Below are 115,343 nucleotides of genomic sequence, written 5' to 3' on the forward strand. Positions count from 1 at the left end.
CGAAGTCTCGAAGCTGTGAAGTTTCCCCGCTACGAACGTCGCGGCTTGTTCATGGGATTGAAGTGGTATCAGTTGCTCCTCCTGGCGTCTGGTGTCTTTGTGGCATGTGTGGCCTCCGCAGTGAATGGACCGGCCGGGCTGTTCGGTTCGGGGCCGATGTGGCTCGTGCTGATGCTTCTCGGGTTGCTGCAGTATTCACGGATTCCCTATCCGGTATGGGTCAGTCACTGTGTCCTGTTTTTCTATCGATCGGTCATCCGCCAGACACGGTTTCTCGTCAGGCCTGAACGGGCCGTGCTGGCGGGCCGTCTGGCGCTCCCGGGCGGATTGGGAAACCTTGAGCTGCGCAGGACCTCGCGGGGCGAATCCTTCATCGTGGACGCCCGAGGGAAGGAGGTCATCGCGGTGCTGCGCTGCAGCACCCGTTCTTTTGCACTCCTGGATACCGACGACAAGGCCTGGGCTGTGCAGGCCTGGTCACGAGTGCAGGCTGGCATGGCACAGCGCAGCATTGTGGCAAGAATTGCCGTCCAGGACTATACGGTTCCTTATCCTTCGCAGGCGCTGCGTGACTTCTACGAACACACCGCACCACATCGGATCGGAGACACCGGAGAACTGAGCTGGGGCGAGCGTTCGTATGAGGATCTGATTTCCGCCGCTGGGTCGGCCATGAGCCACGACCTGCTTCTGACTCTTGTCGTCGACACGGCCAAGTCCCGGCGCCGGATCAAAGAGTCGGGCGGGGGACTGGTCGGCGTCGAACGAGTGCTCCGGCTGGAAGTGGAGGCGATAACCACGGCACTGGGAACACACAACGTCAAGGTCGAGGAGTGGCTCCCCGAGGACGGAATCCTTGACGTCCTACGCGGCGCCTTCGACCCGGCCGCAATCGCCGCTCCCGTTCGGCCTCCGGCGGAAGTTGCCGCGCACCCTGACCCCGAAAGTGGTTCGGAGTTCAAACCTTCTCCAGGTCCTATGGCCGTCGAGGAGCACTGGACCTATGTGCGCACGGACTCGGGTTTTCATCAAACGTTCTGGATCGCCGAGTGGCCGCGGCAGAAGGTCTTTCCGGGATTCCTTCATCCGCTGATTTACGTGGGCGATTTCCGCCACACGGTGACTGAAGTGATCCGGGCAGTGCCCACAACTGAGGCACTCCGGGATATCCGCTCTGCCCAGGAAGCCCACGAAACCCGGCGTCGAATCAATACAAGGTTTGACCGGCCCCTCACCCGTGAGCAAAAGGCAGAAGAAGAAGAGGTCGCCCAGCGGGAGGAAGAGATCGTCGCCGGCCACGGTGACGTGCGGCCCGCCGCGTACGTCACGATCACGGCAGCGACGCTCGAGGATCTGGCCAGACACAGGCAGGAGCTTGAATCGGCGGCTGCAGGGGCCTTCGTTGAATTGCGGTTGCTGGCCGGACAGCAATGGGCGGCCTTCGTGGCCGGCGCCCTCCCATTCGGGAGGGGGCTCCGATGAAGCGGACCATCCACAATGTTCAATACCTACCGTCTGGCGGAAACCGGAGGCAAAGGAACGAACGACGCCGGGACGAAGGTGCGGGCAACGCAGGGCCGTGGTTATCGGCCCTGCAGAGCTTCGGAGAAACGATCGATGATCGGCTGGAAGGTACGGAGCGCGGCGGTGATTGGGGGAGTAGGGAACCAAACTCTCTGCGTGGCCCGCATCGGCTGCGTCCGGCACCGCACCGCGCTTCCACGCTGACGTTTGCGGCGGCCTATCCGTTCATCACGGAATCGGGCTTGGGCCATGAGGGAACGTACATCGGCACGGACGTCTTCGGGTCTGGAGCTTTTTCCTACGATCCGTGGATTCTCTATGACAAGGGTGTCATCAGTGGCCCGTCTATCGTTGTCATCGGCACCGTCGGCACTGGTAAGTCCATGTGCGGAAAATCGTTGGTTGCCCGGTCGATCACGCTGGGTCGGAAAGCGGCAGTCGCGTCTGATCCCAAGGGCGAATGGGTCGCCGTGGCCAAAGCAGTTGGTGGCAAAGTCATTTCTGTGGGTCCCGGCCGCTCAGCTCGTGTGAACCCCCTCGATGCGGGTCCGCGTTCTGGCGCACTGAGTGAGGCACAGTGGCAAGCCGTGGTGCGCCAACGCCGCCGCTACCTGCTGGTGGCGTTGGTGTCCCTCATGCGTCAAGGGATGCCACTCCGGCCCGTCGAGCATACGGCGCTGGATATGGCGCTGATGGAGACCGTGGCGCAGAACTCGAACCCGACGCTGCCCATGGTCCTGGATCATCTGCTCAACCCTTCGAAGGAAACGATCGGGCTCGTCGGCAGGGACGGCGGCACCGCCGTCAGCCATTCGCTGCGGCGCACTGTTTCCGGCGATCTGGAAGGAATGTTCGACGCCCCTTCCACGGTCGCGTTCGATGCAGATGCGCCCATGATGGTGCTGGATACCTCCGCCCTGATCGGCGCTTCTGAGCAGGCCCTGTCACTCGCCGCAGCGTGCGGGGCGACCTGGCTGGAGGCGGCGGTCACCAATCCCGACGGCGGCAAGCGGCTGGTGGTCTACGACGAGGGTTGGCGGATGCTTGCCGATCCCTACATGCTGGCCAAAATGAGCGAGCAGTGGCGATTGGCTCGCACCTACGGGATCGCGAATCTGCTCATCATGCATAAGGTGGCCGATCTCAACGAGATCGGTGACAGCACCAGCGGGCATCGGCAGAAAGCCCTTGGGCTCCTCACGGAAGCCGACACTCGGATCATTTACCGCCAGAAGCACGACGCCATGCGCCTGACCAAGGAAGCTCTCGGCCTGACCGAAGCCGAATGCGAGCACGTGGAGAACCTTCCGAAGGGCGTAGGGCTCTGGAAAGTCGGAAATCGCTCGTTCATCGTTGCAAACAGGGTCACCACCGATGAGCTGGAAGTCTTTGGCACCGACGACCGGATGATCTGATGTTCACGCACCCTCGCGCAGGAAACGCCAGCCCCCTAGTCACCGCCGGACTTGTCACACTCTCTGGCTTCGTGAGCCTTTCCTTCCTGGTTCAGGGAGCAGCCCGCCTCGTCGTCACTTGGCGGTGTGGCACCACGCCGCCGTCGCCCCCAAACCCGGCGGCCGCCGTCGGACTCTTCACTGGCCGGATCGATTGGATCGTCCGCCGAACTCCCGACTGCGACGTCGGTGCCACCGATGTCTGGTGGTTGGTCGCCCCGGTACTGGTCGCGGTCGCCGCGCTCGCGGTGAGTGGGATCTGGGCTTGGCGAAGATGGAAGCAATCGGGGGCTTGGCTGCGGCAGGAGATCTTGAACCGGGATGGCATTGCGCGCCGCTCCGAGATTGTGCATGACTTCGGAGCCAGGGCCGTTCGGCGGCGCGGGAAGTTCACTCGCCCGGCGGTGAGCAATCCGGCTGTTCAGGACGTGGCCTGGACGCTCGGCCGCTCACGCGGTGTCACGATTCACGTCTCAACTGAAGAATCGATGGTGATCCAGGGTGCGCCGCGTTCGGGCAAGGGACTCTACGTGGTGATTAACGCCATCCTGGACGCGCCCGGCGCCGTGGTGACGACGTCCACGCGGGCGGACAATCTCGTGGTCACGATGAAAGCCCGCGCCACGGGGGACAGACCTGTGACCGTGTTCGATCCGCAGGGAATGTCCGGGCTGCCATCCACACTGCGCTGGTCCCCGGTACGCGGCTGTCAGGACCCGGATATCGCCACACGCCGGGCGCTCGTCATCACGGCGGACACGGAGATGAAAGGCGAGAATGCGGCCTGGCAGAAGCGCTCGCTGATCGTCCTGCAGTGCCTGCTCCACGCGGCGGCTTTGTCCGGTGAGGGTGTCCGGGCCTTCCGTCGTTGGTCCTCAAGCCCGGTGCTGGCCCGCGAAGCGCTGGAGGTTCTCAGCCGGCCCGGCGCTGCACTGGGATGGCAGGCCGACCTGATGGGAATCCTCGAAGACGACCCGAGGAACACGTCCAACTCCTGGATTGGGGTCTCGGCGGCCGTCGCGCCGCTGTCTTCGCCCAAAGTGTTGGCTGCGCTGGATCCTCAGGACGAGTCGGAGGAATTTGACCCGAAACAATTCATCCGTGATCGCGGAACGCTGTACCTGATCGGCACACGGGCGGGAGCGGCCGCGGCAGGACCGTATCTGTCCGCGCTGATAGACGACATCGACTATGCCGCCCGGGAAATGGCCTTCGTCTCGCCCGGCGGTCGACTCGATCCGCCCTTGTCCTTGATCCTCGACGAAATCGCCAATCTTGCTCCCTGGCCCGGCCTGCCCATTGCGCTTTCGGACGGCGGCGGAATCGGTATCTCAACGCTCGTGGTGTTGCAGTCGCTCTCCCAGGCGCGGACGGGGTGGTCCATCGACGAAGCCGCCACGATCTGGGACTCGGCCATCATCAAGGTGATCTTCGGCGGCGGCTCCGATGAACGTGACCTCCGCTCGCTCGCGGGACTGCTGGGCGAGCGGAGCCTCACTCTAACCACACGCTCGTGGTCATCCCAAGGCCGTCAGGACGGCGAACAGATCCGCGAGAGCCCCGTCATCGCACTCGATGAGATCCGCCGCCTGCCGGCCGGCACGGCCCTCATGCTTGGCCGGCGGACCAGACCAATCCTTTTGGATCTGCGCGAATGGCACAAACGCAAGGACGCAGCCGAGCTTGGACGCTCCAAGGCAGAGACCGAACGCGCCCTCACCGAAGGCCACAAACAGCGCCAACAGACAACCGAAGGGACCAGCGATGGGGAACTGTGACGAAATCGAACACTTCGATATCCCCTCAGCCGGAGCGGACGACGACGAGCTGACAGCCGAGCTGTTCCGCTCAGCTTTCCGCGCCACGGGCGGATCCCCAGGAACGACCCACCGGTGGCGGGACATGAGCTCGCAGCAGGCCGAAAGGGCGTGGGCTGAACTCGGGGCCTGGGTGAGATGGCTGGTCGCCACCTATCAGCTGACGACGTCGGTAGTCCCGGACTGCTGGTGGCGCCACTCCGAAATCGTCGCCGAGCTCTACGCCCTGCAGCGGGCAGAGCAGGGCTCCTTCGCCACCGACGACGCCGGCTTCGGCCCTCTGGCATTCCACGAGAGGCTGCCGCACGCCGTCGAACGCCTCCGGAGCCACACCCGGACAGCCGGCTGCGTTGGCCTGCAAACGCACAAAGAACCCGCCCCGAGGCTACTCGCCGTTGATGATCCCGAGTTCCTGGAATGGCAGGCCGCCCACCATCAGCCCGGGGCTGAACTCTGAAGTCATGCCGTGAGTCCGGCATGGGGACATGAACAGATATCCGCGTTACGGATTTCAAGGGGCATGGAGGTGGCCGTCGTGGCTTCCAAAAGTGAGGGCACTCCCCGTTCAAAACGGCCGGAGGCCGGTGCGGCCGGGCCCGCTACGTCGGGGCTGACGCCGGAAGAGCGTATCGCGGCGCTCACAGAGGGTCTCCACACGATCCTGGAGAAGGCCGTCGAATCGCCGTCCCACTGGCAGGTGCTGTTGGACGCTTCAGCCACACTCTGGCGATACTCTGGCGGCAACGTCGCTCTGCTCTCGATGCAGATGGCACAGCGCGGCACCGAGGAACCGACGCTGGTGGCCGGGTTCCGGGAATGGGAACGCCACGGCCGCTCAGTTCTGAAAGGCGAACACGCGCTCTGGGTGATCGCGCCGCGCACGGCACGTATGCAGGATTTCACGCTGCCCGAAAGCACCCGGCAGCGAATCCGCGCAGGGGAGAAGCCCCCCGCGGGTGCCGTCGATGACGGGAAGAAGACTGTCATCACCGGTTGGCGCGGGCAAGCCGTCTTCGATGTCTCGCAGACTCAAGGGACTCCGCTGCTGGTTCCGCGGAACATGGCCGGGCCCGGGGTCGTCGCCTCGGAGCTCTTTGACTCGCTGGCGGAGGTCGCACACAAGCATGGCTTCGAGGTCCATGTAGACGGCGCCCAGTACGGGCTGACCAGCGGATACACGGATTTCGCCGAGCACCGCGTCCAGGTGGGGGAGTGGCTGAGTCCCGAGGAACGCACCGCCGTGCTTGCGCACGAGCTCGGACACGTCCTGCTGCACAGCCCGGACGACGCCGTCGGGCGGCTTTACGGGAGCAGCGCAGACCACCGGGGGCTCGCTGAAGTCGAGGCCGAATCACTTGCGTACACGGTGCTACGGGCCCACGGGATCGACCGCGGACCACAATCGGCCTCCTACCTTGCCGGATGGGCAGACGCCGTCATCGAGACGGAAAGTGGTGTTTTGGCGGACGGTACGGACCGCAAACTTCCCGCCTCCCGCGTTGATATTGCGAAGTCCGTCCTCGGACGAGTCACCGCAGCATCGAAGGGGATCCTCGAAGTCACTCATCCACCTGGCTTCGGGGGCAAGGTTCCCGCCGTCGACGCTGGGCCTCGGCTCGTGCAACCGGCGTCCTACGTGGGTGTTGGGCTGCCCGCGGCGTCTGTGGACGGGCCCACAATCGCGGGCCCCGGAGTCTGACTCAAACTATCTGTCCGGTGGGAGAGTCCCGCTGGGACCGGAAAGGAAATAACAATGAGCACAAAAATCCCGATCAGCATCGCCGGCAACCTCGTTGCCAATCCCGAGCTCACCTACGGCGAGTCCGGAGTGGCCCACGCCAAACTGCGGGTCGCTGTGAACCAGCGAATCCAGGGAGCCGACGGGACCTGGCAGGACGGCGAACCCGTCTTCCACAACGTCTCGGCCTTCCGCGCGCTCGCCGAGAACGCGGCGAACTCGCTGAAAAAGGGCGATCCGGTGACTGTGGCAGGAGAGCTCGAATTCCGTTCGTATGAGAAAGACGGCGAAAAGCGAGAGGCGCGCCGCATCGTGGCCGACACGATCGGCCCGGACCTGCGCTTCGGTACCGCCGCATACCAGCGCTCGGCACACACAGCGGTTTCAGGGCCGGAGGTTGGCATTCAGGTTGGCCCTGAGGTCTCGGCTGACGCGGAGGCAGCCTCTCCGGTGTACAACATTGCGACTAAGAGCCCGGTGGTGGTGCCCCCTTTCGGGGCAGCGCAGGGGAGTGAGATGAGTTACTAGCTGCAGTGCGGCATCTGTTGTGGACAAGATCCGATGTGCCCATGTTGGCGCATCGGATTCTTTTGTCTCGATCCTTGTCGCAGAATTGCACGGTCCGCCGACGGCAGGGCAACGAAGCGGCGGGTCGGGGCTGACGGTTGGGGCCGTCAATTGCTACGCGATGCATTTATCCGCGTGGCCAACTCGATCTGCTGATGCGTGCCACGCATATTCGGCCGTTATCGGGCCTCTGGATGAGGGCCAGCCGTTTGCCGTCCGCGATGAGGGTTAGGCTGACTTTGTCGCCCTTACTTGCGGGGCCGATCGGGCTTACGAACCGGTAGAAAATATAGAACGAGCGCCGGTTTCCTGCGGGGTCCTTCGCTTCGAGGCGGATCGTGACGCCGTTCCGGCCGGCGGTCTTCCGTGTGACCGTGACCTCGACCTGGCGCCACTGGGCTCCGGAGGCGAGTAATTTGCGGATTCCGCCATGGTCTCCTAGCTCGTTCCTGAGCACGAGGGCGATTGCGGTCGGGAGGATCAGCAGAAATATGCCCATGGTCATGGGATCGGGATGGTTCGCGTCGTTGGCGCCGTCGATCCAGATGTCATGCGGATCGGCTGTGTCGACGTCGATCGTTGTCCGGAACCCAGGCCCGGGCAGAGTATTGCACTTCGCGTTGACTTTGGCGACGCTGTGCAGTTGGTGGCCGTTGATGGTGTAGTCCACGTCCAGCTGACACGAGGAATCGCGGCGTGCCGAGGTATCGGTTTGTGCCGTGACCGTCCCGTCGGTTTTGGTGTGGCTGGCGAGTGTGTGTTTGATCCCCGCGATGACGGCCCATCCGAGCCAGCCTGAGACCGATGCGATGGCGACGACAGCGGCGGCTCGTTTGAGGCAAAGCCTCCTGCGAAGCCAGCTGCCTTTCCACGTCGGGGGTGCGGAGTCTGGCGGTATGGTGGCCTGCAACCGGGTGCTCTTGGTGAGCCGGACCCATGGTTCCGTCGCTTCGCTGCCGGTGACCGACGACGGAGCTTCGATGGTTTCGCGTGCGGAGTGGCGAGGGGTCCTCTGTGGAAGACTGCCGAGCTCGGACGAGGTCAGGTTCGCCTTTGCCCTGAACCATGTGCGGGACATGGCGCTCGTGTTCCACTCGCTCTCGACTTTGCGCGCCGCATCTGTGCCTGTCAGCGACCAGGGCATATACCGGCTGGTTCCGAATGCCCCCGGAACCAATGATCCTTCGGAAACGAGCTCTTTGATCGCTTCGAGGGTGAGTTCCCTAGCCCGCCGATGATCCGAAAGAACACCAGTGCTCCGTGCGACGGCGACTAAGTCGGAGGCGCTGAGCCAGCGGTCAGCGGCCGCTTCGATCATCGACTCCCGAAGTGCGCCGGCCTTCATGCGGGCACGTCCGCCGGGACATCGACTGGAGCCCGAGCTGAGTCGTGTCCACAGATGTAGGTCATTTGCTTTCCCCCCGCTGCGGATGATGCATCGCCGTTCTTACGGCAAACTATCGCACGATCACGACCCCCAACACCCACGATGTGGAACCGCGCGCACGCCCCTGAGCCCGATACGCCGAGCCCAATCAACAGCACTACTCTGCGGGGCGCCGACTAACACAATCGCTGAAAGCAGATACTCGAACTGAGGCGTCAGGCCAGAGGTTCCCGGTCCTTCCTCAAACTGTCGGTGGCGACGCATAGTGTCGAACGCATATTCTATTAATAGTTCTTCTCTTAGAAGGTGTGTTCTAGTGCTTGATGTTGATGAGCGTGTGTTAGTGCGGACGACCCCGGATGGCCGCCCCCTGGGGTTTGAGTGGCGGGACCGGCAGTACCGGAGCACCGAGACCCCTCTGCGGTTCTATACCCGGCGCCCGTGGTGGCTGGAACAGGCCCGCGTCCAGAAGGGCATCGGCCCGCAGGTGCTCGAGACGGAGACCTGGCGGATCACGGCCTCTGGCCGTGGCCGTTCGGCGGAGCGGGTGTTCGAGCTTGTCCGGGACGACGCTGATTGGGTGCTGGCCCGCATCCTCGGCTAGAAGTCTCGATGTTCACTCACTTGCATGTTGCATCGGCGTTTTCCGCCCATTACGGGGTGGACTGGCCGGACACCCTGGCGGCGGCGGCGAAGGCCGGGGGAGCGGACGCCCTGGCCGTGACCGACCGGGACGGGCTCTACGGGATCCCCAAACACGTCGGTGCCTGCGTGGCGGCAGGGATCGATCCGATCCTCGGCGTCGAGCTCGCCGTCCTCGACGCTGACGGGACCGTGGGCGGACGCGTCGTTGTCCTGGCCCACGGCCACAACGGCGGCGCCGGCTACGCGGCCCTGTGCCGGCTGGTTTCCGCCGCCCACGCCCGCAAGACCGTCGCGGTGGCCCGGGCAGAGATCGCCGCGCGTCTTCTCACGGATACCGGCACGGTGGGGACCGTGCTGCTCGGGCCGCTCTCCGACGTCGGGCTCAAGGTCGGGACCCGCGGCGACGGAATGGCACTGATCGGAGAGTGGCTCGCCGTCCTGCCCGTGGAGGCACTCCGGGTCGAGGTCGTCTCCCACCTCTCCGCGCCCGGGCTGCCGTTCAGCCACACCCACGCCACACGGATGCTCCGCCTCGCCGGCAGGGCCCAGGTGAAGGCGGTCCTGAGCAACGCGGTCCGCTACGTACTGCCCGACGGGGCGATCACCGCGGACATCCTGGATGCCGCCCGGGCGCTGAGACGCCTGGACGAGACCGGGGTCCAGCCCACGGCCCAGGCCTGGCTCAAACCCGGACCGATAATGCAGGCCCTCGCCGCGGAGATCGCCGCGGTCGGCCAAGCCGGCGCCGCGGCCGCGAAAGCCCTGCTCTCCGAGACCGAGGCATTGGCGGACCGGTGCCGGATCGACCCCGTCAGTGATGCCGGCTGGGGCGTGCCGGTCATGCCCGAAGCCTCCATCATCGGCATCACCGGCGACCCCCTCACCGTGCTGTGGGAACGGGCCCGGGCCGGGGCCAACACCCTCTACACGGGCGCTGATCACGCTGCTTTGGAGGTCGTGGAGGCCCGGTTGCGGCTGGAGATGGACACCATCGCCGATCTGGGGTTCGCGTCCTACTTCCTGACCGTCGCCGAGGTCGCCCGGCTCATCCGGAACATGGGCATCCGCTCCGCGGCCCGCGGCTCCGGTGCCGGGTCCCTCGTCAACTACGCCCTGGGCATCTCGTTCGTGGATCCGATCCGCCACGACCTGCTCTTTGAACGGTTCCTCAGCACCCGCCGCCGGACCCTGCCCGACGTGGACATCGACGTCGAATCCGCCCGCCGCCACGACATCTACCACGAGATCTTCGCCCGCTTCGGCCCGGAACGGGTCACCCTGATGTCGATGCAGTCCGGATACCGGGCCCGCGGCGCAGCCCGGGACGCCGGCATGGTCCTGGGCATGGACCCCGACGACATCGACGGGATCGCCAAGAACCTCTGGCGCTTCTCCGCCTCCCACTTCCGCGAAGCCATGGCCGAGAAACCCGAACTCCGGGACCTTGCCGAACGCGTCGAAGGCAGCCGGCAGCTGGACCTGCTCGTGGACATCACCGAACGCCTCGACCGGCTCCCGCGCCATATCTCCATGCACCCCTGCGGGGTCATCCTCTCCGACACCTCCCTCCTGGACCGCACCCCGGTGCAACCCTCCGGGATGGGCTTGCCCATGTCCCAGTACGACAAACACGACATGGACCCCATGGGCATGATCAAACTCGACATCCTCGGCGTCAGGATGCAGTCGGCCATGGCCTACGCCGTCGCCGAAATCCGGCGCACCACCGGGGAAACCATCGACCTCGAAGCCGTTCCCCTGGACGATGAACCCACGTTCGAACTGATCCGCTCCACCCACACCCTGGGGTGTTTCCAGATCGAATCCCCGGGCCAGCGCGAACTGGTCGGCAAACTCCAGCCGGCCGTGTTCGATGACCTGATCACCGACATCAGCCTCTTCCGCCCCGGCCCCATGCAGGCGGACATGGTCAAACCATTCCTGAACCGGCGCGGCGGCTGGGAAACCGTCGAGCAGCTCCACCCGGACCTGGAACCCTTCCTCAGGAGCACCTACGGGATCGTGGTCTTCCACGAACAACTCATGCGGATCATCGACACCTTCACCGGCTGCGGGCTCGCCTACGCCGACGTACTCCGGCGCTTCCTCAGCGACGAAGACCGCCTCCCCGGCGTCGAGAAGTACTTCCACGAGAAAGCCACCGAACGCGGCTACACGCCCGAGGTGATCGGGAAAGTCTGGGGCGTCGTCAAAGGGTTCGGGTCCTTCGGGTTCTGCCGCGCCCACGGCGCAGCCTTCGCCAAGCCCACGTTCCAGTCGGCCTGGCTGAAAACCCACTACCCGGTGCAGTTCATGGCCGGCCTCTGGACCCATGACCCCGGCATGTACCCCAAACGCCTGCTCGTCGCCGAAGCCCGCCGCCTCGGCATCCCCATCCTGCCCCTGGACGTCAACCGCTCCACCGACGAATACGTCACCGAACAGACCCCCGAGGGCCGCCTGGGGATCCGCATGTCCCTGGCCGACGTGAAAGGCATCCAGACCCGCGAAATCCAGCGAATCCTCACCGAACGCCCCTTCGACTCCATGGCCGACCTGAAGGAACGCGCACGCCTCCGCGCCTCCACCGTGCAGAGCCTGGCCCTGGTCGGAGCTTTGGACACCCTTTACACGGGGCCGAGCACACGGACGCGCCCGGCGATCGCCGCCCGGAACCAGGCCACCCGCACCGCCAAACGACAGCAGGTCATCCCCGGCCAGCTCGCCCTCCCACTCCCAGTCATCGACGCCGCCACGATCCCGGCCGACGTGCCCGAACTGAGCGACATGGAGATCACCCGCGAAGAACTGGACATCCTCGCCCTGGACGTCACCCACCACCTCATCGATTCCTACCAGCCGCTCCTTGACCGGCTCGGCGTCACCAAAGCCAAAGACCTCCTGAACCTGCGCAACGGCTCCAAGGTCCTCGTCGCGGGGATCCGGGTCGCCACCCAAACACCACCCACGAGAGGCGGAAAACGCGTCGTCTTCATCAGCATCGACGACGGAACCGGCTGCGTCGACGCCACCTTCTTCAGCGACGCCCAGGAAAAAGTCGCCCCGCCCATCCTGTTCTCCACAAACCTGCTGCTCATCGAAGGGACCACCCGCCGCACCGGCCCACGGGGCATGTCCCTCCAAGCCGGCAACGCCTGGGACCTCGCGGGCCTCACCCAGCCAGGGGCGACAGCAGCATCATGACCAGTTAGCAGCTTGGAGCCCGGTGTCGGACGTGCGTGATTCAATGATCTTGGCCACACAGGGGTGGGCGCGCGAACTTGACAAGGAAATGACAAGACATGGTGGATTTGGATCCGAAGGCGCCGGGAAATTATTGGTTTGTTGGCGCATATTTCAACGACAGAGATCCGCAAGATCAAACCGAGCGGTTCCTTGCAGACGGGATCTGGGAAAACGGGTTTGAAGATCAGCTCCTCGACACTGTCAAATCAATGCAGCCCGGCGACAAGATTGCGATCAAGTCCGCCTACGTCCGCAAACGGGACCTCCCCTTCGAGAACCACCAGAACTCGGTCTCAACATTGGCCATCAAGGCCGTTGGAACCATCACGCGCAACCACGGAGACGGGCGCTGCGTCGACGTTGACTGGACACGGTTCGGTGAACCTCGCGAGTGGTACTTCTACACCGCCAGGTCAACCGTGTGGAAGGTGTCGCCAAAAGATTGGAAGAGCGAGGGCCTCATTCGTTTCGCCTTCCAAGGCCAGCCCCAAGACCTGGACCGATTCAGAAATGACCCGGCGTGGGCGGCGCGATTTGGCGACTCGGAATTGGCAATGAAGTATGACTTCGCGTGGACCACGTTTTATGAAGAACTGGCCACTAAACTTTTGACGTTCAAGAACAACCGTTCCGCGCTTCTCGCCATCCTGGGAGAGCTCCAGCAGAAGCACACTGTGCTGGATTACCTGATTGAAAAAGCCTCAGACGGCGCCTCAAAGCCCCTGACCGATATCTGTCCGTTCACGGTTCTTGCAACATTCAATCGAGGGATCACGTCGCTTAAGCGGACCGCCCTGGCCGCCGACTGGGGCAAAGCATTGGGAGTTTCAAGGCCAGCACCTGTTAGTTTTGACGGCATTCCTCTGGTCAACAACATGAATTCCTGGTTCTTCCAGTTTTCAGACGATCAAGGCCCCGACGACATTGACAAGTTGTGGAAGGTTTTTGAGGCCTCTCTGGATCTGTCCGGAACGCCTGAGGAGCACGAACGCGCCAAATTTGTGGACGCGTACGACGCCGCGCGGATCCTTCCGCAGGTCAAGACAAAGCTCAGTATGGGACTGTTCTGGAGCCGGCCCTGGAATTTCCTCCCCTTAGACGGGCAATCGCGCAGGTATCTGAAGTCCGAGCTGATGCTGGACGGAAACCTTAGGGCCGCTGACGGCGCCCAGTATCTGGCAACTATTGACCTGCTGTTGACCAAGTTCGACGACACAGAGTACGCCGTGCATTCATTCCCCGAGCTGTCATGGGCAGCGTTCCTCACGCCGGGAACCTCCCCGGCTGGGTCGCCAAGTGGTGCTGTGGATGAAGACAATGTGGAGCAGACATCGGCCGTTCCCTTGACTGCCTACAACGTTGAGGACATCGTGGCGGAGGGTTGCTTCCTGCCACCAGAAACCCTCCAGGAAATGCTTGATCGTTGGCACAACAAGAAGAACCTGATCCTGCAGGGCCCTCCCGGCACGGGCAAGACTTGGTTGGCCCGCAGGCTCGCACAGGCTCTGATTGGTACAAAAGATTTGCGCTCAGCGATCCGGGCCGTTCAGTTCCACCCCAATGCCTCCTACGAAGATTTCATCCGCGGATGGCGTCCTGGCCCAGACGGGCAGCTTGCCCTGGTCGACGGTCCGTTCCTTGAAATGGTGGAACACGCCAACGCCGCTCCAGAACTTCCGCATGTACTCCTTATCGAGGAAATCAACCGAGGGAATCCTGTCCAGATCTTTGGCGAGCTCCTCACCCTGATTGAAGCCGGGAAGCGGTCTCCGCGAGAGGCCCTCCATCTGGCCTATCCGCGCGCATCGGATGAAACCGTCCACGTCCCGTCAAATTTGTACATCATCGGCACCATGAATTTGGCCGACCGCTCGCTGGCCATCATGGACCTGGCGTTCCGCCGCCGGTTTGGATTCATTTCCCTGGAACCTGCCGTCAATGACATTTGGATTGACTGGGTTCATGCCAATTTCAACGTACCGAAGGCCGAGTTGAAGAATATTCAGCTCCGCTTTGCTACTTTGAACCAAACCATCGCGGACGATCCGAACCTTGGCAGCCAGTTCATGCTCGGCCACAGCTTCATCACACCGACGGCAGAGATTGATTCGTTCAGGGATTGGTTTGAAGCGGTAGTAGCCACGGAGATCAGCCCAACGCTTGATGAATACTGGTTCGACAATACGGACAAGGCCCGGTCCGTGTGCCAGGAACTGCTCAGTTGACACCAGATGGGACAGCGCCGGGCATCATGGTGGTCGTTTCGGGGAAAACCGAGATTCCCCTAGCCAACTTGTGGTTACTGATGCTTTACGCGTCCAAGTTCTATGAAACCGGCACGGAGTCGATCGACAGCACCGAACAGTATCCAGAACTTCTGCCGGACTTGTTGGCGGAAATCCTTGTTCCGAGCGTCGGCGAGCGAATCCGGAAGCCCCTCACGCCCATTTTCTCCATGACATCCCGGGACCTGCGCCGCGTTCGGGGCCGGATCGACGTCCTGCGAACAGAATCCCACCAATTGCTTCGGCGAGGGCAGATCGCATGTCGCTTTGATGAACTCACCATTGATTCACCGCGCAACAGGATGGTTTTGGCGGCCCTCAGCGCCTTGGCCCCGTTGGTGCACTCGAAGCCGTTGGCATCCGAATGCCGCAACCAAGCCCGAGCATTGGAGCGGATGGGCGTCTCGGCCAGTTACTCCGCCCGAGATGCAAGGGCCCTCCACGTCCGACTCGCGCGAAATGACACCCAGGATCGGCGAATGGTTCAAGCAGCCAAACTGGCCTTGACCCTGGAGCTCCCCACAGACAGGGCTGCGCCGCGCGGTATTACACGCAAGACCCTCAACATCCACGAGTTCCGGCGGTTGTTCGAAGCAGCCGTCGGTGGGCTCTACAAGGCCACGCTGACCCGCCAAGATTGGCGTGTGCTCCGCGGGCACCAGCTGGCGTGGGACGCAGAAAGGGCCACCGACGGCGCACTTGCCCTCATGCCTCAAATGAAAACCGACATCATACTTGAGAATGCGAAGGACTGCCGCCGCATTGTAATTGACACGAAATTCACATCGATCCTCGTCCGAGGAAAACACGACAAAGAAACATTCAAGAGCGGCCATCTGTACCAGCTGTACACCTACGTTCGGACACAGGAAAATGAGTCAGACCCGTTGTCGGCATCATCCGAAGGGATGCTTATATACCCCGCCACCGGCCGGTCGGTTCGGGAATCCATTCAGCTATCCGGCCATAAAATGACGGCCGCCACCGTCGATCTGACATCGCCAGCAGTAGATGTACGCCAACAACTAGTGAACCTCATATGTGATCCCGGGGCCGGTCCTCCGCCGAGATCGTAGCTGAACGGGTAGAAGCCCTCGGTCTCGAGTATCTGCTTCAGCTCAGAGCGACTCATTTACCTTCTCCATAGTTGTTGATCGGCTCTGCAAGCTTGGGTTAGTACACGCCTGAATTGGGGTAGCTTTCCCAGCCTGGGTGGCGGCCAGGTCGGTGCCCGGAGGGCAAGGATTAAACTCGGTTCTGCTCGAACGCCGCCGGCTGCGCATGGCACCGACCGTTGTGCCGCCGATGGTCATTCTTCTGTGACAGGGACAGGCTCAACCAGTTCGGGTCCGTTGTTGCGCACGGAGTTGACCTTGTCGCTGACGACCCGGGGCACGAGGTGCGGTTCGGGCACGGAGTCCAGCAGCGCGCGCACGTCAGCCTCGGACGTGGTGTCGGGGTCGAGCCAGTCGGTATACATATCAGGTGGCACGATCAGCGGCGTGCGGTCATGGATGTGGCCGAGGGCGTCCGAGGCCGCCGTCGTGATGATTGTGGCCGTCCGCAACCACTTGTCCGGGTGCCCGTCCGGGAGGGCAGGATCCGGCCAGTTCTCGAACAGTGCAGCGAACGCCAGGATCTGGTCGTCGGCATCGTGCAGATAGGTCGGGATCTTCCCGCTCCCGGGGATCTTTTCCCACTCGTAGTAGCCGTCGCCGACGAGTAATCCGCGCCTTGCCGACGCGGCCTTCCGGAACGATGGCTTCTCGGTGACCGTCTCCCTTCTGGCGTTGATCAGCCTTGCGCCGCCTTTGGGGTCCTTAGCCCAGGAGCGGACCAGTCCCCAGCGTGCCGTGACAAGCTTCCGGGTCGCGGGCTCGCCTTCTTGGGCGCTGCGGTCCAGGACCAAGGGCACGGGGTCGGTGGGCGCGACGTTGTAGGAAGGCTTCAGCTCATCGACATATGACTCACGGACGTCGAAGGCAGCCATCAGGTCAGCGGTCGATCTCGAGACCACGTAGCGTCCACACATCTGCCTATTATGACGCGTATGGTTACGGCGACGACGGCCGGGCAATTGCTATGGCGTCAAAAGTCGTGAAACGCCGTCGAATGGTGCGAATGCGGAGCTTTTGTGGTCACTTCGGTTGGGTTGTAGAGAAACCTTGGTTACTAAACGCTCATCGACCTGCCGAGAGCTTCGCGGCTCAGCCTCGACAAAGGCTTCTTGCCTGGAGCCCAGGCAAGAAGATTTGAAGCATGTATGAAGTACGTGGCCGGCCACGGGGCCCCGGGCGTCACCTGGCTCGGATCCGGTGATATTAACAGAACGGACCCTGCCCAGATGGGTTCTGCCACGGCTTCCAGCCATGCACTCTGAACGTGGCCGAAGCGGTTCCAATTGATCGTGATCCACGAGCCGGTGGGCTCGAGGGCGTCGACGCTGAGGACCGTGATTTCTGCTGTCGTGTGGTGCGTTCGCCTCGCATCCTCGAGGTGACGCCACTTTGTGCTGGCTTCCAGAAGCCAAGAGCGACGGCGGCTGGACCGTACCAGCCAGACCACGCCAACGATGATGGCAGAGCTGACTACAGCAGCCGAGCCAAGCATATGCGCAGCATCAAGGGTCCAGCTGACAGCCAGGCTGCCAACTAAGAACGCCGCGCAAAGCGCAACCGCCGCGCTGGCGAGAATCAGGGCGGGCGTCGCGACTTTCGGTTTGATAACTGGATTCGAAACCATGACTTCCTTCCCGACCAGTTTAGAGTTGCCAACCGACATTGATAAGGCTGACGTCCTGCGCAACCGAGTCTTCTGTCCGCGGACCAGATCGTTGATGCGCGACGGAGCGGGACGCGGTCCGTTCAATGATGCGCTGAAGGTTGTCGTACTGCGATTTTCGTTCCCACTCGTATTCCGCCGGAACAGATCCGAACGGAAGTGGCGAGTTGTCGATGCCCCATCTGTCTCGGTAGGTGGCGACTCTGCCAATCACGAGGCTCTTGCCATCTGCACTTATTCCCTTCGGCAGAATCCCGAGGAGGTTCCGCTTCCATTCGGGGTCATGTATGAGTGCTTCGAAGGTCACTTTGTCTGCCCTGTTTTGAATTCGCATCCGTACCTGGCTGATCATGCTTGCCAGATCACGGCGCTCGGTGTGGATTGGCTCGACCAGGGGATCAGGGCCGCCGGCGGGCATTCCGTTGAGGAAGCTGCGGAGCCTGGCGTGGATGACCGATGTGGGGTCGTTCGCTGACGTGTTTGTCTCGAACGCCTTGGCGACCTGCCGCTGCGCACTTGGACGGCTGATGCCCGTGGATCGGCGCCAGGCAGCCACAGTCGCTCCCCACGACGGGGATTGTCGCAACTCGTCAATGTTCCCAGGACTGTGGACCTTAAGGAACTCTGTCAGGTCTTCGGCGGCAGCAATCTGGGCCAGGTAGTCGTATTCGGCACTGAGCCGTTCCAGGCTGTCGGCGCTGGATAGTTCGATGTCGCGGACTTCGTGGGCGGTGCGTTCGGCACCTTCGGCAGAGAGCACTTCACCGAGGATCTCCCGCCATGAGGCCTGCGAGGAGGGGTCGTGTGGCTCGTCGTCGCTGGGGTCGTTCTCGCTGATGTACGCGTAATTGCCGCCGCGTCCCCGTGTCATGCTCACGTACAAAAGCTCGCGTGTGAGACGTCCTTGGGTGACGACGGTGTGGCCGGAGTCCACCGTGATCCCTTGGGAGCGGTGGGCGGTCGTCGCATATCCAAGCTCAACCGAGGACTCCACATAGTCGCCGTGCAGGGTTACGGTGGTGCCGCTGTCGCGGCGGATCGCCACAAGGGAGCCGTCTCGCCTTCCGGCTTGTACGACGTCGAGGAGGGTGCCGTTGCGGATGAAGTCACCATTGCTGTCCGCAACCGTGCGGTCGTTGCGGCGCGCGATGACCGTGTCACCGCGCCCGGCACGCAGCCCATCGCTCAGAGGTGCTGTCTGTTCTGCGTCCACGGCGCCTTGGATTATGCGGTCTGCTTGGGCGCGTTCGTTGAGAATGCTCACCGTGTCGTTGTCCGCGGCAATGAGGATGGACGACTTTCCGGCATTCATGTCGGATTGCCAGTTCAGATAGGCCTGGTCGACCATCTCCAGATAGGTGCCATGCCGGATCCGCTCGTGCCCCTCGTAGTCCGGGATGGCCGCGAAGTCACCGGCACGGAGTTTCAGCGACGCGTCACGTTCCCAAGGTTGCTCGAACCGCCAGATGGTGCTCAGCTGGCTGGTTTTGCCTTGCCGGTCCAGCCACCCGAGAACACCGCCGGCGTCGATGGCATCCAGCTGTCCGGGGTCGCCGACCAACAAGACCTTGGCCCCGGCGTCCCTGGCCTGATGCACCAGGGCCGACAGCTGAAGGGTGGACACCATCGAGGCCTCGTCGACGACCACCAGTTGGTTCGGATGGAACCGCCACCTGTTTTGCTCGGCGGCCAGCCGGGTAGCTTCCTGCGCCAGACGGGTGCTTGGGGCCACTGAATTGCCCAGGCGCGCCTCGGTCGCGAGGAAGCGCTCAGCCCTGTGGGCGGCTCCCTCGCCGACAGACTCGTAGAGCCACTTGCTTACGTTCTCCGTGACCACACACAGCTCTCGCCCCAGAACCTCGGCACTCGCCGCCGCGGGAGCGAGCCCGACAACGCTTCCGGGTCCGAATTCTGCTTCCCATGCTGCCTTGATTGCGCCGAGGGTGGTGGTCTTGCCGGTGCCGGCCGGACCGACGACGGCGTCGAGCCGGTTCCCGCTCAGCAGCACCTCCGCGGCGGCGGCGCTTTGGTCCTCATGCATCCCGAACCGGCAGCGGTGTCGGTATCCGGCGAGTACCTCCATGGCAACGGTCGCGCGGACGGCCGGCCCGTCGTCGTCGTTCCTTGCTCCCATGACATTCTCTTCGCAGGCGAGGGTCGTGGTGTCGGCGTATAGGCGGGAACCGGGGAAGTCGAAGACGCTCCGCGTGCCGTACCGGAGATCGGGCTGAGCGTCCGCGGGGACGCTGTACCGGTAGTTGTTCAGGGGGACCGATTGGGTTTCGGCGGCGGTGGCTACGGCGTCGATCAAGCCGTTGCGATCCTCCGGTGTGTGGCAGCGGATCGCGACGCAGACTCGTTCGGCCTCGGCCAGCAGGTTCCACCGGTTCCAGGTGGAGCGTTTGGTGGCGACCCGCTCCCGGGTGAGCGACGCGACGGCGTCGATCCAGTCGGCGGTGAAATCGGCGGATTGGAAGGGGGTGGTCTGTGACCGCTGGACGGTGTTGGCCAGCACGAGTCGGGGGTCGAAACCCTTGGCTTCGGCGCGTGCCCGCCACTGCACGGAGAGTTGGTGCAAGGGGGCGATAGTCTCGGATTTGGCGGTTCGCGTGGAGAGAGTGGCCCGCTGGCGGAGCTTGATGGTGGTTGTCGCCCTTGGAGGAGTGCCGTGGGCCGCGGTCCATGCGGCTACGAGGCGGTCGGTTTCCTGATCGATGAGGCGGGAGCGGTTGGAGAATTCGCGGATCAATGCGTCGTGGACCCCGGTGAGCTGCGGGCTGGGGTTGTGGGTGCATGCCGCGGACTCCCGGATGTCGATGTCGGTCCCGAGGTGGCGGTGGAGGGAGTCGAAGAGCAGACCGTTATAGTGCTCACTGGCGGCAACCGCGGCCTTGTAGAGCGTCCTTGAGTCGAGAGTGACCCAGGCGCTGTCGGTGATCCGCTGGACGCGGTTGGCGATGACCAGATGCGTGTGTAGCTGCGGGTCCCCGGAACGTGACTCCCAGTGGTCGAACGCCGCCGCGATCGCCCCGCGAGTGCCGATGCGCGCGACGCCGTTGCGTCCGGCCCGGGTGTGGATGACCGATTCCTCGAGCCAGTGAAGCGTGGCGGTGACGGCGTCGTGGTGGGTCTGCAGGATCTGGTCCTGGACTGACCTGGGGCTTAGTGCCCAGAGCACGGACACCGACTTGGGAACGCTGAAGGTCAGGTCGAAACCGGCGACCGCGCGGCGTGTCCCGGGTTGTCCCTGGTTGTTTTGAACGATGATGGGCTGGCCATGCGGGCGGCCCAGCGGGACGCCGGTGTCCGGATGGACGGTGTGGTCGAAGATAGCTTTCGTGTCAGTTTCGTTGACGGCATCACCGCTGGCGCGGTTGACGCCGTCCAGTCCGGAGCCGAGCCAGCGGCCTTGCGGTGTCCCGGCCTTCAAGTAGTAGTTGGTTGCGTCCCGAGGAGTGGGCGAGACGTCGTCCATCATCGTTGTCTTGAACAGGTACTTCAGGCCGGACTGTGCGGAGAGCCGGGCGATCGATATGGTCATGGCCGGGGGATGGGGGCTTGCTGACGGGCTGGGTTCCATCCGCGACGGCGAAGGATGTCCAATATTCCGCGGTCTAGTGCGACGCGTTGTGCGTGCGAGACTGCAACCAATCGGGCGGCGACGTGCGCCAGGTCTTGGATATTGATTCGTTGGGCGCGTTTGAGACGGGCAACCTCGCTTTGGAGGAGTCGGATGCGGTCGTGTTGCTCCGCGTTCTCCTCTTCGACGCGTTCGAGTTCTGATGACTGAGATCTGAGGGCAGTTTGAAGGGTGTCGATGTGCTGCTGGCAGATCCTATTGGGAACGTCGTATTCTTCGCTCGCGGTAGGTTGATGGGCGGTACGCTTCGAAGCGGACTTCGTCTCCGGAACCTTGTTGTCCGCCAGCGGAACTGTCGCTCCCCGCGTTCGGTGCCGCCGTCGGCGGTCGCGCTGCCTGTTGGCGCAGCGCGTCGTGCAGAACCGCTGAGAGGCGCGAGACGGATCAAATTCTTCAAGACATTCGGCGCAAACCTTTCCACTCATGCCGGTTCATCAACGCAGAGCACAACCGCGACATGACTCCCCGTGAGTCAGCCCTCACGTCTACTGGCGGAGGGGTCGCATTCTGATGGGTCGAGTTCAGCGTTGCGCGATGTAGGCGTTCCAGTTCCGGGAGGAGAGTGCGGCCCAGCGGACGGCGGTGGTCGTGGAGATGCCGAGCAGTTCTGCCAGGATGGGCGTCGGGATTTCGCCGGCGAGTTGGAACAGGGCTGCTTTGCGGGAGTTGTAGGGTTTGATGCCGTGGTCAACGAGTTGTCCGCGGATGTTTTCGGTGGCCAGGTGGTTGCCCGGGATCCCGCCGGGAAAGAGCCAGCGGCTGTTCCGGCTGGCGTAGGAGGCCTGGCCGCGCCGGTTCATGTGCTCGATGATGATCCGGTCGAGGGGTTCGGGCATAAGGATCGGCGTGCGCTCGAACGTGACGGTGACCTGCCCGTCGTCGGTGAGGGTGACTTGGTCCGCGTGCATGCGGCAGATCGTGGTCAGGGGCTGGGCGAACAGGAGCATGAACAGTCCGCCGATGCGGGTGTAATGGCGCATCGTTTGGTCGTGGAGCAGGGTCTGGACGTGGCCCCATCGTTCTTCCTCGCTCATCGTGACGGAGGAAAAGCGCCGGGGCTGTTTGGGGATGCGCAGGCTGGTGTTGATGCCGCTGGTGCGGACCCAGCCGATGAAGGCATGCTGTGATGTTTCGCTGCCTGGGTGGGTGATCAGGTAGCGTTCCAGATCGGCCTGGCCCATGCCGGCGAGGGTGGTGTCGTGGCGGGTCAGCCAGGCCAGGAATCGGGCCGCACCTTTGATCTGCGCACGGCCTTGCAGGACCATGGATTTGGTGAGTGCATCGTGCGCGGCCTTTTGCCGCAGGTGGCGCAGGACACGCCAGTGGGCGAACCGCCGGACGATGTCCGCGTCGGCTTTCGGGATGGTGTCCAGCAGGTCCTCGAGCCAGGGCAGCATCCGCTCGATCCTGGCCTCGTAGTGGGGGAGGACCCCGAGCGCGGTGAGGAAGTCTCGCAGGTAGTTGGTGGTCTTGTTCGAGGGCAGCTGCTGGAATGTTTTGTGGCTGATCTGCAGTTCGCCGGTCGCCATCCGGTGCAGGATCCGGGGTCCTTCGGAGCGGCGGAACCAGTAGAGCGTGGTCTGCGGGCGGTCCGCGGTCATGAGCGCGTTGAACACCGGCTGCAGTTGCTGGTGGATCTGGGCGGTGTCCGGGTCGGTGAGCAGCTCGGTGGCACGTTCGGTGAGTGTGCAGGGGCCGCAGTTGCGCCCGTAGCAGTTGTCTTCCCGGCCGCAGCGCCGGCAGGAGTAGGTGGGTTTTTCCCCGGCGCAGCCGGCGCAGATCTGCCTGTTCTGCCGGTCGTGGAACGCGAGCACGCGGTGCTGCCGGCAGCCCGGGCACGGCCCGGGGTTGCGTTGCAGTCGGGTGCGGGAGCCCTGGCAGATGTTTTTGCCCTGCACGGTAATGGCCGCGGGCCGGTTGATGCCGCACCGCGAACACGGGGCGGGCGTCCGTGCGGGGCCGGTCACTGTGGTTCGTGGGGCCTGCGGATCGTCGCCCGGATCGGTCGGAGTTCACCGATGCCCGGGCCGGACTCGCCGGCGACGTGGCGCAGCTCGCGGACTTCCTCGATGCGGAACTCGAGCAGGTCGGCGGCGGTGCATCCGAGGATGTCGCAGAGCGCGGCGAGCAACTCGATGTTGACCCGTTGCGGGGGCTTGGTCACCAGGCGATGGACGTATTGCCTGCTCAGGTGGACGTCCCGTTCTTCCAGCAGCGGGATCAGGTCGCTGGTCTGGAACAGGCCCTTGGCGGCCATGAGCTGGCGCAGGTTCCAGTGCATGCTCAGTTTCCGTGCCATCTACGGCTCCTTTGTCGGCGTCGGGGTGTAAACGCGTTTCAATGCGGCCTGGAGGGCCTTGTTTTTGAAATCGTTGCTGACCGAGGTGTAGATCGCGGTGGTCGAGGCGTAGGAATGGCCGACTTGTTCCTGGACGAAGCGTTCCGGGTAGCCGAACTCGATCAGATGCGTCACGTAGGAGTGCCGCAGGCAATGCAGTGTCAGCGCCTCGTCCAGGCCGGCCTCGGCACGGAGCCGGTTGAACCGTTTGTCCAGGTGCTTGGCCGAGACCCGGCTCAGCCGCTCGCTCACCCAGAGCGCGGCATGGTTCCTCGGGCGCACGATCGGGCGGCCCTGCTCGACCCACTGCTTGAGACCCTCGATCGCCCAGTCGAACTCGGGGACGGCCAGCACCGTGCGTCGCTTCGGGGTCCCGCCCTTGGACGATTTGCCGTGGCGGACGTGGATGGACCCGTAGGTTCCCCAGTGCGGCATGTGCGGATTAGGCCGCAGGTCGGCAACATCGAGCTGACACAACTCGTTCCGGCGCAACCCGAACGCGTAGGTCGTTTTGATCATCTGCGCATCCCGCAACGCGGCCAACGCGCCCTTGCGGCCCGAGCGTGCCACCTGCTCCACCCGGGTGTCCAGGAAATCGAACAGGTGCTGCAGCTCGTCGTAGGTGAACGGACGCCGTTCCGGCCGGCCCTCGTAATCATGCAGATGCGCGACGGTATTGAAGTCATGACATACCTGGGAGGGGATCAGCTCGAACCGGTCCGCGCATGCCTGGATCCACCCGTAGCGCCCGTCGATCAGATAGTCACAAAACAGCCGCAAAGTGAAGTGGTAGCCGCGAATCGTCGAGGGCGCCAAACGGGCGCCGCCGGACATCAGCGAGACCGTGAAATCCTCGAGATCGCCGGCGGTCCACTCCCACGGATAAGAGCCGGAAAACTCCGTGAACCGCCGCAGCAACGCCATCCGCGGAGCAATCGTCGTATCTGCCAGCAAGCGGGACTTCTGCTGCCGCTCCCACCCGATCAGCATCGCCTCGAACACGGCCAGTTCCTCGTCCAGGTGCGCGATTCCGTCCACCAGGACCAACCGCGCCGATCCCGGAGCCTCGGCCACTCCTACCCCCAATGATGTATACGTAAATCTTACGATGTCACCTTTAAGTTACCATGGCCGAGGAAGGCCAATCACCGCGCGGGTCCCGTACCAGGACATAAGAGAATAGACCCCAGGCCCCGGTGCTGGGCTGTCACTTTTCCGTCTATAGGCGTGAGTCATACCTTGGATGCCAGAGGTGTAAACAAATGGGGAAGTTCCTTGCGCGGGCCGAGGGGTGAGAATTGTTGTGCCGCTTGGCTACGTCTCGTTACATTGGTGCGGGTGAGCCCGCAGAGGTGTATGACGCGGGGTCCGTGGGTGTGCCGGATTGTTGCCGAAAGAGCACGCGGGTCTGTTTCCTGATCAGAGGATCCTCCAAGCGGCGGCCGAGATTGGCCTGTTTGGAAGGATTGGTGATTGTGATGGACGTGATGTTCGAGCGCGTCGCCGGGTTGGACATCGGCAAGAAGTCGGTGACCGTGTGTGTGCGGACGCCCGGGCCGGGCGGTGGCCGTCATGGCGAGACGCGGACGTTCCGGACCATGACGCGGTCGCTTGAGCTGATGCGGGACTGGCTGGTCGGTCAGAGCGTGACTCTGGCGGCAATGGAGTCGACCAGCACCTACTGGAAGCGCTTCTGCGCACTGGAAGACAGGATGGAGTGCTGGCTGCTTAACGCCGCGCACATGAAGGCCGTCCCGGGCCGCAAGACCGACCTGTCAAAGACACTGAGTGGATCGCACAACTGCCGGAGCATGGCCTGCTCCGGCTCTCGTTCGTTCCGCCTCCACCGATTCGCCGTCTGCGCCTGCTGACGCGTTACCGGGTGCAGCTGATGGGAGATCGGACCAGGGGCTCGGGCCGGTTAGAGAAGATGCTTGAAGATGCCAGCATCAAGGTCTCTTCGGTCTCGTCGATCGCATCGTCGGTGACCACTGTCTCGGTGCGTGCGATGCTTGCGGCGTTGATCGCCGGAGAGGCTGACCGTTCAAGGCACGGAAGCAAGTGGATCACCTCGGCGCTCGTGGAGGCGGCCGCGTCGGCGGCTCGCAGCAAGAACACCTACCTCTCGGCGCAACAGGCCCGGATCGCCTCCCGCCGCGGCGCCAAACGTGCCCAGATTGGGGCCGCCCACTCAATCCTCGTCAGCGCCTACTACATGCTCACACGCGACGAGCCTTACTATGATCTCGGACCGGAGTGGAGCCGCGGCACGAGCAGGCCCAGACCCGACGTCTGGCCGCCCAGCTCGAACGTCTTGGCCACACCGTCGTCATCGAGCCAGCCGCCTGATTTCCAGACCCGCCTATTCTTGGAGCGACACCTCCTGTGGGTCACCTATGCCCTGCTCGGGCTATTCACGGGTCTGTGAGAATTTGCGGAATGGCGGGCCATCTAACGACGAGAGCGCTGCGTCGCTTTGTGGGAAGGTCAGAGCAAGCAACTGCTGTCGAGCGCCGGGCCTGTACGTTCGACGCGGTGAACGGCTGTTCTCATGGCTTAGGTCCCCAGCTTGTTTCTTTCGTCCTCGGCAGGTGCATTTCGACGGCTCTTCACTGATATGCTCTTCATTCACATCGATCAAAACCCTCTTGACTGCACTTTGCATCCCTATAACCATCGGCCCGAATGAAGTCGAGACAACGCCACCACCGCGATCCTCTCGGAGTCGGATTCACCCGCTCTCCTCGACATGCCGAACGCGCTGGGCCGATACAAGTTCTCGCGGCTCGTGATAGCCAGCGCACATCATCCATCGGCCTCGGAATCGATAGATCTGGGATGGGGCCCGGTCTGGTTAGGAGGCAGCTCTCGAAAGCGGATCGCTCGCAGGGCTTCACGATGGCGATGGCCTCGGGTACTCGCGATGCACACCAGTAAGGCGACCATGGTTACGACGGCGTATGCCGCGGTGATATTGAACAGGCCAACAGTTCGGGACAACTGTCCCGCGATAAGCCCCGGCACCGCCGCGGCGACGTATGACGTCGCATAGACGACCGCGAGGAGGCCGGCCCGTTCGGGGGGAAGCGTGCGGGAGAGAAGGGCACGCATGGCGCCAGCTCCCGCGAAACCCTGGCTCAGACCTCCGAGCAAGCCAGCGACGATGAACGTCGCGGCGTTCCCAGCAGCGACTGAGAACACGAGACCGACTACGGCGATTGACACCCCTGCCAGCCCCCATCGTTGGGCCGTCACCGGGGAAACTCGACTCGCCAGCGAACCGCCGAGCGCGGCTGGCGCGAGGTACGAGGCGAAGACCATCGCTGCAACTCCAGCATTTGCGGAGTGCAGATATTCGACCGCCACGGACGAGCCGAATGCCTGGTAGTACCCACCGATCGCCCATGTCCCAGAGAACGCCGCACTGGCAGGGATGAGTAGCGGATATGTGGCACGAGGTACACCGAGGCGTGGGCGCAACGATGATAGAACACCTGGCTTGGGCGCCACCGACTCACGCGTCACGAGGAGCAACCCGATGAAGGTCAAAAGTACCGCGCCCGCGGCGATGAAGACCGTCACCCGTGGCGCGGGAGCGGCATCGATGAGAAGCGCTGACGCCATGGCCCCGACTGAGAGCCCCAGCGGCGCGCCCGCGCCCGTGAGTGTCGAAGCGAGCCAGCGTGGGTAAATCGGAGCGGTGTCGACCGCGAAGGCGGTGATTGCGCTTGATGCCATTCCGGCGGCCAGGCCTTGAAGCCCGCGCCCGGTCAGCAGGGTCCCCGCATCCTGGACCGAAGTGAAGAGGAAGCACCCGGCGACGGCGAGCATGAGTGAAAGCACCGCGACGGGCTTCCTTCCGAGGTGGTCCGAGAGTCGGCCTAGCACCAGCAATGCGAAAACTGCGCATCCGAAGTAGGCCACCGCGGCGAGCGAGAAGGCATCATCTGTGACTCCATTCTGCTCGCGGTATCGCGCATAGAGCGGTATCGGGGCGGCGCCGGTGGCGAAGACGACGATGAATGAAAGGGCCGCGGTCGCGAAGGTGCGGCGGTCCGCAGTTTTGGTCATACCAGCCGGCCCCCTGCTCGAGGGATCAGCCATACGTTTTTCCTTCTACAGCCGTGGGACCTCGACGCGTCGACCGATCTCGGACGGAGGCTGTCAACTTGGCGTTTATTCAGATGGCTTCAGGTCAAGCCCGACGGTCTCGTGCAAGCAGTTGACTCTCTGAGGAGCCCGCTCTGGAGCACTACCTCTACGGTGCGCTCATAGTGACGCCTCAGCAGCTCGCCGGCCTGTTCCGCATCGCGACTGAGCGCGGCATCAAGAAGATCGACATGCTCCCGCTCCACATCTCGCGACACTGCGGCCTGGGAAGGCGCGGCCCAGCGTCGATAGAGTTCGGTCGCGTCGGCCAGTTGGCGCGACAGGTTGAGCAGCAGAGGCACCCCACAGGCCTCAATGAGAGCCCGATGGAACGCACGATGCGCCTCGGCCCAAGCTTCGTCGACGCGGTTCGGATCGGTGGCCGACCGGCGTGGCGTCCGAGCGAGAAGGTGGTGCGCTCCGATGAGAGTTGTCTCCCAGCCCAAGTCGGCTCGCTCAAACGCCAACTCAAGGGCTAGCGCCTCGGACCTGCACCGCACCTCGGTAAGGTCGCGGAGCTGGTCCAACGAGAGGTGGGGAAGGAAGAACCCGCGGTTGGGTTCGATGGTGATGATGCCCTCGCCGGAGAGCCGCGTAAGGGCCTCGCGCACGACAGTCGTGCTCGTACTGTACGCGGGGGCGAGGACGGCCGGCTGCAACCTGCCGCCCGGAGTCCACGCGCCCGAGAGAATGTCGCGACGAATCTGCTCACGGACTATCGTTCCGGCCTTTCCCATGGCAATAATATATCATCCTATTCTATTAGTACATAAAGTTTCAGAAAGCCTTTATGATGTGAAAATATTTTCTCCGTTGACAAGTGCATTGAATTATCCATAGTCTGGAGCTGCGAGCGTTGACTCGGACGCCACAGCTCTTGGTGCGGCCTACTGGAAGGGACAGAGTGGTTCTGAATCTCAGAGTGATTAGTGCCGCAGGCAGCCAAGGCCGCCGATTGCCCCTGACTGGCGTAGTCGGGGACAAATGGCGGGGGGCCGCCCCCTTCACCTTGCATGAGGGTCGGCCCCGCCGAGCCGTTCTCGGCCGCGGCTCGATGCGGACGTCGAGTCGGTGAGGCGGGCAGTGGAGGCCATGCATGCGCAACGACGGCATTCTCGGTCGGGATCTAGACTGAGCCCGCACTCGCCACCTTCGAACAACGGAAAGTCGACAGATGAAGAACGATCTAAAAGGCAAGATCTGTCTCGTCACTGGGGCAGCGAGCGGTCAAGGCGCTGCCGAAGCGCGAGTTCTGACAACTCTGGGCGCCATCGTCCATCTCGCAGACTTGTCGGACGTTCCCGGCCAGGAGCTGGCGGCCGCACTCGCGCGTGAAGGCGGCACGACGACCTTCCACCACTTAGACGTCGCCGAGGAGCCGGACTGGCTGAAGGTCGTGGCTTCGATCCGCGCCCAGGACGGCCACCTCGACGTTCTCGTCAACAACGCAGGAGTGGCACACCGCAAGCCCTTGCTCAAGACTGAGCTCGCGGACTGGCGACGTGTGCTCGACATCAATCTCACCGGGGCCTTCTTTGGCATCAGGCGCTGCGCGCCTTTGATGCGGACCACCGAGCAGAGTCGCCGCAGTACGGCATCCATCGTCAATATCGGCTCGCTCGCTACGCTTGAGGGCCACTTGGCCGGCCCCTACACGCGGAGCAAATGGGGGTGTTCGAGGCCTTACGAAGCTCGCCGCGATGGAACTCGCGGGGTGGGGAATCCGCGTGAACTCGGTGCACCCGGCCTCGTCGACACCCCGATGGTCTCCCGCGGCCCTCACCGTGAGGCGATGATGTCGCTTACGCCGCTGGGTCGCGCGGCGGCACCGGAGGAGATCGCTGCGGTGGTCGCATTCCTGGCATCCGATGCCGCATCGTTCGCGACAGGCATTGACCTCCCGGTGGACGGCGGATACACGTCGGGAACTGCTTCCCGGCTCGTTGGAATGCGCAACGGATACCTTGAGGAGCTAGGCGCATGGCAATCCTGACGGTCGCGATCGGAATGGCAGATCAGTTGCGCAGACCCAATGTGCTCGATCGAGGCCGCGTAATTGTGAATGCGGCGCTCGCGCAGTTGGAATCATGGGATGTCGCACAAGAGAGCTACTTGGATACTGGAAAGGAGGCCGGATTATGAGCGAAAAGTCGTTTGCCGGAGCGAGTACTGTCGTCACGGGGGCTGCCAGGGGCATGGGAGCAACCTTCGCGGAGGGGCTTGCGCGTCGAGGCGCCCGAGTGGTCGCGGCTGACATCAACCTAGACGCCCTCCAGGAGACTGTCGCCGGCATCAACTCGCGGGAAGATGTGGTCGCGGCCGGCGGCAGCGCAGTCGCTCGGCGAGCTGACGTCACACGACCCGAGGACCACTTGGAGCTTGCGCGAGAGGCACAGAACCTGGGCGAGGTGCGCTGGTGGATCAACAATGCAGGGATCTTTCCTGTCGGCGAGGTCCTCGACATCTCTCGTGCGCAGATGGAGACGACGTTCGCCGTGAACGTCAACGGCACCCTCTTTGGGTGCCAAGCCGCTGCCGGCGTAATGAAGCCGGGAGGTTCCATAGTCAACTTGGCGTCCCTCGCGGCGATGAAGGTCCGTGCAGGTCGTGCGGCCTACTCGGCTTCCAAGGCTGCCGTCGATCACCTCACCCGCTCGATCGCCTACGAGTTCGGACCGCTGGGCATCCGAGTCAATGCCGTCGCTCCGGGTTTCATCGACACGGAGATGATCCAGTGGCTCAAGGAGGATTCCGCTGCCTTCGAGGCGGCCGTAGGACGTCTTCCGATCAGTCGTGTTGGCACTCGCATCGACGTCATGAACGCCGTCTTCTTCCTGCTGTCTGACGAGTCTTCGTACGTCACGGGGCACACGCTCCTGGTCGACGGCGGATCTCGATTGCTCTCGTGACACTTCGACTACCTCATCCAATCGCTTTACATTACGGAGGAAATACATGTCATCTGGCGTGATTATTGCCATGGGAACGGTCGCCATTCGGACCACCGATCTCGAGGCGTCGGTGCGTGACGCGACAGACCTGCTCGGTCTTCGCGTGAACGAGCGTCTTCCCGATCGCGTCTACCTGTCTGCGGCAGGTGTCCATCACGAACTCGTGTACATCCAGAGTGACGCCAACGCGGTCGATGCCTTTGGCCTCGTGGCGCGCGACGATGAGGCGCTCGCGGAGATTCGGCGCAGGGTCGATGATGCTGGCTATCCCATCGTGAGCGACGTTCCCCTTGAGGCAGGCATCGACCGCGGGTTCGCATTCGAGGGGCCGGAGGGCTTCGTGTTCCAGATCTACCTGGGCATGGAGGAACGGAACTCGGATGGGCCCAATTACGGTCCGGATCGCTATGGCCACATCAACATCCACCCGCGAGATGTAGACGGTATGAAGCGCTTCCTGCAGGAGGTGCTCGACTTCATGATCTCTGACATCATCGGGGACGACTTCGCGTACTTCCTGCGCTGCAACCCTGACCACCATGGAATTGCGCTCATCGCCGGCCACGGAACGCTTCACCATCACGCATGGCAGACGCAGAGCATCGCAGACTTGGGGAAGCTGGGCGACCGGATGTTCGCCCAGGGGCGCAGACTGATCTGGGGACCGGTGCGTCATGGTGCCGGGCACAACATTGCCGCGTACTTCGTCGAGCCGGCGGGCAGCGTCATCGAGCTGTACACCGACTTGGAGCAGATCTACGACGACTTGCGCCCGCCGATCTTGTGGTCGAAGGACGACCGTCGTTGGTTGAACAAGTGGGGTGTCTACAACGGCGAGGATTTCCGGTCGCACGGTCTGGCGCCGGCTAGGAGAGAGAACTGACATGACGAATTACGCACGCTATGCATCGTTCCGTACACCTGGCGGGGTGGACACCTGGGGTGTCGAGCTCGCCGGACGCCTTCATGACCTCGGCCCATCGGGTGCAGGCGTTGCGGGCGATCTCCGAGCGGCCATCGTGGCGAACGCCCTCGAGACATTCGATCCGACCTCGGTGCACGATGAGGGGTACGACCCGGTCGATGTGACCTTCCTGCCCGTGATCCCTAACCCGGGAAAGATCATCTGCATCGGCGTCAACTACCACGATCACGCAGCGGAGGCCGGGCGGACGCTCCCCGCTGCTCCGACGGTCTTCGTTCGGTTCGCAGATTCCCAGATGGGCCATCTGCAACCCGCCGCGCGCCCAAGCTCAACGGAGCAGTTCGACTATGAGGGTGAGCTCGCGCTGGTCATTTCGACGGACGCGCACCACGTCTCGGCTGCTGACGCTTGGGACGTTGTAGCCGGCTATGCTCCGTACAACGACTTCAGCGTGCGCGACTGGCAGCGGGCAACGACGCAGTGGACTCCGGGAAAAAACTTTCCGCAGACCGGTGCCTTCGGACCGTACTTCGTGGAGAAGGAACGTATCAGCGATATCGACGCTGTGCGGCTCACGACTCGAGTCAACGGCGAAGTGCGCCAGGACGCGTTGCTGAGCGATCTGGTCTTCTCGATCCCTCGCATCATCGAGTACGTGACTGGCTTCACAGTACTCCGAGCTGGAGATGTCATCGTTACGGGGACGCCTGGCGGTGTGGGACTGTTCATGTCGCCCTCAGGGCTGCTTTTCGAGGGCGACGTGGTCGAGGTCGAGATCACCGGCATTGGCACACTCCGGAACACTGTTGTGAGGGGCGCGTGACGGTGAGCGTTAGGGACTCTATGGACGAAGTCGACGTTCTCGTCATCGGAATGGGACCCGCTGGCGCGACGCTTGCGCTCGCCCTTGCGAGAGACGGGATTAGTGTGCGCTCTGTGACACGCTACGGCTGGCTGTCTAACACCCCGCGGGCCCACATCACCAATCAGAGGGCGGTAGAGGTGTTTCGCGACTTGGGAATTGACGAGCGACTCGCCGCAATCGCGTCTCCCTGGGAGTTGATGGGCGACACGCTCTTCACCACGAGCTTCGCAGGGCCAGAGATCGCCCGCATCCGTGCGTGGGGGACGGGTGATGACCAGCACGGGGCCTACGTGCGTGCGAGTCCCGCGCCGATGCTCGACATCCCGCAACCCGAGCTTGAGGCGGTCATCGTCCGAGCGGCGGCAGAGCGTGGAGCGCAGTTGGACTTCCACACGGAGTACCTGTCGCACCTCCAGGACGACGACGGCGTGACGACGATGTTCCGCGATCGGCGGACAGGACGCGAGTACACCGTCCGATCCAAGTTCCTGGTCGGTGCGGACGGCGCTCGCTCCAAGGTCGCTGAGGACGCAAGACTCCCCATCGAGGGAACAATGGGTCGCGCAGCAACTGTGTACGCGCAATTCTCGGCGGACCTGAGCCGGTACGTGGCGCACCGTCCAAGCATCCTCTATTGGATCTGGGCTCCGGGTACCTCCCACGGGGAGATCGGAATGGGTCTCCTTCGTGCTGTACACCCCTGGGACCAGTGGATCGCGGGGTGGGGCTACGACCCGTCAGTCGAGCCAGACCTCTCGCCCGAGGCTGTGCTCGCTCGGATCCGCACGTTCGTCGGCGACCCTGAATTGCAGGTTGAGCTGGGGCCGATATCGACCTGGCAGGTGAATGAGGCGTATGCCACCTCCTACGGCAACGGTCGCGTGTACTGCGCAGGGGACGCCGTCCACAGACACCCGCCGTCGGGAGGGCTGGGTTCGAACACAAGTGTGCAGGATGCATTCAATCTGGCATGGAAGCTCGCTTTCGTGATTCGGGGTTGGGCGGGCATCGACCTCCTGGAAACCTACACTGCAGAGCGAGCCCCGGTCGGCCGTGCGATTGTCGAGCGAGCCAATAGATCACGTGCCGAGTTCGGAGCCCTAGGAGATGCCGTCCGGGGCTACGGCTCGGGCGAAGCGCTGGTGGGCGAGATCTCTGCTCCGACCGAGAAGGGTGCTGGCATCAGGGACAGCATTAATCGCGCAATTGAGATGAAGCATTCAGAGTTCAACGCTCATGGCTTCGAGCTGAACCATGTCTACTCATCGAGCGCGGTGATCAATCCGATCTTGCCGGAAGGTGAGGAGCAGGACATCCTCATCGCGAGTCGCGCGCTTTCTCCGGGTCGCAAGCTCCCGCACGCGTGGCTAGTCGACGAAACCGGCCGACGCATATCGAGCCTAGATCTGGTCGGCAAAGGCAAGTTCACGTTGCTCACGGGACTTGCAGGCGTTTTTTGGGTCGAAGCCGCAGCCACGCTCAACATGGACGGTCTTCGAGTCATCGTCATCGGCGACCTGACGGGGCGCGATCTGTACGGCGAGTGGGGGCGCATTTCGAGCCTCGAAGAGCGACAGGCGGTTCTCGTCCGTCCCGACGGGTACGTCGCATGGGTGTCGGAACGCTACGATGACGCCGTGGCACTACTGCACGAGGCCGTCACGCGCGTGCTGAGCATTGAGGGAGGACAACCGTGAGCATCGCGCAGCCGTGCGAGTATCGAGGACCTCTACGCAACACAGGCGCACGCCATTGACGGAAGCGACGCCGACGGGTGGGCGGCGAGTTTCACCGCGGACGGTGTGTTCAACTCTCCGACATTTGACCTCGTCGCTCGCGGTCGCGAGGAACTGCGCGCGTTCGCACAGCTCTCGTATAGCCGTGCTCGAAGTGCCGGCGATCAGCTCCGTCACTGGACCACCTCACTCGCCATGACGAGCGAAGTTGGGGGCGTACAGGTCGACGCTTACCTACTCATCCTTGCCACCGACAAGTCCGGGAGGTCCCGAATTGACCGCAGTCTCACCGTTGTCGATCGTTTCGTTCAGACGGATTCGGGCTGGCTTATGAGTTCCCGGACGGTGACTCGAGATGCTGATCGGCTTTGATCGGTATCGTCAAAGCGATCGCACCTGACTGACGGGCGGCGTCGTCTCACCTTGGCTGCAGCGCGACAGCGGAGAGTCGCAAGAGGCTTTCGACTACCATCGGTCGACGTCGCTCGCTCGCGTGAACCTGAGGCTGTTGTCGACAAGCCCGCAGCACTGTTGGATTGTCAACCCACGCTTGGGTGGCTCGATAGGATGGCTTCGTGACCACAGAACAGACAGCGACTCCTTCGCGCACGGCAGGCTCGCAAACCCTGGCCAGGGGGCTGGAGGTCCTAAAAGCGATTGCCCATGCTGGCGACGGGCTTGCGATCAGCGACGTCGCTGAGCTTCTCGGAGTGCACCGCACCATTGCGTACCGCATACTCAATACCCTTGATGACGCGCGCCTGATCCACCGGGACGCCGACAACCGCTATCACGGCGCCGCAGGCTTGCTAGGGCTCTCGTCCGCTGCCCATGATGCCCTTCGGGCCGCAGCTCTTCCGGTTCTTCATGATGTTGCCAACGAGCTGGCATCCACCATGTCCCTCCTTGTCAGGGAGGGTGCGGACGCGGTGGCTCTGGCGGTGGTGGAGCCGCGAGGGCCTTCTTACCATGTCTCGTTCGCCCAGGGAAGCCGGCATCCCCTCAACCGCGGCGCCGCCGGACTTGCGATTCGGGCAAGCCGGCCGCCGTCCCCGATGGAGCCCGAAGATGTTCGGTCTGCCAGGATCAACGGCTTTGCCATTACTTTCGGCGAAGTCGAACCGAACATGTACGGCCTCGCCGCGCCGATCAAGGGCCCTGAGTCGGACGTCGCCGCTTGCATAAACCTCATCACTACCCGCAAGGAAGTCGCGGAGGGTGCCGTCAACGCCATCATCGCAGCGGCAGAGCGTATCTCCGGCCGGCTTGCCTGACGTGCCCCACCTGACTCAACATAGGATTAGTGGAAACCTGACGGGTCGATCGTTTCCTCCGTCTGAGCGAGCGGGATCCGGCCGGCGCCCGTTGAACTCTTCATTCCGGAAGGGTTGGTATGGTCATCGGCGAGATCCAGGATTAATTGGGCGCTGAGTTGGAGCTGAACTTCGCCGGAAATTTGCTCTATGGGCATGCTGACTTTACCGTTGGGGCTGACGTCGACACTTGTTCACAGCACATTCAGCACCCTCGGCCAGCTCGACATCATGCTAAAAGTGATGCCAGGCGCGACCTGAGATCGCTCGGCAATCGTCGATGTCACTCCGGAAACCTTCGATTCGGTCAAAGCGCTAAGTTGCTCGCAAGGCACGGGTGGCTACGTCGCCGAGACTTGGCAGCGCGCAGGTTTACAGGCCAGAAGTCCCCGTGGGCTATACCGTCGAAAAACACGTGGCCAAGCTGTTTAGCCAGAGACGCTGTTGTCGACCATCGCCGCGGCTTTTCTTCGGTCTGTGGCCTCTACGGCGCCTCGGCGAGGGTTTGCCGTGGCGTCCTCGGCGCAGCAGACGACAGCTTCCTTCATATGACGATTGCTCGCCCGCGCCTCTGAGCTATTCAGAGCGCGGGCGAGCGTCTGCAGCTCAATACCCGACGAACCAGTAGGGGTCGAGGCGCACTTCAGAGAACCTCCACCCCTCGGGTGTGCGACGGTACTCGTCGAAATACCGACCGACGAAACGTACGGGGTGTAAATCACCGTCGTGGGGCAGATGGTATACGGTGACATACCAGCTTCCCGATGCTGAGTCTCCTTGCACGTCGATGACGGGAGTGCTTACTGAGTGAATCGTAGCGGGCTGTGGCGAGGGTGCCACCAGCTGTCCAGCGATACCGACCTCAATTTCCTGGGGGCCGCGGAACACACCCCACGTGCCGAGGTTGCACAGGCCGTCCTCGGTGAATAGTCTGGCGAATCGATTGGCATCCGCGTTGTCGTAGTACAACGAATACTGCGATCTCAACTGCGAAATCGCCGCGATGTCGTTACCGTAGTCGTCCATCGATATCCCTTTCAGATTTCATTGCTATATCTCCTAAAATAGGTCCCACATCAATCCCCTCCTTCGGGTGCTGATTCCTGAAGCCTCGAGCGCTATCACTCTACTGATGGGCATGACGTGGGCGTCGGCTTCCATCTCCAGCGCTTTTGAACCGCTCTGATGGTTCGAAAAGAATGCGCCGTCCGGCTCCGGGATCCCATCGGCCGTGAGGGAACCACGCCGAGAGGCCCGGCACTACTTAGCGAGGTATCCGCCGTCGACCGTCAGAAGAGAACCCGTCACGAAGGCGGAGGCGTCCGAGGCGAGCCATAGCGCCGCGGCGGCGATCTCCTGCGGATCGCCAAGTCTGCCGAGCAGATGCGCGTCGGCAATTTCTTTGGCCGCCGCGTCCGGATCGGGCGCCTTGTCGGTGTAGTCCCGGACCATACGGGTATCGATGTATCCGGGAATGAGAACATTGGCTCGAATGCCATCTTTTGCATAGTCGAAGGCAAAGCTTCGCGTCATCGAGAGCACGCCACCTTTCGCTCCGATATACGAAACCGAGCCCGGGATAGCAACCTGCGCGTTGATGCTGGATACGTTCACGATCGATCCGCCGGTTTTCAGCATCAAAGGGAGCGTCTCGCGAGACATGGCGAACACTGACCACAGATTGAGCTTGAGCGTGCGTTCGAAGACGTCGTAGGGCGTTTCGTGCACGCGAGCGTAGTTCTTATTGAGATTTCCTACGCCAGCGTTGTTATACAACACGTCGACGCGCCCGTGCGTCTCCTCGGTCAACTCTACAACCGAGCGAACGCCCTCGACCGTTCCCATGTCGGCCCCGATGATCGTTACGGCATCGCCGTAAGTCTCCTTCACCGAAGCCAGCGCCTCGGTATCGATGTCACAGGTCACGACCTGCGCACCCGCCTCGATAAACATCCCGACGGCCGTGCGGCCTATCCCATTGCCACCGCCAGTGATAATGGCAATTTTTCCCTCCAGCATCGGCTTCCTGCCGGTAGCCACGTCACGATCGAATCCCATTTCTTACTCCTCCTTTTAGTGCCCGTATTTGCTGCGTCTGTAGCGGTGGTATTTGCTGCGTTAGAACATTGCGAGACCGCCGGTAACCGCCAGCACCGCTCCAGTGATGTTTTTGGATCGCTCAGAGGCCAGGAATGCCACAGCTTCTCCGATGTCTTCCGGCGTCTGCCCTCGACGAAGCGGGATCTGCTTTTCCTGGCGCGTCCACTGCTCGGGGTCGAGCGTGTCCCAGATCGGTGTCTTTACGATGCCTGGACAGATCGCGTTAACATTCACGTTGAACGGACCGAGCTCGAGGGCGAGCGTCTGCGTCATCATGATCACAGCAGCTTTCGTCGCGTTATAGATCAGGTATTCCTCTACCGCCTTGCGGCCTGAGAACGAGCTGATGTTCACGATCTTTCCGGACTGCTGCTCCTTGAAGTGTTTGGCGGCGGCCTGCGCCGCGAAGAAAGTGCCGCGTTGATTGATGCTATTGAGACGGTCCCAGTCAGAGACCGTTATTTCGTCGAACGGCATCTGTGCCGCGATGCCCGCGTTGTTCACCATGATGTCGAAACGCCCGTAGGCTTCAATGGCATTGTGGATGATCGGATTGGTGGCATTTGGGTCTGCCGCGTCGTGGGCGATCCCGGTCGCCCGGCCACCCTCAGCCGTGATCAGCGCTGCCGACTCAACTGCTCTCGCTTCGTCGATGTCGGTGACGACAACCGCGGCTCCGTGCCGGGCAAGCACTTGAGCGATACCACGTCCGATGCCTTGGCCGGCCCCGGTGACGATCGCCACTCTCTGGTCGATGTCTTCCATGTTGACTCCTTCGTCATACTTTGATTTCCGCGGTGCGACATATTCCTTTTGGGCGTCGGCGCACGAGCCGGAGACCGGTTTTGTGCAGCCGCGACTCGTATCGATGATGCAGACGCAGTGCGAGTGCCCGCCAAGCGATCTGCGGACATGAACCACTTGGACGTCGGTCGTCTCCGCGAAAGGGTCTCTAAGCCGGGCACTAAACTCACTATATACACGAGAGTGTGCAAATGTAAGCCCGAATTATCTGTTCGGGAGAAGAAGGGCCCGGACAAAACGGGTCGGATTCAGACCAATCCAGCTATGCGGCACTGTAACCGCAGGTCGCTCCAGCCGAGAGGCCCGTCATGGCGAGCCTTCTTGATTGCTGGGACGCCTGATCGCGGGCTCCGGGTCATCGCAATGAAGCATTCGTGGCCCGGTCGATAAGCTGACAGCAATTAGCCTAGGTGCAGCCGAATCGTCCGGTGTCAGACTCTTCGGGCACGACAGAGAGAGCGAAGAGGCTGATGGCCGATGATCCTCCTGCGTTGATTGCATTGACCAGATCATAGGTGGAGCTTGTGCACCAGGACGTTCTCCATGTCATCACGTGTGCCGCTATGCCCGTGGGTAACCAGCGAAACAGCCAACGACTTTCCCGTCGGCGCTTCGGCGTGCTGCTTCAAAGACCGGTAACGGGTGGCTGTGTGATGGACACAACGCGTTCCAGACCAGTAGGCGGGGGTCTTCATAGCCGGGTTCGGCGATGAAGACGGTGCGCCCTTCGGGCAGATCCAGTCGCCGGCGGCTTGCTAGGGCTCTCGTCCGCTGCCCATGATGCCCTTCGGGCCGCAGCTCTTCCGGTTCTTCATGATGTTGCCAACGATCCGGCATCCACTGTGTCCCTGCTCATCAGGGAATGGGGAGAGGCGGTGGCTCTGGCCGTGGTGGAGCCGCTTTCTGCGAAGTCGAACCGAACATGTACGGCCTCGCCGCGCCGATCAAGGGCCCTCGCTCCCGCTCGCTTGCAGGAGACGCCATCAGCTGGGCAATGAAGGCAGTTAGTGCGGTGATCTCTGCGGCGGTATGTGTCGTTTACGTTAACGATGCGCAAACGTGCCCAAAGGTCTGAGTACCTTCTCCCTGCCCGCTACGCAGGCAATTTGCGATCCGTCGAGGTGCTTAGCTTCTTCGCCCCGTCGTCTCGCACGATCCCGGATTCGAGCAGTACCTGAACGGTGCGCTCGTAGTGTGCACGCAGAAGTGCAGCGGCTTGCTGTGCGTCGCGTTCGAGAACTGCGTTGAGAATCTCAACATGCTCGCGCTCGACGTCACGAGCAGTTGCCGCCGTCGACGGCGCCGCCCAGCGTCGGTAGATCTCGGTGAAATCGGAGAGCTGCCGGGATAAATCAATGACCATGGGCACACCGCATGCTTCGAGTAACTTGGCATGAAATGCGCGGTGCGCGACCGCCCAGGCTTCAGACACGTGTTCCGGATCGCTCTCATTCCGGCGTGGGGTTCGGGAAAGGGTGTGATGGCTCGCGATAACGTTCGACTCCCACACGAGATCCCCCCGCTCGACGGCGAGCTCCACAGCGAAGGCCTCGATGCGGCACCTCAACTCGGTCAGGTCCGCGAGTTCATGGAAAGTGACCTGCTGCACGAAGAAGCCGCGGTTGGGCTCGACCGAGATCATGTTCTCTCCGGTCAGTCGAGTCAGGGCCTCGCGAATGACTGTGGTGCTTGTGTCGTACATCACTGCGAGGCTCGCTGGCTGAAGCTTCGTGCCTGGCCCCCATCTGCCGTTGAGTATGTCGAGGCGAATTTGGTCCCTGACGCGTTCCCCGCCCGTGCGGTGCGACTCCTTTTCCATGAGACAAATATACGATAGCCGCAGCTGCACCGTCGAGCATTGCTCGCCCCATCATGCATTCCCCCTGAGAGAATGCATGATTTCCCCCGGTGTTGCCTCATCGCCTATTTGGCGATACATCGGCCATCGACAGTGAGCGCCGAACCGGTCACGAAGGTAGACGCGTCGGAGGAAAGCCACAACGCGGCGGCTGCCACCTCTTGTGGCTGGCCAACGTGCCCAAGTAAAGGGAAGACAGCGAACTCTTTCTCCGCCGCGACGGGATCCGGGGCCTTGTTGGTGTAATCGGTCCCCATGCGAGTCTTGGTTTAGCCGGGGATGAGAACATTCGCGGATACAGTCGTGTCCGGAGTCAAGCGGGATACCGCGTGTCATCGAGAGGATGGCGCCCTTGGCTACGATGTACTACACCGACCCTGGGATCGCCACTTGGGAGTTGATGCTCGCGACGTTGATGATCGACCTACCGGTCTTGAGCATCAGGGGGAGAGCCTCGCGCGTCACGCGAAAACTGACCACAGGTTGATCCTCGGTGTTTCTCAAAGATCTCGTAGGGCGTCTCGTGCATCCGGAGCACCGAATCGTTCAACATCCCGACGCCAGCGTTGTAGAGAGTATCGATGCGCCCGAACGTCGATTTCGCGAGAGCGACAACTGCGCGGATGTCGTTGAGTTCCGCCACGTCCGCGCGGGACGTGACGACCGAGTCACTGTGCTCGGTGGCCACCTCCTGCAGCCCTGCGTCGTCGAGGTCGGACGTCACAACCTTGGCACCCACCATCACGAACATGTCAACTGCTGTGCGGCCGATGCCGTTGGCTCCGTCAGTGATCAATGCGAGCTTGCCCTCGAGGAGTCGGTTGCTGCCGGTCGCAGCTTCCATGCTGAATGCCGTGATCCTCCCTTCCGTGGGCACTTGAGCGCGCATCGATGCGCGAGAGGAGCGTGCGCTGGTTCAGTAGCCGACGGCCCAGTGGGCTTGGAGAAGTACGGACGACAAAAGCCATCGACCGTCTACATGCTGGTAATCGTCGAAGGATCGGCTGGCGACTTGAACGGGAGGGTTTGAAGAGTAGCGCGCGGCTGGCCCGGCGGCACCATCTGATCCAGCATGCCCTTGCGAATCTCACCGTTGCCTTCGAAACGTTCCCATTCTGCGAGATCGAGTACTGCTGTCGGCACGAACAAGGACACGAAGGCGTCGATTTCGCCTTCGTCGAAGGCCCACGCGTACCTCGACCTCAGGTACACCCGATGCGCAAAATCGTCACCAGAAGGTGCCCTACCCGGAAGTTCAGAAGAGTTCCCATAGCGACCCCCTCTGGGCGAGCGCGGCGGCCGGCTCGTGCGCGATGATCCGGCCGGCCTTCATCACGTAGGCGTCGTCGGCGATGGCGAGCGCCTTGGCTACAGCCTGCTCGATGATGAAAACGGAGAGTCCCTCGGTGTCGGCCAGATCCCGCAGATCCTGGAACAGCTGATCCACGATGTTTGGCGCCAGCCCGAGCGATGGCTCGTCCAGGAGTAGAAGCCGCGGAGACGACATAAGTGCTATCCCGAGGCTGAGCATGCGCCTCTGGCCACCTGACATCGTTCCCGCTAGCTGGTTTGCACGGTCAGCGAGAACCCGCCAGCGGTCGAAGATCCACTCGAGTTTGTCGCGCCTCACCGTAGCTCGCGATTCGGTAAGGCCGCCCAGGGAGAGATTCTCGGCCACCGTCAATCCGCCGAAAACAAAATCATCGGCAGGGACGTAGGCCATCCCTGCCTCGACGCGTTTGCGCGTCGACAGTTGGCTGACATCTTTCCCCTCGAGCAGGACGCTCCCGCTCTTTGCTCCAATGAGACCGAGCGCCGCGGTCATCGTGGTGGTCTTGCCGGCTCCGTTGTGGCCAAGCAGTGTCACGATGCTGGCGTTCTGCACCGTTATCGAGATGTCGAATACAACCGGACGATTCCTGTATCCGGCGCTCAAGTCGCGTAGTTCAAGTCGAGGTACCGATGTCTCGGGCTTTACGGCCAGGCTGCCAATCGTTGTGTCAGAGCTTGATGCTGCCAAAGTAGGCCTCCGCAAGTCGTGGGTCGTTCAGTAGGTCCTGTACGGTACCTTCTGCTGTGACCTTTCCGGTTTCCATGAAGTAGGCCCAGTCCGCCAGACGACTGATGGCCTCTATGCTGTGTTCGACGACGCAGATCGTCCGGCCAGTCGCCTTAACGCGTTCGATGAGGCGCAGCATTTCCTCGACAGCGCCGCCTTCAATTCCGGAAAGTGGCTCGTCCAGAAGGAAGACATGTGCCTTGGTTGCAAGGACACGCGCGAAGGCGACCTGCTTCTGCTGCGCGAACGAGAGCGAACCCGTGCGTACCCGCAACGAGGGGTCGATTCCAACGAATTCGAGCCACGAGCGGGCCTCTTCTCGGATCTCGCGGTCACGGCGTGCGACGGCCCGCGGAGTGAAGAACAGTGTTAGCGGGTTCTCACCTCGCGGGTTATGCCCCGCGAGCATGACGTTCTCGAGCGGTGTGAGGTCATGGAAGATGCGCAGATCCTGGAATGACCGCACCATTCCGAGTTGCGCGACCGCTTGAGGTGACAGATTGGTGATGTTCTGACCGTTGAGGAGGACCTGGCCAGAGTCGGGCCGGATCGCACCGGTGATCAGGTTGAACACGGTGCTCTTACCGGCACCATTGGCTCCGACGAGCGCGGTGATCTGCCCCTCTCTAAGCTTAAGGCTCAGCCCCTCGACCGCGACGACCCCGCCGAAGCTCTTGCTGAGGTCCTTGATCTCGAGAACTGCATCCTCGTCGCCGAGCCTGCCCGCGCCGCGGTCGATTCCTAGAAGCGAACTGATTACGCTACCAGCCCGTTCGACCCCGGATTTGTTGTTGCGGTAGCCGCGCATTCTTTCGGGCACGATGCCCTCGGGGCGGAATCGCACGATGATAACCAGAATGATTCCGAACACGATCGGACGGAGCAGCGCCGAATCGTCGGGTGACAGCTGGAACACTTGCTCTAGGAACGGGGCCACGCCGACGATGAGGAAAGCGCCCACGATCGAGCCAGGGATCGAAGACAGGCCGCCGACAATGACCATCGCAAAAATGAGCAGGGTCTGGTTGAGGGAGAAGAGTTGCACTGAGGCGACGCCGTTGTAGAGAACGAGTGCCGCACCGCTGAAGCTCGTGATGGCGCACATGAGAGCAAACGTGAAAAGGCGCTTGCCGAAGGGTGACTTGCCGAGCGAACGAATGCCCAGGTCGTCGTCTCGGGACGCACGCAGTACCCGCCCGAATGGCGACTCTGCGATGCGCCAGCAGATGAGCGAGATTACGAGAAGCGAGACGACGAGGAACGGGACGAAGTCCGACGGCTTGAAAAGCTGGATTCCGAACAGCGAGGCCAAGGGAAGGCCCACGAGGCCCTGGCCGCCTCCGAGCTGGGGCGACGACGTGATGATCGTCAGTAAAAGTATCGACAGCGACATCGTCATGAGCATCACATACTCGTTGGCGAGCCGGAGTATGGGTGCGCTGAGCACCACGCCGGCGACTGCACCCGCGGCGGTGGCGACCACCAGAGTGGCGCCCGTGCTCCACCCTGCGTACAGAGAGAGTGTTGCCGTCAGGTATCCGCCGAGGGCTCCGAAAGCCGACGAGGCGACCGAAAAGATGCCGCTGTAGCCGAGAAGGATGTTGAGCGATGCCGCGAACATCCCAAAGATCAGCGCCTGGTCGAGGTAGGCGAGCCAATACTCCATTTTAGTTCCTTCCCAGCGCCAGCCGCAGGCCCGGTGTGACACCCGATCCACGTCCGACGAGGTAGATAAAGAGAATCCCGAACACGACGATATTCGTCAGGTTGGCCGGCATGAAGAGCGTACTCATTTGCTGGACTACACCGAGGGCGATCCCGATGAGCACGATGCGGAGAGCAGGAGCACGGGTGCCGGCGAGGAACGCGACCACGAACGACGAGAAAAGCGGGTCGTACCCCATACCCGGCGTAGCCGAGGACCGGGCGGCCGCGAAGCACGCCGCGAGAGCGGCGAGGGCCGAGGCGAACGCGAAGATGCAGATGTACACGGATTCCGGCCTCACACCGACTGCCCGAGCCATCGTGGGGTTCTCGCGCACCGCCCTCACCACGCGACCAGCGCGACTCCACCGCAGAAATACCACTGCACCCGCGAGGATTACGGCGAACATCGCCGTCTCCAGGACGTCGATGGTCGAGGTGCGAAGTCCGAACGGCAGTGCTATCGACACGTTGTCGATCAGGTTGAAGGGCAGTGCGGGCGCCGTTTTCGCAAAGAAGAACTGCACGGCGCTTTCTCCTGCGATGGTGAGTCCGAGCGAACTCACGAAGATCGGCAGGAGGCCGGCGTCGTGTCCAGCGCGCGCGAGAGGCCGGTAGACGACGACCTCGACGAGCACACCGAAGGCGGCGCAGATCACCACGGCGATGAGAACCCCGACGACTGTTGGTACTCCGATGGACTGGAGCTGAGCTGCGAGCACAGCGCCCAGGGTGAACGTGAGTGCGAATGCGAAGTGGAAGCGTCCAGTCACGCTGAGGATGAGCGAGATGCCGAGGCCAAGGGCGGCGAGCGGAGCTCCAGTGGCTAGTCCTGAGACCAGCAACTGGAGAATGAGTGTGAGCGTCAACTCAGGAGTCCTATTCTTGCAGAGAAGGTTGTTCGGGCGCGATGCTCATAGCGTCGCGGTCATGCCGCCGTCGATCGCGATCAGAGCGCCGTTGACGTAAGTCGACCGATCGGAGACGAGAAATAGGATGAGATCGGCGATCTCCTCAGGCTCTCCGTATCGCCCTTGGGGAATCGCCTCGATCTGGCGGGACCGCATCATCTCAGGATCAGCGTTGTTCTGTTCGGCGCGCGTCTGGAGAGGCGTCCGCGTGGGGCCGGGGCCGATCGCGTTGATGCGGACGCCCGATCGCGCGACCTCGGCAACGGCGGCGCGAGTCAGGCCTACGACGGCGTGCTTGGAAGCGGTGTATGCGGAGAGCTCGCCCGCACCGCCGAACGATGCAACCGAAGCGAGATTGACGATGGAGCCCTCCCCCGCGACGATCATCGCGGGGAGGAGGGACTTCATCGGGACGAATGAGCCACGCAGGTTGACCCGGAGCACACGGTCCCAGTCGTCGATTGTCGTGTCGACGAGGCGCGACATGGGTCCCTCGATACCCGCGGCGTTGACCAGGAAGAGGGGATCCCTGCCTTCGGCTGAGGTCATGACCGCAGCGTGGAACGATGCCTCGTCTGAGACGTCGCAGATTGCCGTGCGGACGCGCCTAGCGTGCTCCCCAGCCAATCCTGCGGTCTCGTCTAGCCCCGAACCATCGAGATCGAGAGCGATCACGGTCGCCCCGGCCGCGGCGAGCGTGAGGGTGGTCTGGCGGCCGATCCCGGAGCCGCCTCCAGTGACCACGCCGATGTGGCCGTCGAGCTCGTTGCCGGGCATTGTGTTCCTGCCTAGATAGCGCTCGTAGTGCGGCTGGTTCATTTGGTGAGAAGGTTGAAGTCGGCTGCGCCGATGCCAAACTGGGCGAGAGGCGTGAGCTGGTCCTTCTGGTACTGCAGCAGTGTGATCTGACGGGATGACACGGAGTGGGTCGTCGGGTCTATGGAGAACGTGCCGTAGTTCTTTCCATCCGCGTGGCCGTAGACCGAGGGGAAGGTGAGGTTGGACTCGAAGGCCGCTTTCAAGTCATCCGGGTTGTTGACGTCACCGCCCTTGGCGGTCACGCGCTGAACGACCTGCCACAAGACGAAGAGGTCCTCGTAGTAGTTCGCGGCGTAGAAGTCGGGGGCACCCGCATTGGGGTAAGCCTCTTCCCAGGTCTTGACGAAGTACTTTCCCCACGCGCTTGGTGCGGTCTTCGCATCGAAGAAGTCGTTGGCGAACATGTAGTTGTTGACCGCGTCCTTGCCTGCGATGTTCGCGAGATCAGGGAGGAATTCGGAACCGATCACAGGGAGGTTGGAACCCGCCGCACGAAGCTGCTTGAGCGTGTAGCCAACGTCTGTGCCGAATTGGCTCTGCACAATCAGGTCAGGATTCGCCGCGAGCATCTTGCTGATGGCAGCAGTGTCGTCGGTTGCGCCGTTAGCCGCGACCTCGACGTCCACGAGCTGGATGCCGTATTTCGACAGCTCGGTACGGAGGATGTTCTCAGCTGAGGAGGCGAAGCCGGCCCCGGCGTCCTGGATTATCGCCGCTACGCGCTTCACCTTAGGCAACGCCTGAGAGATGTATCGGGCGACGCCCGGATAGCTGTCATGCGGAGTGTTGGCCCGCGTGCCATAGAACCACGGCTTGCTCTTTCCGGATGTTGACGTGCCGCCTCCGCCGTCAAGCGAGAGAATCTTGTACTGGTCAATACCTTGGAATGCCGACCCGAAGACACCGATAAACGAGTAGAGGGCTAGATGCGTGCCCTGCTGTCCCAGCTCGCGGGTGGTTTGCACGCCAGCTTGAGTATCACCTGACTTGTTGTCCTTCAGCACGATGTTGAACTTGGGGCCACCAGCGGCCTCGATCTGGGCGGCGGCAAGCTTGGCGGCGTCGCTCATGACCTTGCCGTAGTACGAGCCCTGACCGGAGAGGGCGACGTCGAGTCCGACCGGGATGGTCAGGCCTTTACCGAGCGCCTTCGGGTCGGCTCCGCTGAGCTCGGCGACGTTTCCAGTGATCTTGGAGGTCGAGGTGGGGGTACTGCTCGCTCCACCTCCACAGCCGGAAAGCGCTAACGCCGTAGAAAGTGCAAGTAAGCCAGCCGTGACCTTGGCGGCTCGGCGAGCGGTGAAAGACCTCATTGTCTGCTCCGTTTGTTGAAATGTGGACCCGGGTGGGTCTCTTGGATAACACTATATTTCTGTAGCTTTGATGCACACAAGTGCTTTTACTGCATTATTTACCTTAGGCGCCACTCGGGCGCACCAGGAAGGACGCGCGCTCAGGACAAGGATCGACACCGCGCGAACCGGCTATGATGCCGCCGTCTCGTGGGCCGCTTCCGGGCCGCTGTGCGATGCACCAGCACGTGCGCCCGGCTCGCCCATGCTGAGCCACACCCGGAAGACGCCGGAATTTCTGGTAGCTGTTGCTGGATCATCCTGTCGGATTGTTGTTTTTGCTCACCGGAGCCACCGCCTTGGAGCGCGGGTCCTGTTTGATATTCCGAAAGGCTGGCCAGGGGTACCATCTGCTCGTGGGCGTTCATCTGTTGTGGGGTTGGCACAGGCCAACTCGGGCGTGTGCCGGGGCTCCGGACACCGCTAGAGTCTCATGCGCCCCGCGGTTTCGAAGGCCGGCGGACCGATGCGCTTAAGGTAGCCAGCGGGGATCGGGCGGCAGCGCCCCGGCGGTGTCCTCTGGGCGGGCGCCGTGGAGCAGATCGATCTGTAGCCGGGTCAGACGCATGAAGGCGATCCGCCAGCCCTCGGGCGTGTGCCGGTATTCCTCGTCGTAGTAGCCGTAGCCGCGTATGCCGGAGAGGTCGGGTGATGAGTTGCCCCGGAAGGAGATGGTGCCGGGCTGCCAGGTGAGGTAGTCGTACATGGACCAGCGCCCGCGGATCACGGAGTCCGATTGGGCTTGGAGCCGGGGCATGAACCCCTGATGAACGCTCCGGGCGCCGGCGAGAAGTGCGGCCGCTCCTTGCACGAAGGCGTCGGGCCCCACGCCTTCGAAGGCGAAGCCCTCGAACCGGGCGTCCTCGGTGAAAAGGGTGCGCAACTGATCCCACTGCTGGGTGTCGACGTAGAAGAAGTAGCGCGCCTTGAGGTCGTACGCTGCGTCCCGCGCTGCAGCGTCTAGGGACGGGCCCACGCTCCGGACGGGGTCCGGGCGATCGTGGGCGGTCTCGAGACGGGGTTCGTTCATGGGCTGGTCCTTCGGTTTCGTGTGTGGTGATGGGGGCCGGCTTGGAGTCTCAGTTGGTTTCGCCGGTGCGTGCGGCGGGGGAATCATGGGTGCTGGTCTTTGCGGAGCCGAGGAATTGACCGCAGAGATATCCTGCGGTGATGATCGGCCCCAGGGTGCCTCCGGATCCTGCATAGCCCTGACCTGTCGGGGAAGCGGCCGCGTTGCCGACCGCGAAGAGCCCCTCAATGACCTGGCCGCGGACCGTCAGAACACGTCCCTGAAGGTCTACACGCGGCCCTCCTTTGGTATCAAGCAGTCCGGGAGCCATGATTGTGGCGTAGAGGGGACCGGAGGTGTCCAACCGGCGCATCAGCGGATTATGTCCTTGGCCGGCTCCGAACCGGTCGCTGGCATAGCGTTCGAAGCGCGATTCGCCACGGTGAAAGTCCTCATCGACGCCGGCGTCAGCGAATTCGCCGAAACGCTCTAGAGTCCGTGCGAACTGTTCGACGAAGTCCGAATCCAATCGTGCATAGCCCACGTGGACCCCGAGTTCGTGCAGACGCTGATCAACGGCCTGGGCCAGTTCTTCGAGGCTTTCGCCCTTTAGTACCCAGTATGCTTCGTCGGGACTGACCGGTATGGGGTTGCCCAGCCGGTCGATGGCCCAGTTGTCCGCCACTGTCTTATCCCAGATGGTGATGAGCGGAAAGTTCGAGTAGCGGATCTTGGTCGGGTCCCAAGCCGACATGACCCGGGCCGCCTCGTTATAGGGAGCCTTCTCATTGAATACCCTTTTGCCCTCCCGGTTAACGGACAGAACTCCATCGCCAAGGATGTAAAAGGAACAGAAAACCTCTTCCGGGTCTTTGATCAGGCGTTCGACCGCGATTGGCCCGCACCATCCCTGGTTCATGTTCGCCAGTTGCGCACCCAGTTCGGCGGCGATGGTGATGAAGTCACCGGTGTTAGTGGGAGCCGCGCAGCCTCCGATGTAGGGACCGTCGAGGTACTGGAGCCGCAGTTCGGCGTTGTGGGTGAAGCCGCCTGTACCGTAGACCACACCGAGTCGGGCGTGAACATGCAGAACCTGCCCATCCTCTGTCTGAACGACTGCACCCACCACGCGCCCCGAATCCACGATCGAGTCGACCAGACGGTGCCCGGTGCGAAGTTCCCCGCCGAACCGTTCTACGGCGGCAATAAAGTCATCGACCAGCAGTTGCCCACCCTCGGGGCCGCCCATGGAGTCCGCGTGGTACATGCCGCGACCCTGCGGGGCTTTGTTTTCGGGCAATTTCTCCAGATAGTCGTAGAGACCGTTCACGGCCTGGCCAAGGTTCAAAGCACCAAGACTTTCCAGCTCACGGTGAGCCGTGGCGGCATTGTCGTAGAAGGCGGACAGCCCCTCGTATTCCCAAGCGGGGAGGCCCAGAGTGGGCGAGTCCGGGTTAAACAGGGTTGGGCGACCGATGCGGGCAAGGTAGTGAAGAGCCGCCGTGCGGTCGTCCTCGGTACCCGCGGCATGCATGTACTTGTTGTTCGGCATCCAGACCCCGCCGGCGGACTTGCGGGTGGTCCCTCCGAAACGGGCCGCCCGCTCCAGGACCAGGACGGAGCGTCCCAGAGCGGCGGCCACCACCGCGGTCGAAAGCGCAGCAGCGCCACTGCCGGCGATTACGACGTCGACATCGACGTCGTAATCCAGGACTTGGTTGGTGACATCCAGCATGAGGGGTCCTTCGATCTTAGGATTCGGGAACTATTTCCGATGGGTGAGCTTATAGTGCACATAAGCGTGCATATGATGAAAATATAACCGAAAAGTGGTGCGTCCCACAAGAGGCGTCCGGGAACAATGGACGTCCGACGGCTCAGCCAACTACGCCGAGATCATCAATCCTCGATCCCACTACGCCAGTCCCCAGGACCAGGACCGGATCGATGATCTGCCTGTGAATTTCGTCGAGGGTGGAAGTCTGATTTGGTGTGTGTGGGAACTTCCCTGGGCGGGCAAGTACGTTCGATCAGCGAAGGCGGTGCTCGCGAGTCAACAGCAGCTGCAGTCCAGGCAGTGAGGGCCGCAGTCCTCGTGCGTCCTGCGCCAACGTCTTGGCGGCCCGGCGCGCGGCGGTTTCCCCGTCGAATAGAAGGGCGAAAAGGGCGCGCGGTTTAGGGTGCATTGCCTGAAGCCCTGGGCGAACGAGCAAGGGCGCGGAGGTGTCGCGTGCAAGGTTTCGAACCTGAAAGACGCCCTCGAGACCCTTGGCTAGGCCCCGGGCTGCGGCCGAGAGGCGTTCCGGATTGACCTCCGCGTAGCCCCATAGTTTCCAAGCGGGGTCGGCGGGCTGATTCTCCCCCCGAGCCTGGAAAGACGTGGAACCGGCAAGGAAGTGCAGTTCGTCCTTCAGCAGGGCGGCGAATGCTACCGGTGCCGAGGAGGCCAGGTTCGCTGCATCTGGCGATTCGTACCACGTCTCGACGATTCCAGCGATGGGGAACGCGGCATTGGCTTCCATTGTCAGAACTTCGACCACGTGGTTCTGGGCATAGCGTGCCAGTCCCGGCATCCGCTGGACGATTTCGGCATGATCGGTGCTCCAGTGGCGGTAGAACGCCTCCGGTTTGAGCGCGGGGAGGCGCTGGAGGAAGGTGATCCGGTGAAGCATTGACAGTCCTTTGTGTTGAGGTATGTCGTTCATTGGCTCCGAGCCCCGTTTTCCCGTCCGGAGGAACAGATAGGTCCGGAATGAGGGTCCCGCTGTATCCGCGCCGGTTGATCAGATGGGCACAGCCAATGCCCGATGAGCCCTCCCGGCGGGGCTAGTTTCAGTCCCCGAAGATCTCTCCCAAGGGGATTTCCTCAGATTTCAGCCTGAGGTGCGGGCTTGCCGGAGGGTGCCATTTACGGAACGTGAGCATTATATGCGCGGATTTGATCAATATTTGCACCAGGCGCAACGGCGATCAAGTATATAGGTCGCGAAATATTTGCGGAACAACGATTGACATAGTGGCGGACATCACACACTATTTACATTATGTGCAAAAGAAGCACGAAGATGTGCGATAAATGCACAGTCCTTTTAGGAGAAACTATGAATGTTTCGGCGCCCGATGCCGCTCGGTCTACTGTTAATCAGAAGAGGGAATTAAGACGCGTCCTTCTCTCCAGCTATTTGGGCAGCGCCATCGAGTATTACGATTTCCTGCTCTATGTCGCTGCCGCAAGTCTCGTCTTTGGCGACCTGTTCTTTAGTAACATGCCACCCGTCGTGGCCACGCTCGCCTCGCTGTCTACGCTCGCGGTGGGATACCTCAGCCGACCACTCGGGGCCGTCATCTTCGGCCACTATGGCGACAAGATCGGTCGCAAATCAATCCTGGTCATTACGCTGTTGATCATGGGTGTCTCCACGGCGCTGATCGGCCTGCTTCCGACCAGCAACCAGGTGGGAGCGCTGGCTCCCATCCTGCTGGTCCTGTTGCGCTTTATCCAGGGCATCTCCGTCGGAGGTGAATGGGGCGGGGCTGCCCTGATGGCCTTCGAGCACGCACCCGAGGACCGCCGGGGCTTCGCCTCCAGTTTCGCCCAGGCCGGCGGTCCAACCGGAACGATGCTGGCAGCCGCCGTTCTGGGCCTATTCGCCCTGCTGCCCAAAGACCAGTTCATGACATGGGGCTGGCGTATTCCGTTCCTGCTCAGTGCCGTCCTCGTCGCCATCGGGCTGTGGGTCCGTCTGCGTATTTCCGAATCACCGCTGTTTGTCGAAGAGCAAAGGAAGCAGGTTGCCAGCGGAGCGAAAGCAGCGATTCCGCTGATGCAGGTCCTTCGGCAGCCACGTGCCCTGATCCTTGTCTTCATCGCCCTTCTGTCTCCCTTCCTCTTCAACAGCTTGCTGAACTCCTTCGGCTTGACGTTCGCCAAATCGAACGGTCTCGAGCTCTCCTCGGTGCTGGCCATTCAAGCCGCCGGCGGTTTTGCCTGCGTTGTATTTCAGATCGTGTCTGGCGCCCTATCGGACAGGTTCGGTCGGACGGCGGTGATGACTTTCGGTATGGTGGCTGGCGTACTGTTCACGTACCCCTTCCTCCTGCTGACAAGCAGCGGCGAGTTCGGCAAGGTACTGCTCGCCTTCGTGGTGATGAATGCAGTCGCCATCAGCCCGATGTATGGCCCGATGGCCGCGTACCTTAGTGAGCAGTTCCGCACCGGATCCCGATACACGGGTGCTTCCCTCGGCTACCAGGCAGCCTCAACCGTCGGCGGTGGCTTCGGTCCGATGTTGCTGGCGACGCTGATTGCCGCCGCGAACGGGATGGGCTGGGGATACATCCTCGCCTTCACGGTGGCCATCGGCGTCCTAAGCGCCCTGGCCATGTGGGTGCTCGGCCGAAGCCGGTCGGCGGCGGCCGCCGCAACGCTGGAATCCATTGGAGTGGGCAGCAGTTAAGATTGAGTCCAGCGGGAATGCGCCACTCAGCCTGGCTGAGGGGCGCATTCCTCTATGTGGGGCATCTGTTGTATATAGTGCACTTCGGGGAACTGTTCGCTAGCATGTTGCCATGACAGAAACAACGGCGGATTCACGAACCGCGGGGGGGCGCACCTTGGCGCGCGGCCTGAAGGTACTTAAGACGGTCGTTGCGGCACCCGACGGCATGTCGGTCCAAGAAGTGGCGGACATGCTAGAAGTCCACCGGAGCATGGCCTACCGCGTGCTGAATACGATTAGCGACCAAAACCTGCTGGTCAGGGGCCACGATGGGCGGTACCGGGCGTCCGCGGCGCTGCTTGACCTTGCCGCCGGAGCCCAAATGGCTCTCCGCACCGCCGCCCGGCCGTTCCTGCAGCAGTTGGCGGACGATATTCAATGCACACTCTCCCTCTTCATTAAAGAGGGAGAGGAAGCTGTTGCTCTGTCAGTGGTCGAGCCGTCGCAGGCGACTTGGACCATGAGCTACAGCTTCGGCAGCCGGCTTCCCTTGACAAAAGGGGCCGCGCCGTACGCGATCCGGTCGCTATTGCCGGAGCGCCCTGACGAGCCTGAAGCGGTGAAGAAAGCACGATCCGAAGGCTATGCGTCTACCTTCAGCGAAGTAGAGCCCAATCTATACGCGGTGGCCGTCCCCCTCAGGGGGCTCGGTCCCAACCTAGTCGCCTGCATCTGCCTAATCACCAACCGGCCCGAGCCCGCCCGGGAAAGCGTCGAAGCAATCAGGGAAGCGGCAGAACTCATTGCCCTCTCTTTCCGGGGGGCACCGGGCTGAAAAAGGACCCACATCGGGGCGGTGCAGGTCTTCATTTTGTGCGCCTGAGTAGAGAGTTTGAGAACCTTCTGCAAGCCCTACGGAGGCTGGCTTCTCGCTGGGCACGGGGCACCTACCGTCGCGACCGCCCCCTGCACAACCTCGGATGCTGAACATACGAGGCCTGTGGTGGGGTCAATTGAGACGGCTCAAAATTCCTAGATGAGCCTAGCGTTGATGAGCTCGTCACCTGACACCGAGGCGGGACGGGAGTGAGACAGCTGGCGGAAGGGCTTAGCGTGCATCACACCACCGTCCTCGCTCGTCTCAAGGGGCGAGGTCGGTTGGCCGCCTTCCGAATCGGTCAAGGCGCGAGATAACCGCGGTCGCGACCACGCCTGTCGACACGGATTTGAGGAGTTGGCCAACGCGGCGCTGTCGTGACCATGCCAAGCGTTTCTGGCCCTGAGGTGACGGCTATAAATAGCTCCCGCCAGGTGAGCTCTTCTTGGTGCGACAGCGCGGTTTACCGGATGAACGTGAACGGCGGATCCGGGCGGACTCCATGGCTGTAGTCGTGGACGTCAACAGCGAACTGGACGTCCCGCGGGGCCGTGAAAGATCGCTTGGCGAATGATTGCTGAGCGAAGCAGTCGCGAACTCGCGGGCGAGCAGCACCAGATCCGCGCGAGCGGTGTCCGCGAAGTCCTCCGGTCGGGCGCGTCGCCCGGTGCGCCTGGACCTGGTGAAGCCGGGCATTGGCCGCGGAGTCCTCGCCCTGTCGGCCAGCGCCCCGTCCAGCTCGACCGGTGGTTTCGGTCGTTGGGACTGGGTTGTTGCAAATGGCCGGTTTCTGGCCGCGGATCGAATCTGGACGCCGAAAGCTCTCGATTGCCAGGCGTGAGTCTGGCCACGTGTTCGCATGTGTGCTCCGTTCGCCCACGGTAGACGGGTCATGGTGACGGGCAAGATTCGTCGGACTTAGCAGCCCCAGGTCAAAGGCTGGGCTGGGGCGGGAGCGCCCGGGAGACGAGCTCATTGGCATCGGACGCGGAGAAGCCGAACATGCGCAGGATCTGTCGGGTCATAGCGTCGGAACGCTCGCCGGCATCGAGGCCGGGGTCCTTCTCGAGGAGCTGGAGCAGTCCCAGTAGGGCTCCGCCGGCCGCCATCAAAGCCAGTTCGGGATCGGGTACGTCGAACCGGCCGGCGGCCTGGGCAGCCACGATGTCGTGGCGCGCGCGAGGTGCGAGGCCGTCGTCGCGGGTGAGAATGCGCATGCCCTCGTGGAGGATCACCCGCACCATCTCGGGCAGTTGGCGCTGCAGCCGCCCGGTCATCCGGAAGCTGACAGCGAACACCTCGGCCGGGTCCTCGTACCCGGACACGAGATCGTCGAGTAGTACGGCGTAGCTCTGCAGCGTCGCGTCGACAGCCGCCGCGAACAGCGCCTCCTTCGACTCGAAGTGGTTGTAGAAACTGCCGAAGCCGACATCGGCCGCATCGGTGATCTCCTGAATGCTCACGCTCGTGCGACCCCCGGCGAGGAACTTTTGCGCCGCGCCCAGCAGAGCATTGCGGGTGTGTTCCTTGCGGCGGTCGACCCTGGTGGGCACTTCAGCAGCACTCGTCATCGCTCACTCCGCTCGACAGCCCGGCACGTTCGTGGAATCCCGATTCTAACTGAGAGTTTCATCAAGTTGGGCTTCCATCGAGTCTTTGGCGTCACATCTTGACGAAATCATCAGAAACTCTTGACAGAGGATTTCATCGCTACTGATGATTACCTCAAGTTATATCTACGACGGAGGAACCCGTGAACGCATCGACAGCCAGCCCCCGGACCGAGCAAACCGTGCGCGTCGGACACCGCGACATCTTCGTGACCGAGGCCGGGACCGGCACATCCGTCGTACTTCTGCATGGCGGCGGCGCCGGCGCGACCGGCGCGTCCAACTACTCGCGCAACATCGACGCGCTTGCTGGGCGATTCCACGTGATCGTCCCCGATATGCCCGGCTACGGGCAGTCGTCCAAGCAACTCGATCACCGTGACCCGTTCGGTGACCTGGCCTTCGCGATGCGCGGACTGCTCGACGAGCTCGGCATCGCCAAGGCGCACTTCATCGGCAATTCGTACGGCGGTGCCGCGGCGCTGCGGCTGGCTATGGAACGCCCCGACAAGGTTGACAGACTGATCCTGATGGGCCCCGGCGGCGTCGGCACTACCCGCAGGTTGCCGACCAAGGGGCTCAGCAGCCTGCTTAGCTACTATGGCGGCGAAGGCCCGACCCGCGAGAAGCTCGAGACCTTCGTCCGCGACTACCTTGTGTACGACGGCGCCTCGGTGCCGGCCGAAATGATCGAGCTGCGCTACCGGGCCAGCATCCAGCCCGAGGTCGTCGCCAATCCTCCACTTCGTCGGCCGTCCGGCCGAACTTCGCTTCGCACGATGCTGCGGATGGATTTCACCCGCGACAACCGCCTTGCCAAGGTCAAGGCGCCGACCTTGGTGGTGTGGGGCAAGGACGACAAGGTCAACCGTCCGTCCGGCGGCCGCGCCCTGAGCGGCATCATGCCCAATTGCAACCTCTACCTGGTCGCCAATACCGGCCACTGGGTGCAGTGGGAGCGCCCCGCCCTCTTCAACTCCCTGGCCATCGACTTCCTTAGTGCCGAGGCCTGAGCCCGATGAGCGTGTTCCTCAAGCCCAACACCGACGGATCGGTCTTTGGGTCGGTCCAGTTGGGCTACCTGGTGGTGGAGTCGCAGCGGTTCGCTGACTGGCACCGCTTCGGGGCCGACGCGATCGGGCTGCACGTCGATCCGCTCAGCGACGATGTACTGCGGTTCCGGATCGACGACCGGGAGTGCCGCTTCCTCATCCAGCGCGGTCCTGCAGAGGACCTCACCGCGATCGGGTGGCACATCACCGACCACGAGACCTTCGACCGGATTGTCAAGCGAGTGACCGAGCGCGGCGTACCAATAGCCGAGGGCACCCCCGAGGAGGCGGCCCTGCGCGGCGTCGAGCGGCTTTGGCGCTTCGCCGGCCCTAAGGGAATCCTCCAGGAGATCTTCACCACCGTCCACAAGAACGCCAAGCCTTTGCACATGATCAGCTCTGGCTTTGTCACCGGCGGTGGCGGCATGGGGCACGTCGCGATCACCTCGCGCGACCCGATTGGCATCCACCGTTACTATAACGCCGTCTTCGACTCCCGGCTCTCAGACTTCATCGACGAGAACATCAGCGGGCTCACCCTGAAGATCCGGTTCCTGCGGGTCAACGAGCGGCACCACTCAGTGGCCGTCGCCAACGTGCGGGGATTCAAGCTCGACCCGATCCGAACCAGGGCGCAGCACATCAACATCCAGGCCTCGACTCTCGAGGACATGGTCGGCGCCTACCAGCGTGTGCGCGAGCACGGTTTCTCGATGGCCTGGTCGATCGGGCAGCACACCAACGACCGGGAGCTGTCATTCTACTGCGTGACACCGTCGGGCTTCGAGCTCGAGGTCGGATGGAACCCCATCGTGATCACCCCCGAGCTCGAGGCGGCCTGGCAGGTCGCCACCCATCAGGGCATTAGCATCTGGGGCCATAAGCCCGTCGACCCCGGCATCTTTCACAAGCTCGGCCAGCTCCGCCAGGCCGCCCTCAACGCACGCGTGCCCGAGATCACCGTCCCCGCATTGTCTGGAGCAGCCTCATGAACACCTACGACGTAGCTATCTCCGGTCTCGGACCCACTGGCCTGACCCTCGCCCACCTGCTCGGCCGCCGCGGTCTGAGTGTGCTGGTCCTCGAGCGCGAGCCGGAATTCTACGGCAACGCCCGCGCCGTGTACACCGACGACGAGGCGCTTCGGGTCTTCCAGACCGCCGGAGTTGCCGATGACATCCACACGGACATGAACGTCGACTCCGCCGTTCAGTGGCTCAAGGCCAACGGTGATGTGCTGATCCGGTTTCGGCAGCGGCAGCGTCCGCTGTGGTGGCCGGTAGTGAACTTCCTCTACCAGCCCTACCTGGAGAGCAGGCTCGAGTCGCTGCTGGAGCGCTACCCGTCGGTGAAGGTGCTGCGCGGGCGTGAGGTCGTCGACTTCATCCAGGACGACATGGGGGTTAGCGTCGTCCACGCGGCCTCCACCGGCAGCGGCTATGGCAAGCGGGAGAACATCGTCGACGAATCGAGCCAGAGGACCGTGCGGGCGGCCTACCTCGTCGGCGCCGACGGCGGCCGCAGCATCGTGCGCGTCAATCAGGGCATCGAGATGGCTGGCAAGAGCTACCCTGAGCGGTGGCTGGTCATTGACCTCGCTGCCAAGGAAGGCATCGACGCGTTCCGGCACTTGCCCTATTTCGACTTCATCTGCGACCCCGATATGCCGACGGTCAGCTGTCCTCAACCGGGTGGCCGTCACCGCTTCGAGTTCGCGTTGAAGGACGAGGACGACAGGAACACCTTCGCGTCGGACGAAATGGTGCGCAAGCTGATGTCGGCCTATGTCAACCCCGACGAGGTCGAGGTCAAACGCCAGTTGGTCTACACGTTCAACGCCGTCGTGGCCGACAAGTGGCGCAACGGTCGGGTACTGCTGGCCGGCGACGCCGCGCACATGACACCGCAGTTCGTCGGGCAGGGCATGAATGCCGGCGTCCGCGACGCCGACAACCTGTCGTGGAAGCTCGCCGCGGTTATCCAGCACGGCGCCGATCCCAAACTTCTGGACACCTACGAGAGCGAGAGACGTCCGCACGCGACCTCGATGATCAAGTTCTCGGTGTTCAACAAGTGCCTGGTCTCGATCAAAAACCCCGTGTCGGCCAAGGCCCGCGATGCGGCCATGTGGACCTCGTTGCATACACCCGGTCTTCGCGGATGGGTGCGCAGCGCCGGCATGAAGCCCAAGCCGCGGCTGAAGAAGGACGGCTACGTCGGTCTGCCGCGCGGCCTGCGCGGCATCGAAGGCACCCTGGCCCCCCAGCCCGAGGTCCGGCGGTATGACGGCCGACCGGTCCGGCTCGACGACGCGCTCGGCACCGGATGGTCCGTGATCGGCGTCGGGGTGGACCCCCGTCAGACGCTCGGCACCGATGTCGCCATTTGGGAGACGGTCGGCACCACCTTCGCCACCATTTACGCCGCCGGCACTCGTCCCCAGGGCGAGATTGGCGACGGCCGCCGCAAGGCCGGCTTGGTCGATCTCGAGGACACAACTAACGAGCTTACCCGTTGGCTCCGGAAGGCCGGCGTCCGACGCTGCTCGCTCGTCGTGCTGCGGCCAGACAAGTACGTCTTTGGGGTCGCGCGGTCAGGCGATGCAACTGCCCTCACGCGAGCCTTGATTGCTCAACTGGGGCTGGCCGCACCTGCCGCGACTCCCGCGCTCGAGACGGAAATGAGCACACGATGACCACCACCATCACGCAAATTACACTGGCGGCCCGAATGCTCCGTGAGGCGAGGGAGATCGCCATGCCCTACGCTCCGGTGCGTGACCTGATCGGGAGCACCGACCTAGGCCTGGCCTACGCCGTCCAGGAGCAGCACACCCAAGGCAGGATCGCACACGGGGCACGGGTAATCGGCCGCAGGATCGGCCTCGCCTCGGTTGCGGTCCAGCAGCGGTTAGGCGGCGACACCCCCGACTTCGGGGTCCTGCTCGATGACATGAACGTGACCGGGCCGCTCGTATCTGCCGCGCGACTCTTGCAACCCAAGATCGAAGCAGAGATTGCCTTCACCCTTTGTGTGGCGCTCGAGATCGTCGACAGTCGGATCGCGGGGTGGGACATCACCAACGCCGACACAGTCGCTGACAACGCCAGTAGGGGCCTGTTCGCACTTGGCGACGAGTTGGTCGCCGTCGAGCCCAGCGAGGTCGAGACGTCGATGATGCTCAACCGCGACGTCGTCTCGATCGGCAACGGCGCCCCCTGCCTCGGCGACCTGTTGAACGTCCTACGGTGGCTCGCGCAGACCGCGCAAGAGTATGGCAACCCGCGGCGGGCGGGCCAAGTAACTCTGTCGGGCGCCCTGGGTCCGACGACCGTCGTTGCCGGCGGCAACCGGATCGAGGCCACCCTCACTGCCGGCGGCCGCGAGGTCGGTTGCGTCGACGTTCGTTTCACCGGAGGTACCCAGGAATGATCACGACGACGTCAGCCCTGTACTATGTGCGGCTGCGGGAGGACCTGCCCCGCGACGTCGCGCAGGCATACTGGGCTGGGCCGCACGCGGATATCGTGCGAAAGCTTCCCCACATCGCAGAGTACCGCCAGCACCACTTCTCCGCGACAGACCACGGCTACTGGCCCGCCACCCCCAAAGTCGGCACGGTGGCCCCCGTGTCGTGGCGACTCGACGGGTTCGCGGAAGTGCGGTTCATCAGCATCGCCTCGGGGGCACTGGTGCCCTTGTACATGCGCGAGGTGTTCTTCGACGAGCAGAACGTGTTTGAGCAGGTGCTCGGCCACTTGGCCGGACCGACTGGTGGCCGCTGGTCGACGACGGGCCAAGACTCGGAAATCGGCCACCGGACGACGGTGCTGCTTCGTCGCAGGGCGGGAGTGTCACGACGGGCTTTCCGGCGGTTCGTGCGCGAGCAACTCGCGCCGGCACTCGACGCCGCAGGCGCTCGCGAACTGCGTAGCTACACGTTCCTCCCCAACATGCCGCACCCCACGCCGGGCATCGCGCATGGGAACCCAAAGAACCGGCGCTACCACGGCGCAGTGCTGTTCGGCACCGGCAGCCGCTCCGAAGTCAACGAACTGCTTGACCACCCGGTGGTCACGGCCGCGATCGCGGACCAGAACAAGGCCTGCTCCGCCGTGCATGCCTACTCCGTCGAACGCACAGTCCCCGTGATCGGACCAACATCGTGAGGCGCACCAAGGTCGCCGTCCTCGGATCCGGCAACATCGGCACCGACCTGATGATCACGGTCCTGCGCTTGTCGGGGCCCTCGAGCTGGGCGCGATGGTGAGCATCGACCCCGACTCCGACGGGCTCGCCCGCGCTACCCGGTTCGGGGTTTCGGCCACCCACGAGCGCGTCGAGCGCGATTCCCGGCTTTGCCGAGATCGAGATCGTCTTCGACCCTGACCTCCGCGGGGACGGGTCACGCGAACGCGGCGGCGCTGGCGCCGTACGGGAAAAGACCGGGCGACCTGACGCCTGCGGCGGTCGGTCCGTTCGTGGTGCCGGTCGTGAAACTCGACAAACACGCGACAACATAGTGACGTGCGGTCGCCAGGCCACGATCCCATTGTGTGCGGCGATGGCGCGGGTCGTCGAGGTGCCGTACGTTGAAATCGTCGCGTCGATCGCGTCGAAGTCCACCGCACGCGGCTCCCGCGCCCACATCGACGAGTTTCGCTAGGCCACCTCGAACTCCATCGAGACGATGGGCGGAGCCGGGCACGGCAAAGCGATCATCGTCCACAACCCGGCCAAACCGCCGATGATGACGTGGGACACCGTGTTCGCACTCATCGGCGACCTCGACGAGACCCGCAGGCGCAGATGCGGGCTCGATCACGAAGACGGTGTGCCACCGTGGCGGCGTACGTCCTGGCTGAGCGCTGAAGCGGGACATCCGGTTCAAGCGGGTGACGGCCGACGCTCCGACGCACACGCTCGCTGGCGACGCGCCGGTCACCCATCAGGCGTAGGCGCTCCTCGAGTCTCCGAGCAACTGGCCAACTTGAAGGGGAGTGAGCGATGAGCCCGGAGGACTTCCTCCAGAACGTGACGCTGGGGGACGGCACACACGCACTGCGGCACGGGGTGACCTAAGAAAATGGGCGGGATCGTGTCGACCACCGGATCGAGGTCTCCCACGGCGACGGCCTGAGCGGCGGCAGTCTGATTCACGGACCCGGCAGCCACACCGACTGGGGGCGGCTCAAGGTTGCTGCGGCCAACCCGCACCGAGGCCGACGTCTCGTGCGACCCCATCCTCACCGCCCGCGAGCTCGTTATGGAGGTCTCAGGCTTCTTGATGATGAGTCACCTCGCCGAGCCCGCCGCCGTCGCCCCGCAGCCAAAGCTGATGGAGTCCTCGGCGCGCGCTGTGTCTACGTCGTCGACTCGGGCGGACGCCTGACCATGGACGGAATTCCTGCGTGAATGCGGGCCCTCCTCGACGTGCTCGATCCGCTACTGAGCTTGCGTGCAAGCTCACAGGAACCGTCCTTGGCGGTGCCGACCGCATGATGGTCGTCGAGGAGCGCGTCAGCCGCGTCGACGCCTTGCTCGCCGGGCTCGGCACCGGTGCCGGCGATGAATGCGGCGGCGCCGTGGCAGCGGCGAGGTCTCGTCGGCATGATTCGAATGACAGTCGACCCTGTCGGTCGGTGCCGTCGCCGTCTGCTTGGATCTGACCGCTGGTCGGATCGATGTCACCGTCTGTGACGGCATCTAGCTGGCAACTGGCCGGACCGTTGTGCGTTTATCGCACACACGTGAGTACTATAAGATTAATACGTGACTGGTGTCATGGGAAATGGTCAATTTTGCCCAGTCAGATCACTAGGATGGTGTTGTGGCTACAGATCAGGCGACGGCATCTCGGACTGCCGGATCGCAGACTCTTGCTCGCGGGTTGGCGGCTCTGAAGGCGGTTGTGACCGCGCGCGACGGGTTGTCGGTCAATGACGTAGCCGAAGTTTTAGGTGTACACCGCACTATTGCCTACCGCATCCTCAACACCCTCAGCGACGCCAAACTTATTCACCGCAGCGACGATAACCGTTACCGAGGCGCGGCCGGGCTACTTCAGCTCACCTCGGCTGCACACGAAGCCCTTCGGGCCGCGGCCCTTCCGGTACTGCACGATGTCGCCAATGAGCTGAGATCCACCATGTCCCTCCTTGTCAGGGAGGGTGCGGACGCGGTGGCTCTGGCGGTGGTGGAGCCGCGAGGGCCTTCTTACCATGTCTCGTTCGCCCAGGGAAGCCGGCATCCCCTCAACCGCGGCGCCGCCGGACTTGCGATTCGGGCAAGCCGGCCGCCGTCCCCGATGGAGCCCGAAGATGTTCGGTCTGCCAGGATCAACGGCTTTGCCATTACTTTCGGCGAAGTCGAACCGAACATGTACGGCCTCGCCGCGCCGATCAAGGGCCCTGAGTCGGACGTCGCCGCTTGCATAAACCTCATCACTACCCGCAAGGAAGTCGCGGAGGGTGCCGTCAACGCCATCATCGCAGCGGCAGAGCGTATCTCCGGCCTGCTTTCCGCCTAACTGTTTAGCGCTGCAGCGCGGTATTGGATGACCCAACATCGCGCACCCTTGACACTTCTCGCTCTGGCGTGTTGTGATTTGTGCCATCACTCGTGCAAATAACGATAAAATGAGTGCGATAAATGCACATAAGAAGGAGTTTCTAACTAATGAAAGATCGCCCTTACACCAGCGTCTGGTCCGATCTTGCTCAGGTTGAGTTCAGTCAGGGCTTCATCCAGGCGGGTTCGTACCGCACCCGCTACCTTCACGCCGGCGACTCCTCCAAGCCGACGCTGATCGCGATGCACGGCATAACCGGGCACGCCGAGGCTTATGTCCGGAACCTTAAGGCTCTCTCGGAGCACTTCGACGTCTGGGCGATCGACTTCATCGGCCATGGCTACAGTTCCAAGCCGGAGCACCCGTTGGAGATAAGGCACTACATCGAGCAACTGCTGGGGTTCATGGACGCCATCGGAGTTGAGAAAACTTACCTGACTGGGGAGTCCTTGGGCGGCTGGGTCACCGCCCAGTTTGCCATTGACTACCCGGAGAAGGTGGAGCGGATCCTGTTGAACACTATGGGCGGAACGATGGCCAACCCGGTGGTGATGGCGCGTCTGTTCACGTTGTCCATGGAAGCTGCCAAGGATCCGTCCTGGGAGCGGGTCAGGACACGGCTCGAGTGGCTCATGGCCGATCCTTCGATGGTCACGGACGACCTCATCCGTACCCGCCAAGCAATCTTCCAGCAGCCGGGCTGGCTCCAGGCCTGTGAGGACAACATGGCTCTGCAGGACCCGGAAACGCGGAAGCGGAACATGCTGACGGATCAGGCGCTGGCCCAGATCAAGGCACCGGCACTGGTGCTCTGGACTACCAAGGATCCTTCCGGTCCCGTGGACGAGGGCCGCCGCATCGCCGGGCTCATTCCCCACGGTGAACTCGCGGTGATGGAGAACTGCGGTCACTGGCCCCAGTACGAGGACCCGGAAACTTTCAACCGCATCTTCCTCGACTTCATGCTCGCCCGCTAGGCACGGCCGCGTCCCTTGCAAATTTCAGACTTACACAGAACAGAGAACCACGATGGAGTTTGACACCGACGTACTGGTGATCGGCGCGGGCCCAGTCGGCCTGATGCTGACCAACCTTTTGGGCACCTACGGTCAGAATGTGACCCTGGTTGAGGCGCTGCCCGAGCTCATCGACTACCCTCGCGGTGTCGGAATTGACGACGAGTCCCTGCGTTCGATCCAGACCGCCGGGCTCACAGACACCGTTCTGCCGCACACCACGCCTCAGCACATCATGCGGCTGGTCAACGGCAAGGGCAGAGTCCTCACCCACAACGCACCGACCACCGATGAATTTGGCTGGCCTCGCAAGAACGCCTTTATCCAGCCCCTGGTAGATCAGGCGATGTTGGAGGGTCTGTCCCGGCACGCTACGGTGAACGTGAGGTTCAACCACGAAGTTCTCTCGCTGCGGGAAACGGACAACGGCGTCCTGGCTACGATTAACGTCAAAGACGCCGACGGCAAGACAGGGCTGAAGCAGATCCACGCCAAGTACGTGGTCGGCTGCGAAGGCGGACGCTCCGCCACCCGGCTCTGGATGGGCGTGCTGTTCGACGGCAAGTCCCCCTCAACCCGCTGGCTTGTAGTAGACGTTAACAACGATCCGCTCGGCACTCCCAATGTCTTCCTTGGCGCGGACCCGAAACGCCCCTACGTCTCCATCGGACTGCCGCACGCCATCCGCCGCTGGGAATTCATGCTGTTTGACGGCGAGACGGACGACATGGTGACCGATCCCGAGTTCGTGAACAACCTCCTAGCCACCCACGTACCCGATCCGGCCAGCTTGGACTTCATCCGCCGCCGCGTCTACACACACCACGCCCGCATCGCCAGCTCCTTCCGCCGGGGCAAGGTCCTGATCGCCGGCGACGCGGCCCACCTCATGCCCGTCTGGATGGGCCAGGGTTGGAACTCCGGAGTCCGGGACGCCACCAATCTGGCCTGGAAGCTCGCCACTATCCTCCGCGGCCAGGCCGCCGATGACTTACTGGACACCTACGACGTCGAACGCCGGGACCACGCGAAGGCGATGGTCGACCTATCCCTCACCCTGGGCAACGTCATCAAAGTGACTAACCCCGCGATCGTGGCATCTAGGGACGCCATCGCGGCCGGCCTGAACCTGTTCCCTCAGGTGAAGTCCTACTTCGCCGACATGAAGTTCAAGCCCATGCCGCGCTACACTCGCGGCGTCGTGGTCGATCCCACCAGCCACAAGCCGGGCTCGGCCCTCGCCAAGCTCACTGGCAAACTGATTCCGACGCTCACCGCGAACACCCAGGTCTCACCGGTCGGCGTCCAATTCCCGCAACCGCGAGTCACCACCAAGACGCAGGCCAACGTCTTGCTGGACAACATCACCGGGAAATGGTGGACCGTCCTGGTCTGGGGGAACAACCCCAGGGACGTGTTCTCCGACACCGATCTCCTCAAGCTCGACGAACTCGGCGCCCAGCTGGTCTGCCTGGTTCCCGAAACCCAGCGGCTCTGGTGTGAGGATCGCTACCCGGCAGAGGTCATCATTGCCGGTGACACAACTGGCCGGCTGAAGAAATGGTTCGACGAGCGCCCCACACCGGTGGTGTTTGTCCGTCCGGACCGCTTCGTCGCAGGAGCCTGCCTGGCCCAAGACGCCCCGAAAACCCTCGCCGCCATCCTGGCGGCCATGTCGTTCAAGGAAGGAGTAAGCAATGACGCTCGCACTCGTCTGCATGTCGCATAGCCCCCTGCTGGAGGTTACCGACCCACCGGAGGAAATTCAGAAGGACGTGGATGCCGCCTTCGCCGTCGCCCGCGAGTTTGTGGAGGACTTCAACCCCGACCTCGTGGTCTCTTTTGCACCGGACCACTACAACGGCTTCTTCTACGAGCTCATGCCTCCGTTCTGCATCGGCTACGAGGCCGTGGGTGTCGGTGATTACGGCAGCGAGGAAGGCCCGCTGAACGTCCCCACCGACATTGCCAAGGACCTGGCACAAGCCGTCATCGACGCCGACCTTGACGCCGCGATCTCGCTCAAAATGGAGATTGACCACGGCGCGGTGCAGCCGCTGGAGGTGCTGTTCGGCTCCATCGCCGCGAAACCGGTGATCCCGATCTTCGTCAACTCCGTCGCACCGCCTTTCGCATCCATGCGTCGCGTGCGCCAGCTCGGTACCGCCGTCGGCAATTACTTGAAGACCCTGGACAAGAAGGTTCTCCTGATCGGCTCCGGCGGGCTCTCCCACGACCCGCCTGTACCCCAGATCGCCACCGCGACCCCGGAACAAAGGGCCATGCTGCTCAACGGCCGTCACCCCACGGCCGCAGCCCGCAATGCCCGGCAACAGCGCGTAATCGACACGGCCGCAGCCTTCGCCAAGGGAGAGGCCAACATCATGGACCTCAACCCCGAATGGGACCGAGAGTTCCTGTCCATCATCGTCTCCGGCGACCTGGAAAAACTGGACACCTGGACCGCAGCGGAGATGGCGGCAACGGCCGGCAACTCCGCCCATGAGGTCCGAAACTGGGTAGCAGCCTACAACGCGCTGCGCGCCGCCGGAGAGTACGCGGTCACCTCAAAATACTACCGCCCGATCCCCCAGTTCATCGCAGGCTTCGGCGTAACGACTGCGGTGGCGAAATAATGACCGCGCAGACACAGCCCTCCCGCACCGACGCCATGGACCAGTTTGCCGCCGAGCTGTTGGAAGCTGCCACTTCCTTGATCCCCGTAGCTCCGTTGCGGCACCGGTTCGAAGGCATGACCCTGGCTGATTCTTACTACGTCCAGACGGCCCAGCTTGAGCATCACGTCGCAGCGGGACGGGTACTGGCCGGCCGGAAGGTCGGACTGACGTCGCTGGCCATGCAGCAGCAGCTGGGCGTGGACTCACCGGACTTCGGCTACTTCTTCGAGGACATGGTCCACCATGACGGCGCCCGGATCCCGGTGTCCCAGTTCATTCAGCCCAAAGTGGAACCCGAGTTCGGTTTCGTCCTAAAGGAAACGCTCCAGGGCCCCGGGGTCACGTTGGAGCAGGCAGCTGCGGCCATTGGCGCCATTTACCCGGCCATCGAAATCATTGACTCCCGCATCTCGGACTGGGACATCAAACTCGTGGACACGGTGGCGGACAACGCATCATGCGGCGCAGTCGCCGTCGGGACCCTTCCTCTTGCCCTGAATCATGCTGACCCGGTGTCCCTGCTGGACATCGAATGTTCGCTGGTGATTGACGGCCAGATTCTTGGAAGAGGAACCGGCGCTGACGTCATGGGACATCCGATCGCCCCGCTTGCATGGTTAGCGAACGTTCTCGGGGAACAGGGTGTGGCGCTGGAAGCCGGACAGCTGATTCTCCCCGGTTCCTTCACCAAAGCTGAGCCGGTCGCAGCAGGAACAACAGCCACGGCAGACTTCGGTCCGGTGGGCCTGCTCACTATTCACTTCACAGACTAAGGAAACACCATGGCGAAGAAAACAGCCGCGATCGTCGGTTCGGGCAACATCGGCACCGACCTGATGTTCAAAATCATGCGACGCAGCAAGAGCGTTGAAGTCAAGTACATGATCGGTGTCGATCCGGCCTCCGACGGACTTGCCCGGGCCGCAAGGCTCGGCGTCACCACCTCCGCCGAAGGGGTCGACTGGCTCCTTGCCCAGGAGGAACTCCCTGACTTCGTTTTCGAATGCACGTCCGCCAAAGCTCACGAAGCGAACTCCCCCAAGTACAAGGCCGCCGGGATCCATGCGATCGACCTGACGCCTGCCGCCGTCGGGCCCTATCTTTGCCCGGTGGTGAACCTTGATTCGCTGCAGGACGTCCTGAACCTCAACATGATCACCTGCGCTGGCCAGGCGACCACCCCGATCGTCGCCGCCATCTCTTCCGTGGTCCCTGTGGATTACGCAGAGATCGTCGCGTCCATCGCCTCCAAATCCGCTGGCCCGGGAACACGCGCCAATGTGGACGAGTTCACCGAGACCACGGCGAAGGCGCTGGAGGAGGTTGGAGGAGCCAAACGCGGCAAGGCGATCATTATTATCAACCCGGTCGAACCGCCCATGATTATGCGCAACACGATCTACGCCGCGATCCCCGCCGCAGCAGCTGAACCCGGGGAACTGCAGAACAGCATCGTGGCCGCGATCGATGCTGCCGTCGCCAAGATCCAGGACTACGTTCCCGGGTACGCGCTGCGGGTGGAGCCGCAGTTCGATTCCGCTCGCGAGGACTGGAACGGAAACGGCCGAGTTGGCGTCTGGGTCCAGGTCAAGGGGGCCGCGGACTACCTACCCGAATACGCGGGAAACTTAGATATCATCACCGCCGCAGCGACCCGGACAGCGGACCTGCTGTCCGAACGCATGGATGCCGCCATTTCTTCAACACCCGTAGGAGCATGATCATGACCTCGTCTCACGACCTCAGCGTGCGCCTGACCGACACCACCCTGCGCGACGGCTCACACGCCATGAGCCACAAGTTCACCGAAGAACACGTGCGCTCTGTGGTCCGCGCCCTCGACGATGCCAAAGTGGAAGTCATCGAAGTCACGCACGGCGACGGACTAGGCGGCTCCAGCTTCAACTACGGCTTCTCCCTGACTCCGGAGCTGGACCTCGTCCGGGCCGCCGTAGACGAGGCAAAGAACGCCAAGATTGCCGTACTAATGCTGCCCGGTCTGGGAACCATTCACGACCTGAACCAAGCCCACGACGCCGGGGCGTCTGTGGCCCGCATCGCCACGCACTGCACAGAGGCCGACGTCTCCATCCAGCACTTCCAGCACGCCCGCAAGCTCGGCATGGAAACCGTGGGATTCCTGATGCTTTCCCACCGGGCCACCCCGGAAAAGCTCGCAGAGCAGGCGCGGATCATGGCCGATGCCGGGTGCCAGTGCGTCTACGTCGTGGACTCCGCCGGGGCCCTGATTCTGGACGACGTCTCCGACCGCGTTTCGGCCCTCGTCACTGAACTCGGCGGCGAGGCGCAGGTTGGCTTCCACGGTCATCAGAACCTCAGCTTCGGCGTCGCCAACTCGGTCTACGCAGCACGCGCCGGAGCCAAGCAAATCGACGGCACCCTCCTCGCCCTCGGAGCGGGAGCGGGAAACTCCCCAACCGAAGTGCTAGCTGCCGCATTTGAACGACTTGGCATTAAGACGGGTGTCGACGTCCACGGCGTCATGGCGGCCGCAGAGGACATCGTCAAGCCAATCATTAGGCGCATGCCCATCATGGACCGTGCGTCAATCATGCAGGGCTACGCCGGCGTTTACTCCTCATTCCTGATCCACGCCGAACGTGCCGCTGAGCGCTACGGTGTGCCAGCCTGGCAGATCCTCGAAGAAATCGGCAAAGCCGGTTACGTCGGGGGACAGGAAGACATGATCGTCGACGTCGCCGTGCAACTCGCCTCTGGTGCACGGGTCGCCTGACCCAACACCGCACATGCCGACGGGTCTGCTCTGCACGCAACGAGAAAGCGCAGACCGATCAAGGCCCCCACTCAGAGCGCTGAGGCTGAAGACTCGCTGAATGCTAGCCAGGGCCTCAAGACTATGACTACTCATTTGAGCCGGTAGGAGATACCAGTGCCTGTAAGTCCCTTGCTCCCAAATGTCGACAGCCACATAGGGACTCCCGGAATGCCGGGGCGAGACACTATGCCCGCGGCCGCTTGGTCGACCGCTGAAGACTACCCCCAAAAGGACGAGCTGCAGGCAGCTCCTTGGCTTGGACTCCACTATGCGAACGAATTCAGTTAATGCGAGGACCGCGACACGAGCCAAACAACTGGGCAAGGATGGGAGTATCTCGGGCCACGCTGTGCCGTCGAATCCAGGAACTCGAGACCGGCAATAGGGCAAATTGCCAAATTGCGGCCGTGGGCGTCCGACCCGGAACGTCGCCGTCGTTGTGACAACTCAGCGAGACTGGTTGGTGTCGCAACCGGTCAATTTAGCACAGGCGGAAGTTCTCGCAGGTGTTTCGTCAATCCGACGTTCCGAGCCCGCGCGTCCGGTACGCCGTGCCTTTGTCCATGTTCCATCCGGCTAGCACCCCGTAGCCGATGAGTTGGTCGCTGAGTTTGGCCAGACGGTAGGCGGGGTCTGCTTCCAGGGCGAGCTGCAGGAACTGGTGGGCTTTGCTGCCGCGGCCTTCCCACCAGTTGATGTAGCCGATAGCGGTGAGGAGAGGCGCTGCGTGTTTGGTGGTGCTGTGGGTGTAGGCGTGGAGCAGTATTTGCTGGGCCCATTCGACGCGGGTCCATTGCGGCTTGCCGGGAGTTTGGGCCAGAAGGATTTGTTCCATCGGGCCGTCGACGCCGGGGATGTCCGCCATGAGCTGGTCGCGGATGGCTGCGAACTGGAAGTTCGCGATCAAAGCGATGGTCTGATCGTCCGTCGGGTACGTTTTGGCCTCGAGGATCCCAGCCCAGAGCGTTCGCGCCTTTTCGATCGCACTGTGGTCATGACACTGCCCGATTGATTTGACGCGATCCTCGACGGCATCAAACGTCGCCTCCTTCTTTGACGGCGGCAAAGTGATCCGGCCGGTTCGTGCGACCGAGCTTCCGCGGTAGACGAGTTCGGCGTTGATTTCGCTGGAGTCGACCATCGACAGGGGCAGCGCGCAGTTGAGGTTGGGATCGTCGTCGTAGGGTGAGACGGTCTCATCGCCGACAAGGAGACCGTCCCGGATGGTGATGTGTCGCTCGGCTAGTGCTCCCGTGAGGGCGGCGATGACTGAAGCATACGGTTTGTCCTGGCCGGCTCTCGGAGCGGTCGAGGTGTAGACGGCAAACAGGGCGCTGGTGGCATTCGTGTCGTTCGCCAGGTAGCCGGCGACCGTTTGCGCGTAGGCGAGCTCGCCGCCGTCGTGCTTGGGGAGGTCCACTCGGAGGGTCACGCCGATGTTGTTGGTGTCCAGACTAATGCACACGAGGCTTTCCTGCGGCCAGAAGCCCAGGGTGTGGCCGATGAAACTGAGGACATCGGCAGGCGTTTTGATGGTGAGCGTTTCCATGGTCTTTCTCCCTCAGGGGTGGCGTCGGCAGTGGGCGTTAGGTTTCGGCGTCGTTCTGATAGAGGATTTTCTGCTGGGCATGACGGACCGGAGTGCAACTTGGGGAACCGGGAACGATCCAAAAGTTCGCGAGGAAATAAGCGGAGCGCCGAGCGAAGTTTTGGATTGAGTCCGGCGCAAAGCGCCCTGGTTGCGCGGAGGACCCGCCCAGCGATGATCGAGCATCAGAATGACAAACAGCGAAGGTTCTTCTGCCTCTTCATGGCTGGGTCGGGGCAGCGCAGCATGACGCTCCAGCCTCGTGACACACGAAGGGACCTATCGTGTGAGCCGTGCGCCGGAGCGTCTCTCAAGGGCGAGTTCGGCGCGTTCAACGACGGAGCGGTCGTGCGGGTCGAGGCGCACGTCGGTCGCGCTGCCGGCCATTTCACAGTCGCGGATTTCGACCAGGCGGCGATGGAGCTGTGTTTCGGCGTGCCGGCTGAGGGCAATGAGCGCGCTGGCCCGTCGCTTCTCCAGGATCAGGTCGTGGTGGGTGAAAGCCACGCGGTTCCAGATCGGCCTGATTTCCAGGAGCAGGAGCCGGACATGGAGTAGGAAGTTGCCGTGTTTGAGGTGGCCTGCGAGCCGGGGGAGAAGCAGCCCCAGGCTCACAAGCAGAACCGCGAACGTTTCGCCCACCCAATAGAGGAATGTCAGGACGGCCGCAGATAGGCTGGCAGCGCCGTCGATTTTTGTCACGACTCCGTAGACCAGGCGGTCGATGAGGACCAGAGCAAAGAGGATGCATCCGATGGCGATGAGGACGAAGGCAGACCGGAATGTGCGCGCCCGCATGCTTGGCACATTGTCATGGCACACCTGTGCGATATCGAGGCAGATCCACATGATGAACGCGGACCCGCTCCACAGGAACACTGCCATCCCCGGTTGGTCGCCGTAGCTCAAGGGTAGGTTGGGATCCGTAACGGGGGTGTGGCTGGTGAGGAATCCTGTCGTCACAGCCGAGCATGCGATTACCGCAGCCCACCGGCCGAAGGCGAGTTGCCGACGTCGTACTTCAATGTCTTCAACTGCCGCCAGCAGGATGGCCGTGCGGAATTGCCAAAATCCCAGGAGCAGAGACAAAAGAGTGGCCAGACCGACGTGGTTCCGGCCGCCGAGCAATGGATCGACGCCGTAGTACACCGCCGGGATGTACAGGGTGCAGGCGATTGCAGCGAGAATGGTCGCGCGGAAGACGCTTCCGCGGTGTGGATCGAGCGCTGCGGGCAGCCGAAGGATGGTCAATACCCAGAGAGTGGCTGCCGGCACGTACTCCATCAGCCGAACACTTTGCGGAACGCCAACGGCTCTGGTGGTGTACCGGCGTCGCTGTTGATGATGCGTGTCGCGAGCTGATCGGCGAGGGCTTCTGCGGCGAGCTCCGCCTCGTCGGTGTAGCTGCTGCGGGCGAGGGCGCGGAGCACCTGTTCGCCGTCGAGGTCGGGGAGGAGGCTTTTGCCCATTTCGCTGCTTTGGCCATCAAGATCGTGGTCGAGGATCATGTGGCTGAATTCGTGGAGGATGATCTGTTGCCGGTGCCAGTCTGATTTGGTCGGTGCGTGGAGGACGATGTCTCGGTCCGCGCAGACAAGCCAGATCCCGCAGAGCTCTTCACCAGCTAATTCGGGAAGCTCTGCCACCGTGATGGTTCTGCCGCGTTTTCGCTCCAGTTTCTCGTGGATGAGCTGAAGCGTGGCGTCGTTGGGCAAGCTGAACGCGTGCTCTGCTTTCCGCGCTATTCTGCGGGCTTCACGATAGTTCATTGCCGGACGGGACAGGGGAGGACGGAACGTTGACAGGACCGATCTGGTCCAGGGAATACCCGCCGGGGTACAGGATCGAGCCAGCGTGACCGGGGGTGAAATGTGGTTTGGTTTTCAGCGGACGACGGCGGTGGATCGCGTTGCGTGCGGCGAGTCCGGTTTTGAGGGCGGTCCGGGAGATCCGTCCCGCTCGAGGGAGGCCCAGCGCGTCGGTGAGGCGGTCATCGTCGAGCATTGTGCTGATGAGCTGTTTCGCCAGGGGGCGCAGGGGCGCTGGTAGTCGGGCCTGGAAAACTTGGACCGTGTTATCCATGAGGAGCTGGCCTTCGGCCGACGGAGCGACGTGGGTGGCCTCGTAATGGTCGAAGAAATCCTCGGCTTCCGCGTAGGTGGCCGGCATGCCGGTCATCTTCATTCGGGTGCCCAGTTCCATGAAGAAGCGTGAAGCAGCCGCGAGCTCGGCTGTTGTGGGTTGGCGCCAGGCCTGTTTCTGGATCCAGCGGATCGGTACGACGAGCAGCGTAAGGAGGACGTAAAGGAAGTCGTCCTTGTCGCCGGGGACGTTGCGGTGCACGCGGTTGAGGAGTGCGACCATTTCCCGGCCGCGGGCACTGTCCAAGCCGCAGGCGATGAGCTCGTAGATGACGATGGCGGTGTCATAAGAGCGCTTCATGGGGCGCTGCTGGATTTCGGCGTTGACGTGGAGGGTCGCGGCGATGCTCGGGATCCCGAAATTGCGGTAGTAAGAGAGGAAGAACCCAAGTTCCATGTCCGCTGCGAGGTCGAAGAGAGCCGTCTGCCGAAACGTTGCCTCCCAGTCATTGGGGGAGGCGGCTTCTTGGTGTCGGAGGCTCGCGGCGAGGGTGGTGTTGATGTTCATGGTGTCCCCGTTCGCCGTGCCTTGAATCTGCGGTCGAAATTGGGGCTCCAGCTCCCCAGCTTGGCCGACCTATTCCATGGTAGAACTGTTGTTTTCGTGTGGCTAGTTAACATGTAGACGGGTCTACTTCTTTTTAATGGGTGTCGTATGCCAGTGCTCTGACCAAGCCTCTTTCTCCCTGGCGCATCATGAGGGTGTGGGCGGCTGTGAAGGCCGGGGCCGCGATCGGGGTGAGGAGCTTCATCCATCGCTGGGTGGGACGGACGCGCCATTCGATGTCTATGCGCGTTGTTTGGTCTTTCGCTTCGGGGCTGAGGGTGACGCGCCCGGTGCCCTCCAGATGGCCGCCAGCGTCGAACTCAATTTCTTGCGGCGTGACTACCGTTGTTGGGTGGATGCTGACTGTCAAGATGTAACCAAGGGACGCCTTGAAGTTAAGGAAGGCGGTTGTTGCCTTGAGGACGTCCTCCTGCGAGTTGCTTCTAGGCTGAGTGCGGACAAGCGGCGCCGCGAAGCTGCAGTGCGGCCACCACCGGGGCCAACTCATGTCGATGTCCGCGATGATCGCCCACACTTCTTCTGGCGTGGCAGCGAGGTGCCAGGTGGAACTGAGGTCGAAGATGCGAGGGGTCATAAGTCTATTTTGGCAGCGCCTCGTTGATGAACGGTCAATTGGTCACGGAATTGTCTTGATGGAGAAGTGCTTTGAGTCGACACCACTTCAACCCGCCGCACCGGCGTCCGACGGTGACTCGAACAACTGCGTGGACGACGACAGCGCTCTCTCTTGTGGCAGATGCTTACGGTATTGGCCGTAGCGCATCATTTTCCGCAATGATGTCGGCTTCCTCAAGAACCAAGGCGGAACCGATGAGACGATTCCGATCGAAGCTGCGCTCGCCGCTTGATGCTCACAATGGCCGCATGTGGAAACGGGAAAACGCCGACCCCTTTGGCTCTGAGGAATGGAGTTTGATTAGTCTCCCTACTGGATGTACCCAGCTGGCCTCGATGCTGACGCAGTACTCATTGTGGTTAGGACTTGACCCGAGCAGATTTAGACCTGTATCTAACAAGGCTGGTCGGTACGTTCGTGGAGGAAGATTGCTGAGGAGAGGCAACCGCGCTGCTAGGGCTTCCCGGAGACCGGCAACGACTCCACTTGAATGAAGACCAATTCGGTCGGCCTCCCGACGCCGGCTCCAGCGGGCGTGCCTTTGCGGTTTTTCGTCAGGTCGCCCAGGGCCTCAACTGTCTGTTTGCGCCGGCACTTGTGGGCTCTCCGTGGAGTGTCAGGTCATGAGACCTGAGCGGCGATTTCGTGTTCCTTGAACTCCTTGGCTGTTTGGACAAGACAGTTGGCAAGGCGTTTCGCGTCTTCCCGGGTGAACCGGGCACTTGGCAGAGCGACGCTGAAGGCGGCGTGCTCGCCGTCGATCACCCCCAGGGAGACGGCGAGGGCTGCAACCCCGTCTTCGCTTTCCTCGTAGTTCGCCCCCACGCCTCGCCGTCGGGTCTTTTCCAAATCCGCGTGGATTCGCGCGAGATCGATTTTCCTGTCGCGTCGCGCTGAGCTCGTCGCAGCGATCTTGTACCGGGCATCAACCTCTTGCGGAGTTAGGTCAGCGAGCATAGCCTTGCCTGCTGAAGTGACATGGGCCGGGAGTACGACGCCGGTCCTCAGACCGAAGCGCAATGCTTGTGTCGTTGCTTCAATGCCGTCGAGATGGTGAATTTCGGTGCCGACGAGCGTTGCAAGGTGGACCGTCTCACCAACGCGTTCGGAGAGTCGCTCCAGGTAAGGCCGGGCGCGGAGACGAAGCGGTGGCACCGGTTGCATCATCCCTGGACGGAGGAACTCCGGCCCGGGGGAGTAGCGCTTTTGTTCTCCCTGCCGCGCGAAGCCGTCTCCGACGAGAGTAGCGAGAAGGCGTTGCGCAGTTGACGGGTTAACGTCAAGTTCCTTTGCGGCCTCCGTGACGCTGAGGGAGCCGTTTTCGGCCATCAGCTTCAACAGGACCAAAGCGCGATGGACGGCTTCAACCCGGGAAGACTCTTCATTGCGTATCACGCAATTACTCTAGCAGCTATTGCGCCACACACAATCCCGGGGCTACGGTTGCATCACTTCCAGATACGGCATGGCGCACCGGGCCAAGAGTCCAGGACCGGCCGTCACATCTGGTACCTCCAAAAATCCGCTCACCCGACAAAGGAGTCTTGATGAGTCAGCCCACCACCCCCTACGTAAAACGTCCACCGCGGACCCGTATGCCAGCATCGCCCCAGGCCAAGCGGGCGGTCGTCAGCGGAACCTTCGGGTCAGCCCTCGAATGGTTCGACTTCGCCGTCTACGGGGCGATGTCAGCAACCGTTTTTCCCGTCGTGTTCTTCAACAAGCTGGACCCTGGCATCGGTTTGCTGGCCTCGTTCGCCGCCTTCGGCGTCGGCTTCTTCGCCCGTCCACTGGGAGGCATCGTCTTCGGTCATCTGGGGGACCGGTTCGGCCGCCGAAAGATCCTGCTGACCACCTTCATCCTGATGGGTGTGGCGTCAATGATCATCGGCTTATTGCCGCCCTACTCCGCCATCGGCTTCATCGCTCCGTTGGCACTGGTTTTCATGCGCTTCATTCAGGGAATCGCATTGGGTGGCGAGGCGACCGGCGCGCAGCTCATGACGATGGAGCATGCCCCAGCAGACCGACGCTCCTTCTATGGAGCACTCATGGCGATGGGCTCGCCCATCAGCCAGGTACTGGCCAATCTCTTGCTTGCGGTGCTCTCCGGTGTGCTGAGTGAAGAGGCCTTCCTCGCGTGGGGCTGGCGGGTGCCGTTCCTGCTCAGTATCTTCCTCGTCGCTGTGGGCATCTATATCCGTCTCAAGGTTGAAGAGACTCCGGTGTTCAAGGAGGGAGCAAAGGAGTCTGCGACAGAACCGACCAACCCCGCGATTGTAATGAAGACCCAGGGCGTGACCATTCTCCGGCTGATCCTCGCTTTCGCCCCGATCGTCATCACGTTCTACATCGTTTCGGTCTTCGGCATCAGCTACCTGACCAGCCACGGATTCACCCAAAGCCAGACGTTCACCATCATCATGATCTCCAATTTCCTCTCGGTGATCGCGATCTGGTGGGGTGGCCGGCTCTCCGACGTCTACGGTCGTCGAAAGATCCTCATGATCGGCTCCGCCGGCACCCTTCTGGCAGCGTTCATTTTCTTCCCGGTGGTGAATCTACGCAGCTTCCCGCTGGCGCTCGCAGTGGTGGCCTTTGCCCTGGTCTCTGCGCAGTTCGGCAACGCCGGGCAGGGAGCGCTCTTCGCCGAAGCCTTCCCGACCCACATGCGCTACACAGGATCTGCACTGGCCTTGACTGGATCAAACCTGATCTTCGCAGCACCTGCCCCCTTCCTTGCCTCGTGGTTGATGACCATCAGTTCCGGGAACACCGTCTCGATCACGATCTTCTGGGTGGTCACCATCGTTGCCGCGCTGATCAACATGCTCCTGATGGGTGACGGCAAGACCCTCGAAGGGAAGTCACATCGGTTCGGTCGCTATGCACCGGTAGCCGAACCCGGTGATCCGGACGTTGAGGCCCCGAGCAACGCGATGGTGAAGTGACCGATGATCGTCGAACAGCGAATCGAATCCGCTGACCGGAAACTCTCGGAACGCAGCACCCTCACCCGGACGGCAATCGTCACGGGCGGGGCAGGCGGCATCGGTAGGACGATCTGCCGCCGCCTCGCGGCAGAGGGCTACGCCGTCGTCGTCGCCGATATCACTCAGGACGCCGCTGATCAGGCGGCGGCCAACCTTCCCGGGATCGACGGCGCGGATCACCGCGGTTTCGCCGGTGACCTGACCGATAGCGCGGTCAACCGCGAACTCGCAGTGTTCGCTGCCGAGACTGCGCCCATCGCTGTCCTGATCAACGCCGTCGGCATTTCCCCAAAGCGCAACGGCAGGAAGATCCCGTTTTTCGAGCTCGGCGATGAGGAATGGAACCACGTGATGGCTGTCAACGTCAGCGCACCGTTCTTTCTGATCCGGGAGGCATTCCGATACATGCCCACAGACGGCAGCGCAAGCATCGTGAACCTGCTCTCGATTACGGCCAAGCTGGGCACCGGCGGCCCGGCCGATGCCGGCTTCGGTCCATTCCTGCCCAGCAGCGCGGTCTATGGGGCGTCCAAGGCCGCACTGCAAAATCTGACCGCCAGCCTCTCGCATGAACTGGCGGACCGGCGGATCCGCGTCAACGGAATCGCACCCGGCTTCGTCCAGACGCCGATGATGGGCGAGGTTCCCATGGACGAGAGGCTCCTTGGCCAGGTGCCGATGAAGCGCTTCGCGAGACCTGAGGAGATCGCCGACGCCGTCGCCTTCCTTATCAGCGACCAAGCCAGCTACATCACCGGCATCAGCCTCGACATTAACGGCGGCTGGCTCACCTGCTGATCGCCACGCGGACACACCGCCCGGTCACTGCGATCACCGTTCAATCCTTCCGAAATACGTCTGAAAGCGAGCGTGCATTACTACCATGCCCGAACATACATACGATCTGATTGTCGTCGGCTCCGGCATCGCCGGGCAGACGGCCGCAACCTCAGCTGCCGAGGCAGGCCTGAAAGTGGTCTTGTTGGAGAAAACCGCAAACCTCGGGGGATCATCGGCCATGAGCGGCGGCTGGTTCGCGTTCACTGGGACCGAAGAACAGGAAGCGCAGGGCATCGAGGACTCTCCGGAACTGTTCCTGGACGACATGCTCAAGGTTGGGAAGTACCTCAACGACCGGTCCCTGCTACAGGCCTACCTCACCCACCAGCAGGAGACCTACCGGTGGCTCAAACAACACGGCGTGGAATTCCGCGAAGTGGAGATCAGCTCCGGGCAATCGGCACGTCGCAGCCACAACTCGGTCATCAAGAAGGTCCTCGCCTCACTCCATCAGGACTTCACCGCCGCCGGAGGAAAGACCCTCCTCAATCATCGGGCAGTGCGGCTGGTCCAGGACAATTCCGGACGCGTCACCGGAGTGATCACACAGTCAGAACAGTCAGCGGAACCGTTCACCGCAACCGGCGGTGTCATCCTGGCCACCGGCGGATTCAGCCGGGGAACCGAGCTCCTGAAGACATTTGCCCCCGAGCAACTGGCCGCCATCCCCTACGGGGGAAAGGGCAATACCGGAGACGGGTTGCGGATGGCGTGGAAGCTCGGGGCCGGTATGGCCGACATGTCTTTCGTCAGCGGCACCTACGGCTCCCACCCCGACACCGGGGAGGACTTCCACGAACTGCTGACGGCCTATTACATGGGGGCTGTCATCGTCAACAAACACGGCCGGCGCTTCGTCGACGAATCGCAGGACTACAAGACCCTCGGCCGAGTGGTCCTGGACCAGCCCGAAGGTCTCGGGTTCGAAATCTTCGACGCGAAAGTACGGGCGAAGTCCCACCGGGGCATTCCGTTGAAGGACATCGATACCCTCGAGGACATAGGACACGTGCACAAAGCGGACACCCTCGAGCAACTAGCCGAAATTGCCGGCATCGACGCCGGTGCCCTCGCCGACACGATCCGACAATATAACGCCGTTGTTGCCGGTGGGCAACCGGACGAGGTCGGGCGGAGCAGCCTGTGCAACGGAGTCGGTGAGCTGCTGCCAATCGACCAAGCGCCCTTCTACGCTTACCCGGCCAAGTCCTTGATGACCACCACATACTGCGGCCTAACCATCACGGACCGAGGCCAGGTCCTCGATGTCGACGGCGACATCATCGACGGGCTCTATGCCATCGGAGAAGTGACGGGCGGATTCCACGGAGCGGCGTACATGACGGGCACGTCCCTGGGCAAAGGCGCCGTCTTTGGGCGCATCGCGGCCGAGCACGCGGCCTCAAAGCTTGGCGTCGGCGCCGCATGAGATCGGAACAGAGGACTATTTCCATGGCACATCACGAACGTGTTGACGAGACACGCGAGGTGGACGTCGTCGTCGTCGGGTCCGGGGTCAGCGGCTCATCCGCCGCCAGGACCGCGGCCCGTACCGGGGCGAAAGTGGCGATGCTGGAGAAATCGGAGAGCTTCGGCGGGTCCGCGGCCCTATCGGCAGGAATGTTTTGGACCGCGCCAACGGTCGAGACCTATCGAGCCCGCATTCCCCTAGGAAACCTGGAGCTCGGGACCCGCGTGGTCGGAGACTACCGGGATGCGCTCGCCGAGCTGCGTGCCTCGGGCGTGAGAGTGGCCGATGAGCCCAAGCACGACATCATGACCTTTGGCATCGGCTACTCGACCGATATTCACGCAATTCTTGCTTGGTGTCGGGAAGAGATTCTTGCGGCCGGAGGCCAGGTCCGCACCAATACGCCGGTGATCGAGTTGCTTTACGACGGCGGCGGGGTCACCGGAGTGGTTGCCCGTGAGGACGGGGATCGCTTGGTGCGGTACGAAGCTCAAGCGGTCATTCTGGCTACCGGGGGCTTCCAAGGCGCCCGCGACGAGTTGACCCGCCACATTGGTCCAAACGCCGATCGCCTGGTGCTGCGATCCAACCCGGGCAGCGTCGGCGACGGGCTGCGTCTGGCCCGTTCTGCCGGCGCCGGGGGCACGACGGCGATGAGCACCTTCTACGGGCACCTCCTTCCGTACCCCGTTGACCGGTTTCGGTCGGAGGACTACCTGCCGTACTCGCAGTACTACTCCGGATCCACCGTCCTGGTGAACCTCCTTGGAGAACGGTTTACGGATGAGACGGAAGGCGACGAACTGCTCAATCAAGCTGTCACTTTCCAGCCACAAGCGCGGGGTGTGCTGATTTTCGACGAGCACGTGCGCAGCACCGAGGCGACCGAGGAGCCGTTCCCGGGGCTCGGAGCCACCGACCGGTTTGCCACAGCTGTGGAAGCCGGCGGCACGTACGCGGTAGCCGATACAGTGCCCGCCCTGCTGGACCAGGTCGCCGCGTGGGGAATCGACCGTTACAACCTGGGCCGCACCCTGGACGCCTACACCGACGCGGTGGCCTCGGGGGGCGGAGTCGCCCGCGGAATCCCCGTCTCCGGCACCGCCCGCGCCCCGCAGCAAGGACCGTTCTACGCCCTGATGGTTCAGCCATCCATCACCTTCACCTTCGGGGGAGTGCGCACCAACACCGAGGGCGAGGCCCTTGACCACGACGGTCGGCCCATCCCCGGCCTCTACGCCGCCGGAGCCGACATCGGAGGGTTGTCCAACTACGGCTACGCCGGAGGCTTGGCACCGGGATACATCACAGGACGATGGGCCGGGCGATCAGCATCACAACGGGCGGCTTCGGCCCCTCAGCTGAACCGCGCACCGTCGCTGATCAACGAAGCACACCCAACGACACACGGAGCAACAGCATGAACACGACCGCAGATGTCCTCGTCATCGGCGGCGGAGGCTCAGGGATGAGCGCCGCCATTTCCGCAGCGACCAGCGGCGCCACTGTCATCGTGCTCGAAAAATGCCCCAAGGTCGGCGGCAGCACCGCAATGTCAGTCGGATCATTCACCGCGGCCAACACCTCCTACCAGTACCGCGCCGGCGTCAACGACAGCATCGAGCTGTTCGTCGAGGACATGAAGGTCGCCAACGGCCAGTTCGAGGACCGCGAAAACAAGGAGCTGCGCCGCATCCTGGCCGAGAACGCCGGAACCACGGTGGAATGGCTCTCCAGTATCGGGGTGCAGTTCCTCGGCCCGACTCCGGAGCCGCCCTACGAGAAACCGCGGATGCACAACGTCCTGCCGAACTCCTCAGCCTACGCATCGGCACTGCTGCGGGAATGCAAGAAGCGCGGTGTTGAGGTGCGCACATCCATGCGCGTGGACAAGCTCCTGCGCAACGCAGCGGGCGAGATCATCGGAGCCCGGGCGAACGATACCGACTTCTTCGGCCGCCGCGGCGTGATCCTGGCCACGGGAGACTACTCCGCGTCCACCGAGATGAAAGCCGAGTTCGTTGGAGAAGCCGCCGCCAAGATTCCCCCCGTCAATCCAAACAACACCGGGGACGGGTTCAAACTGGGCACCGACGCAGGTGGAGTCATGATCCAGATGGACCGGCTCTACGAGGGCCTGCGGTTCGCGCCCTCAAAGCGGCCCGACCCCATCAAGATCCTGCCCTCGCACCCGCTGCTGTCCAAGGCCATGCGTCTCGTTGTCGAACGACTGCCAAAGAAGCTGCTCGCATACGTCATCCGTGGCGCCCTGACCAGCTGGGTGGGCCCGAACAACACGATGTATCAAGCTGGTGCCATCCTGATAGGGCATTCCGGGAAACGAATAGCCAACGAGGACTCCGACAACCTCATGGCGCGCGCCGCAGCCGCTGATGAAAAGAACACAGCCTTCATGATCTTCGACGAACGGGTCGCCAGAAAGTTTTCAGCGTGGCCCCATCCCGTCTCGACCTTCCCCGGCGTGGCCTACGCCTACGTCAACGATTACAAGCGATTCCGCCCGGACGTCTACCACCGGGCTGAAACCATCGAGGAACTCGCCGCGAGCATCGGCGTTGCCTCCTCCGTTCTGAACTCCACCGTCGATGAATGGAACGCCGATGTTGCAAACGGAAAGGACAGCAGGTTTGGCCGGCACCACCTTGGCGCCGGCGTCAGCGAAGGACCGTTCTATGCTCTGGGCCCGATGAACGCCTTCATCACCCTTGCCGACGGCGGCCTCACCGTCGACACCGAGCTGCGCGTGACACAGGCCGATGGCGAGGCAATACCGGGGCTGTGGGCCGCCGGTTCCACAGGTCAAGGAGGCCTCCAGCTCCTCAACCACGGCCTGCATATCGGATGGGCGATAGTCTCTGGCCGTCTCGCCGGACGAAGCGTAGCCCAGGCCCCGAACCGCCCCGACCTCGAAGCCATTGAGAACGCCGTAGTCTGACAAATCTTGTAAGGGCTAATAGAACACCGTGCTGCCGGGGCCCTTTGAAGTGTTCACCTACACCAGCCGAGGCGATCGGCCATCCGTGCGCGTCGGCGATGTCGATGCCGAGAGACACGCCATAGCGCCGGCCTCCCTAAACGCGACAGGTACTGAGCGGCCGACGAGGGCACGCGCCGGCCGCTGTCGTCCTCGCCATTTGCAAACGGCGAGTCCACAGTGGGTGGCCCGCACCTGGGGCGGGTGCCCCTGAGCGGCTTTCGATTTTGCTCGTTGCGGACGACAAGGCCGGCAACTGTTGCATCCGACCTTGCAGAGGTCGAGGGTGGCCCGCATCGAGCACGGCGACATCGACCACGCCCAGGCTGATACCTTGCGGAAATACGTCGAAGAAGTCGAGGTCCGGCATCGTGTCGTCATTGTACTCGGCAACGAACGGGCTTCGATTGCCTGAACAAGCAACCCGTTCCGGTACGTTTGAACAACTTGGCCGTGCCCGGGAACGGGTTCAAAAGTGGGAACAGAGGAGGTGTTGACAGAGTCAACACCTTCAGCCTGGGATCGGGCCATACATCGGCCGGACTGGCTCGGATTACCTATGTTTTCTCGAGTTCCCAGTGTTTACAGGGCCGGTTCGAGTCCCACCTCGGGCACAGTGTTGTCGCAGGTCAGGGGCCTATTTGGCCCCTGACTGTTGACAAAGCTTGACTTTTCGGAATGGTCGGGTGTAGTCCCGCCGAGTAGTAGTCGCGTCGGCAAACGGGACGTAGTCTCTTGATTGATGTGGCGGTCGGGCGGCTGCGATCTTCGCTGGTGCTATGCCATTGCTTGGCAGAGCACCAGTCGCCGCACTGCCGTTCCAGTCTTTCTGGTCCGAAGGCGTCTGGACGGCGGCTGCGTGTGCAGACGCTGTCAGTTGTTCGTCTGAGTCGGCCTGCTTGCTCCTCCGCTCTTTGCCATGCGGCCCCGGAAATCGCAGTACCCGATGTTCACGACGCTTCCACATCACCGGCGCATAAGCCGCCCTGCACATATTGGCGGTGGGGCGACTCGTGAACTACTGGGGGAGTGCCCAGTCCAAAATGACGCCTGTTGAGTCGTTTGAGTACTGTGCAGAGGTCATTGGTGTGGTGTTTGAGCCCTCGATGATGACCCAGGCCCGTAGCAGTCTCCGGCCTTAACTTGCTGTTCCGGCGGCCAGAACCCCGGAACAGCTCCCGGATGCTGCCATGTTGTGCTGGCCGGGGTGTAGGAGCGGTTGGCGGCGTCTCGAAGCGACCAGAAACGTTGATAGACGGTAGCGGGAGAGCTCGAAGTCTGAGTGGGAATACAGACCTGAATATCGATGGCCTCTTGGTTTACGTCTTGCGGCTCGACGCCTTTTCGGTGTTCAAATACCGTAACGGTGCCGCCGCCTGGAAGTTTGGCCGCGGTTCCTAGCGGCAGGGGCCCCGACCGTGTCGGTGTCGGTGTAGGTGATGGACTTGGAGCAGCAGTGACCGTCACCGTCTGAGTAACGGTGACGACGGGCTGTGCCGTCGCACTTCCACCGGCGCAGCCTGCTAGTAGGGTAGGCAGGGAGAGCCAGAGTGCGCTTACGCATGCGGTTCCCGATCTCGAAAATACTGTTTGTATCCCTTATTGTACCACTCCAACTGTTGTTTCCAGGCAGTGACACATTCGTTCTTGCCTCGAATCTCGAATCACCCCTGTTCAGGGCGGCGTTCCGGACCAGGAACCAGCTGGGGGTTCCGCCGCTTGTCTTCCGCAACCGCTCTTATCGCAGGCTGGATACATATGCCGCTGTTATCGGAGGTTAAGCAGCGCGGCGTGACCCTCCGTACAAACCGCCCCGGATAGCATGAGTCGATGAGTGCCACGCCTGACCTCTTGGTAGACGTGAGAACGCCTACCAAGGGGGAAACCGATTGGCGGATACAGCTCAAGTGACGAGCGTAAGCAATCCTCTAATGCTTCCGGCAGAGATTCTTCAGCGAATCACTGACACAGGCGGGAGCCGGGTTGTTCTAGTTGTCGGCGCAGGTGTTTCCATGGAGAGCCCGACCAACTTCAAGAGCGGCACCTACTACTCGCGCGAGGCTCATCGAAGGCTAGTAAATGATGGAGTGCTCGACTCTGGCGAGTGCCCAGAGCCAGAGGACCTCTCGGTCCTGGCCGAAACGGTGTACGAGAGGCACGGTTCGCAGAAAGAACTGACTAGCCGCTTGCCTAAAGACGCATGGCGTACCGCTGCGCCGAACTCGGGACACCTAATCGCAGCAGCCCTCCTTCTAGAGGGAGCGCTGCATCATGTGATCTCACTGAACTACGATCTCGCGTTTCAGAACGCGGTCACAGAGCTAGGCAACAGCACAAGCATTACCTTTGTTGAAGGGCCCGATGAGCACGCCAACATCGGCGCCCACTCTGTTGTGTATCTTCACCGGAGCGTGAACCAAGATGAAGAAACTTGGGTGTTGAGGAAGACTGCGCTCGACTCGGAATGGGAAAGTGACTGGGAGAGTGTGATTGCGGCAGCGAATCTGGGTGCGCCGCTCGTTATCTTTATTGGACTCGGTAGCCCTGCAAAAGTCTTGACCGAGAGTGTTGCGCGTCTGGCAGCGAAAGCAAAGTCTTCCTACTACCTTGTGGACCGCAATCTTGACACACAGTTTTCGGATGCGCTGAGCGCAAACCTGACGGGCACTGTCGAGCTATATTGGGGAGAATTCATGACTAAGCTCGCGAAACGCGTGGTGAGCGAACAGCTGCAGCACATCAGGGAGGCATGCGAGCAACTGCTTTGGGAACAACCGGACATTGCGCCCGCCCACACAAATGACATCACCGAGCCCCTGTCCAATGTGGATCTCGTGAGCTTAGGGAAAGCCCGCTCAGTATGGCTTTTAGAAGCATACCGGTACTCGGCTGAGGGTGATCCAACCCGGCAACAGCACGTTGCTCATCTCTTGCTAGGGCTTGACCGCATGACGGCCGCCCTGACGGCAACGAGTATCGAATTGGACAGCCATGGGCGCTTCACGTTCATCGATGCGCAAGATAGGCGTCTCGTTCTCGGTTTGGCCCATGGCAAAGGAATGAGTTCTTGGGCAGCGATAAGCACCAAGGTCCGAGAACGCAATGAGGGCTTGGCGCCGCAGCATCGCACCGGAACAGTCGTCGTCGCAGGCGCTAGGACAACGGGGGATTTCAAGGTCGATGACCTCGTGCGCGAGGACACGGCTGGTGACTTGATTCGTGGGGCCGACACTCTATTTCCGATATTCGTTGATGAGTTTCTTAGTGACCCAATGAGTGATCTTAAGTCGGCCGTCGAGAGGATAACGAAATGACGCAAACCGTGGTCAGCAACGATCTTTTACTCTCTGAACTTGCTCGCTTGTTTGCGGAGTCCGACATACGGCAGATTGACCGGTCGCTGTATGAATCGTGGCCCTCACATGCGATGGCCTTCGAAGATGAATACGCCGTCATCGCAGTCTGGCCCTTTGATTCGGTGGACGCGCTTGTTAATGGTTGGGGCGCTGCGCAGGACCATGTCGTTCGCCTGTTGGGCACTAGTGTCGTGAATACCGACCCGAAGTCTTGGGACGGCTATCTTGTGCTCGCAGCCGTCGATGGGGTTCCGGAAGGGCTAGCCGCTGAACTTAGCAATATTCGATCGGATACACGGCGAGTCCGCAAGCTAGTCGTGACAGCGGATGACTTACCAAGCCGCGTTTCCGATCCGCTGGAAGTGACACCACATATACGGAGGGCTTTGGCGCCGATTCTCGACCTCGACGTTAATTCGGGCCTTGGCCGATCGGACCCTCTGGACTCGCTCCCGACGCGCCTATCAGCGTCGTTAGTTGCCGCTGAACATCTGCTCGCGGTTGTAGCCGCCTATGAGGCTGGCGGATCACTCCTGGACGAACTCCACGATGAGCTTACTAAACTGCGCGAGACCGAGGCGGGATGATGCGAATCAAAGGAATTACTATCGCCGGCTTCGGTGGCGTATCGGACGAAATTTCTGTCGACCTTAACGCTGACGTTGTGATCGTAGTCGGCGCAAACGGCTACGGTAAAACAACCATCTGCAATGCCATATCTTGGGTTATGTCCGGCAAGAGTCCCAGCAGTCAAGGACCGCGGAACTTGTACAGCAAATCTGGGACAACGATGGTAGAGCTCGAAGCCGACTTCGACGGCGCCGATGTCACTATTGCTAGATCACTTGAAAACCCCGATGAGGTTGACGTCAAGAAGTTGCGGTGGCCTCTTCGTGTAAGTACGGGTGAAGAGGTGCTGCGCGGAGTGGATGCGGAGGTGTGGCTTCGTAAGCATCTTGCAGGGACCGAAACTAATGAAGACTTTAGTTCCCTGGCGGAGTCGTTCATGGATTCCATCTACCTCCAACAAGAATCTCTTCGGGAATTTCTCACCGGCAGGCAGGATACGGAGAGGTTCGACGCCGTGGCCAGTATGGTCGGAGCCGGACGTCTGCGGGAGTTCGCCGATCAACTCCAATCTCACAAGCGCGCATGGGTACGCGCACTCACCCAGTCAGATGCGGCACTGAATGCTGACCGCACGAAGGTAGAAGACCTTGAGGCGTCCCTAAAGGTCCTTGATGGTGAGATTTCGAAGGCGAATGCGCCTGAAGTGCAGGCTCGATGGCACTCCTGGCTCAGCGATATAGAGTCCTTGGAACTTGATGAACTGCCATCTATTCACCAATTGGAACTTACTGAGCAGGCCCTCAGCACAATTCGAGGTGCTCTAATCAGGGCTCGGAGCGATGTCGAACAGCTGGAGTCGGTCATGCTTGCGGCGCAAGCCGAATTGCGTGTCCCCATCCCTGCTGAGCCGAACGAGTCTGCCCTGATGACTGTCTCCAGCCAGATTGCGGAGGTTTCAAGTACGAAAATCGCGGCGGACAGTGAAGTGCAGTCGCTGCGGAACGCATTAACACGGTCGGAGGCATCGTTGCGGCGGGCGGAGTCGCTCCGAGAGGATTTGGCAACAATGGCAACGATTTTGTTGCGGCATGTATCCGATGATTGTTCGGCCTGTGGTCAAGGAGTAGACCCGCAAGATTATCGGGCCCGCCTCGAAAGGCTCGCAGCGGAGTCACAAGATGCGGAACAGCGAGGAGCAGTCGAGCTTCAACGCCAACAGTTGGAGAGCGCTGAAGAGCGTTCGCGTGACGCTTCAACGGGACTCGCCGCTCTCACAGATCAGCAACGGACGTTGAAACAGCAGCAGGCTTCGGCAGTTGCCGCAAGAGAACGCCGTGAGACCCGATTGCGCGAGGTGTTGGGAAGACTGCCCAATGACGACACTGAACCGTCCGTCGACCATGACACCGGTCTTGACTCGATCGCGCGCGAGATAGAACTTCTTTCGACAAGACGTGACCAGATCTCACGCATCAATGAGACGGGTAGGCAGTTCGAGGCCGCTGCTTCGTTGGAAGCTTCAAGGGCGCGGCATGGCCGTATCTCCGCTGAGCTTGCAACGCTGAGCACGGAATTGGCGAAGAAAGAACAGGACCTCGTTGCTCGGAAACAGACAAACGAAGTGGCGACAACGCTGCTAGAAGCAGTAAAAAAAGATGCGGAGAGCTTTGTCGCCGAACGCCTCACTCAACTGCGGCCACTACTCAGCCAGTTCTATGCGGCCATAGACCCACACCCCACCTTCCGTTCCGTGGAGATTGCTACCCGACAGTTTGGTGGTAAACATCGTCTGACCCCCCGGCTGCGGGATGTAGATGTGCAGGTTGACGTTGCTGATCCGGGTGAGACATTGTCGACGTCTCAGGCAAACGCTCTGGCCGTCTCTCTGTTTCTAGCTTTCAACCTCGGGTTTGCACCAACTCATATGAACGCATTGGTGCTCGATGATCCTCTTCAGAACTTGGACGATGTTCACCTCTTGGGGCTCGTGGATCTACTTAGGAAAATACTTCCGTTCCGTCAGATGATCATCACCACGCATGATCATGCCTTCGCCGCACTTTTAGCCCGGAAACTGCGTCCTGTCAAAGAGGGCGCTCGAACGACTTACGTGCGTTTTACCAAATGGGATCGCAGTGGCCCAGGTGTCGAGCAATGGGACGTCCCCGCAGAGGCAAGCCCACTAAAGCTAGTTTCGGCACACACGTCAAACAGTGTCTCTTCCTAATTCACCACGTGTATCGAGACACTTTTCATCCTTGATGTCTGGAATTGAGTAGCAAACGCGCGTTTGACCGTTATACGGGGTGGGTGACGGCGCGGTACTTCACAGATTCAGCTTCATCGGACACCCCAGGGTTCTGACCGTTGATGCGTTCAGGAGCCATTGGATGTGTGTTGTCTCTGGATTGGATCCCCGAGGTGGAAGTGATCCCTATGGTGATGCTCGATGGGCGCAACACCCCCGTCGTGCCGTCCAGCATCTCTTACTACGGGGTGCACTTGCTTACGCCCGGAGCGCCATGGAACGGTCGGCGAAACGATCGTTGGTCGCTCGGCCTCTGGCAGGAGAAGCCGACCGTGCGTTCTTCTCTTCTCAGCAAGCTGAAGACGGGTCAGTCCCGTCCGCTCCTTTCGGATATAGCTCTTGAGTTGTAGAACCTGTGGGTTGTATTATGGCTTCGGTGTGGATTATTGACTTGGAGCTGGTGGAGTCGTGGCTGTTAGGGCTCGATCAGCACTCGTACGAGCAGGTGATCGCTGCGTTGGAGCTTCTAGCTGAGCGTGGTCCGCAGCTTGGCAGGCCGCTTGTCGACACGGTGATTCGTTCGCGGCACAGGAACATGAAGGAACTGCGGCCCGGATCCAGCGGGCGGTCGGAGTTGCGGATCTTGTTCGCCTTCGACCCTGAGCGGCATGCGATCCTGCTTGTCGCAGGTGACAAGGCCGGCAACTGGAGCAAGTGGTACAAAACGAACATCCCGATTGCGGATGACCTGTTCGATGATCATCTGAGAATTCTGAAAGGAGGATCGTAATGGCAAAGACTATCGACGAGATATTGGCCAAGCGGTCTGTTGACCGGCTTGCTGTGGACGCACACAAGAAGCACCTGCTCGACGAGGTCCGGGCGTACCGGCTTCGGGAACTCCGCGAGGCATCCGACTTGACGCAGGTCGAGCTGGCTGAGCGTCTTCACGTCAGCCAGAACAGGGTGTCCCGGATCGAGCACGGCGACATCGACCGCGCCCAGGTCGACACGCTGCGGAAATACGTTGAAGCGGTCGGTGGCCGGCTTCGTGTCGAGGTTGAACTCGGCGACGAACGGATCCAGATCGCCTGACCCGACAGCCCGTTCCGGTTCGTCTGAACACCTTGGTCGTGTTCGTGACACGGTAAGAGGCGGGTGTTCGACGCTGCCAGGAACGCCCGAACCGTCGTGGCCACCTGCTGACGAGGCGTTGAAGCGCGATCGCCGCGGAAAGCTCTATGCCTGAAGGTTGTAAATCATATTGTTGAGCGGCCGATGGGGGAAGATCTGCGGGTGTTGACAGTGTCAACACTTTTGTCTGAGTATTTGAAGGCTTGGAAGCCACTCGATATTGCCTTTCGGGGCCAGTGATATTGCCGGTGGGGGCCAGTGGCCGTGGTTGTGGGGGCCACGGGCCCCAACCGACGTTTCTTACTGCTTCATGGTGGTGTGTTGGCGCATGTTGTGGTTGCCGGTATCGACCCAGATGGTGTTGTGCACGATGCGGTCCATGATCGCATCGGCGTGGACCCCGGAGCCGAGCCGCTGGTGCCAGTCTTTCTTGGCGTACTGGGTGCAGAACACGGTCGATGCTGTGTCGTACCGGCGCTCCAGGAGCTCCAGCAGCATGCTGCGCATGCCCTCGTCGGGGTGGTCGAGAAGCCATTCGTCGATCACGAGCAGAGTGAAGGCCGCGTACTTGTTCAGGAATTTGGTTTGTCCCTGTGGCTTGTCCTTCGCCAGCGCCCAGGCTTCCTCAAGGTCGGGCATGCGGACGTAGTGGGCCCGGATCCGGTGCTGGCAGGCCTGCTTCGCCAGCGCGCACCCCAGGTAGGACTTCCCGGATCCGGTGAATCCCTGGAACACGACGTTCTGCTGCCGTTCGATGAACGAACACGTGCCGAGCTGGGCGATCACGTTCCGGTCCAGACCACGCTCGTCCACGAGGTCCAGCTGGCGCAGATCCGCGCCCGGGTAGCGTAGCCCGGCCCGCCGGATCAGTCCCTCAACCTTGGCGTGGTTGAACCCGGAGTGGGCCTCGTCCACGACCAGCCGGAGCCGTTCCTCGAAGGCCATGCCGAGCACGAGCGTCTCGTCCTGGGCCTCGAGCGCCTCCAGCATCGGGGCGGCACCCATCTCACGGAGCTTGCGTTTGGTTTCGATATCGATCCCGCTCACTTGGCACCACCTGCGTAGTACTCGGCGCCGCGGACGTATCCGCCGTGTTCGGCCGGTTCATCCCGTGATGGCCTGAGCCCGGCGGCCTTGTCCTGCTCCGTGGCCAGGATCGGCTGCAGATGCGCATACCGCGGGGACCGCACCCGGCCTGCCAATGCAAGCCGGCAGGCTGCCTCGACCCGTTCGGCCGAGTAACGCCGGGAGAGCCGCAACACGGCCAGTGCCGCGTCCAGGCCCTGCTCGTCGACCGGGACGGATTCGAAGATCCGGTTGACCACGGCCACCGCTGCCGGGCCGATCCGTCCGGCCCACTCCCGCACCCGGGGCGGGTCCCATTGCCGGTACTTCTCGCCGGCGGGCAGGTCGGCGTCGTTGGTGCGGTACTCGTTGGCCGCGCCCTCGGGCAGCAGCAGGTGGCTGGTCAGCCGTTCGGTGCCCCGGTAGGCCTGAATCACCCGATCGGTGATCCGCAGGTCCACCGTGGTGCCGATATTGGCAAAGGGCACCGAGTAGTAGTTCCTCTCCCAGACCACGTGCCCGTTTCGGCCCACCCGGCGCCCGTAGACCCACCTGCTGATCTCGTAGGCCGCCGCCGGCAACCCGGTCAGCAGCGGCTGCTCCTCGGCCGCGAACACGCTGGCCCTGGACCCGGACCGTTTCTGGAACGGCTCCGCATTGTAGGCTGCCACCCTCTCGATGATGGCGGCCCGGAGCTCGGCGATATCGTCCCAAACCACACCGGCCGCATCGGCAGCCTCCAGCACGGCCGTGATGCTCTTCCGCGACATTCCCTGCGATGCCGCAATCGCCCGCCCGGACAGGCCTTCGGCGCGCAACTGCAACACGAGCTTCGCTCTGATCTTCCGTACCATTGATGTTTACTCCTTCCGCCGTGCGCCCTATACACACGACGGAAGGAGCCTAAACTTGGTGGCCCCCAGACACGCCACTACCGGCACCCAAGACCGCTACCGCACGCTCTGCCCACCGGCCCCCAAACACACAACAGATGGACCCCAACAGCGCGAATATTCATTTGTCGTCGGACTGGGCCGTACATCGGCCGGACTGGCCCGGATTGGCTATGTTTTCTGGACTTCCCTGTGTTTCCGGGGCTTAGAAGCCGGTTCGAGTCCCACCTCGGGCACTGTGTTGTCGCAGGTCAGGGGCCTATTTGGCCCCCGACTGTTGACAAAACTTGACTTTTTGCGGTGATTGGGTGTAGGAGGCCGCATCGCAATTCGCGCCGTTTGTCTGATATAGATCTCGGCCTACGCCATCGTCGTTCGACGTTTCTAGCGACAAGGTGGCCATAATTGTTGCCGGCTATCATCCGCTTCACTGGTCCAGTCATCGTCAGAAGGTTTCGGAGTCCCTTGTGCGAAAGCTTCCGGCCCACTGGGAGGCTTCTGTTCCCCGATGAGGCAAGGAATTAGCGGACATCCCCAGTCAAGTAGTGCAAAGCGCTTCTTTGAGTGGAGCAGGCAATGACTTCTGAGTCCTGTCAAAGCGAAACATCATGGGCTTCACTAATCAGACTCGACCTCATGGGGTGCTGGGACCCGAGGAAGCTGAGAAAAATCGGCAGGCCTATCTCGGAGGACAGGGATTTCTATGAGTCAAGGATCGGGTGGTGGACTCGAATGGGGGTCAATATCATCGTGGATCGCGCTGCTATCAATCGTCTTGAACGTCGTTCAATTTGTAGAGATGAGGCGGGTCGCCCGAAGGGCTCAGGCAGACTCGGTAAGCGCGTGGGTAGATCGACCAAGCAGGACGCTGTTTCTGAGGAACGGGTCCGAGAGCCCGATACGAGATATTGAAGTCTTGATCGTGACAACCGCGGTAGATTTCCCGATTCCGCGCACGAGTGAGAGCGAGATGAAAACGATATCTCAGATCAAGCTTGGGACGGTGGCACCCAAGAATACCTACATACACAAATCCTTGAAGCTGCCTTGGGAGTCAACGACAACTGACCCTGTTACCGCAGTGATTTTCACAGACGCACGGGGCAAGACATGGCGCCAGAGTGTGGACGGAAAGACGTCTCTACTTCCGGGCCGCATGCGGGTACGAATTCAGCTCCTTTGGCAAAAGTATCGGCCGTTTGCCAAGAAGACGCACCACGCGATGTTCGTAGCGACGCCTGGTCCCGATTTTGACTACGAAGCCCATCAATGGCCCCCTTACCAAGAGCGTATGGAGGATGCTGACGACCTACCGCAGGTCTCGATGCAAGATTTTGCCGATGAGCGGGTCTATTTGCCTGAGGACGGGAGAACGATCACGCTGCCGCTTGCGCCTGAAGGAGTCACCTTCGACGTCAGCTCGAGGAGCGTGCATGGCCTGCCAGGGATGCCACTTTTCAAACTCGGCTACGACGTTGAGGGTCGAATCGTGGAGCTGGTGATTCTAAATGTGCAGGATCAGTTTTCCACGGCGACCCTAAGGAAGCTCAGCGCAAAGTGGCTCGAGCATACGTTGGACGGTCAACGGCATGGGCTACTTGTACTGGACGATCGCGTCATTCAAACGGACCCTCGGGCTCATGGAGTGTTTGCCCTCGAAAGCACGACTGGAGCAGGCATCATCGGCCATGCCAGATACGTGCCAGATGGAGAACTGGTGGGAATAACCTTCAACAACATAGACAAAGTTTTCCACCCTGCCTTCCTGACTGGAATTGACCGGGGATGACCTACGCAACGGATGTTCACCCGACGCCGGTCAAGAACGCCAGGTTGAAGCTTTCTAGTCAGGCGTCCGGCGTCACGTTCAACTGCTTCCTGATTTGGCTGGATTCCAGTCAGTGAAGCCCGACCGCATGGTGTCCGCTTCGTCGAGGAGCACGCTGGCCTCCCCACGCCAAGAACGCACTCAGACGACCGAACTGATCAAGCGGGTGCCTGTTGTATCCGATTGAAGCGACGCGCATAGATCACGTCAGATGGCGTTACGTCTCCGGTCGGGAAGTTCCTCCGTGCTGAACTGGCCGACGTTGATACTGTTGCTTGAGCAATAGTGCACCTGAGTTCGTTGGAACTCTCACCGACCCTATGGGAGAGAATTAGATGAGTTCTAGTGGCCGCGGTCCCCGTGACTATAGTTCTGGCACTGTTAAGGGCCTCTTCGCGCTCTCTGGAACCACCTGTTACTTTCCTGATTGCCCAAAGCCTGTTGTCGTATTTATTGACGATGAAGCGTTTACCGAGGCAAAGATCGCTCACATCTATGGAGCTAACGAGGGTTCAGCTCGATATGACCCAGCGATGACGGATGATCAACGGAGGGCCTTTGCCAACTTGATGCTCCTGTGCGGACCCCATCATGAGCTAGTCGACACTCGCCATCCTGATGACTACCCGGCCGAAACGCTACTGAAGTGGAAGGCGGAGCGTGAAGCGGCTATGGGGATCGACCGCAACACGCTAGCTGGAGTGACCGAAGAGAGCCTTATCGACGCGATCTTGAAGACCATCGCAACCGCACCACCTCAGCGCACGGCTACCGTAGAGTTGGGCCTCGGTCTGGCGAGTCCTAGTGGCTGCCTCTCATTTCCGGTCGAGATTGCAAAGGATTTTCTGTTCCTGGACATGTACAAGGATCTAGGTACGCCTGTACTCATATTGACCGTGCGAAACACAGGGGCCTTGAAGGCATACGTGAACAACCATTCCGTTCATTTCAACCCGTACGGGGCGGCACTGTTTGATCCAACCCACTTCCTGTTTAACCCACGTATGCCGAAACAACTCGACGCGGGCGAGTCCTCGCAGTGGTTCTACGACTTGTCCTTAATCGCGACGATGGTAGCCGTGTGTCGCAAGAAGAACGGCGTAGTCGAAAACCTCGTCGCGAAGATCGGTTTAGGATCGGGTGAAGAATTTATGTCGAGCCCACTTCCCGCCGTCTGTCTCCCAGATTATGAAACGGTACCGTCAACAGACTGATCATCCCGCTCTTCTTCGTAGTCTTTGACCCTGAGTGCCTCAAGGCCAGCCTGTCTGGACCGGTAGACCATGCCGTAGTCGGTCGTGACGATCCGGACGCGGTTGGCGTAAGGCATGATGGACCGCGCACGATCGATGATCTCCAGGTCAGCGTCGACGAGTGGCGGTCGGTCAAGCGGCTGCTCGAGGACAACAAGATGGATAGTTGAAGTCGGAGGCTGGCTTGACATGCTGCCTTGTTGGAGCGTCTTACGCTCTCCAGGGAGCGCCGCATTCGCCTCGAGATACTTCAGCGCCAGTCCTGCCCGGCGACGAATCGGTTTGCCGCCGCTTGGCGCATTCGCTCGATTGCGTTTGTGCCGGTCAAGCTCATCGACGACCTTCATCGGGACAGTCACCACAAGCGGGACGCTCGGACGCTCGTCGAGGGAGTCGAGCCAGTCAGCGTCCTTGATTGGGTCATCGAAGTGTTTTAACCACACGTTGGTATCGAGCACGATGGCTACCGCCTCTCCGTCGTCCCAACGCCGCATATCGCTAGCGATCCGCTTCTTAGCGTCTTCGAGATCGACACCTCGTTGTCTCATCTCTCCATCGACGAGTTCGGCCAGGGTGCCTCCATCGACCGTGCTGGAGTCGAGGGAGAGAAGCGACCAGTACCTTCTCGTAGTGACGAGACGGTCTACTTCGTCTGGGTGTAGTTGATATGAGAGTAGATTTCCCTGTTGCGAGGCCCAGGCGAGGTAGCGGTTGTATCGATCGATGCCTGAGATGCCGCTCGACACGTTTGTCAGCAAGTTCCCTGCGTCGGAAATCATCTTTAGGGCGTTTTTCGGGTTGGCGCCTGGAACGAGTCTGATCATGGGGCCAAGATTACCCCCCCATGGGTTCGCCATCATCAGAGCTACGGCTCGCTCGGATCGGCAGGCTGGAGAGATGGTGCAAAGGCCGCTTCCGCCTCACCAATCAGCGAAACCCAGGAAGAAATAACTTGGCGGCCCTCGTACATCACAGTCAGGCCGTGGCGGAGAGTGCGTAACGGAGGCCGAAGGTCGCGAGACATTTTCTGGATGGGCTCGATGGAGTCAATCATTCCCTTAAGGGCTCCCAGGCCCTCGTCCGAAGCCTTTGCCATGAGTCGGATCGATTCGAAAAACTTAAGCATTTCCGACGCCTCGGTGATGCCCTCTCGGACTTCCGGGGGCAGACGCTCGATCATGATCGTCACGCCCTGATCAACGTCGTTCATTTGCGAGGCAAACTGTTCCCCAAACGAACTTATGCGGTTCGCGGGCGCTTCTAGCTCGCCTGCAATTTTTCGCAAAACAGACAAGCGCCCCGCAAATCCTTGTCCTCGCTGGTCGGATATACCCAGATCGGCTGTTCCCTTTTGCATCAAGGAGCCAATGGCTTCTATTTGTTTCCCGATTTCTGAGACAGTCTCGACCCATAGCGGCATCGTCTCCTCGGCCAGGACCATACGATCGAAGAGCCCGAGTTCCTCGTCATCTGAACCTTCTACTAGAGCAGCGGCTGCCGCGGCCGCTGCGGAAACGTCCACCTTCGCAACGGCTTCGTTTGCATCGGAGAGTCGCTTGGCTAAGCGACCGACGGCCATCCGGTACTCCGGAGAAGCCGGATCCGCAAACCGAAGATTGGCCCAAACCTCCCATTGGAACGGCTTTACCAAGGCCATTGCCTCATCGTTCAACTTCTCTTCGTGGAGCGCCGGAACGTCGGCGTACAAGATTGGCATGACAAGCTGAGCGATGCCTAGTTCATTGGCGCGGCGTGCGAAGAAGTTAAGTTCACGGCGACACTCGGCACTCTGGAAGTACCTCGGAGTCAGGACAGGAATAAAGAACGCCACTGAGGAAAGTGACTCATCAATCTTTCCCCGCCAGTCATCGCCCCAATTCAGCTGATCCTGATCCAAAAACAGTTCGATGGACTCGCCAGTAATGAGCTCGTACTCGGCGACGATATCCCTAGCCAGCCGGGCAATCCGTCCGCTATCCGCTTCATCATCTCTGTGGACATAGGACCAGAACCCCTGTGCATTCGCCATTCTCGAAGTATATGGGTTCCAATTAGCGATTTGTTCCTTAACGGACCCGGTGATGCAGCACGGCTTGACGAAGGTCGCATACTCTTGCGAGTCATCAGAGATGCTCTAAGCCACACCCTCCCGATTTGATAGCGACTGAACTTGGAACGATGGACGAGGTCACCGGCTCCCTGTTCTGGGATTAGATCGCTTGCACATGCACTGTTGCTGCTCGGAGTAGTGGAGTAGATCAGTTCGTTAGGACGATGTAGCCGAATGAATCAGCCATTTACGGGGTTGCCGGAATCCAATGTCGCCAGGTTTCGAATTGAGAATGATCAATACGTCGGTCCTTGCTGTCAGGGTCTTAGTTCAAACCTACGATCTGTGTGAGCTGAATCTCTTCGACGGAAAATAGGAACCTCGTCCTGCCGGTTTTGGGACCAAGCAGGGGGTCACCCGACGTTTTCAGATGAAAACGGACGGCAGGGGATGGCGACCGCTGGAGGCACATCACTCGGACGAGCAGGGTATGTAGGTCCAACCCGTCTGTTGACCTGCATGCGCAGCAGTCTGCGGGGGCCCAAAATGCACTGCGCCACCTCGTCATAGCTGCGTCCTAACCATTCGGGCGGGACTCGCGGTTGAGGGTTCCTGCGGGATAAGCTGCACGACGGTGTGGCCGTCGGCGCTCACGTTAACGAGCCGAATATCTTGTGTTCTTGTCGCCACCTTGGCGATCGGCTCCAGAGTTGCTGCATCGACCGCCCAGACGGAGAAGTTGCCGCTGAGAGAGATGAGCAGAGTGCCTCCGTCTTGGGAGACCTGCAGGCCAACGGCCATGGGTCCGAAGAGGTGTGCGGTCAGCAGCTTCAAGTCCGGCGAGTATCTCCTAATCGTGCCGTCTCCACCCACCACCACGATGTTGTGATCGGGTAGCACACTCGCTTTGGTGATTCCGGCCACTCCGGTGGACGCCTGAGCCAGTATCCCACCAGACGAGTCCGCGACGAGGACGCGGCCGTAGTCTGTGCCGAGGACCCGACGAGTTCCGTCTACGGTGACGGAAGAGACCAGCTCTCCATCCGGCAGGCCGGCCCCGCTAAGCTGTCGCGGGCTGCTGGCGAGGTCCGCATCGAGTTCGTCCACATAGCCCGGGCCAGATATCACCACAGTCCGGCTATCTGGTGAGAGGGAGACTGCATGGGCGGGCCCGGGAAGGGCGACGGACCTTGAAATTCCGTGGGAGGAAATGGCGAAGACTTTATCTCCCGCAGCCACATACGCGGTGTCTGCCGTCGCCGCCGTTTCCGGGTTTGGTGGGGCACCCAAGCTGCCTATTGGTGCGATATCGGTCGTGGTCTTGAGCTTGACCGTACCATCGGTGTCGATAATGACGATCCCTTTCGCGAGTGGCACCGCCACAGCGGCGTGGTCTGCGGCCTCAGCCCATCGCTCCTTCGACACAGTGAGAAAATCTACGCGTCCGTCAGGGTGAACAACGACGGTGTGGCCACTGTCCGGTGAGTTTGCTATGACAACCCGTGATTGCCTGTCCCGGGAATCGATCTCATCGGTGGGATATGCCGCGCTGGCTGGGAGTGCGATGGCATGGTCTAAGAGAGTGGGGGCAGCCCACGCCTGGCCTTTCATGGTGCACCCGATGCCCGCCGTCGGCGTGCTGACCGTTCTCGGGCTTGTTGCCTCGCCGTCTGCGGAGAAGGCCACATGGACGTCAGCACCTAAGGCCTTCTTGAAGCCGGCGACAACGTGGATAGTGTCCCCACACTGCAGGATGGCGTTAGTCTTTGATAGATCAGGGACATCGCCAACTGACGAACTGCCCTCGAGTGGGATCGATGAAAGCACGGTTCGGTGTAGCGGCGCGCCCACCGGCCGTCCGGCTTCAGGTAGGGCGCGAATCTCGACTTCGCCGGAATCGGTGAGCGTGAATAGGCGCGTAGACGAATCTGCTACCAGAAACGCAATGGTCGCGTTAATCCCTGTCGCCGTAGCCGTTTTCGCACCAGTGGGGCAGGATTCGGACCGGAATAGCTCACCTTCCTTGTCGAGCCACCATATTGCACCGTCGGGAGCGAGGCTTATGGAGATCACGTTCTGCTGAGGCGTTACTGTTGCGCGACGTTCCTTCACATTGATGCAGATGAGATTATTGGACGTGTCAAGTGTGTAACCTGTCTGTCCATCTGGACTCATCGCAAGTCGACTCTTTGGTCGTCCGTCGAAAGGTATCTTGGCCACGCCATCGGCTATTGCTTCTACGACATAGAGTGAGTCGCCTTGAACGACAAGGGCTGTCTGACCATCGTTGGCGACGGCCGCGGCCGAGGGGACACCTGCGGTAATGACGGCGGTTGACCGGTAGGCGCTGGCTTGAACAGCCTTGAGCGCGCCATGTGTGGCTTCGTTGTCGCTTAGGTTCACGCCGCGCTGTGCGAGGTCGAGCGACGCCGCTGTCGTGTCAGCGTGCAGAGCTTGCTGAGCCAATTGCAGGGACGTGACGTAGCTGGCCCGCTCGCTCGCGGCGGCATTGCTGAGCGAGGCTTGTTGCCAGGCCAGAACCGACACCACACTCAATGTCAGCAGTATTGCAAGAAATGAGAGCGCGGCGCCCCGTAGCTGGCGGCGTCGCCTTCGACCAGCCCGGAGAAGCTGCGTAATCCGCTCCTGAAGTATGTCGTTCGTAGACATCCCGAGCTGCGATAGCGGAGCGGTGGATAGGAACTCAGCATCCCTGATCTGTGGCCGATTGATGCGTGAACGACCGGTTCCGATTTTTCCGATCGAGTTCAACTCGCTGACCAGCCGAGCGTGTATTGCGGCCGTCTCGTCACCGGCACTGAGCAGTGTGATGAGACACTGAGGATCCTCCTCGGGGCCACGCGCAATTGTCTTAATAGGTTTACCAGCATGGGGCATTCCCAGCGCTGCAATACGCTTTCCGAGGCTGCGAGCGTACTCGTGCTCTCTTCTGCAGTATTCGGACGCGTGCCAGGCGCGAGTCTCCAGGACAAGAAATGTGGAGGCCTCGTCGATTGCGTCGGTGATGGTCGGCCAGTGCTGCTGGCCGCTGGGAATTCCAGGGAGTTCAAGCCCTGCGGCTTCCCTCGCTGCAGTATCCATCCAGACGCTGAATCCCTGAGACCGAAGCGAGTCCGCTACAAGTGTCGCTCGGTCCCGGTCTGCTGAGGCGTAGGACAGCATGAAGTCCGCCACTAGTCGGCTCCGATTGTGGTGGTCAGGTTTGAAAGCGACCTGTTCTCAGTTTCATTTTCAGGCCGCGGCGCACTGTGATCGAGCCAGGCTGATAATTCCTTCTCGGAGGTAAGAGGCACTTTCAAAACGCCTCCGTCAGCTCGGATCTCCCATGCGGTATTGCCACCTAGTGCAACGTCCCGGATGTGCGAATCCCGGTCGTCAATCGGCGAGAGATTCAAAATGGTGCTTCCGTCTTTGGCGCTGACTATGATCCCGCCGGATGAGCCCAACACGGCGACTCGTGATTCGTCTTCGGAGACTCGCATGGCGTACGCGCCCAGCGTGGTGCTGAGATGGCCGATTACCCGCAGCTGGCCGTCGGCCTGTTCTGCCAAGGTACCGTTCGAGCTGACAATGAAGACATCGCCAGTCGGTCCGGCGGTGGCTGCCACCGCTGGGGACCCGAGCTCTGAAAGTGAGGTCGGGGAGGCCTTCTCACGGTAGACCGTACCGCCGCTGGTGACTGCGATGGCGGTGCCGCCGACCAATCCAACCCAGATCGGGGTACTGGATGGAGAGAACTGGGTGCTTTCCTGCGAACCATCAGCGCCTTTTGAGACCATGCCCTGCGGGCTGGCGAAGGCGGCCCGGGCTCCGTCGTCGCTGGCAGTTCCAATGATGAAACCGGTGAGCAGATTCCCGACGCTGGAACGCCATACGACCTTGCCGGCCGGTACATCGACGACATAGAAATCGCCGCGCCCAGCGAGCTGATTGAAGACGAGAGCCCTCTGATCTGTAACGGGAACACTTCCGAACATGGAACCGGGGAAGACTGCCCTCAGTTTTGTCAGGTTTGAAGAGTCGAGCACGTCAACAGCCCCAGTATCTGGATCCGAAACCGTGATGGTGCTGCCATCCTTGGATAAGGCGACCTGGGGTCGGTAAAACACCCTGGTTAACGGCTCCGACGTGGCAAATGTGCTGAGAATCTGGCCTCCTGCGGGTTCGGGGTAGGCGATGGCCGGTGGGGCTTCCCAGAGACGTAGATATTGATCGGCGCCGCATGTCGCCGTGCGGCCTCCTGGCAGGGCGCCAATCCCAGTGATCGGCCCCCGGTGGGCGAGATACTGTTCGGATATGGTTCCGGAGCTTACCCCGACCTGCGTGGTCTGAAGCATGTTGAATCCGACAAGCCAGTTACTTCCGCTACTGACAACCATTTCCCCATGCCCTGAGACATGTGTGGCGACCAGCCCGTTGTTCGTACGCTGGAAGCCCTTTGCGCCCGCCTCAAGGGCGACGTAAACCGTCGATCCGTCATCACTGGTGGCGATACCCACCTTTCTATCTGGCACCTCTACGGTTGCGGGAGCTAGAGCTTCGCCGGTGCGCAGGTCTACCGAGAGGACCCGGTTTCCATCCAGTAGCGTCGCAATTGGGGCTTTCGCGGCCAGTGAACATACGACGGCATCGGGCGATTTGAGGGTTACGTGCGTGGGATCTGTCGACCCTGTTTGGATGTCAAGGACGGAGAGGTCGCCCTGATTGACCACCAGAGCACTTGATGTGCCCGCCCAGCCGCAGAAGGTTCCCGTGAGCGCCCGTACAGTATGGCCGCTGTCGACATCGACGAACCGCTTCCCGATCAGGATGACCTTGCCGCCTGGCGCGATCGCGGCCGGAGAGATGCTATCCGCCGGGTCCGCAGCGAAATGATGGGTCCGGCGACCGTCGGCGCCGTCCCGCACATCGGTGCTTCCGTCCACGTAGCGCAGCACGATCGCCCCGGTGGTTGCATCCGAGGCCATCGAGCGTGGTAATCCGGGCAGTTCTATGCTCCGATGGGCCGGAACTGTCTGAACGACTTGTCGTGCCGCGGACACTGCTTCTGTGGTTAGGCTCTCATGAAGGGCCTGAGCTGTCAGGATCCAGGGTAGATCTGGGTCGGACCCGAGGAGAGTTGTGGCAAGTCCGGAGAGACGCACGCTCTGCGCTGCTCTGGCGCGCGTCTGAGCCAGAGCAGCTGAAGCGTCCGCATCTTGGCGTTGGACAAGAGCAATGATGGAACCGGTAACAAGGATGCCGGCGACGGCGGCGGAAATCGAGCGAAACAGCAGGCTTCGCCGGCGACGGGCTTCAAGGCTCGCCCTGACGAATTCGTGGACGTGCGCAGATGCGGTAGCCGATGAGGCGCCGATAGTCTTCATGGCATCGTCGACGGTTGGGCCGCGTAACAGCCTAGTGCTGGTTCTGCCGGCGCCGATCCACTGATCCGCAACGCCTTCAAGGCGGACCAGCGCTGCGAGGGTCGATCCCCCAACCTCGGAAAGCAGAGCTATCCGTTCAACCACTTTCGACATGGGAAGATCGCCAAGGATCAACTGCGAAAGCTTGCCGAGAATCGCTGAGGCCGCTGAGCCTTCTACGACAGGTACCAACTGCTCGCGCCAAGGATCAAGCTCGCTCTCCAAGGCTTCCTGGTCGACCGAGGCTTCAGCTGCTATCGCAACGACAAGCAGGCTGATCGGAATGGTTGGCAAGTCGTCTGTGGGCCCGGTGACGGTTTTGCCGCGTGCTATGAGTTCGCTCGCCAGTTGCTCGATGTCGGCACACGTTTCTCCGACGCGATAGATCCAAATCGGTTCCCCCTGAGTCATTGCCATAGCGTACTTGGAGAGGCTCACTTAGACACGTAATAAAGCAAACTGAACTCAAGCAGCTTTGCATTCTAGATGAAGGGACTCAACGAACTCAGCCCCCGATTCTGGCGAGAAGTCGCTACGGCGGTGCTTTCTGCAACCGGTGCGTAAAGCGCGAATCGTGGGTGATGATTTCGTGCGGAGCAAGTAGTATTCGATTCTAGTCAACTTGCTAAGGCGCGCCCATCTCGGATGGGTTTCGGATTTGGAGCACAGATCGAATCGTGGCCACTTTCTAGCGTCTCGCCTCCATGGCATTGGTCCGCTGGAGTATGACGGGTGAAGGGGTCGTATGCGAAGTGACGTGCAGGTGAGTGACTTGCGGAATATCCATATACCTTTATGGCAACGTTGGATAAGTCCGCACGTTTATCTTTGCCCTGCACTGACGGCCACGGCCCTTGTACTCTGGATCGGTATGACGGCGCTGAACCGGTGGCCTTGGGCTGCGCTTCCGTCGGCGCCATGGTTTCTGCCTGGCCCCGGTAATCCTCTCTATTCCCTCACGCTGGTCGCACTGGTGGCCGCATCGCTTGCACTATTCTGGGCGCCCAGGGCACGTCAGCAACGCGCTTGGCGTGCCGGGCCACCCGGGCTGGGTGGGGCGCCAGCCGGTATGCTTAGCGTCATTTTCGTGTTCGCCGTCGTGGGCATTGTCCTCGGGTTCTTGTCGTTCTTGCCGTGTAGCGGTGGTGTCCCATTCCTAACGCCGCTCACTCACACCGTGCTGCTGTTCGTCGGTGCATTTGAGGGCGTTGTCATCGGACCCCAGGCAACCACGCCGTGCACCGGCGCGCTTCCCCTGGCCTTGGACCTGGCGCGCTTTGCTACGATTGGAGCCACCTTTACCAGCGCCGCCACAGTAGTCGTGCTGCTATCGCGCCACGTACTTTCGCGCTTCGCAGTCAAATGGGCTCGCGACGTCGATTTGGTCGTGGGGTTGACTCCGATGTCGGAGCCCTTAGTGCAGGCACTTCTCGATGAAGCTAACCCCCAGACGGATTGCGATCCCCGGTGGGCCGGGAGAGGCCGTCGGCCGCGGACACGTGTCGTCGTCTTGTACGACGATGCACTCAATCCGCTCGTGGCTGATGTGGCAGCGTCGGGGGCGATTGCGATCGTGGGCAACGCCACAGACCCGGCTATTCTTCGACCAATTCTCACTCACCGCCGGTTATGGCGACCGGGGGAGAGAGTCCCCAGCCTCCGTCGACTCTTCGCAGTAACAGAGCGACAACACGTGAATCTCCGCATCATCGACGCAGCAACGCGGGCACTCGACGGAACGGAGCTTCAAGACTCGGCACGAGTCATCCCGCGGCTAACCGCCCGGCTGGACGATGCCCGCGAGGCGCTCGACTTCCGACTCGCCCACCCCTCCGCGGACCACGGGTTCATCGACGCGATCTCCACGGACGAACTCGTAGCGAGAGAACTTGTGGACGATCTCGCTTCAACGGGGTGCCAGACGTTGCTGATCCAAGGTGATAGCGGGCTGGTAACTGCACTACTTGATGCCATCGCTTGGCGTGCCTGGTCCATGGTAGATCTGGCCCGCGCGGAGCGAACGGGCGTCACGGTCACAAGCGTTCCGACTCACGATCTGCCGCTTCGCATTGTCCTCGTAGGGAAACGTGCCCGCCATGTGCTCGAGGAATGGAGGCGCTCCGGGCCTCCGACGTCGGCGGCCCTGGGAACCGACGTGGTTGAGGTCCGCGAGGAATACTGGCAAGACTCAGTCGGCGCCGTGCTGCAAGGCGAACCAGCTGGATCAACCGCGCTGGTAATTTGCGAGGCTACCCACGAGACAGCGGGCGCCGCTGCACGCCTAGCCCGGATGTACCCCCAAGCTAGAGTATTCGCTCTGGACCCAGAAGCTAGGGGAATTGAGTCGCTCGAGCGTGTAGGGGAAACGCGGAGGGCGCTCGTCACCCGCTTTGGGCCGATGCTGCACAGGACGATATTGACGAGCGCAGGTGAATCCCGTATGGCGGCTCCAGAGGACGGATGGACTCGCCTGGCCCGTCATCTGCACGGGGCGTACATCAAGGAGAACGGCTCGGACGGTCGTCCGGCTCGACAACCGTGGGGAGACACAGGTGAACCTGCGGGCCAGAGAGCCCCCGAATTCGTTCGTGAAGACAACCTCAGACAGCTTCGACACCTCCTAGCGACTTGGTGGTGTCCGAAGTCAGGCCGGAGTTGGTCGCCATACGGGCCTATTGAGGGAGGAGTACCTGACGATGAAGAACTGACGATGCTTGCACGCAGTGAGCATGAGCGCTGGGTGAAACTCCGGATTGAGAACGGCTGGTCAGGCGACATAGGTGATCCGCCAGAAGACGAGTCCGAGGACGCCAAAATCGCCAGACTCACCCAGGAAGATGAGAAAAGGGTGAATCGCAACATCAGGATGTGGGAGACCGGAATTCCTATTGATGCCAAGGGGACTCCAATCCGAGACCGTGCCATCCCGGAAGACAGCAAGGCGTTGGGCGGCAAGCGCGGTCTGCATAGCTGGAACAAGGAGAAGGTCGTGCGACGATCGCTTGAGGTTCTTCGCGCCTTCGGCATCGTGCCTGTGCGTTCGGAGGTGAGATACCAGCGTGTCGGTGAGGTGGCGGCGAGACAGCTGACGGAGGCCCACACCTGGCAATCGAGCCAAGGCGACCGGTTGTCTGGCGAAGTGGGCGATTGGATTGTCAGCTCGCCAGAGGGTGGAGAACGCACAGTTGCAGCAGTCGAGTTCGAGAAGTTGTATGAGGCAATTAGTGAGGGCACCTTTTGTCGACGTGGACTTGTGACAGCACGGCAAACAATGGCGAGGGAGTACGTCAAAAGCCTTGAAGGGGAAGCGACAGCAGAGCCAGGGGACTGGATCGTTACCGATGATCGCTGCAACAGTTGGCCGGTGCCGGACCACGTATTTCGGCTCAGCTATGCGAGGGTAGAAAGGCCGTTGGGCGATCCACAGACTGCTGGCTCCGAATCGGCAGAGCGAGTTCGGCCCACTCAGAGTGGGGACGGAATGCCAGAGGGGAAAACCTACCCTAGCCACAACCGAAGTGCTGAGTGTCCTTGAAGGGCATTGCTGCGTCATACATCTGCACCAATAGGTGATGACCGCCAGTTCAGTGTCGGATACGGGCCAGGGGGCTTCACAGAACTCAGAAGATATGGGAGAGCATGGGCGTCAATGGCCCGCATACTTGGTACAGCGACCCCCTTCGTGTGCCTGAGCTCCATCCAGACAGAAAACCTCGACCTGACCTCGACCAGGCCTTTTCGCTGTGACGTGTTACCACCACGCCGAGAAAGCCATCCTAGCCGGCGCACGTGACTTTGTCGCGCAATTGCGCCCGGGATGGTTGAAACACGTCCCGCGCTCGGGAGGCATGCGGGCACCTCCCTGTCGTGCTGCACCGACTGGCCCTAAGGTTGTTGTCCTCCCCGTCGAAGAGCGTAGCGAGGCAGATTATCCGGTGCCGACTGGCTCGACGGGTGCCGCGGAACGCGGTTTTAAGGGGGCGCCTTGTACACCGGTCTCATCGCGAGTTGGGATGTTCAGCCTAGTTCTTCCTTCTTCCAAGCTTGCTCCTCTCCGAGCCGCCCCGTAACTTCTGCCACTATTTCCGAATCGACCCGAAATGCTGGTGGCGGCCCTTATAGTCAGTCCAGGCTTTGTTATCAGAACGGGGGGGAGAAATGGGGCGACGGCTGAGGTTCCTTTTTGGAATTTTGGTGCTTGTTCTGGTCGGCGGCATCGGAGTGTGGGCCTTCATCTTGAGGGATGGTGCAGGTGAAGCTGCAGCGACTCCAACAATGTCGAGCTCACCGGTCAACCAGTCGCCACCTACCGATCAGGAGCTGCTCGCTCTCCAGCGAGCTATATCGTCCGGTGATTCGAAGGCGATCCTTTCGATCCTCGGAGAGCCCAGCGGCGAGGCGGTGGATCCTGGGACTCTCGAGAAGTTGAAAGCGATGGACATCAAGCTCGATACCTCAACGCTTCACCAGTTGGACAACGGGCCAGGATGGGAGATGGTTGCAAGGGATACAACCGGACTGTCGTGGCGAGTTGGGTTCCTAAGGGACAGTAGCGGGCACCTCGTTGTTGTTTATGAGGAGCCTGTCCGATGAAGAAGTACATCGCTGGCTTTGCGGTCCTTATTCTTTTGCTGGCGGCAGGTTTAATTGCCGCGCCATCACAAGCCGCTACTACTGTCAGGACCTGTCCATCGCAGTCAGCGGACTCCATAAGCGAAATCCGAGGGATTCCGGTCGTGTACGTTCACGGATGGACGGCGACCGGTGCAGCCGCCGAGCGTGAAACTGTACCGCTGCTCGCCAAAGCCCTGGGCGACGGTTATCAGGTATTCACCTTTGATTATGGCTGGGCGAACACCACGTGGGGGGCAGAAGAGAAGATCAGCGGGTGTCTAGCCGAACTCATCGAGCACCTCTCGGATGCGAGCAAAGCAGGATTCGGCGCAGGTCAAGTGGCCGTGGTAGCTCACTCGATGGGTGGTTTGGTGAGCCGTGCAGCAACAACTTATCTCGCTGCAGACGGACGTTCGGACGCCTTGGTCGGCATCGTGACCCTGGGCACGCCACATCAAGGGACGCCTTTTTACGGCGGGCTGGCAACCCTTGATGAGACCATCTCCAGAGTTTCCCCACAATTCAGGGGAGGCATCGTTCCCGAATGGAATAAGGTCTCCACTCCTCCAAATGATTCTCCCGCCTCCAAATGCCTTGCCTTCCCTCACCCCGCGCCATGCGCCCCGGTCCCTTATGTTCAGTCGGGGCAAAAAATCGCATCTGTGGCCGGTCAGGTCAACGTCGCGGTCACGTTTTTCGGCCTCAAATTGCGTGATGCCGCCGAAATTGATGTCGGGGACAGTATTGTTCCGACTGAGTCGGCCCTTGGATACCCGGGCTCCTTCCAAGGATCGAGCCCCATAGGTGCCTACTTGGGTGAAAAGAAGGTAGTCTGCCAGCTCACAGCTTCGGAGATCAATGCACATGCCCTCCAGCTTGGATTCTTTGACCTGGTCACGGATAACTCATATCTGGACGAGAGGAGCTCAGGCCAGGCCGGCATTGCGATGTCTTCATGGGCTACGGTCCTGAACTTCATCGGAGGTCCGTGTAACCATGGTGCCTTGCCGACCAGCAAGGAGGCACTCGCCGACGCAGCACAATTCATCCGCGACATGAATGTCGGCGACTTTGGTCTGGAGAGACAATTCGACGGAACGACACCGGACAATTACTTCGCGGGGCCCTCTGACCAGATTCACTTCAAGTTCAACTATCGCCCGGAATGGAACGTCACGGCTGCCTACTTGAACCATCAGGTCCAAGTAAAAGACGAGCGTGGCCAGGTACTGGCAGAGTTGTCCTTCCCACTTGATTTCGAGCCGGTACCGCCGACGACCATTCCGACACACCTTGTGCAGCCGCCGGTCAATGGCAGAGGCAACCTGCAAGCGTCGGCCAAAGTTTGTACGACCTGTAGCTTGCAGGTGCAGTCTTTCGCGCTGGACTCTCGGGAGATAAAGTCGGCGGGTCAGGACGCCCAACTGGGCTGGGAAAAGCCTGTATTGGCGATAACCCAGCTCGCAGACACTTCTACGCCTCCTGCGTCAGTGGGCGCGAACTTCGGAGGACTCCATAAGATTGAGACGCCACTTGGCCATTCCATCGTTGCGCAATGGAGTTCTTTTCGGTATTTCAACACCATGGATGAGGCCCAGGCGTGGCTGAAGTCCCCCGACCATGAGTCGGTCGCCCGGATGCTGCTGTCACTGAAGTTCGACTAACTCGGCGACATCCTGACGTCCGGACGTGCGGCAGGCGTCGTCTCAGCCCGGGTCAGGCGCCTCAGAAACTCTAGTTATGAGGGGATGCGGTCATGGCCCCGATTTCCCACCGATTCAGGGTCGTAGCTGTCTCATCGAGGTGTCTTGAAACTCCTTAGGACAAGCTGAAGCCTGGTTAGGCGAGTCTGCTCTCCGTGGTTATACCTCTTGAGTTGTAAAACCTGTGGGTTGTATCATGGCTTTGGTGGGGAAAGTCGACTTAGGTCTGGTGGAGTCGTGGCTGTTGGGGCTCGAATAGGACTCGTACGAGCAGGTGATCGCCGCGTTGGAGCTTCTTGCTGAGCGTGGTCCCCAGCTTGGCAGGCCGCTCGTCGACACGGTGGTCCGTTCACGGCATCAGAACATGAAGGAACTGCGCCCGGGGTCGAGCGGCCGGTCGGAACTGCGGATCCTGTTTGCCTTCGACCCTGAGCGGCATGCGATTTTGCTCGTTGCGGGCGACAATGCAGGTAACTGGAGCAAGTGGTACAAAACAAATATCCCGATTGCAGATGAGCTGTTCGATGATCATCTGAGGATTCTGAAAGGAGGATCGTAATGGCAAAGACTATCGAGGAAATCTTGGCCAAGCGGCCTGTTGACCGGGTTGCTGTGGACGCCCACAAGAAGCTCCTGCTCGATGAAGTCCGGGCCTACCGGCTTCGCGAGCTCCGGGAGGCATCCGACCTGACGCAGGTCGAGCTGGCTGCGCGTCTGCACGTCAGCCAGAACAGGGTGTCCCGCATCGAGCACGGCGACATTGACCGCGCCCAGGTCGATACATTGCGGAAATACGTTGAAGCTGTCGGCGGCCGACTTCGTGTCGAGGTTGAACTCGGCGACGAGCGGATCCAGATCGTCTGACCCGACAACCTGGACAAGTACTCATGCACCCCTTGGTTTCGCAGGGAACGGATTCACAACGGGCAAAAAGGAAGTGTTGACAGTGTCAACACTTTTTCCGTCGGACTGGGTCGTACATCGGTCGGACTGGCTCGTACCGCCTATGTTTTCGGGAGTTCCCAGTGATGTTCCTATGGTTGTCAATTCGTTTTTTGAGTGCCCTGCTCCTCGAGCCATTTCCTGTAGCTTGTTGCGAGGTCGTCGTTGCGCATGAGGCCTCGTTCGATGCGGGAGATAACGGAGGGCCATTGGCTGAGTTCGCCGGCGACCGCATTGACGGTCAACCCGAGGCTTTTGCGTTTCTGGCGTAGGTCGGTGATGCCCGGTGCCGGTACCGGGTTGAATATCTGTCGGTATATTTCACGGGATACGTAGCGTTTGAGACAACGCATTATCTCTCGCTTGCTTTTTCCTTCCGTGGTGCGTTTACTGACATAGTTTTTCGTGCGTGGACACGAAGCCATGCGGGTCAGCACCACTTGATGCAGGGCACGGTTTGCGTTGCGGTCACCACCTCGGCTGAGCCGGTGGCGGGTCGTTTTTCCTGACGATGCCGGGACGGGTGCAACCCCGACGAGTGCCGCGAACTGGGCTTCGTTTCCGATCCGTCCCCGGTTGTCTCCCACGGTGACGAGGAGCTGGCTGGCAACGTCCTGTCCTACGCCTGCGAGGTCGCAGAGCAAGGGCGCATAGGAATCGAGGATTTCTTGCAGGGCAGCATCGGCGGCGGTGATTTCCTCGGCCAACGCCTGGTAACGGGTGGCCAGGGTTTTCAAGGTCAGGGCCGTCATGTATTCCGGGTCGGCCATATGGCCTGACTGCCTGCTCCGGTGGAGGGCGGTGATCATGGCAGGAGTGGCCATCCCCCTGTATTTCGCCCGGAGAGCGTCCGGTGCCGACACGAGGAGACCCTTGATCTGATTGACTGCTGCCGTGCGGGCCTTCATCGCCGAAGAGCGCGCGGTACGTAGGATCCGCAGGCATTCGACGGGTCCGTCTTTGGCTTTCGGGGTCGATAGGCCTCGTTGAGCCAGTACTGACTGGGCTGCCTGGTAGGCATCCAGGGGATCGGATTTGCCTTTCAGGCGACGCTGAGCCCGGTTCGGCCGGTTGACCTCCAGGACAGTGAGCCCTTCGCTGCGGAGCACCTTGGACAGCCCGGCACCTTATGAGCCGGTTCCTTCGACCCCCACCGCGGCAGCCGTTCCATGACTGGCAATGAAGTCCAGGATTTTGCGGTATCCGGAGCCCACGGCGAGGAACTCCTGATCGGCCAGAGGTTTGCCGTACTCGCTGATGATGGCGACGTGGTGAGTATCGGCATGCGTGTCGACGCCGACGAAGACATTTAGCGGTTCTTTTGCCAAAATGGAAACTGCCCCTCAGGTACCAGTGATTAGTTGACGGGCACGTGGGCCAGGTGGGCAGACAAAACGGTAATGGGACTGGTCGAATCAGGCTCCTATGAAGTCATGTCCGCCTGGCTCAACGTGCTTATAGCGGAACTTGAACCGGCGGACAGATCACAGGGAAGACAGCACCCGCAGGCACGTCAGTTTTCAAGTGAGTCACACCGGTTCAAGACCAATTTCAGTATTACCGTTTTCAAGGCCCGGAATGCGGTTCGAGTCACACCTCGGGCACAGCATTCCCCCTCGTCAGAGGGGGTTTTTGCTTTAACGTGTGTACATTGATTCTGATCGAGTCCCTCTGACGCTGGTTGCGGCTGGTGCCTGGCTGCCGCGGTGGCCTGTTCAGGTGTGTGGGTGGCGGGTTCAGTGTCCTGGCTGGTGGACCCTCTGCCTGCTCTGGGGTGGGGTTTTGCGGTTCCTCGTTTCGGTTCTGTCCGGTCGGTTGTGGATGGCCAACACCAGTTCAGGATTCCGGATCCAGCATGACGAAACCGACTTTGGCGCGGACGTTTCTTGGAAAGCTGCTTCTGGTCGTAATGGGGAGCTGTGCCTGACCGCTCGTCCTGCCAAAAGGGGGCGTGGACAGTGTCAACACTTACGTCTGCTTTATGGAAGTGCCCATGGCGGTCCGCCCTTGAGTCTTCGACGTACATGCCGTCAACGCACGTGCGTGCTCCGGGCTACACGAGGGATCGCGCCCGTGTCTGGAGCCATGACGCGATGCGGTCAAGGCCGGTGGTCATTGCAGGTGTCGCTGGCCGGTTCAGGAATCCGTGCCGTGTTCCTGGTAGGTGTTCGTTTTCGACGGGCACGTGGTGGGCTGCCAGTTCTGATGCGAACGCGTCGCCGGACGCACGTAGTGTGTCGTATTCGGCGTTGAGGATCAGGGTGTCCGGGAATTGTGAAAGGTTTGCTCCGCCCGGGAACGCGCGGGGGTCGTTCATGTATTGAGGGGATCCGGCGTAGTTTCGGTTCATGCGTTCTACCGTTGCCGGGGTTTTGTGTAGCCGTTGGCTTCGGCGGCGTACTGGATCTTGGCGAACTGCCACGCGAACATGCTGGACGCGCCGAGGTAGCGGGCCTTGCCGGCCTTGACCACGTCGTGGAGTGCCTCCATGGTTTCTCCGACCGGTGTTTCCGGGTCGTAGCGGTGGATCTGGTAGAGGTCGATGTAATCGGTGCCGAGCCGGGTGAGGGAAGCGTCCACCTGTTCCATGATGGCTTTGCGGGAGAGCCCGGATCCGCCGGGGCCGTCGTGCATGTGCTGGTGGACTTTGCTGGCCAGGACGATGTCGTCACGGCGGGTGAGTTCCTTGATCGCGCGGCCGACGATCTTCTCGGAACCGCCGAAGCTGTAGATGTTTGCGGTGTCCCAGAAGGTGATGCCCAGGTCAAGGGCCTGCCGGAAGAACGGCGCGGCAGCATCGTAGTCGATCGCCCATTTCTCCCGGGAGCCGTCCCCGTACCCCATGGTTCCCATGGAGATGCGGCTGACCTTCAGGCCTGATGAGCCCACACGTGTGTATTCCATTGTGCTTTTCTCCTCTGTGATTGATTCGGTGACTCGCACCCGGGTGGTCAGATCTGGTGGGTTGTCGGAGTGTGGCGGGGTAGGTAGCGGCGCAGGGGCGAGCGCAGGGCCACGGACACGGCGGCGAAGACCGCTCCGGTAACCGGGATCCAGGCCACGCCGAGGGCCTCGACGGTGAGTCCGCCCAGGGCGATGCCGAGCTGGATCGCGACGACCGAGAGGCTTGTGACGGTATCGGGGGCCTCGTGGCCGACGATGAAGACGACTTGTTGGTCGAAGACTGCCGCGGCGGCGTATCCGGCTCCCCAGATACTGAGGAGCACGAGGGCGGTGGCCAGGTTCATGGGCAGCACCCCCAGGCCGAGGAGGCCTGCGACGATCAGCGTCGGTGCGCTCAGCAGACCTGCGAACAGGGCACGACGGGGCACGCGTCCGGCCAGGGCTACTCCTGCCAGCCCGGCGATTCCCAGGATGGCGAGCCCGGCGCCGACCATGTCCCCCAGGCCTGCGTGTTCCAGGAACGGGGCGATGTAGGTCAGGACGGCGAAGTGGGCCAGGATCAGGAACGCCGTGCGCCAGCCCAGTGCCTGGCCGAGCAGGGTTCCCAGCGGCGTGCCCGCCGCCCGTGCCGGGTTGGTGATCCTCCCGACAATGGGGACCATGATGGCCCACAGCAGCCCGTGCGCAACCCCTGCCAGGACCCGCCCGGTGATCGCGATCGGCACGGTCGCGCTGAGGGCAACGAGGATGTTCGCGGCGGCGAAGACGGACAGGATCGCCGCGAACAATACCCGGCGCGGGACCCGGATCGTGAACCGAGTCAGGGGCAGGACGGTAACAACGATCGCGGCCGCGTACACCGAGGTCAGGGACCCGGCCCCGGCGATCCCCGTGCCAAGGTCAGAGGCGATACGGGTCAGCAGCCCGGAAGGCAACAGTTCGGTGGTGATGCTGGTGAAGCCACACAGGCTGAGCACGACGAGGGGTAGCAGGGACGAACGGGTGCCCGTAGGCGGGGTGGCTGTGGTCGTCACGATGGGTGGATCCAATCCATCGCGGGGGTTAGGCTTGGTCGGTGGGCATAATCCACAGCTCGGCGATTGAGGCGTAGCGGGGCCGGGTGACCATGTAGGCGACGCCGTCGGCGATGTCCGCAGAGGCGAGGACTTCGGTCTGTTCGTAGAACGGCGTTGTCATCCCGCTCTGGACCTCGGGGGTGTTGTGCGACGCCAGCTCGGTGTCGACGCCGCCCGGTTCCAGGACACCGACTCGGACGTGGCGCCGGGTGACCTCCTGGCGGAGGGATTCAGTGAAGCCGTTGACGCCGAACTTGGTCAGGTTGTAGACGCCGTAGCCATTCCAGGCCACGCGGCCGGCGATCGAGCTGATGTTCACGATGTCGGCGACCTGGCGCGGGCTGTTTTCGGCTGCTTTGAGCAGGTGCGGCAGGGCGGCGTGAGTGGTGTGAAGCAGGCCCTGGACGTTGACGGAGATCATGCGGTCCCAGTCTTCGGGGTCCGCGCCGAGGACCGGGCCCAGGAGCATCAGGCCTGCGTTGTTGACCAGGATGTCCAGTTGTCCGAACCGTTCGATGGTCTTCTCTACGGCGGCTTGGGCCTGGGCGCGGTCGGTGATGTCGGCTTCGATGACGAGCGCCGTGCCGCCGTCGTTCTCGATGTCGGCGGCGAGGGTTTCGAGGCGGTCCCGGCGTCGAGCAACGATCGCGACGGACGCGCCGAGTGCGGCGAGTTCCCGTGCGGTCGCGGCGCCGATGCCGCTGCTGGCCCCCGTGATCAGGGCGGCGGTTCCGCTCAGTTTTGCTGTCATGGGGTGTTTTCCTCCAAATAGTGGGGCCGGTTTTGGGCATCCGGTAGCCACTGGCGCTCAGCGGATCTGTAGTGGCAGTGATTCGGGCAGGGCTGGTCCCGGCCGGCCGGTCCCGCGCCCCCGGAGGTAAAGGGGAGCGAGGCCGGCGGGTGGGGGCTGGTGTTAGGCGTCGTTGTGGGCGAGGTTGCTGGAGAGTTCGCGGTGGGCGTCGGCCTGGTCCTGGAGCGCCGTGGCGCGTTGTTCGAAGGTTTCCACGGCGTCGGCGCCGGCGGCGAAGCGCAGCGGTGGTTGCTCCAGTTCGGCCAGTTGGATCAGGGCGTCGGCGAGTTTGGCGGGGTCCCCGCCCTGCAGGCCGTTCATGCTCTTCCACGCCGTGACGGTCTGTTCGGTGCGTTCGGCGTAGTCGGCGATGGTGGATTCGGCGTAGCTTGTGGATTCGGGGGTGAGCAGTTCGGTGCGGAAGAATCCGGGTTCGACGAGCATGGTGCGGATCCCGAAGGGGGCGATTTCGGGTGCGAGGGACTCGGCCCAGCCCTCGACGCCGAACTTGGACGCGGCGTAGGCGCTCAGGAACTCCCCTCCGGCGATGCCGGCGGTCGAGGAGATCGTGACGACCAGGCCCGAGCGCTGGGTGCGCAGGACCGGCAGGGCAGCCCGGGTGACGTTCATGGGCCCGAACATGGTGGTTTCGATCTGTGCCCGGAAGTCCTCGGGGGTGATTTCTTCGAAGAATCCGGCGTAGAAGTTGCCGGCGTTGTTGACGAGCACGTCGATCCGGCCGAAGCGGTCGACGGCGGCCTGCACGGCCGCTTCCGCCGCGGCGGGGTCGGTGACGTCGAGTTTCACGGCCAGCAGGTCCTTGTTCTCGCCGATGGCCTGGGTGACTTTTTCCGGGTTGCGGCCGGTGGCGACGACCGCGTGGCCGGCGGCAAGGGCCGCCTTCGCGATGTCGGTGCCCATGCCACGGCCCGCTCCGGTGATGAACCAGACTTTTTTCCCGGTCATGTCTTCCTGCTGTTCTGTGCTGGTCTGTTCCGGGCTGGTTTTCTGTTCAGTCATGGTTCTGTCTTTCCTTGGATATGTGTTCCTGGCTGCGCGGGGGAGCGCGGGCCGGGGGTGGTGGTTCCACCGGCCGGGCCGGCGGTGGTTGTTTCGGGAGGCGTTCCCGCCCAGCTGGCGAGGAACGCCAGCGTGTTCTCGGACGCGGAGCCGGGCTCCGCGGTGAAGGTGAACAGGGTCTGCCCCTCGTCGCCGGGAAGGTCCAGCGTCTCGAACTGCAGGGACAAGTCCCCGGCGAGCGG

The 115,343-nt window shown here is 61.8% G+C and carries 97 protein-coding genes and 2 pseudogenes (2 of these 99 cut by a window edge); 54 read left to right on the top strand and 45 right to left on the bottom strand.

The genetic code is table 11. The features are described from left to right. The 6 genes from ABH924_RS08405 to ABH924_RS08430 all read left to right on the top strand — a co-directional run. Positions 1-1,482, top strand: partial view of an SCO6880 family protein gene (locus tag ABH924_RS08405; RefSeq protein WP_404498018.1) — the 3' portion only. It extends 15 nt beyond the left edge of the window; 1,482 of the gene's 1,497 nt are visible here — the last part of the coding sequence; its start codon lies beyond the left edge, outside the window; its stop codon occupies positions 1,480-1,482. 284 nt (positions 1,483-1,766) lie between these two features. After that, a complete protein-coding gene (locus ABH924_RS08410) occupies positions 1,767-2,939 on the top strand; it encodes an ATP-binding protein (protein WP_404498019.1) in 1,173 nt (390 codons plus the stop codon). Continuing rightward, complete coding sequence (locus ABH924_RS08415; protein ID WP_404498020.1) at positions 2,939-4,756, top strand: type IV secretory system conjugative DNA transfer family protein; 1,818 nt, start codon at positions 2,939-2,941, stop codon at positions 4,754-4,756. Before ABH924_RS08410 ends, ABH924_RS08415 begins: the two co-directional genes overlap by 1 nt. Further along, positions 4,743-5,252, top strand: a complete 510-nt coding sequence (locus ABH924_RS08420) for a hypothetical protein (RefSeq protein WP_404498021.1) — start codon at positions 4,743-4,745, stop codon at positions 5,250-5,252. The genes ABH924_RS08415 and ABH924_RS08420 overlap by 14 nt, the downstream gene beginning before the upstream one ends. Positions 5,253-5,330: 78 nt before the next feature. After that, the gene (locus ABH924_RS08425) at positions 5,331-6,494 is read left to right on the top strand and encodes an ArdC-like ssDNA-binding domain-containing protein (protein ID WP_404498022.1); all 1,164 of its coding nucleotides are present in this window, start codon (positions 5,331-5,333) and stop codon (positions 6,492-6,494) included. A 54-nt stretch (positions 6,495-6,548) separates the two neighbouring features. Then, positions 6,549-7,061, top strand: a complete 513-nt coding sequence (locus ABH924_RS08430) for a single-stranded DNA-binding protein (RefSeq protein ID WP_404498023.1) — start codon at positions 6,549-6,551, stop codon at positions 7,059-7,061. A gap of 166 nt (positions 7,062-7,227) precedes the next feature. Here the strand turns inward: ABH924_RS08430 and ABH924_RS08435 are convergent, their stop codons facing one another. Then, complete coding sequence (locus ABH924_RS08435; RefSeq protein WP_404498024.1) at positions 7,228-8,445, bottom strand: hypothetical protein; 1,218 nt, start codon at positions 8,443-8,445, stop codon at positions 7,228-7,230. A gap of 358 nt (positions 8,446-8,803) precedes the next feature. On the opposite strand from ABH924_RS08435, the gene ABH924_RS08440 reads away from it, so the two are divergent. From ABH924_RS08440 to ABH924_RS08455, 4 genes are all read left to right on the top strand, one after another. Continuing rightward, a complete protein-coding gene (locus ABH924_RS08440; protein ID WP_404498025.1) occupies positions 8,804-9,091 on the top strand; it encodes a DUF6504 family protein in 288 nt (95 codons plus the stop codon). 8 nt (positions 9,092-9,099) lie between these two features. Next, entirely contained in the window at positions 9,100-12,336 is a 3,237-nt protein-coding gene (locus tag ABH924_RS08445) for a DNA polymerase III subunit alpha (protein ID WP_404498026.1), read from the top strand. Positions 12,337-12,797: 461 nt separating this feature from the next. Then, positions 12,798-14,603 carry an McrB family protein gene (locus tag ABH924_RS08450; RefSeq protein ID WP_404498027.1) on the top strand — a complete coding sequence of 602 codons (1,806 nt, stop codon included), beginning with the start codon at positions 12,798-12,800 and terminating at the stop codon, positions 14,601-14,603. Between the two features lie 80 nt (positions 14,604-14,683). After that, entirely contained in the window at positions 14,684-15,739 is a 1,056-nt protein-coding gene (locus tag ABH924_RS08455; RefSeq protein ID WP_404498116.1) for a 5-methylcytosine-specific restriction endonuclease system specificity protein McrC, read from the top strand. 233 nt (positions 15,740-15,972) lie between these two features. On the opposite strand, the gene ABH924_RS08460 is transcribed toward ABH924_RS08455, so the two are convergent. From ABH924_RS08460 to ABH924_RS08485, 6 genes are all read right to left on the bottom strand, one after another. Continuing rightward, entirely contained in the window at positions 15,973-16,695 is a 723-nt protein-coding gene (locus ABH924_RS08460; RefSeq protein ID WP_404498028.1) for an SOS response-associated peptidase, read from the bottom strand. Positions 16,696-16,835: 140 nt separating this feature from the next. Further along, on the bottom strand, positions 16,836-17,405 hold the full coding sequence (locus ABH924_RS08465; protein WP_404498029.1) for a hypothetical protein: 570 nt from the start codon (positions 17,403-17,405) through the stop codon (positions 16,836-16,838). A 19-nt stretch (positions 17,406-17,424) separates the two neighbouring features. After that, positions 17,425-20,985 (bottom strand): MobF family relaxase, encoded by a 3,561-nt coding sequence (gene mobF / locus ABH924_RS08470; RefSeq protein ID WP_404498030.1) that lies wholly within the window; start codon positions 20,983-20,985, stop codon positions 17,425-17,427. A 620-nt stretch (positions 20,986-21,605) separates the two neighbouring features. After that, a complete protein-coding gene (locus tag ABH924_RS08475; protein WP_404498031.1) occupies positions 21,606-23,051 on the bottom strand; it encodes a hypothetical protein in 1,446 nt (481 codons plus the stop codon). After that, a complete protein-coding gene (locus tag ABH924_RS08480; RefSeq protein WP_404498032.1) occupies positions 23,048-23,383 on the bottom strand; it encodes a helix-turn-helix domain-containing protein in 336 nt (111 codons plus the stop codon). The genes ABH924_RS08475 and ABH924_RS08480 overlap by 4 nt, the downstream gene beginning before the upstream one ends. Beyond that, positions 23,384-24,496, bottom strand: coding sequence for a tyrosine-type recombinase/integrase (locus ABH924_RS08485; protein ID WP_404498033.1), 1,113 nt, complete (start codon positions 24,494-24,496; stop codon positions 23,384-23,386). Between the two features lie 404 nt (positions 24,497-24,900). Between ABH924_RS08485 and ABH924_RS08490 the strand changes: the two genes are divergently transcribed. Beyond that, the gene (locus ABH924_RS08490) at positions 24,901-25,293 is read left to right on the top strand and encodes a transposase (RefSeq protein ID WP_404498117.1); all 393 of its coding nucleotides are present in this window, start codon (positions 24,901-24,903) and stop codon (positions 25,291-25,293) included. Further along, the gene (locus ABH924_RS08495; protein ID WP_404498118.1) at positions 25,239-25,850 is read left to right on the top strand and encodes a hypothetical protein; all 612 of its coding nucleotides are present in this window, start codon (positions 25,239-25,241) and stop codon (positions 25,848-25,850) included. Before ABH924_RS08490 ends, ABH924_RS08495 begins: the two co-directional genes overlap by 55 nt. 377 nt (positions 25,851-26,227) lie before the next feature. On the opposite strand, the gene ABH924_RS08500 is transcribed toward ABH924_RS08495, so the two are convergent. Both ABH924_RS08500 and ABH924_RS08505 read right to left on the bottom strand, forming a co-directional pair. Beyond that, entirely contained in the window at positions 26,228-27,493 is a 1,266-nt protein-coding gene (locus tag ABH924_RS08500; RefSeq protein WP_404498034.1) for an MFS transporter, read from the bottom strand. A gap of 119 nt (positions 27,494-27,612) precedes the next feature. After that, entirely contained in the window at positions 27,613-28,308 is a 696-nt protein-coding gene (locus ABH924_RS08505) for a GntR family transcriptional regulator (protein ID WP_404498035.1), read from the bottom strand. A gap of 437 nt (positions 28,309-28,745) precedes the next feature. On the opposite strand from ABH924_RS08505, the gene ABH924_RS08510 reads away from it, so the two are divergent. The 8 genes and pseudogenes from ABH924_RS08510 (at position 28,746) to ABH924_RS08545 (ending at position 35,322) form a co-directional block, all read left to right on the top strand. After that, positions 28,746-29,564, top strand: coding sequence for an SDR family NAD(P)-dependent oxidoreductase (locus ABH924_RS08510; RefSeq protein WP_404498036.1), 819 nt, complete (start codon positions 28,746-28,748; stop codon positions 29,562-29,564). Next, the gene (locus tag ABH924_RS08515) at positions 29,552-29,713 is read left to right on the top strand and encodes a hypothetical protein (protein ID WP_404498037.1); all 162 of its coding nucleotides are present in this window, start codon (positions 29,552-29,554) and stop codon (positions 29,711-29,713) included. Before ABH924_RS08510 ends, ABH924_RS08515 begins: the two co-directional genes overlap by 13 nt. Beyond that, positions 29,710-30,480, top strand: a complete 771-nt coding sequence (locus ABH924_RS08520; protein ID WP_404498038.1) for an SDR family NAD(P)-dependent oxidoreductase — start codon at positions 29,710-29,712, stop codon at positions 30,478-30,480. Before ABH924_RS08515 ends, ABH924_RS08520 begins: the two co-directional genes overlap by 4 nt. A gap of 46 nt (positions 30,481-30,526) precedes the next feature. After that, on the top strand, positions 30,527-31,405 hold the full coding sequence (locus ABH924_RS08525; protein WP_404498039.1) for a VOC family protein: 879 nt from the start codon (positions 30,527-30,529) through the stop codon (positions 31,403-31,405). Position 31,406: 1 nt separating this feature from the next. Continuing rightward, positions 31,407-32,270: a fumarylacetoacetate hydrolase family protein gene (locus ABH924_RS08530; RefSeq protein ID WP_404498040.1), complete on the top strand. Its 864-nt coding sequence runs from the start codon at positions 31,407-31,409 to the stop codon at positions 32,268-32,270. A 20-nt stretch (positions 32,271-32,290) separates the two neighbouring features. After that, positions 32,291-34,009, top strand: coding sequence for an FAD-dependent monooxygenase (locus tag ABH924_RS08535; protein WP_404498041.1), 1,719 nt, complete (start codon positions 32,291-32,293; stop codon positions 34,007-34,009). A gap of 18 nt (positions 34,010-34,027) precedes the next feature. Further along, positions 34,028-34,420, top strand: a pseudogene (locus ABH924_RS08540) (nuclear transport factor 2 family protein); the annotation flags it as partial. Between the two features lie 203 nt (positions 34,421-34,623). Further along, positions 34,624-35,322, top strand: coding sequence for an IclR family transcriptional regulator (locus ABH924_RS08545; protein WP_404498042.1), 699 nt, complete (start codon positions 34,624-34,626; stop codon positions 35,320-35,322). A gap of 645 nt (positions 35,323-35,967) precedes the next feature. Here the strand turns inward: ABH924_RS08545 and ABH924_RS08550 are convergent. From ABH924_RS08550 to ABH924_RS08620, 15 genes are all read right to left on the bottom strand, one after another. Then, positions 35,968-36,387 (bottom strand): nuclear transport factor 2 family protein, encoded by a 420-nt coding sequence (locus tag ABH924_RS08550; protein ID WP_404498043.1) that lies wholly within the window; start codon positions 36,385-36,387, stop codon positions 35,968-35,970. A 234-nt stretch (positions 36,388-36,621) separates the two neighbouring features. Beyond that, positions 36,622-37,419: an SDR family NAD(P)-dependent oxidoreductase gene (locus ABH924_RS08555; RefSeq protein ID WP_404498044.1), complete on the bottom strand. Its 798-nt coding sequence runs from the start codon at positions 37,417-37,419 to the stop codon at positions 36,622-36,624. A gap of 60 nt (positions 37,420-37,479) precedes the next feature. Then, positions 37,480-38,226, bottom strand: coding sequence for an SDR family NAD(P)-dependent oxidoreductase (locus tag ABH924_RS08560; RefSeq protein WP_404498045.1), 747 nt, complete (start codon positions 38,224-38,226; stop codon positions 37,480-37,482). Positions 38,227-39,358: 1,132 nt separating this feature from the next. Next, a complete protein-coding gene (locus tag ABH924_RS08565) occupies positions 39,359-40,084 on the bottom strand; it encodes a GntR family transcriptional regulator (RefSeq protein ID WP_404498046.1) in 726 nt (241 codons plus the stop codon). A 104-nt stretch (positions 40,085-40,188) separates the two neighbouring features. Further along, positions 40,189-40,380, bottom strand: a complete 192-nt coding sequence (locus ABH924_RS08570; RefSeq protein WP_404498047.1) for an SDR family oxidoreductase — start codon at positions 40,378-40,380, stop codon at positions 40,189-40,191. A 167-nt stretch (positions 40,381-40,547) separates the two neighbouring features. Beyond that, a complete protein-coding gene (locus tag ABH924_RS08575) occupies positions 40,548-40,967 on the bottom strand; it encodes an SDR family NAD(P)-dependent oxidoreductase (protein WP_404498048.1) in 420 nt (139 codons plus the stop codon). Between the two features lie 131 nt (positions 40,968-41,098). Next, a complete protein-coding gene (locus tag ABH924_RS08580; RefSeq protein WP_404498049.1) occupies positions 41,099-41,335 on the bottom strand; it encodes a nuclear transport factor 2 family protein in 237 nt (78 codons plus the stop codon). A 43-nt stretch (positions 41,336-41,378) separates the two neighbouring features. Beyond that, positions 41,379-42,059, bottom strand: coding sequence for an ABC transporter ATP-binding protein (locus tag ABH924_RS08585; RefSeq protein WP_404498050.1), 681 nt, complete (start codon positions 42,057-42,059; stop codon positions 41,379-41,381). 64 nt (positions 42,060-42,123) lie between these two features. Further along, positions 42,124-43,848 (bottom strand): ATP-binding cassette domain-containing protein, encoded by a 1,725-nt coding sequence (locus ABH924_RS08590; protein WP_404498051.1) that lies wholly within the window; start codon positions 43,846-43,848, stop codon positions 42,124-42,126. Position 43,849: 1 nt separating this feature from the next. Beyond that, on the bottom strand, positions 43,850-44,755 hold the full coding sequence (locus ABH924_RS08595) for a branched-chain amino acid ABC transporter permease (protein WP_404498052.1): 906 nt from the start codon (positions 44,753-44,755) through the stop codon (positions 43,850-43,852). 45 nt (positions 44,756-44,800) lie between these two features. After that, on the bottom strand, positions 44,801-45,616 hold the full coding sequence (locus tag ABH924_RS08600; RefSeq protein WP_404498053.1) for an SDR family NAD(P)-dependent oxidoreductase: 816 nt from the start codon (positions 45,614-45,616) through the stop codon (positions 44,801-44,803). Beyond that, on the bottom strand, positions 45,613-46,929 hold the full coding sequence (locus tag ABH924_RS08605; protein WP_404498054.1) for an ABC transporter substrate-binding protein: 1,317 nt from the start codon (positions 46,927-46,929) through the stop codon (positions 45,613-45,615). Before ABH924_RS08605 ends, ABH924_RS08600 begins: the two co-directional genes overlap by 4 nt. Before the next feature lie 511 nt (positions 46,930-47,440). Continuing rightward, entirely contained in the window at positions 47,441-47,998 is a 558-nt protein-coding gene (locus ABH924_RS08610; protein ID WP_404498055.1) for a nuclear transport factor 2 family protein, read from the bottom strand. Between the two features lie 49 nt (positions 47,999-48,047). Beyond that, the gene (locus ABH924_RS08615) at positions 48,048-49,712 is read right to left on the bottom strand and encodes an FAD-dependent oxidoreductase (protein WP_404498056.1); all 1,665 of its coding nucleotides are present in this window, start codon (positions 49,710-49,712) and stop codon (positions 48,048-48,050) included. Positions 49,713-50,007: 295 nt separating this feature from the next. Next, positions 50,008-50,649: an EthD family reductase gene (locus tag ABH924_RS08620; protein ID WP_404498057.1), complete on the bottom strand. Its 642-nt coding sequence runs from the start codon at positions 50,647-50,649 to the stop codon at positions 50,008-50,010. A 429-nt stretch (positions 50,650-51,078) separates the two neighbouring features. Here ABH924_RS08620 and ABH924_RS08625 point away from each other — a divergent pair, with 429 nt between their 5' ends. Both ABH924_RS08625 and ABH924_RS08630 read left to right on the top strand, forming a co-directional pair. Further along, on the top strand, positions 51,079-52,434 hold the full coding sequence (locus ABH924_RS08625) for an MFS transporter (protein WP_404498058.1): 1,356 nt from the start codon (positions 51,079-51,081) through the stop codon (positions 52,432-52,434). Positions 52,435-52,546: 112 nt separating this feature from the next. Beyond that, positions 52,547-53,251, top strand: coding sequence for an IclR family transcriptional regulator (locus tag ABH924_RS08630; RefSeq protein WP_404498059.1), 705 nt, complete (start codon positions 52,547-52,549; stop codon positions 53,249-53,251). 974 nt (positions 53,252-54,225) lie between these two features. Here ABH924_RS08630 and ABH924_RS08635 read toward each other — a convergent pair. Beyond that, the gene (locus tag ABH924_RS08635) at positions 54,226-54,864 is read right to left on the bottom strand and encodes a TetR/AcrR family transcriptional regulator (RefSeq protein WP_404498060.1); all 639 of its coding nucleotides are present in this window, start codon (positions 54,862-54,864) and stop codon (positions 54,226-54,228) included. Positions 54,865-55,046: 182 nt separating this feature from the next. Between ABH924_RS08635 and ABH924_RS08640 the strand changes: the two genes are divergently transcribed. From ABH924_RS08640 to ABH924_RS08665, 6 genes and pseudogenes are all read left to right on the top strand, one after another. Then, on the top strand, positions 55,047-55,916 hold the full coding sequence (locus ABH924_RS08640) for an alpha/beta fold hydrolase (RefSeq protein ID WP_404498061.1): 870 nt from the start codon (positions 55,047-55,049) through the stop codon (positions 55,914-55,916). Between the two features lie 5 nt (positions 55,917-55,921). Next, positions 55,922-56,947, top strand: a complete 1,026-nt coding sequence (locus ABH924_RS08645) for a VOC family protein (RefSeq protein WP_404498062.1) — start codon at positions 55,922-55,924, stop codon at positions 56,945-56,947. After that, positions 56,944-58,650 (top strand): bifunctional 3-(3-hydroxy-phenyl)propionate/3-hydroxycinnamic acid hydroxylase, encoded by a 1,707-nt coding sequence (locus ABH924_RS08650; protein ID WP_404498063.1) that lies wholly within the window; start codon positions 56,944-56,946, stop codon positions 58,648-58,650. The genes ABH924_RS08645 and ABH924_RS08650 overlap by 4 nt, the downstream gene beginning before the upstream one ends. Beyond that, the gene (locus ABH924_RS08655) at positions 58,647-59,387 is read left to right on the top strand and encodes a 2-keto-4-pentenoate hydratase (RefSeq protein WP_404498064.1); all 741 of its coding nucleotides are present in this window, start codon (positions 58,647-58,649) and stop codon (positions 59,385-59,387) included. Before ABH924_RS08650 ends, ABH924_RS08655 begins: the two co-directional genes overlap by 4 nt. After that, complete coding sequence (locus ABH924_RS08660) at positions 59,384-60,124, top strand: hypothetical protein (RefSeq protein WP_404498065.1); 741 nt, start codon at positions 59,384-59,386, stop codon at positions 60,122-60,124. The genes ABH924_RS08655 and ABH924_RS08660 overlap by 4 nt, the downstream gene beginning before the upstream one ends. 395 nt (positions 60,125-60,519) lie before the next feature. Then, positions 60,520-60,966 (top strand): annotated as a pseudogene (locus ABH924_RS08665) (hypothetical protein). A 352-nt stretch (positions 60,967-61,318) separates the two neighbouring features. Here the strand turns inward: ABH924_RS08665 and ABH924_RS08670 are convergent. Continuing rightward, entirely contained in the window at positions 61,319-61,567 is a 249-nt protein-coding gene (locus ABH924_RS08670) for a hypothetical protein (protein WP_404498066.1), read from the bottom strand. 218 nt (positions 61,568-61,785) lie between these two features. On the opposite strand from ABH924_RS08670, the gene ABH924_RS08675 reads away from it, so the two are divergent. From ABH924_RS08675 to dmpG, 7 genes are all read left to right on the top strand, one after another. Next, entirely contained in the window at positions 61,786-62,484 is a 699-nt protein-coding gene (locus tag ABH924_RS08675) for an IclR family transcriptional regulator (protein WP_404498067.1), read from the top strand. Positions 62,485-62,633: 149 nt separating this feature from the next. Then, on the top strand, positions 62,634-63,503 hold the full coding sequence (locus ABH924_RS08680; RefSeq protein ID WP_404498068.1) for an alpha/beta fold hydrolase: 870 nt from the start codon (positions 62,634-62,636) through the stop codon (positions 63,501-63,503). A 52-nt stretch (positions 63,504-63,555) separates the two neighbouring features. Continuing rightward, the gene (locus tag ABH924_RS08685; RefSeq protein ID WP_404498069.1) at positions 63,556-65,271 is read left to right on the top strand and encodes a bifunctional 3-(3-hydroxy-phenyl)propionate/3-hydroxycinnamic acid hydroxylase; all 1,716 of its coding nucleotides are present in this window, start codon (positions 63,556-63,558) and stop codon (positions 65,269-65,271) included. After that, positions 65,240-66,178: a 3-carboxyethylcatechol 2,3-dioxygenase gene (locus tag ABH924_RS08690; RefSeq protein ID WP_404498070.1), complete on the top strand. Its 939-nt coding sequence runs from the start codon at positions 65,240-65,242 to the stop codon at positions 66,176-66,178. Before ABH924_RS08685 ends, ABH924_RS08690 begins: the two co-directional genes overlap by 32 nt. After that, positions 66,178-66,993, top strand: a complete 816-nt coding sequence (locus ABH924_RS08695; RefSeq protein ID WP_404498071.1) for a 2-keto-4-pentenoate hydratase — start codon at positions 66,178-66,180, stop codon at positions 66,991-66,993. The genes ABH924_RS08690 and ABH924_RS08695 overlap by 1 nt, the downstream gene beginning before the upstream one ends. A gap of 9 nt (positions 66,994-67,002) precedes the next feature. Next, on the top strand, positions 67,003-67,941 hold the full coding sequence (locus ABH924_RS08700) for an acetaldehyde dehydrogenase (acetylating) (RefSeq protein WP_404498072.1): 939 nt from the start codon (positions 67,003-67,005) through the stop codon (positions 67,939-67,941). Between the two features lie 2 nt (positions 67,942-67,943). Continuing rightward, positions 67,944-68,975: a 4-hydroxy-2-oxovalerate aldolase gene (gene dmpG / locus ABH924_RS08705; RefSeq protein WP_404498073.1), complete on the top strand. Its 1,032-nt coding sequence runs from the start codon at positions 67,944-67,946 to the stop codon at positions 68,973-68,975. A gap of 556 nt (positions 68,976-69,531) precedes the next feature. Here the strand turns inward: dmpG and ABH924_RS08710 are convergent. The 6 genes from ABH924_RS08710 to ABH924_RS08735 all read right to left on the bottom strand — a co-directional run bounded on the left by ABH924_RS08710 (position 69,532) and on the right by ABH924_RS08735 (position 75,325). Continuing rightward, positions 69,532-70,566 (bottom strand): DUF4192 family protein, encoded by a 1,035-nt coding sequence (locus ABH924_RS08710; protein WP_404498074.1) that lies wholly within the window; start codon positions 70,564-70,566, stop codon positions 69,532-69,534. Positions 70,567-70,884: 318 nt separating this feature from the next. Beyond that, a complete protein-coding gene (locus tag ABH924_RS08715) occupies positions 70,885-71,889 on the bottom strand; it encodes a hypothetical protein (protein WP_404498075.1) in 1,005 nt (334 codons plus the stop codon). After that, a complete protein-coding gene (locus tag ABH924_RS08720) occupies positions 71,889-72,374 on the bottom strand; it encodes a hypothetical protein (protein ID WP_404498076.1) in 486 nt (161 codons plus the stop codon). Before ABH924_RS08720 ends, ABH924_RS08715 begins: the two co-directional genes overlap by 1 nt. Beyond that, a complete protein-coding gene (locus tag ABH924_RS08725; RefSeq protein WP_404498077.1) occupies positions 72,361-73,254 on the bottom strand; it encodes an oxygenase MpaB family protein in 894 nt (297 codons plus the stop codon). The genes ABH924_RS08720 and ABH924_RS08725 overlap by 14 nt, the downstream gene beginning before the upstream one ends. A gap of 133 nt (positions 73,255-73,387) precedes the next feature. Then, positions 73,388-73,888, bottom strand: a complete 501-nt coding sequence (locus ABH924_RS08730) for an SRPBCC family protein (protein WP_404498078.1) — start codon at positions 73,886-73,888, stop codon at positions 73,388-73,390. A gap of 663 nt (positions 73,889-74,551) precedes the next feature. Further along, positions 74,552-75,325, bottom strand: coding sequence for an IclR family transcriptional regulator (locus ABH924_RS08735; RefSeq protein WP_404498079.1), 774 nt, complete (start codon positions 75,323-75,325; stop codon positions 74,552-74,554). 152 nt (positions 75,326-75,477) lie between these two features. Between ABH924_RS08735 and ABH924_RS08740 the strand changes: the two genes are divergently transcribed. From ABH924_RS08740 to ABH924_RS08790, 11 genes are all read left to right on the top strand, one after another. After that, a complete protein-coding gene (locus ABH924_RS08740; protein ID WP_404498080.1) occupies positions 75,478-76,881 on the top strand; it encodes an MFS transporter in 1,404 nt (467 codons plus the stop codon). Positions 76,882-76,884: 3 nt separating this feature from the next. Continuing rightward, complete coding sequence (locus tag ABH924_RS08745; RefSeq protein ID WP_404498081.1) at positions 76,885-77,721, top strand: SDR family NAD(P)-dependent oxidoreductase; 837 nt, start codon at positions 76,885-76,887, stop codon at positions 77,719-77,721. 85 nt (positions 77,722-77,806) lie between these two features. Continuing rightward, positions 77,807-79,192, top strand: a complete 1,386-nt coding sequence (locus tag ABH924_RS08750) for a flavocytochrome c (protein ID WP_404498082.1) — start codon at positions 77,807-77,809, stop codon at positions 79,190-79,192. Positions 79,193-79,215: 23 nt separating this feature from the next. Beyond that, entirely contained in the window at positions 79,216-80,658 is a 1,443-nt protein-coding gene (locus ABH924_RS08755; protein WP_404498083.1) for an FAD-dependent oxidoreductase, read from the top strand. After that, positions 80,655-82,190, top strand: coding sequence for an FAD-dependent oxidoreductase (locus ABH924_RS08760; RefSeq protein ID WP_404498084.1), 1,536 nt, complete (start codon positions 80,655-80,657; stop codon positions 82,188-82,190). The genes ABH924_RS08755 and ABH924_RS08760 overlap by 4 nt, the downstream gene beginning before the upstream one ends. A gap of 310 nt (positions 82,191-82,500) precedes the next feature. Continuing rightward, entirely contained in the window at positions 82,501-82,644 is a 144-nt protein-coding gene (locus tag ABH924_RS08765; protein ID WP_404498085.1) for a hypothetical protein, read from the top strand. 1,597 nt (positions 82,645-84,241) lie between these two features. Then, a complete protein-coding gene (locus ABH924_RS08770; protein ID WP_404498086.1) occupies positions 84,242-85,543 on the top strand; it encodes a hypothetical protein in 1,302 nt (433 codons plus the stop codon). Further along, positions 85,540-86,172: a hypothetical protein gene (locus tag ABH924_RS08775; protein ID WP_404498087.1), complete on the top strand. Its 633-nt coding sequence runs from the start codon at positions 85,540-85,542 to the stop codon at positions 86,170-86,172. Before ABH924_RS08770 ends, ABH924_RS08775 begins: the two co-directional genes overlap by 4 nt. Then, positions 86,169-88,382 (top strand): AAA family ATPase, encoded by a 2,214-nt coding sequence (locus ABH924_RS08780; protein WP_404498088.1) that lies wholly within the window; start codon positions 86,169-86,171, stop codon positions 88,380-88,382. The genes ABH924_RS08775 and ABH924_RS08780 overlap by 4 nt, the downstream gene beginning before the upstream one ends. A 448-nt stretch (positions 88,383-88,830) precedes the next feature. Then, entirely contained in the window at positions 88,831-89,193 is a 363-nt protein-coding gene (locus ABH924_RS08785; protein ID WP_404498089.1) for a type II toxin-antitoxin system RelE/ParE family toxin, read from the top strand. Next, on the top strand, positions 89,193-89,498 hold the full coding sequence (locus ABH924_RS08790) for a helix-turn-helix domain-containing protein (RefSeq protein WP_404498090.1): 306 nt from the start codon (positions 89,193-89,195) through the stop codon (positions 89,496-89,498). The genes ABH924_RS08785 and ABH924_RS08790 overlap by 1 nt, the downstream gene beginning before the upstream one ends. 339 nt (positions 89,499-89,837) lie before the next feature. Here the strand turns inward: ABH924_RS08790 and ABH924_RS08795 are convergent, their stop codons facing one another. Both ABH924_RS08795 and ABH924_RS08800 read right to left on the bottom strand, forming a co-directional pair. Next, complete coding sequence (locus tag ABH924_RS08795) at positions 89,838-90,584, bottom strand: ATP-binding protein (RefSeq protein WP_404498091.1); 747 nt, start codon at positions 90,582-90,584, stop codon at positions 89,838-89,840. Beyond that, positions 90,581-91,456, bottom strand: a complete 876-nt coding sequence (locus ABH924_RS08800) for a Mu transposase domain-containing protein (protein ID WP_404498092.1) — start codon at positions 91,454-91,456, stop codon at positions 90,581-90,583. Before ABH924_RS08800 ends, ABH924_RS08795 begins: the two co-directional genes overlap by 4 nt. A gap of 955 nt (positions 91,457-92,411) precedes the next feature. On the opposite strand from ABH924_RS08800, the gene ABH924_RS08805 reads away from it, so the two are divergent. Beyond that, a complete protein-coding gene (locus tag ABH924_RS08805; RefSeq protein WP_404498093.1) occupies positions 92,412-93,284 on the top strand; it encodes a hypothetical protein in 873 nt (290 codons plus the stop codon). Between the two features lie 572 nt (positions 93,285-93,856). Continuing rightward, positions 93,857-94,537 carry a hypothetical protein gene (locus ABH924_RS08810; protein ID WP_404498094.1) on the top strand — a complete coding sequence of 227 codons (681 nt, stop codon included), beginning with the start codon at positions 93,857-93,859 and terminating at the stop codon, positions 94,535-94,537. Here ABH924_RS08810 and ABH924_RS08815 read toward each other — a convergent pair. The 4 genes from ABH924_RS08815 to ABH924_RS08830 form a co-directional block, all read right to left on the bottom strand. Next, positions 94,510-95,400 (bottom strand): PIN domain-containing protein, encoded by an 891-nt coding sequence (locus ABH924_RS08815; protein ID WP_404498095.1) that lies wholly within the window; start codon positions 95,398-95,400, stop codon positions 94,510-94,512. The genes ABH924_RS08810 and ABH924_RS08815 overlap by 28 nt on opposite strands. Before the next feature lie 41 nt (positions 95,401-95,441). Further along, entirely contained in the window at positions 95,442-96,605 is a 1,164-nt protein-coding gene (locus ABH924_RS08820; RefSeq protein WP_404498096.1) for a TIR domain-containing protein, read from the bottom strand. A 585-nt stretch (positions 96,606-97,190) separates the two neighbouring features. Beyond that, positions 97,191-99,809 (bottom strand): toll/interleukin-1 receptor domain-containing protein, encoded by a 2,619-nt coding sequence (locus tag ABH924_RS08825; RefSeq protein WP_404498097.1) that lies wholly within the window; start codon positions 99,807-99,809, stop codon positions 97,191-97,193. A gap of 11 nt (positions 99,810-99,820) precedes the next feature. Then, positions 99,821-102,463: a hypothetical protein gene (locus ABH924_RS08830; protein WP_404498098.1), complete on the bottom strand. Its 2,643-nt coding sequence runs from the start codon at positions 102,461-102,463 to the stop codon at positions 99,821-99,823. Between the two features lie 676 nt (positions 102,464-103,139). Between ABH924_RS08830 and ABH924_RS08835 the strand changes: the two genes are divergently transcribed. The 5 genes from ABH924_RS08835 (at position 103,140) to ABH924_RS08855 (ending at position 109,233) form a co-directional block, all read left to right on the top strand. Next, a complete protein-coding gene (locus ABH924_RS08835) occupies positions 103,140-105,587 on the top strand; it encodes a hypothetical protein (protein ID WP_404498099.1) in 2,448 nt (815 codons plus the stop codon). 623 nt (positions 105,588-106,210) lie between these two features. Next, positions 106,211-106,645 (top strand): hypothetical protein, encoded by a 435-nt coding sequence (locus ABH924_RS08840; protein WP_404498100.1) that lies wholly within the window; start codon positions 106,211-106,213, stop codon positions 106,643-106,645. Then, complete coding sequence (locus tag ABH924_RS08845; protein WP_404498101.1) at positions 106,642-108,330, top strand: esterase/lipase family protein; 1,689 nt, start codon at positions 106,642-106,644, stop codon at positions 108,328-108,330. Before ABH924_RS08840 ends, ABH924_RS08845 begins: the two co-directional genes overlap by 4 nt. A gap of 313 nt (positions 108,331-108,643) precedes the next feature. Beyond that, complete coding sequence (locus ABH924_RS08850) at positions 108,644-108,928, top strand: type II toxin-antitoxin system RelE/ParE family toxin (protein WP_404498102.1); 285 nt, start codon at positions 108,644-108,646, stop codon at positions 108,926-108,928. Continuing rightward, positions 108,928-109,233 (top strand): helix-turn-helix domain-containing protein, encoded by a 306-nt coding sequence (locus tag ABH924_RS08855; protein WP_404498103.1) that lies wholly within the window; start codon positions 108,928-108,930, stop codon positions 109,231-109,233. Before ABH924_RS08850 ends, ABH924_RS08855 begins: the two co-directional genes overlap by 1 nt. Positions 109,234-109,412: 179 nt before the next feature. Here ABH924_RS08855 and ABH924_RS08860 read toward each other — a convergent pair whose 3' ends face one another. Beyond that, positions 109,413-110,420 (bottom strand): transposase, encoded by a 1,008-nt coding sequence (locus ABH924_RS08860; protein WP_404498104.1) that lies wholly within the window; start codon positions 110,418-110,420, stop codon positions 109,413-109,415. Between the two features lie 60 nt (positions 110,421-110,480). Here ABH924_RS08860 and ABH924_RS08865 point away from each other — a divergent pair, with 60 nt between their 5' ends. Further along, a complete protein-coding gene (locus ABH924_RS08865) occupies positions 110,481-110,624 on the top strand; it encodes a hypothetical protein (RefSeq protein WP_404498105.1) in 144 nt (47 codons plus the stop codon). A gap of 740 nt (positions 110,625-111,364) precedes the next feature. On the opposite strand, the gene ABH924_RS08870 is transcribed toward ABH924_RS08865, so the two are convergent. The 6 genes from ABH924_RS08870 to ABH924_RS08895 form a co-directional block, all read right to left on the bottom strand. After that, positions 111,365-111,661: an alpha/beta hydrolase gene (locus ABH924_RS08870; protein WP_404498106.1), complete on the bottom strand. Its 297-nt coding sequence runs from the start codon at positions 111,659-111,661 to the stop codon at positions 111,365-111,367. A gap of 5 nt (positions 111,662-111,666) precedes the next feature. Next, positions 111,667-112,215 carry an aldo/keto reductase gene (locus ABH924_RS08875; RefSeq protein WP_404498107.1) on the bottom strand — a complete coding sequence of 183 codons (549 nt, stop codon included), beginning with the start codon at positions 112,213-112,215 and terminating at the stop codon, positions 111,667-111,669. 47 nt (positions 112,216-112,262) lie between these two features. Then, positions 112,263-113,249, bottom strand: a complete 987-nt coding sequence (locus ABH924_RS08880; protein WP_404498108.1) for an MFS transporter — start codon at positions 113,247-113,249, stop codon at positions 112,263-112,265. 28 nt (positions 113,250-113,277) lie between these two features. Further along, complete coding sequence (locus ABH924_RS08885; protein WP_404498109.1) at positions 113,278-114,042, bottom strand: SDR family NAD(P)-dependent oxidoreductase; 765 nt, start codon at positions 114,040-114,042, stop codon at positions 113,278-113,280. A 162-nt stretch (positions 114,043-114,204) separates the two neighbouring features. Beyond that, on the bottom strand, positions 114,205-115,101 hold the full coding sequence (locus ABH924_RS08890; RefSeq protein WP_404498110.1) for an SDR family oxidoreductase: 897 nt from the start codon (positions 115,099-115,101) through the stop codon (positions 114,205-114,207). Further along, positions 115,098-115,343: the 3' end of a helix-turn-helix transcriptional regulator gene (locus ABH924_RS08895; RefSeq protein WP_404498111.1), read on the bottom strand. The gene runs 762 nt beyond the window's last position; the window shows 246 of its 1,008 coding nt (coding positions 763-1,008); the start codon falls outside the window, past its right edge — the gene reads right to left on this strand; the stop codon is at positions 115,098-115,100. The genes ABH924_RS08890 and ABH924_RS08895 overlap by 4 nt, the downstream gene beginning before the upstream one ends.

This window comes from Arthrobacter sp. GAS37, assembly GCF_044908325.1.
Lineage (GTDB): Bacteria > Actinomycetota > Actinomycetes > Actinomycetales > Micrococcaceae > Arthrobacter > Arthrobacter ramosus.

Bases quoted from the DNA above. Each gene is read 5' to 3' on its own strand.
- ABH924_RS08415 (WP_404498020.1), top strand. From the start codon at position 2,939: ATGTTCACGCACCCTCGCGCAGGAAACGCCAGCCCCCTAGTCACCGCC.
- ABH924_RS08420 (WP_404498021.1), top strand. From the start codon at position 4,743: ATGGGGAACTGTGACGAAATCGAACACTTCGATATCCCCTCAGCCGGA.
- ABH924_RS08430 (WP_404498023.1), top strand. From the start codon at position 6,549: ATGAGCACAAAAATCCCGATCAGCATCGCCGGCAACCTCGTTGCCAAT.
- ABH924_RS08435 (WP_404498024.1), bottom strand. From the start codon at position 8,445: ATGAAGGCCGGCGCACTTCGGGAGTCGATGATCGAAGCGGCCGCTGAC.
- ABH924_RS08445 (WP_404498026.1), top strand. From the start codon at position 9,100: ATGTTCACTCACTTGCATGTTGCATCGGCGTTTTCCGCCCATTACGGG.
- ABH924_RS08455 (WP_404498116.1), top strand. From the start codon at position 14,684: ATGCTTTACGCGTCCAAGTTCTATGAAACCGGCACGGAGTCGATCGAC.
- ABH924_RS08460 (WP_404498028.1), bottom strand. From the start codon at position 16,695: ATGTGTGGACGCTACGTGGTCTCGAGATCGACCGCTGACCTGATGGCT.
- ABH924_RS08465 (WP_404498029.1), bottom strand. From the start codon at position 17,405: ATGGTTTCGAATCCAGTTATCAAACCGAAAGTCGCGACGCCCGCCCTG.
- mobF (WP_404498030.1), bottom strand. From the start codon at position 20,985: ATGACCATATCGATCGCCCGGCTCTCCGCACAGTCCGGCCTGAAGTAC.
- ABH924_RS08480 (WP_404498032.1), bottom strand. From the start codon at position 23,383: ATGGCACGGAAACTGAGCATGCACTGGAACCTGCGCCAGCTCATGGCC.
- ABH924_RS08490 (WP_404498117.1), top strand. From the start codon at position 24,901: ATGGACGTGATGTTCGAGCGCGTCGCCGGGTTGGACATCGGCAAGAAG.
- ABH924_RS08500 (WP_404498034.1), bottom strand. From the start codon at position 27,493: ATGACCAAAACTGCGGACCGCCGCACCTTCGCGACCGCGGCCCTTTCA.
- ABH924_RS08505 (WP_404498035.1), bottom strand. From the start codon at position 28,308: ATGGGAAAGGCCGGAACGATAGTCCGTGAGCAGATTCGTCGCGACATT.
- ABH924_RS08510 (WP_404498036.1), top strand. From the start codon at position 28,746: ATGAAGAACGATCTAAAAGGCAAGATCTGTCTCGTCACTGGGGCAGCG.
- ABH924_RS08515 (WP_404498037.1), top strand. From the start codon at position 29,552: ATGGCAATCCTGACGGTCGCGATCGGAATGGCAGATCAGTTGCGCAGA.
- ABH924_RS08520 (WP_404498038.1), top strand. From the start codon at position 29,710: ATGAGCGAAAAGTCGTTTGCCGGAGCGAGTACTGTCGTCACGGGGGCT.
- ABH924_RS08525 (WP_404498039.1), top strand. From the start codon at position 30,527: ATGTCATCTGGCGTGATTATTGCCATGGGAACGGTCGCCATTCGGACC.
- ABH924_RS08530 (WP_404498040.1), top strand. From the start codon at position 31,407: ATGACGAATTACGCACGCTATGCATCGTTCCGTACACCTGGCGGGGTG.
- ABH924_RS08535 (WP_404498041.1), top strand. From the start codon at position 32,291: ATGGACGAAGTCGACGTTCTCGTCATCGGAATGGGACCCGCTGGCGCG.
- ABH924_RS08550 (WP_404498043.1), bottom strand. From the start codon at position 36,387: ATGGACGACTACGGTAACGACATCGCGGCGATTTCGCAGTTGAGATCG.
- ABH924_RS08555 (WP_404498044.1), bottom strand. From the start codon at position 37,419: ATGGGATTCGATCGTGACGTGGCTACCGGCAGGAAGCCGATGCTGGAG.
- ABH924_RS08560 (WP_404498045.1), bottom strand. From the start codon at position 38,226: ATGGAAGACATCGACCAGAGAGTGGCGATCGTCACCGGGGCCGGCCAA.
- ABH924_RS08565 (WP_404498046.1), bottom strand. From the start codon at position 40,084: ATGGAAAAGGAGTCGCACCGCACGGGCGGGGAACGCGTCAGGGACCAA.
- ABH924_RS08570 (WP_404498047.1), bottom strand. From the start codon at position 40,380: ATGGGGACCGATTACACCAACAAGGCCCCGGATCCCGTCGCGGCGGAG.
- ABH924_RS08575 (WP_404498048.1), bottom strand. From the start codon at position 40,967: ATGGAAGCTGCGACCGGCAGCAACCGACTCCTCGAGGGCAAGCTCGCA.
- ABH924_RS08590 (WP_404498051.1), bottom strand. From the start codon at position 43,848: ATGGAGTATTGGCTCGCCTACCTCGACCAGGCGCTGATCTTTGGGATG.
- ABH924_RS08600 (WP_404498053.1), bottom strand. From the start codon at position 45,616: ATGAACCAGCCGCACTACGAGCGCTATCTAGGCAGGAACACAATGCCC.
- ABH924_RS08605 (WP_404498054.1), bottom strand. From the start codon at position 46,929: ATGAGGTCTTTCACCGCTCGCCGAGCCGCCAAGGTCACGGCTGGCTTA.
- ABH924_RS08610 (WP_404498055.1), bottom strand. From the start codon at position 47,998: ATGAACGAACCCCGTCTCGAGACCGCCCACGATCGCCCGGACCCCGTC.
- ABH924_RS08615 (WP_404498056.1), bottom strand. From the start codon at position 49,712: ATGCTGGATGTCACCAACCAAGTCCTGGATTACGACGTCGATGTCGAC.
- ABH924_RS08620 (WP_404498057.1), bottom strand. From the start codon at position 50,649: ATGCTTCACCGGATCACCTTCCTCCAGCGCCTCCCCGCGCTCAAACCG.
- ABH924_RS08625 (WP_404498058.1), top strand. From the start codon at position 51,079: ATGAATGTTTCGGCGCCCGATGCCGCTCGGTCTACTGTTAATCAGAAG.
- ABH924_RS08630 (WP_404498059.1), top strand. From the start codon at position 52,547: ATGACAGAAACAACGGCGGATTCACGAACCGCGGGGGGGCGCACCTTG.
- ABH924_RS08635 (WP_404498060.1), bottom strand. From the start codon at position 54,864: ATGACGAGTGCTGCTGAAGTGCCCACCAGGGTCGACCGCCGCAAGGAA.
- ABH924_RS08645 (WP_404498062.1), top strand. From the start codon at position 55,922: ATGAGCGTGTTCCTCAAGCCCAACACCGACGGATCGGTCTTTGGGTCG.
- ABH924_RS08650 (WP_404498063.1), top strand. From the start codon at position 56,944: ATGAACACCTACGACGTAGCTATCTCCGGTCTCGGACCCACTGGCCTG.
- ABH924_RS08655 (WP_404498064.1), top strand. From the start codon at position 58,647: ATGACCACCACCATCACGCAAATTACACTGGCGGCCCGAATGCTCCGT.
- ABH924_RS08660 (WP_404498065.1), top strand. From the start codon at position 59,384: ATGATCACGACGACGTCAGCCCTGTACTATGTGCGGCTGCGGGAGGAC.
- ABH924_RS08670 (WP_404498066.1), bottom strand. From the start codon at position 61,567: ATGCCGACGAGACCTCGCCGCTGCCACGGCGCCGCCGCATTCATCGCC.
- ABH924_RS08680 (WP_404498068.1), top strand. From the start codon at position 62,634: ATGAAAGATCGCCCTTACACCAGCGTCTGGTCCGATCTTGCTCAGGTT.
- ABH924_RS08685 (WP_404498069.1), top strand. From the start codon at position 63,556: ATGGAGTTTGACACCGACGTACTGGTGATCGGCGCGGGCCCAGTCGGC.
- ABH924_RS08690 (WP_404498070.1), top strand. From the start codon at position 65,240: ATGACGCTCGCACTCGTCTGCATGTCGCATAGCCCCCTGCTGGAGGTT.
- ABH924_RS08695 (WP_404498071.1), top strand. From the start codon at position 66,178: ATGACCGCGCAGACACAGCCCTCCCGCACCGACGCCATGGACCAGTTT.
- ABH924_RS08700 (WP_404498072.1), top strand. From the start codon at position 67,003: ATGGCGAAGAAAACAGCCGCGATCGTCGGTTCGGGCAACATCGGCACC.
- dmpG (WP_404498073.1), top strand. From the start codon at position 67,944: ATGACCTCGTCTCACGACCTCAGCGTGCGCCTGACCGACACCACCCTG.
- ABH924_RS08710 (WP_404498074.1), bottom strand. From the start codon at position 70,566: ATGGAAACGCTCACCATCAAAACGCCTGCCGATGTCCTCAGTTTCATC.
- ABH924_RS08715 (WP_404498075.1), bottom strand. From the start codon at position 71,889: ATGGAGTACGTGCCGGCAGCCACTCTCTGGGTATTGACCATCCTTCGG.
- ABH924_RS08720 (WP_404498076.1), bottom strand. From the start codon at position 72,374: ATGAACTATCGTGAAGCCCGCAGAATAGCGCGGAAAGCAGAGCACGCG.
- ABH924_RS08725 (WP_404498077.1), bottom strand. From the start codon at position 73,254: ATGAACATCAACACCACCCTCGCCGCGAGCCTCCGACACCAAGAAGCC.
- ABH924_RS08730 (WP_404498078.1), bottom strand. From the start codon at position 73,888: ATGACCCCTCGCATCTTCGACCTCAGTTCCACCTGGCACCTCGCTGCC.
- ABH924_RS08740 (WP_404498080.1), top strand. From the start codon at position 75,478: ATGAGTCAGCCCACCACCCCCTACGTAAAACGTCCACCGCGGACCCGT.
- ABH924_RS08745 (WP_404498081.1), top strand. From the start codon at position 76,885: ATGATCGTCGAACAGCGAATCGAATCCGCTGACCGGAAACTCTCGGAA.
- ABH924_RS08750 (WP_404498082.1), top strand. From the start codon at position 77,807: ATGCCCGAACATACATACGATCTGATTGTCGTCGGCTCCGGCATCGCC.
- ABH924_RS08755 (WP_404498083.1), top strand. From the start codon at position 79,216: ATGGCACATCACGAACGTGTTGACGAGACACGCGAGGTGGACGTCGTC.
- ABH924_RS08760 (WP_404498084.1), top strand. From the start codon at position 80,655: ATGAACACGACCGCAGATGTCCTCGTCATCGGCGGCGGAGGCTCAGGG.
- ABH924_RS08770 (WP_404498086.1), top strand. From the start codon at position 84,242: ATGGAGAGCCCGACCAACTTCAAGAGCGGCACCTACTACTCGCGCGAG.
- ABH924_RS08775 (WP_404498087.1), top strand. From the start codon at position 85,540: ATGACGCAAACCGTGGTCAGCAACGATCTTTTACTCTCTGAACTTGCT.
- ABH924_RS08780 (WP_404498088.1), top strand. From the start codon at position 86,169: ATGATGCGAATCAAAGGAATTACTATCGCCGGCTTCGGTGGCGTATCG.
- ABH924_RS08785 (WP_404498089.1), top strand. From the start codon at position 88,831: ATGGCTTCGGTGTGGATTATTGACTTGGAGCTGGTGGAGTCGTGGCTG.
- ABH924_RS08790 (WP_404498090.1), top strand. From the start codon at position 89,193: ATGGCAAAGACTATCGACGAGATATTGGCCAAGCGGTCTGTTGACCGG.
- ABH924_RS08800 (WP_404498092.1), bottom strand. From the start codon at position 91,456: ATGGTACGGAAGATCAGAGCGAAGCTCGTGTTGCAGTTGCGCGCCGAA.
- ABH924_RS08810 (WP_404498094.1), top strand. From the start codon at position 93,857: ATGACGGATGATCAACGGAGGGCCTTTGCCAACTTGATGCTCCTGTGC.
- ABH924_RS08815 (WP_404498095.1), bottom strand. From the start codon at position 95,400: ATGATCAGACTCGTTCCAGGCGCCAACCCGAAAAACGCCCTAAAGATG.
- ABH924_RS08820 (WP_404498096.1), bottom strand. From the start codon at position 96,605: ATGGCGAATGCACAGGGGTTCTGGTCCTATGTCCACAGAGATGATGAA.
- ABH924_RS08825 (WP_404498097.1), bottom strand. From the start codon at position 99,809: ATGCTGTCCTACGCCTCAGCAGACCGGGACCGAGCGACACTTGTAGCG.
- ABH924_RS08830 (WP_404498098.1), bottom strand. From the start codon at position 102,463: ATGACTCAGGGGGAACCGATTTGGATCTATCGCGTCGGAGAAACGTGT.
- ABH924_RS08840 (WP_404498100.1), top strand. From the start codon at position 106,211: ATGGGGCGACGGCTGAGGTTCCTTTTTGGAATTTTGGTGCTTGTTCTG.
- ABH924_RS08845 (WP_404498101.1), top strand. From the start codon at position 106,642: ATGAAGAAGTACATCGCTGGCTTTGCGGTCCTTATTCTTTTGCTGGCG.
- ABH924_RS08855 (WP_404498103.1), top strand. From the start codon at position 108,928: ATGGCAAAGACTATCGAGGAAATCTTGGCCAAGCGGCCTGTTGACCGG.
- ABH924_RS08865 (WP_404498105.1), top strand. From the start codon at position 110,481: ATGACTGGCAATGAAGTCCAGGATTTTGCGGTATCCGGAGCCCACGGC.
- ABH924_RS08870 (WP_404498106.1), bottom strand. From the start codon at position 111,661: ATGAACCGAAACTACGCCGGATCCCCTCAATACATGAACGACCCCCGC.
- ABH924_RS08875 (WP_404498107.1), bottom strand. From the start codon at position 112,215: ATGGAATACACACGTGTGGGCTCATCAGGCCTGAAGGTCAGCCGCATC.
- ABH924_RS08885 (WP_404498109.1), bottom strand. From the start codon at position 114,042: ATGACAGCAAAACTGAGCGGAACCGCCGCCCTGATCACGGGGGCCAGC.
- ABH924_RS08890 (WP_404498110.1), bottom strand. From the start codon at position 115,101: ATGACTGAACAGAAAACCAGCCCGGAACAGACCAGCACAGAACAGCAG.